Origin of the sequence: Mycobacterium marinum (assembly GCF_003391395.1) — a bacterium.
Classification (GTDB): Bacteria; Actinomycetota; Actinomycetes; order Mycobacteriales; family Mycobacteriaceae; genus Mycobacterium; species Mycobacterium marinum.
In genome coordinates, this window is sequence record NZ_CP024190.1 from 3,916,025 (window position 1) to 4,031,367 (window position 115,343).

General features: G+C 64.6%; 85 protein-coding genes and 9 pseudogenes (2 of these 94 running past the window's edge). 55 read left to right on the top strand and 39 right to left on the bottom strand.

All coding sequences use genetic code 11. The annotated features are described in order from the left end of the window. The 3 genes from CCUG20998_RS16170 to CCUG20998_RS16180 all read left to right on the top strand — a co-directional run. Window positions 1–749, top strand: the final stretch of a protein-coding gene (locus CCUG20998_RS16170) for an FAD-binding oxidoreductase (RefSeq protein WP_103654067.1). The gene continues 832 nt to the left of window position 1, outside the view; the window shows 749 of its 1,581 coding nt (coding positions 833–1,581); its start codon lies off the left edge, out of view; the stop codon is at window positions 747–749. 23 nt (window positions 750–772) lie between these two features. Beyond that, window positions 773–1,708 (top strand): diacylglycerol kinase, encoded by a 936-nt coding sequence (locus CCUG20998_RS16175; protein WP_172607289.1) that lies wholly within the window; start codon window positions 773–775, stop codon window positions 1,706–1,708. A gap of 122 nt (window positions 1,709–1,830) precedes the next feature. Next, the gene (locus CCUG20998_RS16180) at window positions 1,831–2,349 is read left to right on the top strand and encodes an Rv2253 family sensor-like surface protein (RefSeq protein WP_020730620.1); all 519 of its coding nucleotides are present in this window, start codon (window positions 1,831–1,833) and stop codon (window positions 2,347–2,349) included. 5 nt (window positions 2,350–2,354) lie between these two features. Here CCUG20998_RS16180 and CCUG20998_RS16185 read toward each other — a convergent pair whose 3' ends face one another. The 3 genes from CCUG20998_RS16185 to CCUG20998_RS16195 form a co-directional block, all read right to left on the bottom strand. Beyond that, window positions 2,355–2,867 (bottom strand): DUF3145 domain-containing protein, encoded by a 513-nt coding sequence (locus tag CCUG20998_RS16185; RefSeq protein WP_011739477.1) that lies wholly within the window; start codon window positions 2,865–2,867, stop codon window positions 2,355–2,357. Window positions 2,868–3,020: 153 nt separating this feature from the next. After that, window positions 3,021–3,839 carry a serine hydrolase domain-containing protein gene (locus CCUG20998_RS16190; protein WP_012394996.1) on the bottom strand — a complete coding sequence of 273 codons (819 nt, stop codon included), beginning with the start codon at window positions 3,837–3,839 and terminating at the stop codon, window positions 3,021–3,023. Between the two features lie 12 nt (window positions 3,840–3,851). After that, window positions 3,852–4,913: a class I SAM-dependent methyltransferase gene (locus CCUG20998_RS16195; RefSeq protein ID WP_099052719.1), complete on the bottom strand. Its 1,062-nt coding sequence runs from the start codon at window positions 4,911–4,913 to the stop codon at window positions 3,852–3,854. Window positions 4,914–5,052: 139 nt separating this feature from the next. On the opposite strand from CCUG20998_RS16195, the gene CCUG20998_RS16200 reads away from it, so the two are divergent. Next, on the top strand, window positions 5,053–6,138 hold the full coding sequence (locus tag CCUG20998_RS16200; RefSeq protein WP_036456390.1) for an S-(hydroxymethyl)mycothiol dehydrogenase: 1,086 nt from the start codon (window positions 5,053–5,055) through the stop codon (window positions 6,136–6,138). Then, window positions 6,138–6,761, top strand: coding sequence for an MBL fold metallo-hydrolase (locus CCUG20998_RS16205; RefSeq protein WP_020730617.1), 624 nt, complete (start codon window positions 6,138–6,140; stop codon window positions 6,759–6,761). Before CCUG20998_RS16200 ends, CCUG20998_RS16205 begins: the two co-directional genes overlap by 1 nt. Window positions 6,762–6,823: 62 nt before the next feature. On the opposite strand, the gene CCUG20998_RS16210 is transcribed toward CCUG20998_RS16205, so the two are convergent. Together CCUG20998_RS16210 and lnt are read right to left on the bottom strand one after the other, a co-directional pair. Further along, entirely contained in the window at window positions 6,824–7,573 is a 750-nt protein-coding gene (locus CCUG20998_RS16210; protein WP_020730616.1) for an SHOCT domain-containing protein, read from the bottom strand. Continuing rightward, a complete protein-coding gene (gene lnt / locus CCUG20998_RS16215) occupies window positions 7,570–9,072 on the bottom strand; it encodes an apolipoprotein N-acyltransferase (RefSeq protein ID WP_172607186.1) in 1,503 nt (500 codons plus the stop codon). The genes CCUG20998_RS16210 and lnt overlap by 4 nt, the downstream gene beginning before the upstream one ends. A gap of 82 nt (window positions 9,073–9,154) precedes the next feature. On the opposite strand from lnt, the gene CCUG20998_RS16220 reads away from it, so the two are divergent. The 3 genes from CCUG20998_RS16220 (at window position 9,155) to CCUG20998_RS16230 (ending at window position 11,663) form a co-directional block, all read left to right on the top strand. Next, entirely contained in the window at window positions 9,155–10,108 is a 954-nt protein-coding gene (locus tag CCUG20998_RS16220) for an SDR family oxidoreductase (protein WP_020730614.1), read from the top strand. Between the two features lies 1 nt (window position 10,109). Further along, window positions 10,110–11,216 carry a class I SAM-dependent methyltransferase gene (locus CCUG20998_RS16225; RefSeq protein ID WP_103654066.1) on the top strand — a complete coding sequence of 369 codons (1,107 nt, stop codon included), beginning with the start codon at window positions 10,110–10,112 and terminating at the stop codon, window positions 11,214–11,216. A gap of 90 nt (window positions 11,217–11,306) precedes the next feature. Beyond that, window positions 11,307–11,663, top strand: a complete 357-nt coding sequence (locus CCUG20998_RS16230; protein ID WP_020730612.1) for a hypothetical protein — start codon at window positions 11,307–11,309, stop codon at window positions 11,661–11,663. Window positions 11,664–11,686: 23 nt separating this feature from the next. On the opposite strand, the gene CCUG20998_RS16235 is transcribed toward CCUG20998_RS16230, so the two are convergent. Further along, window positions 11,687–13,621: an Hsp70 family protein gene (locus CCUG20998_RS16235; RefSeq protein ID WP_038579990.1), complete on the bottom strand. Its 1,935-nt coding sequence runs from the start codon at window positions 13,619–13,621 to the stop codon at window positions 11,687–11,689. A 131-nt stretch (window positions 13,622–13,752) separates the two neighbouring features. Then, window positions 13,753–14,838, bottom strand: coding sequence for an NAD(P)H-dependent amine dehydrogenase family protein (locus tag CCUG20998_RS16240; protein WP_020730608.1), 1,086 nt, complete (start codon window positions 14,836–14,838; stop codon window positions 13,753–13,755). Window positions 14,839–15,052: 214 nt separating this feature from the next. On the opposite strand from CCUG20998_RS16240, the gene CCUG20998_RS16245 reads away from it, so the two are divergent. The 3 genes from CCUG20998_RS16245 to CCUG20998_RS16255 all read left to right on the top strand — a co-directional run bounded on the left by CCUG20998_RS16245 (window position 15,053) and on the right by CCUG20998_RS16255 (window position 18,205). Then, window positions 15,053–15,391, top strand: a complete 339-nt coding sequence (locus CCUG20998_RS16245) for an MmpS family transport accessory protein (protein WP_020730607.1) — start codon at window positions 15,053–15,055, stop codon at window positions 15,389–15,391. Window positions 15,392–15,496: 105 nt separating this feature from the next. Continuing rightward, window positions 15,497–16,798 (top strand): cytochrome P450, encoded by a 1,302-nt coding sequence (locus tag CCUG20998_RS16250; protein ID WP_020730606.1) that lies wholly within the window; start codon window positions 15,497–15,499, stop codon window positions 16,796–16,798. Between the two features lie 33 nt (window positions 16,799–16,831). Beyond that, a complete protein-coding gene (locus tag CCUG20998_RS16255) occupies window positions 16,832–18,205 on the top strand; it encodes a flavin monoamine oxidase family protein (RefSeq protein ID WP_103654129.1) in 1,374 nt (457 codons plus the stop codon). An 8-nt stretch (window positions 18,206–18,213) separates the two neighbouring features. Here the strand turns inward: CCUG20998_RS16255 and CCUG20998_RS16260 are convergent, their stop codons facing one another. Beyond that, entirely contained in the window at window positions 18,214–18,840 is a 627-nt protein-coding gene (locus tag CCUG20998_RS16260; protein ID WP_036456386.1) for a class I SAM-dependent methyltransferase, read from the bottom strand. Window positions 18,841–18,933: 93 nt separating this feature from the next. Beyond that, the gene (locus CCUG20998_RS16265; protein WP_020730603.1) at window positions 18,934–20,049 is read right to left on the bottom strand and encodes a hypothetical protein; all 1,116 of its coding nucleotides are present in this window, start codon (window positions 20,047–20,049) and stop codon (window positions 18,934–18,936) included. A 260-nt stretch (window positions 20,050–20,309) separates the two neighbouring features. Between CCUG20998_RS16265 and CCUG20998_RS16270 the strand changes: the two genes are divergently transcribed. The 5 genes from CCUG20998_RS16270 (at window position 20,310) to CCUG20998_RS16290 (ending at window position 22,772) form a co-directional block, all read left to right on the top strand. Next, window positions 20,310–20,867, top strand: a complete 558-nt coding sequence (locus CCUG20998_RS16270) for an ester cyclase (protein ID WP_012395011.1) — start codon at window positions 20,310–20,312, stop codon at window positions 20,865–20,867. A 68-nt stretch (window positions 20,868–20,935) separates the two neighbouring features. Then, window positions 20,936–21,469 carry a hypothetical protein gene (locus tag CCUG20998_RS16275; RefSeq protein ID WP_012395012.1) on the top strand — a complete coding sequence of 178 codons (534 nt, stop codon included), beginning with the start codon at window positions 20,936–20,938 and terminating at the stop codon, window positions 21,467–21,469. Next, window positions 21,466–21,864, top strand: coding sequence for a cupin domain-containing protein (locus tag CCUG20998_RS16280; RefSeq protein ID WP_020730602.1), 399 nt, complete (start codon window positions 21,466–21,468; stop codon window positions 21,862–21,864). Before CCUG20998_RS16275 ends, CCUG20998_RS16280 begins: the two co-directional genes overlap by 4 nt. A gap of 198 nt (window positions 21,865–22,062) precedes the next feature. Further along, the gene (locus tag CCUG20998_RS16285) at window positions 22,063–22,440 is read left to right on the top strand and encodes a YidH family protein (protein ID WP_020730601.1); all 378 of its coding nucleotides are present in this window, start codon (window positions 22,063–22,065) and stop codon (window positions 22,438–22,440) included. Continuing rightward, window positions 22,437–22,772 (top strand): DUF202 domain-containing protein, encoded by a 336-nt coding sequence (locus tag CCUG20998_RS16290; RefSeq protein ID WP_036456381.1) that lies wholly within the window; start codon window positions 22,437–22,439, stop codon window positions 22,770–22,772. The genes CCUG20998_RS16285 and CCUG20998_RS16290 overlap by 4 nt, the downstream gene beginning before the upstream one ends. A gap of 23 nt (window positions 22,773–22,795) precedes the next feature. Here CCUG20998_RS16290 and CCUG20998_RS16295 read toward each other — a convergent pair whose 3' ends face one another. The 4 genes from CCUG20998_RS16295 to CCUG20998_RS16310 all read right to left on the bottom strand — a co-directional run bounded on the left by CCUG20998_RS16295 (window position 22,796) and on the right by CCUG20998_RS16310 (window position 26,013). Then, window positions 22,796–23,530 (bottom strand): potassium channel family protein, encoded by a 735-nt coding sequence (locus tag CCUG20998_RS16295; protein WP_020730599.1) that lies wholly within the window; start codon window positions 23,528–23,530, stop codon window positions 22,796–22,798. A gap of 151 nt (window positions 23,531–23,681) precedes the next feature. Next, on the bottom strand, window positions 23,682–24,395 hold the full coding sequence (locus CCUG20998_RS16300) for a haloacid dehalogenase type II (RefSeq protein ID WP_020730598.1): 714 nt from the start codon (window positions 24,393–24,395) through the stop codon (window positions 23,682–23,684). Window positions 24,396–24,511: 116 nt separating this feature from the next. Further along, on the bottom strand, window positions 24,512–24,982 hold the full coding sequence (locus tag CCUG20998_RS16305) for an HD domain-containing protein (protein WP_020730597.1): 471 nt from the start codon (window positions 24,980–24,982) through the stop codon (window positions 24,512–24,514). Window positions 24,983–25,005: 23 nt separating this feature from the next. Further along, on the bottom strand, window positions 25,006–26,013 hold the full coding sequence (locus tag CCUG20998_RS16310; RefSeq protein ID WP_012395018.1) for an LLM class flavin-dependent oxidoreductase: 1,008 nt from the start codon (window positions 26,011–26,013) through the stop codon (window positions 25,006–25,008). Window positions 26,014–26,505: 492 nt separating this feature from the next. On the opposite strand from CCUG20998_RS16310, the gene CCUG20998_RS29305 reads away from it, so the two are divergent. Continuing rightward, window positions 26,506–26,643 carry an excalibur calcium-binding domain-containing protein gene (locus CCUG20998_RS29305; protein ID WP_231389784.1) on the top strand — a complete coding sequence of 46 codons (138 nt, stop codon included), beginning with the start codon at window positions 26,506–26,508 and terminating at the stop codon, window positions 26,641–26,643. Window positions 26,644–26,709: 66 nt separating this feature from the next. Here CCUG20998_RS29305 and queD read toward each other — a convergent pair whose 3' ends face one another. The 5 genes and pseudogenes from queD to CCUG20998_RS16340 all read right to left on the bottom strand — a co-directional run. Then, window positions 26,710–27,189 (bottom strand): 6-carboxytetrahydropterin synthase QueD, encoded by a 480-nt coding sequence (gene queD / locus CCUG20998_RS16320; protein ID WP_020730594.1) that lies wholly within the window; start codon window positions 27,187–27,189, stop codon window positions 26,710–26,712. A gap of 415 nt (window positions 27,190–27,604) precedes the next feature. Continuing rightward, window positions 27,605–28,141 (bottom strand): annotated as a pseudogene (locus CCUG20998_RS28150) (integrase core domain-containing protein). Window positions 28,142–28,401: 260 nt separating this feature from the next. After that, entirely contained in the window at window positions 28,402–29,574 is a 1,173-nt protein-coding gene (locus tag CCUG20998_RS29080) for a PPE family protein (protein WP_036456377.1), read from the bottom strand. Between the two features lie 46 nt (window positions 29,575–29,620). Beyond that, the gene (locus CCUG20998_RS16335) at window positions 29,621–30,814 is read right to left on the bottom strand and encodes a PPE domain-containing protein (protein ID WP_020730590.1); all 1,194 of its coding nucleotides are present in this window, start codon (window positions 30,812–30,814) and stop codon (window positions 29,621–29,623) included. A 569-nt stretch (window positions 30,815–31,383) separates the two neighbouring features. Further along, window positions 31,384–31,620 (bottom strand): annotated as a pseudogene (locus tag CCUG20998_RS16340) (IS3 family transposase); the annotation flags it as partial. 240 nt (window positions 31,621–31,860) lie between these two features. Between CCUG20998_RS16340 and CCUG20998_RS16345 the strand changes: the two are divergent. After that, a complete protein-coding gene (locus CCUG20998_RS16345) occupies window positions 31,861–32,922 on the top strand; it encodes an IS110 family RNA-guided transposase (protein ID WP_020729068.1) in 1,062 nt (353 codons plus the stop codon). 16 nt (window positions 32,923–32,938) lie between these two features. Here the strand turns inward: CCUG20998_RS16345 and CCUG20998_RS16350 are convergent. From CCUG20998_RS16350 to CCUG20998_RS16360, 3 genes and pseudogenes are all read right to left on the bottom strand, one after another. Then, window positions 32,939–33,208 (bottom strand): annotated as a pseudogene (locus CCUG20998_RS16350) (transposase); the annotation flags it as partial. 175 nt (window positions 33,209–33,383) lie between these two features. After that, the gene (locus CCUG20998_RS16355; RefSeq protein WP_036456373.1) at window positions 33,384–34,985 is read right to left on the bottom strand and encodes an SIR2 family NAD-dependent protein deacylase; all 1,602 of its coding nucleotides are present in this window, start codon (window positions 34,983–34,985) and stop codon (window positions 33,384–33,386) included. A gap of 56 nt (window positions 34,986–35,041) precedes the next feature. Beyond that, window positions 35,042–35,815 carry a hypothetical protein gene (locus CCUG20998_RS16360; protein WP_020730587.1) on the bottom strand — a complete coding sequence of 258 codons (774 nt, stop codon included), beginning with the start codon at window positions 35,813–35,815 and terminating at the stop codon, window positions 35,042–35,044. A gap of 618 nt (window positions 35,816–36,433) precedes the next feature. Between CCUG20998_RS16360 and CCUG20998_RS16365 the strand changes: the two genes are divergently transcribed. The 4 genes and pseudogenes from CCUG20998_RS16365 to CCUG20998_RS28565 all read left to right on the top strand — a co-directional run. Next, complete coding sequence (locus CCUG20998_RS16365) at window positions 36,434–37,225, top strand: SDR family oxidoreductase (protein ID WP_020730586.1); 792 nt, start codon at window positions 36,434–36,436, stop codon at window positions 37,223–37,225. A 100-nt stretch (window positions 37,226–37,325) separates the two neighbouring features. Further along, on the top strand, window positions 37,326–38,981 hold the full coding sequence (locus CCUG20998_RS16370) for an FAD-dependent monooxygenase (RefSeq protein WP_020730585.1): 1,656 nt from the start codon (window positions 37,326–37,328) through the stop codon (window positions 38,979–38,981). Between the two features lie 95 nt (window positions 38,982–39,076). Next, window positions 39,077–40,246: a DUF3500 domain-containing protein gene (locus CCUG20998_RS16375; protein ID WP_240642857.1), complete on the top strand. Its 1,170-nt coding sequence runs from the start codon at window positions 39,077–39,079 to the stop codon at window positions 40,244–40,246. Window positions 40,247–40,523: 277 nt separating this feature from the next. Then, window positions 40,524–40,938 (top strand): annotated as a pseudogene (locus tag CCUG20998_RS28565) (hypothetical protein); the annotation flags it as partial. A gap of 1,110 nt (window positions 40,939–42,048) precedes the next feature. Here CCUG20998_RS28565 and CCUG20998_RS16390 read toward each other — a convergent pair. Together CCUG20998_RS16390 and CCUG20998_RS16395 are read right to left on the bottom strand one after the other, a co-directional pair. After that, a complete protein-coding gene (locus CCUG20998_RS16390) occupies window positions 42,049–43,245 on the bottom strand; it encodes a serine hydrolase domain-containing protein (RefSeq protein ID WP_020730582.1) in 1,197 nt (398 codons plus the stop codon). Then, window positions 43,242–44,720, bottom strand: coding sequence for a biotin carboxylase (locus CCUG20998_RS16395; protein WP_020725728.1), 1,479 nt, complete (start codon window positions 44,718–44,720; stop codon window positions 43,242–43,244). The genes CCUG20998_RS16390 and CCUG20998_RS16395 overlap by 4 nt, the downstream gene beginning before the upstream one ends. A 306-nt stretch (window positions 44,721–45,026) precedes the next feature. Here CCUG20998_RS16395 and CCUG20998_RS16400 point away from each other — a divergent pair, with 306 nt between their 5' ends. The 7 genes and pseudogenes from CCUG20998_RS16400 to CCUG20998_RS16435 all read left to right on the top strand — a co-directional run bounded on the left by CCUG20998_RS16400 (window position 45,027) and on the right by CCUG20998_RS16435 (window position 52,680). Then, window positions 45,027–46,874 (top strand): AMP-dependent synthetase/ligase, encoded by a 1,848-nt coding sequence (locus CCUG20998_RS16400; protein WP_020730580.1) that lies wholly within the window; start codon window positions 45,027–45,029, stop codon window positions 46,872–46,874. A gap of 42 nt (window positions 46,875–46,916) precedes the next feature. Next, a pseudogene (locus CCUG20998_RS16405) lies at window positions 46,917–47,435 on the top strand (alpha/beta fold hydrolase); the annotation flags it as partial. A 312-nt stretch (window positions 47,436–47,747) separates the two neighbouring features. After that, a complete protein-coding gene (locus tag CCUG20998_RS16410; RefSeq protein WP_036456638.1) occupies window positions 47,748–49,040 on the top strand; it encodes a hypothetical protein in 1,293 nt (430 codons plus the stop codon). A gap of 157 nt (window positions 49,041–49,197) precedes the next feature. Further along, window positions 49,198–49,710: a nitroreductase/quinone reductase family protein gene (locus CCUG20998_RS16415; RefSeq protein WP_020730577.1), complete on the top strand. Its 513-nt coding sequence runs from the start codon at window positions 49,198–49,200 to the stop codon at window positions 49,708–49,710. A 164-nt stretch (window positions 49,711–49,874) separates the two neighbouring features. Next, a complete protein-coding gene (locus CCUG20998_RS16420) occupies window positions 49,875–50,528 on the top strand; it encodes a class I SAM-dependent methyltransferase (RefSeq protein ID WP_020730576.1) in 654 nt (217 codons plus the stop codon). A gap of 229 nt (window positions 50,529–50,757) precedes the next feature. Continuing rightward, complete coding sequence (locus CCUG20998_RS16430) at window positions 50,758–51,993, top strand: FAD-dependent oxidoreductase (RefSeq protein WP_036456368.1); 1,236 nt, start codon at window positions 50,758–50,760, stop codon at window positions 51,991–51,993. A 27-nt stretch (window positions 51,994–52,020) separates the two neighbouring features. Further along, window positions 52,021–52,680: a class I SAM-dependent methyltransferase gene (locus CCUG20998_RS16435; protein WP_020730574.1), complete on the top strand. Its 660-nt coding sequence runs from the start codon at window positions 52,021–52,023 to the stop codon at window positions 52,678–52,680. 21 nt (window positions 52,681–52,701) lie between these two features. Here the strand turns inward: CCUG20998_RS16435 and CCUG20998_RS16440 are convergent, their stop codons facing one another. Beyond that, window positions 52,702–53,103 (bottom strand): nitroreductase family deazaflavin-dependent oxidoreductase, encoded by a 402-nt coding sequence (locus CCUG20998_RS16440; protein ID WP_012395039.1) that lies wholly within the window; start codon window positions 53,101–53,103, stop codon window positions 52,702–52,704. 95 nt (window positions 53,104–53,198) lie between these two features. On the opposite strand from CCUG20998_RS16440, the gene CCUG20998_RS16445 reads away from it, so the two are divergent. Then, a complete protein-coding gene (locus CCUG20998_RS16445; protein WP_020730573.1) occupies window positions 53,199–53,795 on the top strand; it encodes a TetR/AcrR family transcriptional regulator in 597 nt (198 codons plus the stop codon). A gap of 102 nt (window positions 53,796–53,897) precedes the next feature. After that, window positions 53,898–55,766, top strand: a complete 1,869-nt coding sequence (locus tag CCUG20998_RS16450; protein ID WP_020730572.1) for a serine/threonine-protein kinase PknD — start codon at window positions 53,898–53,900, stop codon at window positions 55,764–55,766. A gap of 33 nt (window positions 55,767–55,799) precedes the next feature. On the opposite strand, the gene CCUG20998_RS16455 is transcribed toward CCUG20998_RS16450, so the two are convergent. Then, window positions 55,800–57,176: a serine hydrolase domain-containing protein gene (locus tag CCUG20998_RS16455; RefSeq protein WP_036456365.1), complete on the bottom strand. Its 1,377-nt coding sequence runs from the start codon at window positions 57,174–57,176 to the stop codon at window positions 55,800–55,802. Window positions 57,177–57,840: 664 nt separating this feature from the next. Here CCUG20998_RS16455 and CCUG20998_RS16460 point away from each other — a divergent pair. The 3 genes from CCUG20998_RS16460 (at window position 57,841) to CCUG20998_RS16470 (ending at window position 61,733) form a co-directional block, all read left to right on the top strand. Further along, entirely contained in the window at window positions 57,841–58,257 is a 417-nt protein-coding gene (locus CCUG20998_RS16460; RefSeq protein WP_020730570.1) for a M15 family metallopeptidase, read from the top strand. Between the two features lie 92 nt (window positions 58,258–58,349). Next, on the top strand, window positions 58,350–60,839 hold the full coding sequence (locus tag CCUG20998_RS16465) for a PE family protein (protein ID WP_050674581.1): 2,490 nt from the start codon (window positions 58,350–58,352) through the stop codon (window positions 60,837–60,839). Window positions 60,840–60,956: 117 nt separating this feature from the next. Next, window positions 60,957–61,733, top strand: coding sequence for a maleate cis-trans isomerase family protein (locus CCUG20998_RS16470; protein ID WP_036456363.1), 777 nt, complete (start codon window positions 60,957–60,959; stop codon window positions 61,731–61,733). 64 nt (window positions 61,734–61,797) lie between these two features. Here CCUG20998_RS16470 and CCUG20998_RS16475 read toward each other — a convergent pair whose 3' ends face one another. Next, complete coding sequence (locus CCUG20998_RS16475) at window positions 61,798–63,246, bottom strand: PE domain-containing protein (protein ID WP_020730567.1); 1,449 nt, start codon at window positions 63,244–63,246, stop codon at window positions 61,798–61,800. Between the two features lie 371 nt (window positions 63,247–63,617). Here CCUG20998_RS16475 and CCUG20998_RS16480 point away from each other — a divergent pair, with 371 nt between their 5' ends. Then, window positions 63,618–65,018, top strand: coding sequence for a wax ester/triacylglycerol synthase family O-acyltransferase (locus CCUG20998_RS16480; protein ID WP_036456635.1), 1,401 nt, complete (start codon window positions 63,618–63,620; stop codon window positions 65,016–65,018). Between the two features lie 269 nt (window positions 65,019–65,287). Further along, complete coding sequence (locus CCUG20998_RS16485; protein ID WP_240642858.1) at window positions 65,288–70,060, top strand: WD40 repeat domain-containing serine/threonine protein kinase; 4,773 nt, start codon at window positions 65,288–65,290, stop codon at window positions 70,058–70,060. 97 nt (window positions 70,061–70,157) lie between these two features. Here the strand turns inward: CCUG20998_RS16485 and CCUG20998_RS28160 are convergent, their stop codons facing one another. The 3 genes from CCUG20998_RS28160 to CCUG20998_RS16500 all read right to left on the bottom strand — a co-directional run bounded on the left by CCUG20998_RS28160 (window position 70,158) and on the right by CCUG20998_RS16500 (window position 78,591). After that, window positions 70,158–70,346 carry a hypothetical protein gene (locus CCUG20998_RS28160; protein WP_036456360.1) on the bottom strand — a complete coding sequence of 63 codons (189 nt, stop codon included), beginning with the start codon at window positions 70,344–70,346 and terminating at the stop codon, window positions 70,158–70,160. Window positions 70,347–70,552: 206 nt separating this feature from the next. After that, entirely contained in the window at window positions 70,553–75,190 is a 4,638-nt protein-coding gene (locus CCUG20998_RS16495) for a DEAD/DEAH box helicase (protein WP_020730564.1), read from the bottom strand. Then, on the bottom strand, window positions 75,187–78,591 hold the full coding sequence (locus CCUG20998_RS16500) for a hypothetical protein (RefSeq protein ID WP_231389766.1): 3,405 nt from the start codon (window positions 78,589–78,591) through the stop codon (window positions 75,187–75,189). The genes CCUG20998_RS16495 and CCUG20998_RS16500 overlap by 4 nt, the downstream gene beginning before the upstream one ends. A 309-nt stretch (window positions 78,592–78,900) precedes the next feature. On the opposite strand from CCUG20998_RS16500, the gene CCUG20998_RS16505 reads away from it, so the two are divergent. The 3 genes from CCUG20998_RS16505 to CCUG20998_RS16520 all read left to right on the top strand — a co-directional run bounded on the left by CCUG20998_RS16505 (window position 78,901) and on the right by CCUG20998_RS16520 (window position 80,834). Beyond that, window positions 78,901–79,173 carry a hypothetical protein gene (locus CCUG20998_RS16505; RefSeq protein ID WP_020730562.1) on the top strand — a complete coding sequence of 91 codons (273 nt, stop codon included), beginning with the start codon at window positions 78,901–78,903 and terminating at the stop codon, window positions 79,171–79,173. Next, complete coding sequence (locus tag CCUG20998_RS28570; RefSeq protein WP_020730561.1) at window positions 79,174–80,346, top strand: hypothetical protein; 1,173 nt, start codon at window positions 79,174–79,176, stop codon at window positions 80,344–80,346. A gap of 119 nt (window positions 80,347–80,465) precedes the next feature. Continuing rightward, window positions 80,466–80,834 (top strand): hypothetical protein, encoded by a 369-nt coding sequence (locus tag CCUG20998_RS16520; protein WP_142399698.1) that lies wholly within the window; start codon window positions 80,466–80,468, stop codon window positions 80,832–80,834. A 238-nt stretch (window positions 80,835–81,072) separates the two neighbouring features. Here CCUG20998_RS16520 and CCUG20998_RS16525 read toward each other — a convergent pair. Next, a pseudogene (locus CCUG20998_RS16525) lies at window positions 81,073–81,317 on the bottom strand (cellulose binding domain-containing protein); the annotation flags it as partial. A 224-nt stretch (window positions 81,318–81,541) separates the two neighbouring features. Next, on the bottom strand, window positions 81,542–82,933 hold the full coding sequence (locus CCUG20998_RS16530) for a WS/DGAT/MGAT family O-acyltransferase (RefSeq protein ID WP_020730559.1): 1,392 nt from the start codon (window positions 82,931–82,933) through the stop codon (window positions 81,542–81,544). 109 nt (window positions 82,934–83,042) lie between these two features. On the opposite strand from CCUG20998_RS16530, the gene CCUG20998_RS16535 reads away from it, so the two are divergent. The 4 genes from CCUG20998_RS16535 to ppsA are packed head-to-tail and all read left to right on the top strand — an operon-like array spanning window position 83,043 to window position 91,749. Beyond that, window positions 83,043–84,728, top strand: a complete 1,686-nt coding sequence (locus tag CCUG20998_RS16535; protein ID WP_020730558.1) for an NAD(P)-binding protein — start codon at window positions 83,043–83,045, stop codon at window positions 84,726–84,728. Next, the gene (gene nifJ, locus CCUG20998_RS16540) at window positions 84,725–88,306 is read left to right on the top strand and encodes a pyruvate:ferredoxin (flavodoxin) oxidoreductase (protein ID WP_036456358.1); all 3,582 of its coding nucleotides are present in this window, start codon (window positions 84,725–84,727) and stop codon (window positions 88,304–88,306) included. Before CCUG20998_RS16535 ends, nifJ begins: the two co-directional genes overlap by 4 nt. Next, the gene (locus CCUG20998_RS16545; RefSeq protein WP_020730556.1) at window positions 88,306–89,316 is read left to right on the top strand and encodes a dihydroorotate dehydrogenase-like protein; all 1,011 of its coding nucleotides are present in this window, start codon (window positions 88,306–88,308) and stop codon (window positions 89,314–89,316) included. Before nifJ ends, CCUG20998_RS16545 begins: the two co-directional genes overlap by 1 nt. A 27-nt stretch (window positions 89,317–89,343) precedes the next feature. After that, window positions 89,344–91,749 (top strand): phosphoenolpyruvate synthase, encoded by a 2,406-nt coding sequence (gene ppsA / locus CCUG20998_RS16550; RefSeq protein ID WP_036456627.1) that lies wholly within the window; start codon window positions 89,344–89,346, stop codon window positions 91,747–91,749. 10 nt (window positions 91,750–91,759) lie between these two features. Here ppsA and CCUG20998_RS16555 read toward each other — a convergent pair whose 3' ends face one another. After that, on the bottom strand, window positions 91,760–92,893 hold the full coding sequence (locus tag CCUG20998_RS16555) for a 6-phosphofructokinase (RefSeq protein WP_012395053.1): 1,134 nt from the start codon (window positions 92,891–92,893) through the stop codon (window positions 91,760–91,762). 115 nt (window positions 92,894–93,008) lie between these two features. Beyond that, window positions 93,009–93,269: a hypothetical protein gene (locus CCUG20998_RS29310; RefSeq protein ID WP_020730554.1), complete on the bottom strand. Its 261-nt coding sequence runs from the start codon at window positions 93,267–93,269 to the stop codon at window positions 93,009–93,011. Between the two features lie 99 nt (window positions 93,270–93,368). Here CCUG20998_RS29310 and CCUG20998_RS16565 point away from each other — a divergent pair, with 99 nt between their 5' ends. Continuing rightward, window positions 93,369–94,754: an FAD-binding oxidoreductase gene (locus tag CCUG20998_RS16565; RefSeq protein ID WP_036456355.1), complete on the top strand. Its 1,386-nt coding sequence runs from the start codon at window positions 93,369–93,371 to the stop codon at window positions 94,752–94,754. A 62-nt stretch (window positions 94,755–94,816) separates the two neighbouring features. On the opposite strand, the gene CCUG20998_RS16570 is transcribed toward CCUG20998_RS16565, so the two are convergent. Then, window positions 94,817–95,326: a hypothetical protein gene (locus CCUG20998_RS16570; RefSeq protein WP_020730552.1), complete on the bottom strand. Its 510-nt coding sequence runs from the start codon at window positions 95,324–95,326 to the stop codon at window positions 94,817–94,819. A gap of 922 nt (window positions 95,327–96,248) precedes the next feature. Between CCUG20998_RS16570 and CCUG20998_RS16575 the strand changes: the two are divergent. The 4 genes and pseudogenes from CCUG20998_RS16575 to CCUG20998_RS16590 all read left to right on the top strand — a co-directional run bounded on the left by CCUG20998_RS16575 (window position 96,249) and on the right by CCUG20998_RS16590 (window position 101,458). Continuing rightward, a pseudogene (locus tag CCUG20998_RS16575) lies at window positions 96,249–97,891 on the top strand (inorganic phosphate transporter). 419 nt (window positions 97,892–98,310) lie between these two features. Further along, window positions 98,311–99,978, top strand: a complete 1,668-nt coding sequence (locus tag CCUG20998_RS16580) for a nitrite/sulfite reductase (protein ID WP_020730549.1) — start codon at window positions 98,311–98,313, stop codon at window positions 99,976–99,978. A 29-nt stretch (window positions 99,979–100,007) separates the two neighbouring features. After that, complete coding sequence (locus tag CCUG20998_RS16585) at window positions 100,008–100,742, top strand: phosphoadenylyl-sulfate reductase (RefSeq protein ID WP_011740627.1); 735 nt, start codon at window positions 100,008–100,010, stop codon at window positions 100,740–100,742. Then, complete coding sequence (locus tag CCUG20998_RS16590) at window positions 100,739–101,458, top strand: sirohydrochlorin chelatase (RefSeq protein WP_036456352.1); 720 nt, start codon at window positions 100,739–100,741, stop codon at window positions 101,456–101,458. Before CCUG20998_RS16585 ends, CCUG20998_RS16590 begins: the two co-directional genes overlap by 4 nt. A 20-nt stretch (window positions 101,459–101,478) precedes the next feature. Here the strand turns inward: CCUG20998_RS16590 and CCUG20998_RS16595 are convergent, their stop codons facing one another. After that, window positions 101,479–102,417, bottom strand: a complete 939-nt coding sequence (locus CCUG20998_RS16595) for a LysR family transcriptional regulator (protein WP_036456350.1) — start codon at window positions 102,415–102,417, stop codon at window positions 101,479–101,481. Window positions 102,418–102,494: 77 nt separating this feature from the next. Here CCUG20998_RS16595 and CCUG20998_RS16600 point away from each other — a divergent pair, with 77 nt between their 5' ends. From CCUG20998_RS16600 to CCUG20998_RS16620, 4 genes are all read left to right on the top strand, one after another. After that, window positions 102,495–103,868: an FAD-dependent oxidoreductase gene (locus CCUG20998_RS16600; protein ID WP_038580018.1), complete on the top strand. Its 1,374-nt coding sequence runs from the start codon at window positions 102,495–102,497 to the stop codon at window positions 103,866–103,868. A 22-nt stretch (window positions 103,869–103,890) separates the two neighbouring features. Next, window positions 103,891–104,217 carry a ferredoxin gene (gene fdxA, locus CCUG20998_RS16605; RefSeq protein ID WP_020730545.1) on the top strand — a complete coding sequence of 109 codons (327 nt, stop codon included), beginning with the start codon at window positions 103,891–103,893 and terminating at the stop codon, window positions 104,215–104,217. A 1,067-nt stretch (window positions 104,218–105,284) separates the two neighbouring features. Continuing rightward, window positions 105,285–106,460, top strand: coding sequence for a PPE family protein (locus CCUG20998_RS16615; protein WP_103654049.1), 1,176 nt, complete (start codon window positions 105,285–105,287; stop codon window positions 106,458–106,460). A gap of 305 nt (window positions 106,461–106,765) precedes the next feature. Beyond that, on the top strand, window positions 106,766–107,941 hold the full coding sequence (locus CCUG20998_RS16620; protein ID WP_103654048.1) for a PPE family protein: 1,176 nt from the start codon (window positions 106,766–106,768) through the stop codon (window positions 107,939–107,941). A gap of 75 nt (window positions 107,942–108,016) precedes the next feature. On the opposite strand, the gene CCUG20998_RS16625 is transcribed toward CCUG20998_RS16620, so the two are convergent. From CCUG20998_RS16625 to CCUG20998_RS16640, 4 genes and pseudogenes are all read right to left on the bottom strand, one after another. Continuing rightward, entirely contained in the window at window positions 108,017–108,907 is an 891-nt protein-coding gene (locus CCUG20998_RS16625; RefSeq protein ID WP_081651087.1) for a CDP-diacylglycerol diphosphatase, read from the bottom strand. A 112-nt stretch (window positions 108,908–109,019) separates the two neighbouring features. Further along, a complete protein-coding gene (locus tag CCUG20998_RS16630; RefSeq protein WP_020730523.1) occupies window positions 109,020–109,577 on the bottom strand; it encodes a hypothetical protein in 558 nt (185 codons plus the stop codon). 38 nt (window positions 109,578–109,615) lie between these two features. Next, window positions 109,616–110,128: a hypothetical protein gene (locus CCUG20998_RS16635; protein ID WP_231389763.1), complete on the bottom strand. Its 513-nt coding sequence runs from the start codon at window positions 110,126–110,128 to the stop codon at window positions 109,616–109,618. A 157-nt stretch (window positions 110,129–110,285) separates the two neighbouring features. Beyond that, window positions 110,286–110,911: pseudogene (locus CCUG20998_RS16640) on the bottom strand (transposase); the annotation flags it as partial. Window positions 110,912–111,678: 767 nt separating this feature from the next. Between CCUG20998_RS16640 and CCUG20998_RS16650 the strand changes: the two are divergent. From CCUG20998_RS16650 to CCUG20998_RS16660, 3 genes and pseudogenes are all read left to right on the top strand, one after another. Beyond that, on the top strand, window positions 111,679–114,387 hold the full coding sequence (locus CCUG20998_RS16650; RefSeq protein WP_038580024.1) for a PE family protein: 2,709 nt from the start codon (window positions 111,679–111,681) through the stop codon (window positions 114,385–114,387). 167 nt (window positions 114,388–114,554) lie between these two features. Then, window positions 114,555–115,110 (top strand): annotated as a pseudogene (locus CCUG20998_RS29410) (transposase); the annotation flags it as partial. A gap of 209 nt (window positions 115,111–115,319) precedes the next feature. Next, window positions 115,320–115,343, top strand: the start of a protein-coding gene (locus CCUG20998_RS16660; RefSeq protein WP_020730516.1) for a M23 family metallopeptidase. It continues 1,311 nt past the right edge of the window; the window shows 24 of its 1,335 coding nt (coding positions 1–24); it begins with the start codon at window positions 115,320–115,322; the stop codon falls past the right edge of the window.

A 115,343-nucleotide genomic window follows, 5' to 3' on the forward strand; every position in this document is an offset into this window, starting at 1 on the left:
CCCGATATGAGGCGTGGTCGTTTCCGGACTTCAGCACCGGGGTCGCGGCCCTGCGCGCGATCGCCCAGACCGGCACCGGCCCGACCGTGGTGCGACTATCCGATGAGGCCGAAACCGGGATCAACCTGGCCACCCACGAGTCGATCGGCGAAAACCAAGTAACCGGCGGATGTCTGGGACTGACCCTGTTCGAGGGCACCAAGGAACACACCGAGAGCAGGCACGCCGAGACCCGCGCGTTGCTGGAGGCCCACGGCGGCAAGTCACTGGGTGAAGGCCCGGCCCAGAGCTGGGAGCATGGCCGGTTCAGCGCTCCATACCTGCGCGATTCATTGCTGGCCGCCGGTGCGCTCTGCGAAACCCTCGAGACGGCCACCGACTGGTCCAACATTGCCGCGCTCAAAGCCGCGGTTACCGAGGCACTCACCACGTCGTTGGCGGAGTCGGGCACGCCGGCGCTGGTGATGTGCCACGTCTCGCACGTCTACCCCACCGGTGCATCGCTGTACTTCACCGTCGTCGCCGGGCAGCGGGGTAATCCGATCGAGCAATGGATGGCCGCCAAGAAGGCCGCATCGGATGCGATGATGGCCACCGGCGCAACCATCACGCACCACCACGCCGTCGGCGCCGACCACCGGCCCTGGATGCGCGACGAGGTGGGCGACCTGGGTGTGCAGCTGTTGCGCGCGGTCAAGGCCACCCTGGACCCGGCTGGGATCCTCAACCCCGGCAAGCTGATTCCGTGACCCCCGAGAACCCGATCAACCCGTTGGCAGGGCAACTACGTCAGCGCAGCATCAGCAAGGTGACCGCCCTGACCAATCCGCTGTCCGGACATGGTGCCGCGGTCCAGGCCGCCCAGCACGCGATCGCCCGGCTGCATCATCGTGGCGTCGAGGTCATCGAGATCGTTGGTGAAAACGCCGAGGATGCGCGCTACCTGCTGGCCGCGGCGGTCGAGAAGGGCACCGATGCGGTCGTCGTGACCGGCGGCGACGGCGTCATCTCCAACGCGTTGCAGGTGCTGGCCGAAACCGATGTCCCGCTGGGCATCATCCCGGCCGGCACCGGCAACGATCACGCGCGTGAATTCGGGATTCCCACAAAGGATGCCGAAGCCGCCGCGGACATCGTGGTGGACGGCTGGACCGAATCCATCGACCTGGGCCGGATTCAGGCCGGCAGCGGCAAAGACAAGTGCGACAAATGGTTTGGCACCCTGGCCGCAACCGGTTTCGATTCGCTGGTAACCGACCGGGCCAACCGGATGACCTGGCCGCACGGACGACTGCGGTACTACATCGCGATGCTGGTCGAACTGTCGCAGCTGCGGCCATTGCCATTCCGGCTGGTGCTCGACGGCACCGAGGAGATCGAAACCGACCTCACGCTGGCGACATTCGGCAACACCCGCAGCTACGGCGGCGGGATGCTGATGTGCCCCAACGCCGACCGTACCGACGGTCTGCTGGACATCACCATGGTGCGATCCGGCTCGCGCAGCAGATTCCTGCGGCTGTTCCCGACGGTGGTCAAGGGCACTCATGTGGAGCTCGACGAAGTGACCACCGCACGAGCCAAGTCCATCGACGTTGAATGCCCTGGCATCAACGTGTATGCCGACGGTGACTACGCGTGCCCATTGCCGGCCAATATCTCCGCGGTCGCGGGCGCACTGCAGATATTGCGGCCCAACGACCGATAATGTTTTGCAGCGCCGCCGGGTCGCCGATGCCAATTCTCGGGCGACCTGTCGACGCCCCTTCCTGTAACACCTAATGCACCGAATACGACATCTCTCTCAGAGCCGCTCAGCTGGGAGGGAAGATGTCGAGGCCTCACCAAACCGGACTTGGAGCCGCGGCAGCGGCTTGGTTTTGCGTCTCGTTGTGTTTCGCGCCGCCGGCTTACGCGGGTGAAGTTGCGGCATGGAATGGGGATTACATTCTGACGCTGGCCGCCAATGCGAAGACCGGCACCAGCATCGCGGCCAGCCAACCCGAGTTTGCCCACCGGATCAGCGTCTCCATTAGCTCCAGCTGCTCGGCGGGCGTCTGCACTGCGACGGTGAATAACCCTCCCCCGCCCAAAAATGAATCCATGCCGCAATCAATCGAATTCACCTGGAACGGGTCCCAATGGGTACGCGAGATGACCTGGAAATGGGATTGTCTACTGCCGGACGGCACCATTGAGTACAACCCGGCCAAATCCATCTCGGTGTACACGCCCGGCGACTACGGAATTCTCACCGGCGTCTTTCACACCAACATCTACAGCGGCGCGTGCAAAGGCAACGTCGATATGCCGTTGTCGGCCAAACCGGTCGCGGTGCCGGTCAGCTAGCCTGACTAGCCGACGCCGCGGCTGAGCCAGGTCACCTCACCGGTGTCGCCACCGTCGCGGTAGTCCTCCAGCGCCTCGTCCCACGCCGTTCCGAGTACCGAGTCCAATTCGGCAGCAAGGGTGTCCGCCCCCTGCGCCATCAGGGTCCGAAGCCGCATCTCGCCCACCATGGTGTCGCCGTTGGCGCTCATCGCCCCGCTCCACAAGCCGAGCTGCGGAGTGTGGCAGAACCGCTGCCCGTCCACGCCGGGGCTGGGATCCTCGGTGACCTCAAACCGCAGCACCGACCACGAGCGCAACGCGTTGGCCAGCCGGCCGCCGGTGCCCACCGGCCCGACCCAGTTGGTGACGGCACGCAACTGGCCAGGCATCGCCGGCTGCGGCGTCCAGACCAGGTTGGCCTTGGCATGCAGGGTCGACGACAGTGCCCACTCGACATGCGGGCACACCGCCGCTGGAGAGGCGTGGACGTACACCACGCCGCTCGTCACGTCGGCGAACTGATTCGATGCACGCATCTCTTACTCCTTCGGTTCCACGAGGGACGTCTTCCCCAACGACCTGGTGAACCCGATAGGCGGGATGCCTGCGACGAAACTTCTGCGATTTTTGATGTCTTGCGTGTCTATTGTGCCCTGTGAGACCCCTGTTGCGCTAGTGTGCAGTTCGCATTAGGCATATTCGGCTAGCACGGAGTCCGAAAGCGCTGGCCAGGGCTCTCGCGCCCAGTCCCCGAAATCACGGTCGGTAAGGACCACCAACGCCAGGTCGGCTTCGGGATCCACCCAGATGAAGCCACCCGCCTGCCCGAAATGGCCGTAGGTTCGCGGCGAGTTGCGGATACCGGTCCAGTGCGGCGACTTGGCGCTCTTGATCTCAAATCCCAGCCCCCAGTCGTTGGGGCGCTGCACACCAAATCCGGGCAACACACCGTCCAGACCGGGAAACTGCACGGCGATCGCCTCGGCGTGCATCGGCGGGGAGACCGTCGACGGACGCAACAGGTCGCCCGCGAACAGCGCCAGGTCGCCAACCGTCGAGGTGGCCCCGAACCCGGCCGCGGCCGCGCCGCCTTCCAGCTTGCTCGTCGACATGCCCAGCGGCTCGAACACCGCCTCGGCCAGATAGCTACTGAACTCGATTCCGGATTCCTGCGCCACGGCTTCGGCCAGCGCGGTGAAGCCGTAGTTGGAATACATGCGGCGGGTCCCGGGCCGGGCGAGCACCTGATTGGTGTGCATTGACAGTCCCGAGGTGTGCGCCAGGAGGTGGCGAATGGTGGAGTCGGGCGGGCCCGCCGGGGTGTCGAGGTCGACGACGCCTTCCTCGATCGCGATCTGCGCGGCGCGCGCCGCCATCGGTTTGGTCACCGAGGCCAACGCGAAGACCTTCTCGACATTGCCGTGCGTCGCCAATACACCGGTAGGGCCGATCACCGCTGCGGCGGCGGCCGGTACCGGCCAATCATCAAGAGCGTCCAGAGCGGCCATCGTGGCGGTTCGTCACTTCCTGGCGATGTAGTAGTTGTTCAGCGGGTCCGACTCGATCTCGGCCACCGTCACGTCCTCGAATCCGGCGTCGGCCAGCATCTTGGTGGCCAGCTGGCTGCCCCACACCGTCCCCAAGCCGACGCCGTCCAACGCCAGCGACACGGTCATGCAGTGCATCATCGAGATTGTGTACAGGTAGGTGCTCATCGGGTTGCCGACGTTGTCTTCGAGTCGGCTCGACGCCTTGACGTCGACCATCAGCAGCACGCCGCCGGGCCGCAGCGCGCGGTAGATGTTCTCCAGCACGCGCGCCGGCTGCGCCTGATCGTGAATGGTATCGAAGGCGGTGATGACGTCGTAGACCCCGACATCGTCCAGGGTGGTCAGATCCCGAGATTGAAAGGTTGCGTTGGACAGGCCGCGACGCTTCGCCTCCTGGGAGGCTGCCGCGATGGCTGGCTCGGAGAAGTCGATGCCGGTGAACCGGCTTTTCGGAAATGCCTGCGCCAACAGGTTGACCGCGTGACCGCTACCGCAACCGAAATCGGCCACCTCCGCGCCGGCCTGCAAGCGTTCGGGAAGGCCCTCGACCAGCGGCACAATCACGTCGACCAGCGCACTGTCGAATACCTCGCCGCTCATCTCGGCCATCAGCGTGTGAAAGCGCGGGTATTGGGTGTAGTGCACACCGCCCCCTTCCCGGAAGCAGGCGATCACCTTCTGTTCGACCTCTCCGAGCAGTGAGATGAATTGCGTCACGCGGGCCAGGTTGTTCGGGCCGGCGGCCCGCGTCAGCATGGCCGCGCGATGTTCGGGCAGCGAATATGTGGCCGTCTCGGCGTCGTACTCAATCACCTGCCCGGCCGTCATCCCGCCCAGCCATTCCCGCACATAACGCTCGTCGAGGCCCACCGCCTCGGCGATTTGGGTGCTAGTGGACGGCGGCAATTGAGAAATGACATCCAGCAGCCCGGTCTGATGTCCGACACTGAGCAAGATCGTCAAACCGGCGCTGTCGATGGCCGCGACAATTCTGCTGCCGAATTCCTCCGTGGTTTCGGTTCCGCCGTCGATTGCCGTCATGCTCAGCGACGCTACACCGGCATCGCCGCCCGTCGGGCCGGCTATCGGGACCAAAGCTCAACGCAATATGGGCGCCGCGAGCGCAGGCGCGGCGCAACCGCCGCGAATGCCGAACAGTAGGTTAGAGGCCATGAGTCAGACAGTGCGCGGCGTAATTTCCCGGAAAAAGGGCGAACCCGTTGAATTGGTGGACATCATCATCCCGGATCCCGGGCCCGGCGAAGCCGTCGTCGATATCAGCGCTTGCGGCGTTTGTCATACCGATCTGACCTACCGCGAGGGCGGCATCAACGACGAGTACCCGTTCCTGTTGGGCCACGAGGCCGCGGGCACGGTCGAAGCGGTTGGGCCCGGGGTAACCAACGTGGAGCCGGGCGATTTCGTGATCCTGAACTGGCGTGCGGTGTGCGGCCAGTGCCGGGCCTGCAAACGGGGCCGGCCGAGCTACTGTTTCGACACGTTCAACGCCGAGCAGAAGATGACACTGACCGACGGTACCGAACTCACCCCGGCACTGGGCATCGGGGCATTCGCCGACAAGACGCTGGTGCACTCCGGCCAATGCACCAAGGTTGATCCCGCGGCCGACCCCGCCGTGGCGGGCCTGTTGGGTTGCGGGGTGATGGCCGGACTGGGCGCCGCGGTCAACACCGGTGGCGTCACCCGCGATGACACCGTCGCGGTGATCGGTTGTGGCGGCGTGGGTGATGCCGCCATCGCCGGTGCGGCGCTGGTCGGAGCCAAGAAGATCATCGCCGTCGACACCGACAACACCAAACTGGAGTGGGCGCGCGCCTTCGGCGCCACCCACACCGTCAACGCCCGCGAACTCGACGTCGTCGAAACGATCCAGGACCTCACCGGCGGCTTTGGGGTCGACGTGGTGATCGACGCGGTCGGCCGGCCCGAAACCTGGAAGCAGGCGTTCTACGCTCGCGATCTGGCCGGAACCGTTGTCCTGGTAGGGGTTCCCACCCCCGACATGCGGCTGGACATGCCGCTGGTGGACTTCTTCTCCCGCGGTGGCGCGTTGAAGTCGTCCTGGTACGGCGATTGCCTACCCGAGCGCGACTTCCCCACCCTGATCGACCTCTACCTGCAGGGCCGGCTTCCGCTGGACAAGTTCGTTTCCGAGCAGATCGGTCTGGGCGGTATCGAGGAGGCATTCGAGAAGATGCACGCCGGCAAGGTGCTGCGCTCGGTGGTGGTGTTGTAGTGGTTCACATCGACCGGGTGGTGACCCACGGAACCTTCGAACTCGACGGCGGCAGTTGGGAAGTCGACAACAACATCTGGCTGGTCGGCGACGACTCCGATGTGGTGGTCTTCGACGCCGCCCATCAGGCGGCTCCGATCATCGAGGCGGTCGCCGGCCGCAATGTGGTTGCGGTGGTGTGCACCCACGGCCACAACGACCACGTGACGGTGGCTCCCGAACTCGGCGCGGCACTCGACGCTCCGGTGCTGCTCCACCCCGGCGATGAGATGCTGTGGCGGATGACCCATCCGGACAAGGACTTTCGCGCTGTCTCTGACGTTGAGACACTGCGGGTCGGCGGTACCGAGCTACGCGCAATGCACACTCCGGGCCACTCCCCGGGATCGGTGTGCTGGTACGCACCGGAGCTGGATGTGGTGTTCAGCGGGGACACGCTGTTTTGCGGCGGACCCGGCGCGACGGGACGCTCGTTTTCCGACTTCCCGACCATCCTGCAGTCGATATCCGAACGGCTGGGCAAGCTGCCCGGCGACACCGTCGTACATACCGGCCATGGCGACAACACCACCATCGGCGACGAAATCGTGCACTACGAAGAATGGGTGGCCCGCGGCCACTAGGGCGCAACAGGTCAAACGCTCACCGAGATCGGCGAGCAAGCCACGCGCCCGCGCGACGCCGGCTATCTGCCGTCGAGGATCCGGCGTTTCTCGCTCTGGAATTCCTCCTCGGTCAGCGCCCCCGAATCGCGCAACGCCGCCAGCGTCTTGAGCCGCTCCAGCCTGATCCCGTCGTCGCTGGGCTCGTAGGCCGTCCTGGGCGGATCGCTGGGGTGGGAAGCCAGGATGGGCGCTTCGGCAAAGTAGGGGCTGGCCGGCGGCGCCGATGCGGCCGGGCGGCTGTGGCTCAGCCACACCACCGAAAGCACCAAGTCGATCAGCCCGACGCCGAACATGGCGACGAAAACCCACACCAACCAGCCATACGAACTCTGGTGCCCGAACGCCAGCCGGGGGTTGATGTATCCGCCGACCTCGCCGTCGGTCGTGACGCGGTAGGTGGCCTCGACGGGAACGCGAACCATCCATACCCGTACGTGGGCGTCGTTGTTGACCGTCGTTGTGCTGCCGATACTTTCGGTTACCTCCGGTTGCGGGACACCGTCGGGCGGACTGATCGAGATCCCCAACGGCGGCACCGGCAGGCCAACGCCGTTGGTGCCGCCGATGACCAGCGTGTGCAGGCTGACGGTGACATCTCCGGCCGGCAAATGCACGCTGCCCGAACCGGGGATCGCCACCTCGCCGTACGCGTCGTACTTGTCCAGGAAGAACGCGTTGAGCACCAGGGTGACGATGAAGCCGGCCACCGACACCACCAACGTGAGGATGGCGACGGTCAGCGAAAACTTGGCGACCCGTCTGCTAGTCATGCACGCAGTGTGTCACGCATTCGATAACGGCGAAGCCCAGCTGAGCCGGCGTATCCCGCCAGCACCACCAGGGCCGTCACCGGCACCCAATCCCCCAGTCGTCGATACAGCGTGTCGCGCGAACCCAGCTCGATGCTGACCACCGTCACGCCCGCGAAGTCCGACGGGCACCACGCCAGCCGGCGTCCCCGGGCGTCGAAGGCCGAACTGTCACCGGACAACCCGGCGTGCACCGCGGGTCGCCCCACTTCGACGGCACGCACCGCGGGTTGGCTGGCCAACTGCGGCTGCGCCCAACTCCCTTGAAACGACGAGGTGGAACTCTGGAATGCCAACAACTCGGCGCCCAGCAGCGCTTCGCGTCGGGCCAGATCGGAAAACGTCGTCTCGTAGCTGATCAGCGGTCCGATGGCCAGCGGTCCGGCATGCAGCACCACCGGGCCGGTTCCCCGCCGCCGGTCCTCCGCGGCGGCCTTGGTGCCCTGGGTGATCCAGCCAACCAACCGCCGCAGCGGAACGTATTCACCAAACGGCACCAAGCGGGTCTTGCGGTAGCTGCCCGCCACGCCGTGCTCACCGAGCAGCACCGACGACTTGTAGATGCCCCCACCCGGTGCCCGCGCATCGACATTGACCAGCAGATCCGCGCCGACCCGCGCGGACAGGCCCGCCAGCCGGGCCAGGTCGCCGGGATGGTCGGCCAGGTCGTGGCCGACGCTGCTTTCCCCCCAGACCACCAGGTCCGGCCGTTGACCCACCAAGCCGGCGGTCAGTTCTTCACCGGCCGCCTGGCGGGCCGTCGAGTCGGCGATGGGGCCCGGCTGCACCAGCGCCACCCGAATCACCGGACCCGCAGCGGGAGCTGGGCCAACGAGGTACCACAGCGGTCCGAGGCCCACCCCCGCCACCGCGCAGCCCAGCAGCACCAGCCGGGGCAGCCCTTGGCCCACGATGCCGGCCACGATGGCGGTATTGACAGCCATCACCAGAAAGCTGGTCAGCCACACCCCGCCCACCGATGCCGACGCAAGCGTGTAGGGCTGGTTCCATTGCGACGCACCCAGCGGAGCCCACGGACCGCCCAATGGCGGCCAGGACCGCGCCGCTTCTGCCACCACCCAGGCGCTCGGTACGACGGCCAGTGCCCCAGCCGCGCGGGCGGCGGAAAGCGGTGCCGACAGCAGGCGGTGCGCAACCCAACCCCACGGCAACCACAACGCGCCCATTCCGAGAGCCAACAACGCCAGCGACGGGCCGATGCTGGCGGCCAACCAGTACTGGTTGGCAAGCACGAAACCGGCAACACCGCAACCGGCCCGCACCGCACCATCGCCGGACGTCGCCGCTGCCCGCACCAGCAGCAGCAGCGGCACCAGCGCGAACCAGGCCAACCACCACCACGATGGCGCCGGGAAAGCGAGCGCGGGTAGCGTGCCGAGGGCCAATGCTGCCGTCCACCCGAACGCACGCCGCCGGAGCGTTCTCGGGTGCGGGACCATGGGCTAAAGCATGCCGCTCCGACTCGCGGATAGCGGGGAAAAGCGCACACTGGACAGCAACACCGGAAAGGGAGTGATACGCATGGCCAGCGATCTCATCGCCACCGTGCCCGATCTGTCCGGAAAACTCGCGGTAGTCACCGGAGCCAATAGTGGGTTGGGTTTTGGGCTGGCCCGGCGGCTGTCGGCGGCGGGCGCCGATGTGGTGATGGCAATCCGCAACCGCGCCAAGGGCGAGGCGGCAATCGAGGAGATCCGCAGTGCCGTGCCCGACGCCAAGTTGAGTATCAAGGCGCTCGATCTGTCCTCGCTGGCGTCGGTGGCCGCATTGGGTGACCAGCTCAACTCCGAGGGCCGCCCGATCGACATCCTGATCAACAACGCCGGCGTCATGACTCCGCCCGAACGTGATACCACCGCCGACGGCTTCGAATTGCAGTTCGGCAGTAACCATCTCGGACACTTCGCGCTGACCGCGCACGTGCTGCCGCTGCTGCGCGCGGCGCAAGGCGCGCGGGTGGTATCGCTGAGCAGCCTGGCGGCCCGGCGTGGCCGTATCCACTTTGACGACCTGCAGTTCGAGAAGTCATACGCTGCGATGACGGCATACGGTCAATCCAAGCTGGCAGTGCTGATGTTCGCGCGCGAGCTGGACCGTCGCAGCCGGGCGGCGGGTTGGGGCGTGATGTCCAACGCGGCGCACCCGGGACTGACCAAGACCAACCTGCAGATCAGCGGGCCTTCGCATGGGCGGGAGAAGCCGGCACTGATGCAGCGGTTCTACACCACCTCATGGCGTTTCGCTCCGTTCCTTTGGCAAGAAATCGAAGACGGCATCCTGCCGGCGCTCTACGCCGCCGTTACACCGCAGGCCGAGGGCGGTGCTTTCTACGGCCCGCGGGGCTTTTATGAGGCGGCCGGTGGCGGTGTGAGGGCGGCCAAGGTGCCCGCTCGTGCTGGCAATGACGCTGACTGCCAACGCCTTTGGGAGGTTTCCGAACGTCTCACGGGTGTCGGTTACCCCACGTCGAGCTGACATGCCACGGGAGATCAGGCTGCCGGAGTCAAGTGTGGTGGTCCGGCCGGCGCCAATGGAAAGTGCGACCTACAGCCAGTCGTCGAGGCTACAGGCCGCGGGCTTGTCGCCGGCCATCACGCTGTTCGAAAAGGCCGCGCAAACCGTGCCGCTGCCCGATGCACCGCAACCGGTCGTCATCGCCGACTACGGGGTGGCCACCGGCCACAATTCACTCAAGCCCATGATGGCCGCGATCAACGCACTTCGCCGTCGCACCCGTGAAGATCGCGCAATCATGGTGGCGCACACCGATGTACCGGACAACGATTTCACTGCGTTGTTCCGCACGTTGGCCGATGACCCGGACAGCTACCTGCACCATGACTCGGCGAGCTTCGCATCGGCAGTCGGCAGGTCGTTTTATACCCAGATCCTGCCCAGCAATACGGTGAGCCTGGGCTGGAGTTCATGGGCGATCCAATGGCTTAGCCGTATCCCCGTGGGGGCGCCGGAACTCACCGATCACGTGCAAGTCGCCTACAGCAAAGACGAGCGAGCGCGCGCGGCATACGCGCACCAGGCCGCCACGGATTGGCAGGACTTTCTTGCCTTCCGGGGTCGGGAGCTGTGTCCGGGCGGGCGATTGGTGGTGCTGACAATGGCGCTCGACGAACACGGCCACTTCGGCTATCGACCGATGAACGACGCGCTTGTGGCGGCGCTCAACGATCAGGTGCGCGACGGGCTGCTGCGCCCAGAAGAGCTGCGACGCATGGCGATACCCGTGGTCGCCCGGGCCGAAAAGGACCTGCGCGCTCCGTTTGCGCCGCGCGGCTGGTTCGAGGGTCTGACCATCGAGCAGCTCGACGTGTTCAACGCCGAGGATCGGTTCTGGGCCGCCTTCCAATCAGACGGCGACGCAGAGGCTTTCGGAGCGCAGTGGGCCGGCTTCGCTCGGGCGGCGTTGTTCCCCACGCTCGCGGCGGCGTTGGACTGCGGGACCGGCGACCCTCGCGCAACCGCGTTCATCGAGCGGCTGGAGGCTTCCGTCGCCGACCGGCTGGCAAGCCAGCCCGAGCCGATGCGGATTCCGCTGGCATCGCTGGTGCTTGCCAAGCGCGCCTGACCGCGGTAGCGCGCGTTTCGACCCGGCATCGGGATGGGTAACCGGAGTTGAGGGTCGGTCACAACCGCAACTGCGCAGGGAGCAAGAGCCATGACTGCAGCCCAAGATCAGCCGGCCGACCAACATGAGGAGCCGGATCGTTCCGACAACATCGAGCCGGACCAAGGCGCCCAAGACAAGGCCGCCGAGATGATGACTGCCTATGAGGACCGGCCGACGCTGGTGTTACCCGGTTCCGGCAAGACCATCACCGGGACCGCGGTCAACGACTGGCTCGACGAAAACGGCGACCCCAAAGCCGCCGGTGACCGGGACGCCCCAGCGGCGAAGGCCAAAGACGTCGCCACAACAGGCAAGGCCGACGGGACCGGCGAGTGGAGCGCCGAAGAAAACTACGCCAAAGACAAGGCCTACAACGAGCGCGTCCTCAAGGATGCCGCCAGCTGAACGCCGCGGGGCGGTCGCTCACCTCATTGACCGTTTGCCGCCTGGGGCGCAATTACTTGCGGCGCAATGACCTGGGGCGCGATGACTTGGCCGAACCCGGGAACTCCCGGCACCTGAGGCACCTGAGGTATCTGCGGCACTTGCGGCACCTGCGGGAAACCGATTCCCGGGATCTGCGGGATGGGCGGAATCTGGGGAATGGGCGGGATCGGCGGCGTGGGCAGTTGCTGTGTCGCGGGCGCCTGCGTGGTGGGCGGCGCCTCGGTGGTGACCGGGGGCTGGGTGGTTGCCGGCGGCGCCTCGGTGGTGGCCGGAGGCTGGGTGGTGACCGGGGCTTGTGTGGTTGAGGGCGGCGGCGCCTCGGTCGACGGCGGCGGGGGCGCCTGCTGTGTCGGCGGCGGCGCCGGCTCTTGGGAGGCAGGTGGCTGGGTGGACGGCGCGGGCGCGGAAGTTCCGGCATCGGTCACCGGTGGCACGGCTGCGGGGGCCGAGGTGGGCGGGGACGTGGTCGCTTCGGGCGAGCGAGTCGCCGGCTGTTCTCCGGAGCTCAGCGCGATCGCGACCGCGGCGCCGACGAGCAGCACCGCAACCACCGTTGCGACGATGATTACTCCGGGCAGGCGGTACCACGGGATCACCACGGACTTGGGCGCCGGCTCCGCCCGGGCATTCTCTTCAAAGGTCAGCTGGGGCCGCGCGGAGGTGTAGCCGGACGCCCCCGAATAATCGTCGCCGACCACCGGCGTCGCCCGGGATTGGTCGTCGGCTTCCGACCATGCCAAAGCGGGCTGCAACGCCGACACCGGCGCGTCGGCCGCCGCGACCGCCCCGACGTCTGGGTCCAGCGGCGCCATCGCGGTCTGGGTCATCGGTGCCGCTGAGGTCAACACCGTCGCACTGGAATCACCCGGTCCCCGGGCAGCCCGCAGCGCCCCGCCGGTCGCGGCTGTCAGCTGCGGGCGGGGTGCGGTAATCACCGGTACGCCGAAGCGCCCCGACAGCGTTGTGGTGACCGACGGGATATTGGCGCCACCACCGACGGTAACGATGGCGACCAGGTCCGCGGCGGGGACGCCGGCGCGCTGCAGCGTGTGTTCGACAACGCGGGCAAATCCATCGAGCGAATCGCGGATCGTCTCGTCCAACTCGTTCCTGGTGAGCCGAACCTCTCCGCTTACCCCGGGCAGCGCGTCAGACAGCGTGGCCACCGTGCTGAGGGAGAGCTGCTCCTTGGCCTGGCGGCACTCGGCACGCAACCGGTTCAATAAGCCGATCGCCGAGGTCCCCGACGGATCGAAAGAACCCGTCGCCGGCATCTCGGACATGACGTAGGTCAACAGCGACTGATCGATCAGATCGCCGGAGAAATCCGGGTGCCGCACCGTTGCACCCAGGGGCTGATATTCGCCGGAGGCGTCGGCCAGCGTGATGCTGGTACCGCTGCCACCGAAATCGCAGACCGCGACGACGCCGCGGGCCGGGATGCCAGGGTTGGCACGCGCGGCGAACAACGCCGCCGCGGCGTCCGGGATCAGCAGCAGAGGCTGCCCCGCCGGCGACCATTCCGGAACCCGGCCCAATGCGGCGCCCAATGCGTCTACCGCGCTCGTGGTCCAGTGAGCGGGATAGGCGACTGCGGTACTGGCGGGCAGGGTGTGACCGCCGGTGGCCGTATAGGCCAACGCCCGCAACGCATCGGCCACCAATGCCTCGCTGCGATGCACCGACCCGTCGGCCGCGACGATGCCGATCTGGTCCCCGACGCGGTCCACGAAGTCGCTGATCACCAAACCGGACTGGTCCAGCCTCGGGTTCTCCGACGGCAGTCCGATCTCGGGTGGACGCTGTCGGTACAGCGTCAGTACGGGCTTTCGCAGGATGGCGCTATCGGCGGTTACCGCCGCCAGATTGGTGGCACCGATCGACAGACCCAGCGCGGGCCGTGCTCCCTCTGCCATCTAGTAAGTCCCCATGTCCGGCGGCACGCCACCCGCCCAACTCAAATTCTGTCGATAGAACCTATAGCCAATCTCTGCGCCAGCTATGCGCCAGCTGTATAAGAACTTCAACGCCAAGCAATCGACGCAGGTCAACGGATTGTGCCCGCGCCTGGAATCAGCGGCAGGTCGAGCGCGGTGACCCAGCCCGGCGGCAAGTCGTTGACGGCAGGCACCGCATTGAGCGCCCGCATGCCGGTCGCCAGACACCCGGCGGTGGCTGGATCTCGCCCGGAGCCGTCAGTGAACCGGAACGCGGTCTCCTGGAAGATGCTGGGAGTTCCTTCGATATCCACCCGATAGACGTCGTCGTCGTGGCCGGAGGGCCAGTCCGGCGCGGCATCGTGGCCGATGCGGTTGACGTGTTCCAGTTGGATGCGGGTTTCGCCCTGATAGACCCCATTGATGGTGAACCGCACCGCGGCCACGTGGCCCGCTTTGATGAGGCCCTTGGCCGACTTGCGCTCGGTGGGGGTCACCCACTTTTCCCAGGTGGTAGTGATCTCATCGAGCATGATCCCGGCGGCATGAGCGATCATCGGCACGGTGGCGCCCCACGCGAAGATCAGCACGTCGCGGTTTTCCAGCATCGGGCTGAATTCGGGCTCGCGGCCGATGCCCATCTCTTTTTCGTAATCGCCCTCGTAGTTCGTGTAGTCCAGCAGTTCGGAGGCGCGCACACGCCGGACCTCCGAACACAAACCCATCAGGGTCATGGGAAACAAGTCGTTGGCGAATCCCGGGTCGATGCCGGTGGTGAAGCACGACGACTCCCCCAACGTGCAAGCCTCGGTGATGGGCTGAATCCACTGCGGCGGGTTCAGGTGCATCGTCGGCCAGATCCACGGCGTCATTGCGGTCGAGCAGACGTCGATGCCGGCCCGCAGGAAGCGCGTGATGAGTGAGATGTTGTCCTGCGCGTGCATCGCCGTCGGGCCGTAATGCACCAGCGCGTCGGGCCGCAGCGCGATCAGCGCGTCGACATCGTCGGTGGCGCTGATTCCCTCCGGCTCGGAAAGTCCGCAGATTTCGCCGACGTCGCGCCCCACCTTGTCAGGATTGCTGACACCAACACCCACCAGCTCAAACAATGGATGCTTGACGATTTCGGGAATCACCATCCTGCCCACGAAGCCGGTGCCCCAGACGACCACTCGTTTCCCGCCACTTTGCGACATAAACGGCCACCTCCCTGACTACGTCACACTAAGCGCGATCGGGGGCGACATCTAGCATCAGGGCTCACATTTGGGTCTTCAACGAGTCCGCTCGCAGTTCTCGGGCACCAAACGCACTCGTGCCGGCGGGGCGGGAGCCCAACAAACCACTTACATGCCGTCCTACCTGATGACACTATGGAAAACCATGACCAGTCGATTGGCAGCCAGACCCATGCGCCGTCTCAGCGGACCGGCGATTCTGCTCGCTATCGGTGTCGGCGTCGCAGCCATCTGCGGCGTGGCGAACGCCGACCCGTTCCAGCAGGTCCGCTATGAAGTGAGCGGCCCGGGCGTCGCCGAGTTCGTCTCGTACCAAACCGCCAAGGGCCAGCAGCGAGCGACCAACATCAACCTGCCCTGGTCGTCGGAGTTCACCGCCTTCGGCGGGCAGGTTTTCGTGCTCAGCGCCCAAGGGCAGGGCAGCATTACCTGCAGGATTCTGGTTGACGGCAGCGTGGTGACCGAGCAGACCGGGACCGGAACGCCCGGACACACCGTGTGCACACACTGACCCACCGCATGCGGTGGCTCCGCACCGCCACGTTGTCGCCGCCAGCGGTTTAAGCTCGCCAGTGTCACCCCTTCAACGACGAAGCGGAGACGTAGGAGAAGCACGATGGACCTCAGCACGAACCTCAACACCGGCCTGCTGCCTCGGGTTAACGGGACACCGCCACCGGAAGTCCCACTGGCCGACATCGAACTTGGTTCGCTGGAGTTCTGGGGACGCGATGACGACTTCCGCGACGGCGCTTTCGCGACCTTGCGCCGCGAAGCCCCCATCTCCTTCTGGCCCCCGATCGAACTCGCCGGACTCACTGCGGGCAAGGGGCACTGGGCGCTGACCAAGCACGACGATATCCACTTCGCCAGTCGGCGTCCGGAAATCTTTCATTCCAGTCCCAACATCGTGATCCACGATCAGACACCGGAGCTGGCCGAATACTTCGGCTCGATGATCGTGCTCGACGATCCGCGCCACCAGCGCCTGCGCTCGATTGTCAGCAGGGCGTTCACCCCGAAGGTGGTCGCCCGCATCGAAGCCTCGGTGCGGGAGCGGGCCCACCGGTTGGTCGCAGCCATGATCACGAACCATCCCGACGGGCAAGCCGACCTGGTCAGCGAGCTCGCCGGCCCGCTGCCTTTGCAGATCATCTGCGACATGATGGGGATTCCCGAAGAAGACCACGAGCAGATTTTTCATTGGACGAACGTGATTCTCGGGTTCGGCGACCCCGACCTGACTACCGATTTCGATGAGTTCCTTCAAGTTTCGATGGCCATCGGCGGCTACGCCACCGCGCTTGCCGATGATCGTCGGGTCAACCACCACGGCGATCTGACGACCAGCCTGGTGGAAGCCGAGGTCGACGGCGAGCGGTTGTCCTCGTCGGAGATCGCGATGTTCTTCATCCTGCTGGTGGTCGCCGGCAACGAAACCACCCGCAATGCAATCAGCCACGGCATGCTGGCGCTGTCGCGCTACCCCGACGAGCGTGCCAAGTGGTGGTCGGACTTCGACGGTTTGGCCGCGACCGCGGTCGAGGAGATCGTGCGATGGGCTTCGCCGGTGGTCTATATGCGCCGGACGTTGAGCCAGGACGTCGACCTTCGGGGCACCAAGATGGCGGCTGGCGACAAGGTCACCCTGTGGTATTGCTCGGCGAATCGCGATGAGGAGAAGTTCGCCGATCCCTGGACGTTCGATGTGACCCGCAACCCCAATCCGCAGGTCGGCTTCGGTGGTGGAGGTGCCCATTTCTGCCTGGGCGCAAACCTGGCCCGCCGTGAAATCAGAGTTGTATTCGACGAATTGCGCCGGCAAATGCCTGACGTCGTTGCGACCGAGGAGCCGGCACGGTTGCTGTCACAGTTCATTCATGGCATCAAACGACTACCAGTCGCGTGGAGCCGTTGACTGCGAAGCCGTTTGCCGGTAGGCCTATTCAGCATGGCCGAGGTCGATGTATGCGTGGTGGGTGCGGGGTTCGCTGGCCTGACCGCCGCGCTTCGGCTGAAGCAGGCCGGTCACTCGGTGGCATTGCTGGAGGCTCGGGACCGGGTTGGCGGCCGAACCTTCACCGTGGTGCGTGAAGACGGGTCGTGGATCGACAAGGGCGGCGCGTGGATCGGCCCCACTCAGGACCGAATCTATGCGCTGATGAAGGAATTCGGAGTCGCGGCGTTCAAGCAGTACACCGACGGCGAAGCCATGATGGTTGTCGATGGCAAGCAGTACCGCTACCAGGGCACGATCCCGCGGACCCTGAGCCCGTTGGCCTCGATGAATCTGGGCACAGCCATGTTCGAAATCAGCCAGATGTGCAAGACGATTCCACTCGAGGCGCCCTGGGAAGCCAAGCGAGCCGCGAAATGGGACCGAATGACCTTGGCCCAGTGGCTGCGCAACAACGTCAAGTCCAAAGCAGCGCACGACCTCCTGGAAACGGCGATCGCCGGCTGCTACACCTCCGACGCCTCGGAGGTATCGATGCTGTTCGTGCTGTACCAGATGGCCTCGGGCGGTGGGCCCGGCTTCGTGCTGGGCAGCAAGGGCGCCGCACAAGACGCCCGGCCGATCGGTGGCATGGGCGCCGTTTATGGGCCGATGGCCGCCGAGCTGGGCGCGGCGATCCACCTTTCCCAACCGGTCCGATCGATCACCCAGGATTCCGGCGGCGTGACCGTGCAATCCGAGGGGCTAACCGTGCGGGCGAACCGAACGATCGTCGCGGTTCCGCTCGCGATCGCCAGCCAAATCGTTTATGAACCAATGCTTCCCACCGATCGGTCATTTCTGCACCAGCGGATGCCCAGCGGCGCGATTGTCAAGATCTCCGCCGTCTACGACGAGCCGTTCTGGCGCGCCGATGGATTGTGTGGCCAAAGCGCCGCGCCGACATCGCTGGCTACGCTGACCATCGATGCCAGCCCCAATAGTGGGACACCGGGGGTGCTGTGCGTGGTGATCGAGGGGCCGGTCGCCCGGCAATACGAGCGCCTCGACGACGACGGTCGACGTCAGGCGGTGCTCGCCGCCCTGGTGGAACGCTTCGGCGCCAAGGCCGCGAAGCCGATCGACTACTTCGAGCAGAACTGGAGCCGTGAGCGCTACTCCGGCGGTGGGATGCTCAGCCATACTCCCCCGGGCGTGCTCACCCAGTTCGGTCATGCGCTGCGCAGGCCGTGCGGCCGGATTCACTGGGCAGGCACCGAGACCTCGGCCAAGATGTGCGGCTGGATCGATGGCGCCATTCGCTCGGGCGAGCGCGCGGCCAGCGAAGTAATGGCGAACCAGACGATGACCATGGCCACCGACTCATGACCTGGCGATCACCGCTGAGCGGATTCGGCAAGCTCGTACACGAATAGCTCGCGCGGGTACGCGCTGAGCCATTCGGGTGGCTGCCGAGCCTGCAGAACGCAGGATGAATTGTCGCCCAACCAATTTAGTGCCGATCGGTAGGAGCCTATGGTTGCCGGGCGAAATGGGTAGCGGTAGTAGCGGGCGAACGCCTGGACATGGAGGAACAGAATGCCTTTGCCCAGCCGTCCGTCCGGCATGTCTTCGAACACGATGATGCTGCGGCGCGCAACTCGGTAACACTGTTTGATCAGCGCCACCGGGTCATGGCTGTGATGCAGCACTTCACTGAGAACAACATGGTCAAATGCTCTGTCCGGAAAAGGAATTGACGTGCCATTGAACTCGCGGAACGGAATCTCGGTACGACGAGCGTCCTTGACGTCTATGCCACTCGGGGATATCCCGTACATCTGCTGCAAGTACGCAGACAGATAACCCGTCCCGCACCCGACATCGAGAACGCTATCGCCCTTGCCGAGGTGGCCGCCAAGCGCGTGAGCCTGTTGACGAAGTCGCTCTGCCGGCCGCAGCACCTCGCGCATGTCGTTGAGCTTTGCGCTCAACTTCTCGGAAAATGGCTGCACGGCACTCATTTCGCCGTGACCATATCAGAGAATCGGCGTCTGGCGGCCGAACGGACACGACGTGCCCGATGACCACAGAACGCGAAGCCGCGATCTGGGTGGTCACGGCTGGCGCAGCTCTCGATGCAGGTTCCGGTAGATCGTCTGGGCCGCGCGCAACTGGGGGTGCAGCCAGGCCGGAAATCCTTCGATCGGCAGCGGCTGACGATTGCCTGGCGCGATGTATGACCTCGCCCTCGCCTCGCGGAACAACACGTCATGCAGTTGCGGACAGCGCGTGTCGTAGCCTGAGCGCGCGATCGGGGGCGAGGCGCTGGGATCGCGCGGGGACAACCCGAGGAACGCGGCGAGCGCGCCGAGCCGGGCAGGCGGATCGGCCTGCACCGCAGCGAAATCGACAAGCGCCATCGCTTCGTCGCCGGCCGGGGTGTTGCCGTACAGATCCCACAGCGCGGACCAGGCGAAGTGGCGATCGTTGAACGGGCGCACCAGCGGTTCAGGCAGTGTGCTCAGGGCGCAGGGCGGGGTGCCCAGGTATGACTCGAAGTCACCGACATCTCCCAGCCTGTGCTGTCGCGCCTCGTTGGCCCAGACTTCGCGTTGCAGGCTGGGCATGCCGAATAGGGCACTCTTGTGCCAGTGGGCACGCAAACGGCCTTCATCGAATCCGCTGAAGTCGCGTTCCTCGCGCAGCTGTGCCAGGAAGTCCGCCCAGCAGGTCAGTGTGGCGGGCGGGCAGGTCGCCTGCCCCGCTGGGCTGAGCCACAGCCGGGGCCTGGCCTCGGAACCTCCCGACAACAGGTCCGCCAGCCCGAGTGTCATCAGGATCAGCGACTCCAAGGCCAGCGCCGGCTGACGCACCAACACCAGAGTCTTGTCGATGATCGCGCGCCAAGCCCGCCACTCCCGATCGGGCCCGATATGTTGCGCGGTCTCCTTGATCAGCACGACAGCCGGCCGGGACGCCGGGCGCGGACCAACCGCAGCAACCGCATCGGCGATCAGCCCGAAAGTCTCGACGACCCGAGCATCGGCCCGCAGATGGTACTGGCCCGCCGGCTCGGTCACCACCGCATCAACCTGACCGTGTCGCGCCAGGGCATTGGCAAGCGCCGTCGAACCGGTCCGCGGCGGCGATAGCAGCAGCACCAGCCGCAGCCGGCCGGTCGCCACACGTTGGAGTAGGTAGTCGTAGCTGGGCAGTCCGGCGATATCCATCCTGACTACCGGGGGTGGTGTCGGCGAGTTGTGGGAAATCCCCGGCTGCAATCCATAGTCGATGGATACCATATAGGGGTATGCGGTACAAGCGCGGCAGGTCTGGACTCCGGAACTAGACGTCATCGGGCCGCCGATCAGTGACACGTCAACGGGCACAGGCGTTTCTGAGCTTGATGGCGCTAACGTGACCAGGTCCGCCTAGGGCTGGTCAACAGAAGTATCTGGCCGGTCGATGAGCTCGGAGCCTATCGTCAAGCATGCCCATTTCCGCGTTTCCCGCTCCCGAGGTGCTGGCGGCCCGCCAGAAGCTGGTGCTCGACCATTTCCACGATGAGGTCCGTCAGGACTGGGACGACGTGCTGTCCACCTTTCCGCACCCGCGCTACGAGCTGATCCCGCAGATGACCGTCCACGACGGAGACCAGGCGGTGCGCGGCTACTACCACTACACCCGAACGGCGTTCCCGGACCAGGACCACGAGATCATCGCCTTGCGACACAGTGCCGACGCGGTGATCGTCGAGTTCTGGCTGATGGGCACCCACCGCGGCTACCTCGGCAAGATTCCGCCCACCGGAAGCCGGTTCCGGGTCCGGATGACCGCCTATTTCGTTTTCGACGAGGCGGAAACCCTTGTCTGCGAACGCATCTATTTCGACACTCTGACCATGATCAAACAGTTGCTGGGCGGGCTGGCCATGCGGCGGCCGTCGAACTGGCTGCTGGCTGCGCGTTGTGTCCGGGGCCTGCTGTCCATGTCGTCGGGGGAACCGGACCGGGCGCTGACCAACACCACCGAGCCGACGTTTGCGTGACTACGCTTCCCCGTGGCAGTGCGAATGCCTAGACTCCCCCGCTAGCCGATGCTTTTCAGGAGGCTGCCATGCGAGTAGCAGACCGACATGTGTTGGGCGCCCTGGCCGCAATACCATTGCTGTCCGGCTGCGCCACCACCACTCATCAAGCGGGGCAGGAATCCACGATCGCGCCGCCCACCAAAGCCGCAACAGCGGTCACCGCTACCGTCCCGGCGCAGCCCGCCTCCCCCGGCTCGAGCACACAGAAATGGATTGACCTGCAGGTCGGGGATTGCGTCGCCGACCTTCCCCCGGCAGACCTGAGCCGCATCTACGTCACCGTGACCGATTGCGCGACAACGCATCTAGCCCAGGTGTACTTACGCGCTCCGGTGGCCGTCGACTCCGCCGTCGCCGACGTCGCCAATCGGGAATGCGCGGCGGGGTTTGCGCCCTACACCGGCAAGGCCGTCGACGACAGCCCCTACGCCGTGACCTGGCTGATCGACTCACGGCAGGACAGAACGGGCGCAGACCCCACCCCCAGCACCGTCATCTGTCTGCTGCAGGCCGCCGACGGTCAGCCGCTGACCGGCTCCGCCCAGCGCCCAGGCTCATGAACCACCAACATGTAGACGCGGAAACCAAGGCGATACAGCAACCCGACAGGACCGTGCGATTCCTCGACGGCAGCGTGCGTGTCGTGATGGAACTGTTGGGCACGGTCCTCATCGGCCATGGCGTCTACCAACCCGGCTGGAAGTGGTCGGTCCACGTCGGCCCGACAGCTGGCAGACCCTCGGCGCGGCACGTCGGGTACGTGCTGAGCGGGCACATGGCGGTGCGCAGCCACGATGGTCTGGAGATTCTGGTGGGGCCCAACCAGGCATTTGCCGCCGAGCCTGGCCACGACGCGTGGGTGGTCGGCGACGAACCCTGCGTCGCGCTGGACTGGTCACCGATCAACCCATCTGTCTTCAGCGTCGCGACGCCAGATGCCGAGCCGAATCGCTGACACCGACCCCGCCCACCCTGAGTCGGCCCGGTCACCCACTTTCAGCTGCACTTTGGGCATCGTCGCACCGCGCCGTTTGTCCTCAGCCCACACCGATCGCTGGCGTTTCGGCTGTGCGCGCCCGGACCGGGCACAACTCTGGCTAGACTCGGTCGACGTCGAAAACGCCTGTCCCCAATATGACTTGCGAGGTGCCTAGTGGCCGAAACCGCCACACCCGACAGCGAAGAAGGCGCCGAGACCGAACCCGACTACCGGTTCACTCTGGCCAACGAACGAACCTTCCTAGCCTGGCAGCGAACCGCGTTGGGGCTTCTTGCCGCGGCGGTCGCCCTGGTGCAACTCGTCCCCGAGCTGGCCGTCCACGGTGCGCGCCATGTGCTGGGCGTGGTGCTCGCGACACTGGCGATTCTGACTAGCGGGATGGGGCTGCTGCGCTGGCAGCAGGCCGATCGCGCCATGCGCCGCGGCGAACCACTGCCCCACCACCCGACGCCGGCATACCTGGCTGTGGGACTGGCGATCGTCGGCGTCGTCGCGCTCATCTTGGTGGTTGCCAAGGTGGTCACGGGTTGAGCCAGTCGTCGGAGACTGCCCAGGCGGCGGATCGCGGATTACAGGCCGAACGCACCACGCTGGCCTGGACCCGGACGTCGTTTGCGCTGCTGGTCAACGGCGTGTTGTTGACGACCAAGGACGTGCAGGCCCACGCCGGACTAGCGGGGCTGGTCCCGGCCGGCCTGGCCGCGCTGGCGGCGTCGTGCGGCTACATCATCGCCTACCAACGCCAGCGAACCCTGCGCCGGCGCCCACGACCGCAACGAATCACCGCTCGCCGTCAGGTCCACATCGTTGGGCTGGCGGTGCTGGTGCTGATGGTCGTGACCGCGTTCGCGCAGCTGCTGTAGGCCGCGCCAGGCCATCGCAGGGCTCAGGTGACGCGGTCGGAGTGCTGTTCGCGCAAGAGCGCCGCCAGTCGGCGGACTTCCGTCCGCAGCTCATCGATCTGCGCGGCGGTGGCGGCACGGTTTGCCGAATCAGTTTCAGCGACCCGCTGCACTATCCACGATGCAAGTGACGCGGTAACGACACCGATCAGGCTGATCCCACCGATCATCAGCAATACGGCAATTACTCGGCCGGTGACTGTGATCGGGTACAAATCTCCGTAGCCGACGGTAGTCACCGTAGTGATGGCCCACCACACGGCCTTTCCGAAAGACGTAATGGTGGCCCCCGGATGGCCGCGTTCCTGGTTGAGGATGGCCAGTGAAGTGACGTAGATCAGCAGGGATACACCCGAGATGGTGTAGAGCATGATGCGACCGCGAACGGCATTGCCCACCGCCTTCTGCAGCGCGCCGACCAGGACGAGCAGCCTCAGCAGACGCAGTGGCCGCATCATGGGAAGCGCGACGATAAGCAGGTCGATGATGTGCCGGATAAACCAACGCCCGCGGTGAGGCGCCAAACACAGGCGTGCGATGTAATCGAAGACGAATAGGCTCCAGGCGACCCAGGTTGCCACTCCCAAGAAGGTCGCCTCTAAACCCTGCGGCTGATACAGCACTTCGATCGAGTACATGACGAGGAATGCGATGGCGACCATGGCCAGTGGCCATTCGGTGCGCTGTTCCCATAGCTGGTCTTTAGTTTGCTCAGTCATAACGGCTGGGCCTCCGAGTCGATCATGGCGTTACGTATCCGTCTCAATTTCTGCCCGGCTTTAGGGTAGCGGGCTGGCCCTCCGTGCGGTAAAAGTGATAACGGGCTAGCCGAATTCGGTTCGCGTGAAACTTGTTTCGATTCCGCAGCGATCAGCAACCGAGTTGCCCGGCAAGATCGAGGAAGTCGGCGGCGTTGATGTCGAACTCATCGGCATAGGTTGCATCGGCCGCACCACCGATGCCGAATTCGAGCGGCCGCGCGACGAAGGCGGTGCGCAGACCCAGACGGGCCGCGGCGCGGAGGTCGTACTTGTGGCTGGCCACCATCATGACCTCGGCAGGTTCACACCCGAGGTAGCCGACGGCCATCCGATAGGCGGCCGGATCGGGCTTGAACACCCCGGCCATCTCGGCCGCAAAGATCGCATCCCAGGGCAGAGCGGCCCGCTTCGAGATGTTGACGACCGCGCTGACGTCCGCATTGGACAGGGTGGCCAGCGTGAACTTCGTCTTCAGCCGAGTCAGGCCGGCCACCACCTCCGGCCAGGGACGCAGCCGCTGCCAGGCAAGGGTGAGCTCGTCACGCTCGGCGGCCGAGAGTCCGGTGACACCGCAACCGTCCAGCACCGTGTCGAGGACTTGTCGGTACACCGAGTAGACCGAAACCCACCCGCGGTGTCCGGCCGAGGAAGCATCCAACGCGCTGAAGTAACCGGCCCGCCAGCGCCGGACCAACTCGGGCCAGTCCGCATCCGGGTGCCGTCCGGCGCTGATCCGCCGCGCCTCGTCACAGACGGTCGAATGAAAATCCGTCGCGGTCCCCTGCACGTCGAAGAGCAACGCCGTCACCATGAGGCTCATCATCCAACCTCGGCCACCCCAAGCTTGCCTGGGGTTTGCCTCTCGCCCGGTCTTGGCGAGCAGACACAGAATCGCACCGCGGGCTCCGCGCGGGTGCGATTCTGTGTCTGCTCGCGGTGCTAGCGGTTGGCGCGGGCTCTGCGCTCGGCACCATCGCCGAAGTCGGCACCGAGCGCCCGGTAAGCGTGCGCGTACTTGCTGGTCAATCTGGCGCGATCAGCGTCGCTGAGGATTGCCATGCGTTCCGGGTCGGTGTTGTCGGCCAGGTCGGCGAGTTTGACCTCGCGAGCGATCGGGTGTTCGCGGATGCGCCGGTAGTAGTCGTCGGGTGAGACATGATCGCGTCGGGTGAGCCGCTCGACGGCATCGATCGCGCTGGCGGGGATGCCTTGCTCAGCGAGTTGGGCGGCCGTAATACCCGAGTCCTCGATGACGTCGTGCAGCAAAGCCGCCACCGCGGCCTCGGCGTTGGCCGGATCGACATAGACCGCAACCCGGCGCACATGACCCAGGTAGGGCAGCCCGGCCTTGTCGAGCTGGCCGGCGTGAGCCGCGGTGGCGATCGAGTCGGCAATTGCGATGTGGTCCACGTCTCCGCCCTTACCAGCGCTACCTAGTCCAATGCCGCAATCGCGGCCTTCAGTTTGGGCATTGTCTGCTCGAGCAGTTTGAGGCTCTTCCAGCCTTCCTCGGGTGACAGACCGCCCAGCAGCGGTTGAAACGCAAATCCCGACCGGTCGACCATGTCAGGCACTCTGGCCAGCAGATCATCCGGTGTCCAAGCCGCGAACAGACCCGCCTGGCGCAGCACGGCGGGATCGGTCAGCGACTTGAACGGCGAATTGGACGCATCGCCTTCCTGCTCAGCCCATTTGGCGTACTCGGTGATGACATGGATGGCATGGCGTTCGATTGCGGCCCAGCCACGCTCGGGGTCTTCGCATAGATGGATGCTGATCGGGATGAGCATCGGCCGAAAGTAAAGCCCCGGCTCACGACCGTGTTTGCGGCATTCTTCGAGATAAACATCCACCAGGTCGGGAACCATTGGCAGGAATCCGAGACCGAAGCGCGCGGCGCGACGGGCCGAGGCTTTGACGCCGCCGCCGACCAAGATGATCTCCTCGGGCTTCTGTATCGGCAGCGGGCGCACACACACCGGGCGGCCGTCGGCTTCGAACGTCTCGCCACGCAGCGCCCGGATGATCGTCTCGATGCCCGAGTCCATGAGCTTGGCCCGATCGGCCAGCGACTTGCCGAACATCGCGAACTCCGATGCCACATAGCCAGCGCCGAAGGTCACGTTGATGCGCCCGCCCGACATCAGATCGGCGATGGCGATCTGTTCGGCGACCAGCACGGGATCGTGCAGCGGCAGCACCACCGCGCCGATAAGCAGGCGGGCATGCTTGGTCACCGCGGCCATCCCACCCGCCATGGTGAACGGCTGCGGCAGATAGCCGTCTTCGGAACCGTGATGTTCCATGACGCTGATGTTGTCGACGCCGATGCCGTCGGCGAAAGCGGCCATCTCGATTGCGGCGCGATAGAGCTCAGCGGTCGGAGCACCCCATTCGGGCGCGCGCATATCGAAGGAAACGGTGGTCTCGATGGTTCTCATGTTGGCCCTTCACCAGGGACGGTGTGGTTGGGAAATTGCGGTTGGCGCCCTCGAGCAGTGACCGTGCGCCGGCAAATCATCAGCCGGGCTCAACGCAGCCATTTGGCGATCGTATCCGGTCGCCCCGATATTGATCCGGAGAATATGGTGGGGCGCGTTGCCGGTAACCCAGGCCGGAACTAGTGGACGTGTCACCGGAGCCAGAAACCCGGCGCGATCTTCCATTGCGCCAGCGAAGCGCGGACGAGATGGCCCCAGCGGAATCAAAACCGCTGTTCAGATCCGGTTTGAATAGCCCTGATCCCCATTGTGCGAGTAACCGGGCGAGCGTACGCTCCGGGACACAGGATCAGGCATCCTCGTGAGGAGCGGATCAATATGATTCGTACACTGTTCGCCGCTGCAGCAATCGCGGCCGCCAGCTGGGGAATGGTCACTGGGACCACCGCGCCGATAGGTCGCGCTGAGCCTGCCGATGCGAATTGCACCGAGATGAGTTCAAACGGAATCTGCATCTACCGAAATTGCACCGACGCACATCGACACGGCAGGTACGACATTCCCCTGGGCGATCCGGAATACTGTCCCGCCCAAGATCGCGACAACGACGGCGTAGCTTGCGAGAGCTGAGCGAGTATCGGCTATAGCGCGCTCTCGCCGCGACGACCACGGCGGCGCGGCTGACCGGGGAAAATGTCAGCGCGAGGATATGGGCTGGTGCAAACCCGAGACGCCGACCTGCTCACCGGCGGCTTCTGGCCGTCGCCGCATGCTCGGGTATTCGACATCGCTTTCACTAGCGCTCACCCTGGGGCCTCGATACATGCACCCGGAGCTGCAAGTCTCCGACACACTCACCGCAGACATCATCGGAAGCAGCGTTGCCAGCTCGCGCCAGATCCACATGGAAAGGTGCTCGCTGGTCGGGTTCTCCAACCCGTCAATCTCATTGAGGTAGTAGTGGTCGAGCCGTGCGATTACCGGCTTGCAGGCATCCTTGATTTTGCCGAAGTCGACGATCCAGCCGGCCCGCGGATCGACCGGACCTTCGATGTAGATGCGCGCCCGATAAGAATGGCCGTGCAGGCGTCCGCACTTGTGCCCTGCCGGAACGTTGGGGAGCCGGTGGGCTGACTCAAACGTGAACTCGCAGTAAATTTCTGCCGTATCCGTCATGATATTCCTCGGTCCTTGCGAGTTTGGATATTCAACTGACGCCTAGGACGCTGAAGGCACCGGTAACCCCGGTGACGCCAATTGATGCACGAGCAAAATTCCGCGGCGATTCTGCGTGACCGATGGTTATCGCCCACCCGTACCCCGCCCGCGCTGCGTGCACTTTCGGAGTTTATAAGACATGGCCTCGGAAAATCTGGACTTTGGACGGCAAAGCCCGAACGGGTGCCACGCGTATCAGACTACCGACTCAACAAGGACTGCTGCCGCTATCGCGCGGATGCGGCGTGCCCGGGCTGGCCATGCTCTGCTACCCCGCTGACTCCGCCGGTGTCGCCACCACAGCATGGGTGGCCGGACATCGTGAACTGGTCCACGCGAACGAGAGTCGTTCATCGGTGGGTCAAGTGCCTGCCTAGCGGGCCGGAGGTTGGTAGCCCAGGGCCGAGTGGGGCGATAGTGATTGTAGTCGTGTTTCCAGTCGCTGATGATCACGCGGGCCTGGGCCAGAGACCATAAGCTGTTGATGTTGAGGCACCCGTCGCGGATGCGGGAGTTGAACGATTCGACGTACCCGTTTCGCCATGGCTCGCCGGCCGGAATGAAGTGCAGCCCGACCTAACTGTCGGCCCACTCAGCCATTGCCGTGCAGGCTAATTCGGGGCCGTTGTCACGACGCGGTACGTGTGGATAGGCGCTGCGCGTCCTTCTCCGACTCAGCATCAGCCAGCAACCGCTTTAACGTAGCGTTCTCGCGTTCGAGGTCCTCGAGCTTCTCGGCGTCCTCGGCCTTCAAACCGCCGAACTGGTTACGCCAGCGGTGATAGCTGGCCTCAGACACCCCGAGATCGCGGCACACCGCCGCGGTGTCCTCACCCTCGACCAGCAGCCGATCCGCGGCCATCAGCTTGCACGCAATCCGCTCCGGGCTGTGCCGCTTCCTCATCGCCATGATCTTGTCGAGCCTTCCTGCCCACAACATGGGCCGCAAGACCCCCATGAGCCATGCATCAACCGATCGGGGTCAGGCCAGCTCCGGTTACCCTTCACGAGCACTGAACCTGGTGTGTAACTCGCCCAAGCCTTTTGCAGCAAGCGTAATTTCAATCCACCTTCACCACTGGCATCGCCAGTCCTGCAGGGGATGTGAAAGACACCTTGTAAGAGGTTGCGGCGAAGCCTCGGCGCTTCAGCAACTTGTTCGTAAGGGCTTCAGCAACTTGTGCGTAAGGAAGGTAGCGCCGGAGCTGTTGTAGATGAATAACCGGGCGCGGTTGTCGTCAAGAGCTGCACCTGCGACACCATGCTTGGCCGCCCATTGTCCGTCGACTCCACCGGTGAGGCATCGTTTGGCATTCGCAGTTCACCGTTGTGTGCGGAAGCGAGTGTAGCGCTCGCAGCGCCCCCGTCAGCCCGCAGCATTCCCAGAGGTGCCGGCTGACCATATAAGCTAGGCAAGAATGAGAGGCTCTGCGCGATATCGATATTGAACGCGGCCGATAAGCCCCTCTCGACGCAAGACAGCACACATGCCCCCAAGGGCGCCGACACGATGCACAACTCCAGCCCCAGCAGTACATGCCACGCCCCTAGAGCCGCGAGACCGGCGACAACCAGGAAGAATGCAAATTCTTTTATAATTTCCACCAGAAGCAATACGAATATGGCCAGGGTCCAGATCAGCTGCAAAAATGCGATAAGGAATTGCCCCGCAACGATAAGAACCAAGAGCTGGACTATATTATCCAAAAGCAACAAAAACATTTCCCAAATCCCCATGACGGCAGACCCGACGGGGTCTGTGATGAATTTGGCTATTTCGATTTCGGGTTCGAGGATGAGCGGTTCAGCGTTGTGGATGAGCGGGGCTGGTGTGGTGTGTGGCATCGAAGCAAGTGCCGTGCCCGAGATCACTTGGTAGGCATCCATAGTGGTGGCGGCTTGGACCCACATCCGCGCGTAGTCAGCTTCGTTGACCGTGATGGGGACGGTGTTGAGCCCAAAGAAATTGGTCGCGACCAGCGCCGTGTGGGTGGTTCGGTTGGCGGCCAGCTCCGCCAGTGTCGGCATCGCTGTCAGCGCACCGACGTAGGCGTCAGCTGCCACCTCGTGCTCGATTGCAGTCGCCGCGTAGTCGGCACTGGTCGTGGCCAACCACGTCAGGTATGGCACATGCGCATCGACATAACTCTGCGCGCTCGGCCCCTCCCATGCCGCGGCGGCCCCGCCCACGATGGAGGTGAGTTCCTCTGCGGCCGAGGCGTGCTCGGCGGCAAGTACCGTCCATGCCGCCGCCGCCTCCCGCAACGGGCCTGGACCAGGGCCCGCGCTGAGCAACGCCGAATGCACCTCTGGTGGCAAAGCCATCCAGGCGGACCCCACCATCAAAACCCCTTCGAAATCAAAGTCGCCACCAACACATCCGGGTCTGCTACACCCAGGTAGCGGGCAGCATCGGCAGTTGCGGGCCCCCACCGAGATGGCCGGGTTCGAAATCCGCTACCCCGGCCGGGAATTGAAGAGACTCCGCATGGGCGGTTCCCGGGGAGCCCGGTATTCGAGCATGGTGTTCACCGACCATCGCCGTGGCTATCGGGCTTGGCGGCGCGGGGGCTGGCGTTGCTGTCGACAGTCCGGCGTCGGCGGGTGAGATTAGCAGCGTTGCTGGCTGGGTGTAGAAGCCCAGCAGCAGAGGGAGGTTTTGGGCGATATCAATATTGAACACAGCCGATAAGCCGCGCTCGGCGCCGGCCAACGCCACCGGTACCGCAATCGATGCCACCGGGCCAAGAACAGACGCCAAGGAGGCGAGCAGCGCGCCAAACGCCGCTGCCAGTGCCATCAATCCAATTAGTATCGGCATCAATATGGGAAAAGCCGCGAGAATATCAGTAACAAGAAATAGGGGGAGTAATGCAAATACCACTAACGCTATCAGCACAACTCCCGCCGCTAGCAAATACTGTCCTGTAACAATGGCTTCCAGAAACGCCCCAGGGGCCCACCAGAGTACCTCGAGGGCGATCAAGAAGCGCGAAAGTGGGCCCGGTCCAACAGGTTTCAGAGGAGTGGGGGTTGCGCCGATTTGGGTGTTGAGTATGGGCGGGACTGGTGTGGCGTGGGGCATCGAGGCCAGCGTCGCGCCCGAGACGACTTGATAGGCGCTCATGGTGGTGGCCGCTTGGACCCACATCCGCGCGTAGTCGGCTTCGTTGAGCGTGATGGGGATGGTGTTGAGCCCAAAGAAATTGGTCGCGACCAGCGCCGTGTGGGTGGTGTGGTTGACGGCCAGCTCCGCCAGTGTCGGCATCGCAGCCAGCGCACTGGTGTAGGCCCCGGCCGCCACCTCGTGCTCGGCCGCCGTCGCCGCGTAGTCGGCGCTGGTGGTGTTCAACCACGCCAAGTACGGCGCGTGCGCGTCGACATAGCTCTGCGCGCTCGGCCCCTCCCACGCCGCGGCCGCCCCGCCTAGGATAGTGCTGAGTTCCTCTGCTACCGAGGCGTGTTCGGCAGAAAGTGCCGTCCATGCCGTCGCGGCTTCATGCAGTGGGCCGGGGCCGGGGCCCGCGCTCAACAATGCCGAATGTACTTCCGGCGGCGAAGCCATCCAAACAGACGCGGTCATCAAGGCCTTTCCAGGAACTACTCGTCGTCGCATCTCTACGTCTAACGCAGGACCCGTGATTCGGTCCAGCAACGCCGGCGCGACCGCTTGCTCAAGCGATACGCGTCCGCGTCCGCCGCTACATCAGCTGGTGCTTGGCTGGCCGTCGCCCTCGACCCCTAACCGATCCGCTGGCGCGACGGGCGAGATCATTCTCATTGCGTCCAGCCTTCACCAGCTCCATTAATTCCTCTTTACCGCAATATTATTCACGTGAAATGCGACACCACGCCAGCACCATCGGCGACACCATTCACCCGTGAAGTACCTCTCGCGTCTGCACCGATCAGCGTTGACCCAAGGGCTTCCCGACACCGCCCGGGGTGGACGTTACCGAAGCCATCCGGAGCCGCCGCAAGCCTTCCTGGGCAAACGCCATTCACTCATAGATTCTTCATAACGCCTGTATCACCCGCGTTCGAGTGATCATGACCAAAAACGGGTCGGGCGAGTCCCTGTTACCGAGTCCAGCCCGTTCTCGATTCGGCCGGATGTCGACCATTCCGGTCTTATTTGCGCAGAAGCGCTGTCTCGGCGCGGACGTCATAGTAGGCAGGACGGAAACCACGACGGGGATGGTCCTTGGCGTACTGGCGCAGCCAGTCCCGCAGTGCGCCGTCTGGGCCCTCGGGCGGCGCTGCGCAGGATTCGTGACGTTGGGTAGCACGCTGTTGCCCGGTGACGCGGCAGGCGAACCGTTCGCTGACCGCCAGCACGCGCTGGAGATGACGAACAGCCGCCCGCCGGCGCTCCGGGCTTAGAAGTTTCCAGTGATGATGGTTTCTGGACGCTGGCTCCGAGGTTGTGACCCCGAAATTTCCTGGCTGATCGTGGTGCCTTTCTTTGGACCTGTCGAGCCTGCGGGGCCGGCGCCCGACCACACAGAGAACTCGGGCTTCGGCGCGAAGGGTGTGACCTGATAGGAGCGTGCTTCACCCGACGGCCCATCACTGGCCTGTCCACCCTCTGCGCACGGCGCCCGGCCAAGGAAAGGAACCGGGCCTGAGATGACGCGCAACAAACGATCCATCATCGGCGGCGTCGACACCCATACGGCAACCCATCACGCCGCGGTCATCGACGTCAACGGCCGGCTGATTGCCGATGCCGAATTCCCCACCACACCAGCCGGTTACGCCTCGATGCTGACATGGATGCGCAGCAAGGGAAAACTTGGCCTAGTCGGTGTCGGTGTCGAAGGAACCGGGGCCTACGGGGCGGGGCTGGCCCGCTACCTGCACGATCAAGGCATCGACGTGCTCGAAGTTCCGCGCCCTGACCGGCGTATCCGCCGCCAACGGGGCAAAAGCGATCCGATCGATGCCGAAGCCGCTGCACGAACGGTATTGGCAGGCAAAGCAAGCGGCGCCCCGAAACTGGCCGACGGCCCGATCGAAGCCATCCGAATGCTCCGCGTTACCCGCAACGGAGCGGTCCAGGCCCGCACCGCCACCCTCAACACCCTGCGCTCGCTCGTCATCACCGCTCCCGAGCCGCTACGCACCCAGCTGCGTTCCCTAACCTCCGCGCAGCTTGTTACCGCTTGCGCACACCTGCGTCCCGACCTGACCAAACTCGCCGACCCCGTCCAGGCAGCTAAACACGCCTTACGTTCGATGGCTCTGCGCGCTCAACACCTCAATACCGAAACACGGACTCTGCGAATGCAACTCAATGACCTGACCCAAGCTGCAGCACCCGCCACTAGTGCCGTATTCGGGCTCGGTCCAGACACCGTCTCCGCACTGCTGATCACCATTGGCGATAACCCAGACCGGCTACGCAGCGAAGCCGCCTTCGCCCACCTCTGCGGGGTCGCCCCCATCCCTGCATCCTCGGGCAAAACCCACCGACACCGACTGCACCGCGGCGGCGACCGGGCCGCCAACAGCGCCCTACACATCGCCACAGTCGTCCGGCTGCGCTACGACCCCCGCAGCCGCGCCTACGCCGACCGCCGCACCACCGAGGGCCTGTCCATGCCCGAAATCATTCGCTGCCAGAAGCGCTACCTGGCCCGCGAAATCTTCGACGCACTACGCGCCGACTACGCCCAACTCAGCACTTGACATCTATAGGAGCGTCCTTCGCGATCTCCCGCAGCGCGTCCTTCTCCGACTCAGCATCAGCCAGCAACCGCTTTAACGTAGCGTTCTCGCGTTCGAGGTCCTCGAGCTTCTCGGCGTCCTCGGCCTTCAAACCGCCGAACTGGTTACGCCAGCGGTGATAGCTGGCCTCAGACACCCCGAGATCGCGGCACACCGCCGCGGTGTCCTCACCCTCGACCAGCAGCCGATCCGCGGCCATCAGCTTGCACGCAATCCACTCCGGGCTGTGCCGCTTCCTCATCGCCATGATCTTGTCGAGCCTTCCTGCCCACAACATGGGCCGCAAGACCCCCTGAGCCATGCATCAACCGATCGGGGTCAGGCCATGGGCATCACCCGCGAGCGACTGTCCGACTCCGTTAATCACGTTGCGCGGGACTGGTGTTCAAGAATACTGCCTGCGCGGTTACGGGAGGATGCCGCTAATTTGGTACGTCTTTGACATCAGCGCCCAGCTCTTCACGCAGGAAGTGCCTGACCTTGTAGGCGACGGTGTCGTCTTCGCGGCTTTTCGGGTCGCCATCGAGGTGCTCCACAAGTTGGTTCAACGCGTCGCGAAGGATCGTTTCGTCCTTGGAGAGCTCATCATAGGTTTCGTCGAGGAAGAACGCCGCCGACGTGGCTGAAAGGTAGCCGACGAGATCGAGGAACATCTCGAGTTGACGACTCGCCACCTCCAGCGAGACTCGCGGCTTCGACATGGGAACGATCACCAGATCCTGCCGCCACAGGTCGCGATCCAGCTCGTCTTCCTGCAAGGTCAGCACGGTCCCTCGCAGCTTCAGGCCATCCTTGTAGCCCTGCGCGACGCGGACCTCGTGAATCAGTTCATGAAAGTCTTCATCCTGCAATGAATAACCGACGAACATCATGTGGCGCATCATCAGAAGTCCCTGGACCAGACCGATCAGCGCTCCGTACTGGCGCGGCATGTCCAGATAGTCGGACCGCGTCAAGATCATCTTGTGCGACTCGGTGACGGAGCCATGCAGCTTGAGCAGCCACCGACCGCCGGTGTCGACGGCGCTGTCGGGAAGGATGGCCAGTGAGCGATTGCCGGTCGTCCACGCGGTCTCGAACAGTTCGTCGAAGTTGGTCGTGACGGCTTCCTTGCTGGGCAGTGAGGCGAGCAAGCCGTGCGCCAGTGCGTAGCAGGGTTTTTCGAGGCGACGAGCGACCACGGTCTTCAGGGTGGTCGCCAACGATTCCAGGCGGCGTTCCAAGATGGTGGCCTGGTCGCGTGGATCTCTCTTGGCGAGCTGTTCCAGGGCGTGATCGGTAAACATCGCCTCGGTTGCCGCCACGTCGCGCAGCAGGTCCTTCCAGGGCTGCAGCCCAGCCCCCACACTGACTCCCGCGCCGACGAATAGCACCAGATGGCTGTTGATGGCCTGGTGGGCCAGCTCGCGAGCCGCTGCCAGCAGATCGACCGGAGCATCTTCGAAAGGCCACGCCAACCTGAGGTTTTCGTCGCTGACCCCGATCCGCTGGCGGCGTGCGCGTTGCGCGGCGGCATAGGACTTCGCGCCGAAGGCGACCAGGACGATGTCTACGCCGTGTTCGTTGGCGAGGTCGCTCAAGGTATGAACAAGCCCGCGGACCAAATGGCCTTTCTTCTGCGATCCGCCGCCATGATCGGATCCAACGATATTGACTGCGAGGCGGGGTAGCGGCCAATTGTAAATTGGATTGACATTGCGTGACTTTGCCTCTTCGGTGGCCATCTTGACGAACTCGGTCACCGAGGGATCTAACTTCGTGAAGTCCAATTGTCCGTCGGCTCGACCGATCTTGCCAAGCCACACCTGAGGCTTTTCCGCAACGCACTCAAGGGGTTTGACCGTGCTCGATCCCCAGCCCCGGGCCGGGTTTTGTCTGAGTTGCGCCAACTCGAGTTGGTGGTCATCGCCCAGAAATGTTGCCCAGTGATTGTTGATTCTGAAATCGTCATCAGTGGGGATGAGGATAGCGTCGCACGCAATCTTGGTGAGATCACCATCGACAATAAAAAGATGCCCGCCCATCGATTACCGATCCTGCCATAGCGCATCCGAAACCGGGACCGGCGGGTTCGCCGCCGTCAGCCTGTGGCGGAGGCGATCGGCGTGAATTGGCGTTTAAGCGTTTGGTAGCCCCAGGCAACCACCAGCCACGGTGCGATGAGCCAGGGTGCGTTGAGCAGGATGAACTTCACGCCGAGGTCCAGGAAGCTCGAAGTGTTCACTGCCGTTAGGCCACCGAGGATTTCGCTGCCGTAGTAGTACCAGGTCAATACCGTGTGAGTGACAGCTGTGGACATGACAAGCAAGGTGCCGCGGTAATCGGTGAACTGCGAGCGTTTCAGCAGGACCAGTCCCGTGACACCGACGCACGCGTTGATCACCGATAGCACCTCGATCATCAAGAAGTGCGGATCCGGGTTGAGGTAGCGCAGATCCCCGCCGTCGATGTAGGCCCACCACGGGTAGGCCCAGGCACTGCTGCGAGCCCCGGCGATCGGCTTGTGCAGGATCAGCCACCCCAGCTCCCACGTCAGGTGGGTGATGTAGGAGCAGATCACGAACGGCAGTACGACCGCCTGCAAACGTTCGAACCTGGTCCAGCACCGCAACGACGGGATCGGCAGGAACGCCGCAAAGATGCCCACGAAGTAGGCGAGGGTGGCTTGAACGGCCAGCAGGTCGGCCATCAGCCCGCGATCGCGATGGCCGTGGAACACCAGGTAGGTGTAGAGCGGAAAGCCCAGGACCAGCGAACCGAACGCGGCGATCCAAGTGACGCGCAAACCCCGCGACGGAGGCAGCGTGGCGATGACGGGCTTGGCACCGGCCAGCGGGACTGCGGTGGCCGCCATCGGTACTCCTCTAGGACGTCTCCGATCCGGGGATCGCGGCACGGCGGGGCACCGCGATCACAGTTCCACCAGCAGGATATCGCCATCGACGCTGCCGGCGAAGCCCGCGAATTTCAGTCCCTATTTGTCTCGGCGCAGTGGACACGACGCGCTGAGCACGCTCATCGCGATGACCAACGCCAACCGTCCAATCATTGGCAGGATGTTCGTCGTCTTCATCGACCTCCCTTTCCGAACCGGCCAAGGGTCCCCTTGGATCGAATTCGCGCCTTCGACTCAATTGAATACCGGAGTAAGGGAATTCGGGCCTCCGCGATAAGAACAGCTAGTCCTTGGACCCACTACCCGTCGCCGCAGGCAGGAGTTGGTTCGGGCGCCGTCGATGCGGTCGCCCCCGCGCGCATCCGGCCTCGAGGCGAATGGCGTCGGCCAAACCCGAACTATCCATTGATGGGGAACTCGGTGGCGATTCCCCCGCGGATGCCGGCGTCAAAAGAAAGTCACCGCCGAGGCTGCAAGCAGACGTAGGCTACGTCGAGATAGCAGGTTTCGTGCACGTTAACCGACTCCATAAATGATGGGCTCCAGATATTCGCGAGACGAAGAGGTGCGCCACGCATGGATCTGAGAATCGCCGGCCGCACCGCACTGGTTACGGCCTCCAGCCAAGGCCTGGGCCGCGCCTGTGCCAGCGCACTGATCGCCGAGGGCGTCAGCGTCGTTATCAATGGTCGTGAAACCGACAAGCTCGAGCGGGCCGCGACCGAGATTGGGGCCTTGGCAACGCACGGCGCCAGCTGCCGGTTTGTGACAGCCGACCTGACCACCGACACCGGGGTGCAAGCGATCTTCGACCAGGTCGATCAACTCGACATCTTGGTGACCAACAACCGCGGGCCCAGGCCTGCCGACATCATTGGCGTCACCGACGATGACCTGGCCGAGAGCCTGCGGCTGCACTACTACGTACCGATCCATCTCGTCCAGCGCTACCTGCCGGGCATGCGGGATCGGCGCTTCGGGCGAATCGTCAACATCACCTCCGAGATGGTCGAGTCACCCGTGGCGGGCATGATCGCCTCGGCCGGCGCACGCAGCGCACTGACCACGGCGATGAAGGGCGTTCAACACGACAGCGTCGCCGACAACGTGACAATCAATCAGCTGCTGCCGATGCTCATCGACAGCCCCCGACAGCTACAGATGGCGCAATTGCTCTCCGAGAGCAGCGGTGTCGCGTTCGAGGAAATTCGGCGGCGGCAGGCCAGCGTCACCTCGGCGAAGCGGCTCGGACGGCCCGAGGAAGTGGGCGCCGCATGCGCTTTTCTGTGCAGCGAACAAGCGGGGTACATCTCCGGCGTGAGTCTGCCCGTCAATGGCGGAGGACCGGTCATGGGCGGCGGCGCATGAATCGCCCGGTACCAGGGCGCCGGACGTTGTTGGGGGCCCGACGCCACCGCGCGAGCATCGGCGGCACAGTCCCGATCACCGACACAAGGAGGTTGCGCCAGTGAGCAATGCAACGTTGCCAGCAGAATCCGATGTTCTGGTTGTGGGCGCCGGACCGGCCGGCATGGTCACCGCCGCTCTGCTCGAACGGCTTGGGATGACAGTGCGGATCCTGGAGCGCTTCCCGTCCCGGCTTGCCCTGCCCAAGGCGCACGTCGTTGGCCCGGTCACCCTTGACATCTGTGTGCAAGCGGGGTTGGACGTGGACCGCATGAGCGCCGACGCGCACCCCCCGGAATGGGATCGATTCGTTCGATTCGCGACTCGGCTGTTCGGCGAACAGCTCGGCACCATCGCCTACGAGTACCAGTCCCCGGAATGGACCGCCCGGCCACGAATCAACCTCTCCCAACCGCGCTTCGAAGCGATCGTCGAAGACGATGTGCGTCAGCGCCCTGGCATCGAGTGGGTCTGCGGGCGTTGGACCGGCGCACAGGTCGACAAGGGCAAAGTGGTTTCCACCGCGACCGTCGATGACCGGCAAGTCAAGTTCAGCAGCAGGTACCTGATCGGCGCCGACGGCGCCAACAGCGCGGTCCGGGAAAGCCTCGGGATATCCATGCATACCTATGGCCAGCCCAGCCATCAGATCAACGCCCACGTGGTCGCCGATATGCGCGAGCAGCTGACCGATCATCCGGCGGTCTTGTATGCGCTGGTGGACCCGGAGGTGGCCGGCGTCGCGGTCATCCACGGCCTAGGCCAGCCCGGCCACGACAACACGATCGAGTGGATCTGCGGATCGCCTTACGACGGCGAGAACGTTCCCGAGATGGACACGATCATCGACCGGGTGCGCAAGGTTATCGGAAGTGACGATATCGGATTCGAGGTGCTCAAGCTCTCGCCCTGGGTCTTGACGGCGCGAGTGGCCGACCAATTCCAGGCCGGCCCGTGCTTCCTGATCGGCGACGCGGCACACCGGCTGCCGCCGACCGGCGGGCTGGGCATGAACACCGCCATCCAAGACGGCGCCAACCTGGCCTGGAAACTCGCCGCGGTGATCCACGGCTGGGCCGGTGAGGCCCTTTTGCAGAGCTATTCCACCGAACGCCGGCCGATAGCGATCGCGAACACGCTGCGCTCCTTGGAGAACTTCGAAATCCACATCCAGGCGTTAGCCGAGCTTGCGACGGCGGCCTTGGACGGAACCCTGCACACCATGGCTGCGGAGCGCCTCGACAACCTCGTCCAGCAGAACTCCATCGGCTTCAACAGCCCTGGGCTGCAACTGGGCTACGGCTACGGGCCCAACCAAGAGGTCGCCGATGCAACCTCATTCACCCCATCGGCCGCCGTGGGACGACGGTTGCCGCACGCTCAGGTCAAGACCGGTGCCGTGGATGTGGTGCCCATCATCGATTTGGTGGACCGAGCCGGCTTCACCGTCTTCATACAGGGCGCGGCCGACACCTGGCGAGAGGCATCCGGGGGCTCGGAGTTCCCGGTCACCATCGTGGATCTTGCGGGCGCGGTGGCCGACCAGGGGTGGCTGGAGCTGACCGGACTCGCGCACGAGGGAGCGGCGCTGGTGGTGCGCCCCGACGGACACATCGCCGCCAAAGCCGCCGGCCCGCAGTCATGGCCCGGCATCCACAGCTCATTGCGCAACCACTTGCAAACGGGTCAGCCGCTGGGAACAGAGGCGATCGCATGAGCGCGAAGTTCCGGGAGTTCGTCCCGCCCGACGACGCACCGCGCTACGCCGGTCTGGACGTGGACGCAGAAACCTACGCCGACCACGTGGGCGAGATGCTGCGTCTGGGTTTGGGGGACAACAATCCCTTCGATCTCATCGTGGAGAGGTCCAATGCACCGTTTCAGGGGGTGAGTGCCGACGGGACGATCGAGCCGGGCCTGTTCGACCTTGCTGCCGAGGGCGCACCCATCGCCGACATGGTCAAGGCGGCGAACCACTTGCTATCCACGGTGACCCCCGCCGAACGCGCCAAGCTCGTTCATCCGCTGACCTCGGTGCTGCGGCGGCGCTGGCTCAACCCGGAGTTCTACTTGTTCCGCCACGGCCTGCGCCTCGACGAGGTCACCGCCGAAACCCGAACCGCCATCTTCGATTTCCTCAAGACCACGCTGAGCGAAGCCGGCTACACCAAGGTGCGCAACTGCATGTACGTGAACGGGTTCCTCGGAACGATCATGGTGGCGCCGCTGATCATGAACGAATACAGCTACAACTTCACGCTGTTTGGCGAGCCGTCGTTGACCGAACCATGGGGCTGGCAGATGCACGGCCATCACTGCGTGCTGAACTGTCAGTTCGTCGGCGAGCAGATGGTCATGACGCCGTGTTTCTGGGGAGCCGAACCCAATGAGGTCGACCGAGGTCCGCGCCGGGGCCTGACCCTTTTCACCGACGAGGAAAACCTCGCGATGGCGCTGTTTGAGACGCTTCCCGCGCAGCTGCGTGAACGCGTCGTGCTCTATCCCAGCGCCTACGATCCCGCCGTGCCGCAAGGCAGGCTCAGTCCGTTCGACCATCTGCATCTGGGCGGGTTCAGCCAGGACAACAGGGTCATCCCCTATCAAGGAGCCCCGGCAGCGGACTTCGGCGCGGCCTCCCGCGACAAGCTCGTCGAGCTCATCGAGGTCTATCACCGACACCTGCCCGATGGTCCGAAGGCCGCACGGATGGCCGAGATCCAAAAGCAGCTCGACAGCACGCATTTCTGCTGGATCGGCGGTTCGGGCCCGGAAGATCCGTTCTACTACCGGATTCAAAACCCGGTAACCCTGATCGAGTTCGATCATCACGCCGGGGTCTTTCTCAACAACCCCACCGCCATGCGGTTCCACATCCACACGCTGGTGCGCACACCCAACGGCAACGATTACGGCATGGCTCTGGTGCGGCAATACTGCGAGGCGCACCAGCGCTCGATGGCCGGGCTGGAGCTCAATCAATAGGGCGGGCCGCAAGTCCCGTCGGAGCGACAACTTGCTTAGTGCTTCTTCAAGGTGCATACGGATTCGGGTCAAGTGCGGTCACCAACAAGAAGGGCGTTGGCCGCTCGCGTGCCTAGGCGTGATCCCATATGCGCATCAGCGGCTTGCCCGGCCGGCGGGTGCCAGGGCTTAGGGCCCCTCTCGAGCAAGCTTCTGCGGTCAGGTATGTCAGCAACGAAGAGACCGCGACGGCCCAGACGGTGACCCCAGGTACACAAGAGGTTTAGATGTTGCCACCCTGTCACAAATTCCACGCCTGGGACACGGAGCGCCTCATCGCGGCGGCCCGGTATTGGACCAACACCGCCGATCAGTAGGAAGACCTATTCCTGCAGATCCGCAACCAATCTCACAGCATCACCTGGGAAGATGCGGGCGGGGAGGCGCTATGCACCCGACCCAACGCGGACCTCGCGATCGTGAGCAGCAAAGCCGACCAACTTCGCCAAGCCAGCAAGATCGCTTGGGAAGGCGCCGGAACCATCGGTACCGCCCAACGCAGGATCATCTAGGCCGTCCAGGACGCTCGCAACGCCGGTTTCACTGCCGGAGAAGACCTCTCGGTCGCCGACACCCGAACCAGCCGCACCACCGCGGAACAGGTAGCTCGCCATGCCCAAGCCCAAGCGTTCGCGACCGACATCCGCCAACACACAACACACCGCCAACCTTCCCGGTCTTCCGCCGGGTCTTATTTCAAACACCCCAACGAAGTCGGGACAAGGATGGCTATATCCGATCACTCCAAATCAACGTGTCATATCAATCCGAGTCATGGAACCGAACGCGCAACACCCTAACGGATATTTAAACTATCTCAACAAAATGGGCCAAGAAGTTGATCCGTTCACCGGAAGGACCGTGTCAGCCACAAACCCATTTGCGCACATACCGTTGCCAAATTAATGATAGAATCTCACTACATGAGACCTGATTCAATCAGTGAACTCTATGAGCTCACCCCGGATGTCAGATTGCCGACATCCGGGCGGCCCAACCCATTAATTGATCGAGGCGCCCTCAACGAAGCCGAATTTATTGACATGCGACTTTCCCCGCAGCGCTCACGAGTCGGCGTCATCTTCGATATTCGGTGGTGCGATTCCACAAATTCGAACGCCGCCCTCCTCGTCTTGACGTGCGTCGGGAGGGTCGCTTGGTCAAACGACGCCAGTCGGCAGCATCCGTGGTACTCGACACGAGGCTATTGGATACCGGAAACCATCCCGGGGGCCGCGGCCCGCGGCGATGAGTTGTGGGCGAAAGACGCGAGTGGACCTGAAACCGCTGCTCGTATGACGGCGATGCCCCCAGTCGAAAACCAGACGGAGTACATTTTGAAATTAGACTGGCTGTCCATCCCCGGATTAACCGCTCGAATCTACATTGGACACATCGATGGGCTAGGTGATGCGCCACCGGACATGACGGACTCGTCTGACGCTGAAATAATCGCGGGATTTCCTCAATGGTCGTCGACGATGGAAGTCCATGAGTATTACACCTATACCCCCTAATAGGGCACCGCCGAGAGCGGCCAGCCCGGCCATGGCCTTCGAATCGAGCGCCCGGAACAATTAAATCATGTGAAGAAACAGGCGCCCGACGTAATTAATATTCCTGGATACGCGTTTGTGAACCGAAACTCGAATATCGTATATGCGGCGAACGATCCACCGCCGACCGATAGATGAAAAAGGATGCGTCAACCAGGTGAGGACGCTTCAGCACCCAGATGAGCGTTGGTCAGCGAAAACCACCGCCTAACTGGTGATTCCACCCAATTCCCGTGCCACCGCGTCGAATGCACGCAGCGTGTTCGCCTGTTGCTGCGGGTCGTCCTGAGAGGCCGGCCGGCTGGACAGCTTGGCGCCGACCACCTGCGCGGCGCGGTTGATGTAGATCAACTGGCCACACATGCCCACGCACAACGCGACGTTGCTGCCCGGGTAGGGAAACCACACTTGGTTGCGGTACATCCCGGCCGGCATTTTGGTGTCGTCGGGGCTGGCAGCAAATGCCTGACGCGAATCGGTACCGCCGTCGAGCGTGTCGGCGATCCACGCCGCCGGCACCACCTGCTGGCCGGTCAACGAGACACCGTCGCGCAAGAACAGCGACCCGAACCGGATCATGTCGGTAAGACAGGCGTTGATGCCGCCGTCGAATATCCCGGTGCCGGCCGGGCCGGCCGTGTCTAGCGCGATGCTGGCGTCGCATTGGGCGCCGATGCGACTCCACAGCAGATGCGACATCAGTTCGGGCATCGGCTGGCCGCCGGCGACCTCGCAGATCCAGCCGAGTACATCGGTCTCACACGAGCGATATTCGAAGGGGCCGCCGTGGGCCGACTTCTGCCGCAAGGTGAGCAGGTAGTCGCGCAATGTGGCGGGGACATCCGGATTGCGCTTGGGCGCCCACCCGATCACCTGCTCGCGCACGTGTATTTCGGCGGCCGGGTCGTCGTAGTTCTCCGAGAAGCCAACACCTGATCTCATGTCCAGCAGGTGGCGCACCGTCGCACCCGCATAGCCGCAGTTCGCCAAGGCGGGAACGTATGTCGTGACCGGCGCGTCAACGTCGATCGCACCGGCCCCAGACAGCGCGCCGACCACCGCCGCCACCAACGATTTGCTCACCGAGAACAGCAGGTGCCGCGTCTGGGGCCGCAATCCATCGAGGTACTCCTCGGCCACCAGCGCACCGCGGTGAGCCACCGCCCACCCGTCGGTGACGGTGCCGGCCATCACCGCACCAACGGTGGTCGGCGCCCCCTCGGTGTCGGTCAACTCGATGTCGGCGACCGGAGCACCGGCCGCGGGCAACGCCACGGCAGGGTTGGTCCCGCGCGAGATCAGCGCGGTCGGCATGAAGTCCTCGACATGCTGGAACGCCCAGTGCGAATACGGTGACGAGAGCCAATTGCCCAGCGAAAGACCGGCCGGGACGCCGCCGCTCACGCGCGTGCGACGAGCCGCGAGACGATCGGCGCGGCCGGCGTCAGGGGTGTCGAGGCAAAGTGCGCCTTGAGGCCCTTGACCCAGCGCTGGCAGCGCTCAGTGAGCTGGTAGTCGTCGGTCTGCAGATGCCCGCGGGTGACAAGCACACCGAGTTGGGCTCCCTCGCAACGTAAGTCGCCAGGTGCGGCGACCCGCATGTAGAACGCCTCGGACTCGTCGAGCAGCGTGGCCCAGTCGTTGCCCTGACGAGCGAAGGACACGCTGCCATCGTGGTGCAGGCGCCACACCCCGGTGCGTGGGGTTGAGGTGAACAGCTCGAGCTCCGGCGAGGTCTCCGACATGATGAGCTGACCCCAGACCTCGTCCTCGCCGTAGCCGCGTTCCCAGCGCGTGTTGATCTCCTCGATGTCGAGCTCGTATTCCACGTCCATGTATTCGAGCAGGTGGAACAGGAACAGCGGCATATCAGCGTAGGCCTCGGTGGTCAGGTTCGTCATCGGGCTGGCCCCGCTCAGGCGTGGGTTCACCTCGCCGAGGTAGAGCTCGTTTGCGTCCAGATCGTGCAACAGGTCAACCTCGAAGTAGCCGCGGTAGCCCTCGCGGCTCAGGACATCGCCCAGCTTTCGAACCATCTCGCGCGCGGCGCGCGTCTGGGCGGGCGGCAGCACCTCACGCCAGACGTCATTGCCGCACCAGGCCCCTTTGGACGGAGTCAGCTCCGGGTAACCGACCAGACTCGTCATCGCGGGGCCGATCACGGTGCCGTGGCGGGTCACGGTCCCCTCGATACACACCTCGACATTGCGGATGCGCTTCATGACCTTGATTTCCGGCTGCTCCACCAGGTCAGCGGCGCACTGGTCCCAGTCACGCTCACCGCGCACGAAGAACGTCGCACTGCCGGCGTTGCCATATGCGGCCTCGATGACCAGGTCATCTCCCAGCCCGGCGTCATGCGCCAGCGTCGATAACTCCTCGTAGGAGCCGGCCCGCCCGATCACGTGCGGCACGCTCGGCACGCCCGCCTCGTTGGCCAGGCGAGTCATGACGATCTTGGAGCCGAGCCGGTGGCGCAGCTCCGCCGGGGGATGAATGACCTCGAGCCCCGCCTGGCGCGCCAGGGCCTGGGTCTCTCCGTCCAGCATCACAAAGCAGGCCTTGCCGCCGGGCCCCCGGCGCGCGATGAACTCGAGCGTCTCGGGATCACGCAGCAGGTGGTTGCACACATCCCCCATGCCGTCGAAATCCCTGCGGTCACGCCGCCGCGGCACGAACACGCGCGAATGCGCGCCCTCGAAGGAGTCAAAGTAGGTGAGGTAGAAGAAATTTCGCACCCATCGGTCGATGCCTAGCAGGTTGAACGGCGTCGGCGAGATGAAGTAGAGCGGCAGCTTGTTGTTGTGGAAGAACGCGCGGACGTCCGAAAGACCGTTCAGCACACGGGGCGGCTTGGGCTCGGGATTACCTGCGGTCACGATCGCACCAGCCGCGGTGTCGTCGAGCCTTGAGCCCGGCGCGGGGGCGGCGGCGGTAGGGACGGTGCGGTCAGCGCGACGGCGGTGAATTCGCATACCTCCATTGGTCCAGTGTGGACCCGAAGGTGGTCGTATCGAAATGTGGGGTGCCTGAACGTCCGCCGAGCAACGGGTACATTCTCGTCTAACCAGTCCACCCGACATCACTGGCAAATTCAAGATCTGCGATGCGATGAGGCCGATCGACCCTATCCCGGGCGCAAGATCGAGCATGATCCTCAGAGAGATAGTCAAAGGAGCGGACCAATGAGCAAAGGCGATCTCGCGGTGATTCGCCACCCCAGCGGAGTATCGGTGTCCACCCTGCCCCAGGCTTTTCAGCAGACCGCGGCCGTAGCCCCGGACTCGGTGGCCATCCGCACGGTCGGAAACCAAGCCGTCCTCACCTGGCGCCAGTACGCCGATCGGGTGCGAAGGATCGCTGCCGGGTTGGCCGCTCTCGGGGTCGAACGCGGTCACACGGTGGGGATCATGCTGCGCAACCGTCCGGAGTTCCACTTGGTCGACACCGCGGTCCTGCATCTGGGCGCGATCCCGTTCTCGATCTACAACACTTCGGCTCCCGACCAGATCAAGTACCTGTTCAGCAACGCTGAGAACAAGGTCGTCTTCACCGAGAAGGACTTTCTGCCGGCCATCAATGCGGCCGTCGCCGACCTTGCTCACGTGATCGTGATCGACGCCGACGCCGACGCCGACGCCGGCATGAGCCTCGAACAGCTCGAATCCAGCGGGGCCAAAACCGATTTCAACTTCGATGCGACGTGGGAGTCCGTCCGGCCCGATGACATCGCCACCCTCATCTACACCTCGGGTACCACCGGCCCGCCCAAGGGCGTCGAGCTCACCCACGCCAATGTGATCGCCGAGTTCTCCGCGATCGTCGAGCTGCTTGGCATGCAGCCGACAGATCGGATCACCTCCTACCTGCCGCATGCACACGTCGCCGACCGCGTGACCGCGCACTACGCCAACATGGTCTTCGGAGTGCAGGTAACCGATGTCGCCGACGTCAAAGCGATCGCCGAGGCGTTACCGGACGCCCGCCCCACGTTATGGCTGGGGGTGCCCCGAGTCTGGCACAAGATCCAAGCTGGGATCGAAACCAAACTTGCCGAGGCCGGCGGAGCCAGGAAGCGGCTGGCCCTGTGGGCCATCGACACCGGCATCCGCGCTGCCCGTCAGACCTTGTCCGGCAAGTCCCTCTCCCCGGCACTGGCCATCAGCCACAAGATCGCCGACCGCCTCGTGTTGGCCAAGGTGCGTGAGGCGCTCGGCCTCGATCAACTGCGTTGGGGCGTCACCGGCGCCGCTGCCATGCCGGTCGAAACACTGGAATTCTTTTGGGGTCTAGGCATTCCCGTCTACGAAGTGTGGGGAGAATCGGAATGTGTGGGCGGCGCGACCTCCAATCGACGCGACGCCATCAAGCTCGGTTCGGTAGGTAAACCGCTGCGCGGCGTCGAGGTCAAGGTGGCCGGTGACGGCGAACTGCTGATCCGCGGACCGATCGTGATGCGCGGCTACCGGCACCAGCCAGAGAAGACCGCCGAGGCAGTCGACTCCGACGGCTGGTTGTACACCGGCGACATCGGCACCATCGATGCCCAAGGATTCGTCACCATCGTCGACCGCAAGAAGGAGTTGCTCGTCAACGAATCCGGAAAGAATCTCTCCCCCAGCAACATCGAGAGGGCGATCCAGGCCGATTGCCCCTTGATCGACCAGGTGGTCGCGTTCGGTGACGCACGTCCCTACGTGACCGCACTCGTTGTCCTCGATCGTGACACCGCCGCGGCGCAGGCCGCCGCCTTGGGCATGGCCGATCCGTCGGCGGCCGCGTTCGCCCAGAGCCGCCAGGCACGCGAAATGCTTACCGCCGCGGTCCGCGAGGGAAACTCCAAGCTCTCCCGGGTGGAACAGATCAAGCGGTTCATCATCATCGGCACCGCGTGGGATCCGGGCGGAGACGAACTCACCCCGACGATGAAACTCAAACGCAAACCCATCGCGCAGAAGTATTCGACCGAGATCGACAAGCTCTACGCCGCAACGCCCGGCCCGGAGATCGTCGACCTATCCAGGCCCGACTGACTCGCGCACTCACATGTCATCGCACTTGGTCGCAGCTTCTCGATGAAGCTGAGCAACCCACTGCGGCATCCCTTTTTCGTACCGCGCGTCGAAAAGCCCCGCGCGGAGGGCCGTTTCTACCTGCCCGATGGGCGCCGGCTTGGCTTCGCCGAGTTCGGTGACCCCGCGGGCGCGGTGGTGCTGTGGTTCCACGGCACGCCCGGCGCGCGACGCCAGTTCCCGCTGCTGTGCCGGCGTGCCGCCGAAGAATTTGGTTTGCGCGTAGTCGTCGTGGAGCGCCCCGGCTCGGGTCTCTCCGACGGTTACGCCTACACCGCGATGGACGATTGGGCCACCGACATGACTGCGGTGGCCAACGCGCTGGGCGCCGAGCGGCTTGCTGTCGTCGGCCTGTCTGGCGGCGGCCCCTATGCCCTGGCCAACGGCGCGGTAGCGCCCCTGGCGTCTCGCGTGGCCACCGTGGCGGTGTTGGGCGGAATAGTCCCGTCGGTCGGCCCCGACGCCACCGCCGACGCGGTCACCGATCTTGCCCGCCGCTTCACCCCCATCCTGGCGGCGCTGGCCGCCGCCGACGAGGTCCTCAAGTTTGTGCGCTCATCGCTTTGAGCTGCAACGACTTTGTCGACCCCTCCCGACGGCTGGGATCCAGCCCACGCGGCGCGAGCGAAATCGCCGCCCACCGTGGTATTCGCGTGTTCACGTGGGTTGGTGCCCCCGAAATTCACCCGTTGTTTCCATTCGGGCGCCATGCTCAGTCACTGAGATGGTCCCTTGCCGCGCCCGGTAGCGACAAATGCCTGCGAACTCTCACGCCGGCTGCTTACACTGCCGAGAGATTATTAGGGTCCCCTTAGCAGATGTGAGGTGTCCGGCGTGCCAACGAGGACAGATGACCCGCAGGTCGTGGTGTCGTTCCAGGACGACAGCCTGCTGATTGGCGGTGATCCTGCCGCTGTCGAGTCCTATCTGTCGCGGTTGCGCGCGATCGCCGGGCAGACCATGCGGGTCGCGGGAATCCACGGCGCCCCGCTGGCCCGCGCGGCGGGCAAGCTCACCGGGGTGACCGCGGTGCTCACCAACTGCGACAAATACGTTCAGTTGCATCCCGACAGCCTGAGCGCGTTGCGGATCGGCAACCTCGTTCCCAGCTCGGCGGGCTTCTATTGGATGACGGCACCGGCTGGGGCCGGCCAGTTTCTGGCGCAGTTGCAGTGGCGGCCGGCGGGGCTCGGCCCGGAAGCGATGGTTTCGGCGCAGATGATCGCGGTGCAGATGGCGTTGAAGTCCGCGATTGCTCAGGTCGAAGACGCGGTCCGTCGGGTAGAAGACAAGGTCGAAGCGGTGCTCGAAGTCGCCAGAGCACAACGTGCCGGCGACGTTCTGGGTAACAGCCTGAGCATTTCGCGGATGGTTGAGTCGCTGGAGAAGTACGGGTCGCTGCCCGATGCCTACTGGGATTCGGTGGCAGCTCTGGGCCCCGCGCTCAATGTCACAGCCGAACAACTGCGCAACCACGTCAGGCGCGCGCTGGCGTGTTTCGCTGACGACCTGCCCGTGCAGCAGCGTGCGGCAAAGCTGCGCAACGCCGTCGACGACAACCGGCTTGGTGATGCGTTGAGCCTGTTGGTGATCGCCGAGGAGTCGCTGCACAAGTGGCAGCGTCTGAGCCTGGCCCGAATCGAGTCGACGCAACCACAGCAGTTGCTACGAGCGATCGACGAAGCCCGCGAGCTCGTCGACCACCATCTGCGCGAAGATGTCCGCATCTATCAGGACGCCAAGGACATTATGGACCGGTTCGCGAAGCTAGAGGCGATCGACGGCTTCCGTTTCCTGGCGGTGCGCGAGCTGGCCAAACAGCGCCTAGCCCTGCGCGACGAGCTCGACAGTTTCGCGAGAGCCCGCCACCAACAGGCCGCGATGTGGGAGGACTTCCACGTTCCGAGTGTGCTCGATGCGGCATTTGCCACCATCGAAGTCGCGGCGGGCACCACCAACCGGGCCCTGGTGGCCGTCGGTCGGGGGCTCGTCGGCCTGGGTGCGCAGCTGACCGAGCCGCTACGGGGCAACAGACGCGGCGAGCAGGGACCAGTCATACAGCGCGACAAAGACGCTGAATCCGCGATAGACGGCGCCGGTCTGCAGGAATCCGATCCGGCCTGCTGAGCAGGCGGCGCCGGTAGCCGACACCACTTTCTGTGGGACGAATGGCTCCCCGGAAATGGGCCCAAAGACCCGTTCGGCCGGTTTCGCCACGCGATAGCGTGATCGGTTTACGGCCAACAGAATCCGGTTGCCGGTGCCGGCTGAGCGGGAGCGTGCGGTGAGGCAGGACACGACAAGCACATCGCCCGTTCGGCGGGCCGCGATCCAGGTGCTGGCCGGCGCGGGGCTGCTACTGGTTGTGCTCGAGGGGTTCTTGATCGTCTCCTTTCGGTTACGTCTGCGCCCAGCGATCAACGCAATCCGGCGCTTCAACAGGGCCGTGCTCAACCCGGCCATGTTGACGATGGCAGGGTCCGCACACTGGTATGCCTCGGTGATCCATCATCAGGGCCGCACAACGGGGCGGACCTACGCGACGCCCGTCGTCGCGGAGCGTGTTGGTGACCAGTTCTACATCCCGCTCCCCTACGGCCGGACGGACTGGTGCGCCAATGTCACGGCGGCCGGCGAGTGCACCGTCGAGCACAAGGGCCGGCGCTACCGCACCACAGCGCCGGCGGTCATCGGGTTCGCGGTCGCGGCCCCGTTCATCTCGGCGCGGTCACGCCGAACGTTCCGCCTCTACAAGGTGCGTTCCTTTCTTCGCCTCGACATCACCGACAAGGCGTGAGCCACCGGGAAAGTTTCTCCAGTGTGGTCAGCCTGATCGCAAGCCTGCGAACATCTCGTTGTGGGCCTGTGGTCGGATTAGTGTGGGGTGAGGCGCCCTCGCCGGTGCCGCCGCGGTGCCGCGAGGGCAATGCAGTAATGCTGCGCTGAGCACTGGGGAACGCGATGAACCAGCAGGATTCGCCGAGTACTTGCTACCGCACGGAGCCCGTTGACGCCCAGGCATTTACCGCGCACTTCGATCGCCTGTACACGCGACTGGCCCGCCCCTACGACCTCGCGGTCAAGCTGCTGCCCGTGTGGCGGCATTGGATCAGTGCAGCGCTCCCGCACATCCGCGGCCCGCGCGTCCTGGAGGTCTCTTTCGGCACTGGTTGGCTGCTCACCCGCTATGCGAACAACTTTGACACCTACGGGGTGGACCTCAATCGCCGCATGGTCGCAATCGCGCGGCGCAATCTGCGCCGCGCGGGTGTGAGCGCCGACTTGTCCCAGGCAAACGTCGAGGCACTGCCCTATCCGGACGGCCAGTTCGACACCGTCGTCAACACCATGTCCTTCAGTGGTTATCCCAACGGTGCACGGGCGATGACCCAACTGCATCGTGTGCTGCGCCGACAAGGCCGGCTGGTCTTGATCGACGTTGGCTATCCCCAAGACGGCAATCGCCTGGGCACTGCGCTGGCCGGTATGTGGCAACGGGCCGGTGACGTGATTCGTGACATGCCAACGCTGTTGGATGACCTCGGCTTCGAGGTCCAGCACGAGCAGATCGGCGGTTTCGGCAGCGTCCATCTCTACCTTGCGACAAAACTATGACGACGCCACCGCTCACGTCATCGCCGGTCCGGACCAGCCACGCCGGTAGAGTTCGGCAGGTGAACGCGCCGTCGGTGCTAGAGGCGACACTGCTGGCCGCTTGCGCGCAGCTCCGCGACGAGCCGTCGTCGACATCAACGGGAAAGAACCGGTCGGGTATGGCAGCCCCGGCATGCGGCATCGAATCGCACACCGGCCCCGATCGTCGGATCCAAGCGCAAGGCGGGATATGGAATCAGAGCTGAGAGCGCGCTGTTGTGTCGCCGGCGGCGGGCCGGCGGGCATGATGCTGGGCTACCTGCTGGCCCGGGCCGGGGTCGACGTCATCGTGCTGGAAAAGCATGCAGACTTTCTGCGGGATTTCCGCGGCGACACCATCCACCCGTCAACTCTCGAGGTCATGAACGAGCTTGGGCTCTATGACCAGCTGTTGCAGCGGCCGCATCAGCCGACACCGACGCTGAACGCTCAATTCGGCAGCTTCCGAGCACTGGTCGCCGATTTCCGCCACTTGCCGGTTCGCGGAAAGTTCGTCGCGATGATGCCGCAGTGGGACTTCCTGGATTTCATCGCGAAAGAGGCACAACGCTTTTCGTCTTTCCGGCTGCTGATGCGGGCCGAAGTCACGAAACTGATCGAGGAGCCCAACCGCGTCACCGGCGTAGTCGTGAATACCCCCGACGGTGAACAGAAGATCCACAGCGACCTCGTGATCGGCTGCGACGGACGGACCTCCACCGTGCGCGCCCAAGCGGGCTTGCAGGTGCTGAGCCTGGGTGCGCCGATGGATGTTCTGTGGTTCCGGATGTCGCGCCGGCCCGGCGACCCGGAGGAATCCATGGGGAATTTCGGTCGCGGCGCCATCCTGGTGTTGATCAACCGGGGCGACTACTGGCAATGCGGTTTCGTAATCGCCAAGGGGTCCATCGAACAAGCGCGTCGCCATGGGGTTGAGTTCTTTCGCGAAGAGATCGTGAAGATGGCGCCCTTCGTCAAGGACCGAGTCGCGGAAATCACCGACTTCGACGATCTGCGGCTGTTGACCGTCTCGGTCGACCGCCTCAAGCAATGGCATCGGCCGGGATTGCTCTGCATCGGCGACGCCGCCCACGCGATGTCACCGATCGGCGGAGTTGGGATCAACCTGGCCATCCAGGACGCGGTCGCGGCGGCCAATCTACTGATCTCGCCGTTACGTCGCGGCCAGGTGAGCGATGCCGATCTGCAGCGTGTGCAGGCACGGCGCGAGTTGCCGACCCGCGCTACCCAGGCGGTCCAGGTGTTTCTCCAAAAGAACGTTGTCACCGCAGTATTGGGTACTTCGCAACAGTTCAAGGCGCCGCTGCCAGTGCGACTGATCCGGCGGCTCCCGTTGCTCGCCCGCATTCCCGCCCGCCTGATCGGCATGGGAGTGCGCCCCGAGCATCCCGACCTGGCGGTGATTGACAAGCCAGGGCCGACATAGCGCATAGGGTGGGCAAGGAGGACAACCGTGGCGCTTTCCCTGAGCCAGGCCCGTTCGGTCTACGACAGGATCGGACGCATTCAGGACTGGCAGGCCTTCTATGAGGATGAGACGCTCGACCGGCTCGTGGCCAATGCGGCCCTGGCGCCCGGCCAGACGATCTTTGAATTCGGCTGCGGAACAGGAAAATTGGCTGCGAACCTGCTGGCTGAGCTGCCGGCCAGTGTCAACTATGTCGGCGTCGATATCAGCCCGGTGATGATCAATCTCGCCACCAGTCGGCTCGCCCCCTGGGCCGACCGGGCCAAGGTGACCCTTGTCGATGGCTCACTGCCACTGCCTGCCGGCGACGGGTCCGCGGACCGGGTGCTGTCCACATTTGTGTTCGACCTGCTCGATGAGGCGTATGCGCGGGCGGTGCTGGACGACTTGCGACGAATCCTGACTTCCGACGGCCTGTTGTGCGTGGCCAGTCTCTCCTACGGGGAGCGGCCGCTGGAACGGGTCGCCTGTCGCGCCTGGAACGGCCTGTGGCGCGTTGCGCCACAACTTGTCGGCGGATGCCGTCCGATCAGTGTGAGCGCGCTGCTAGACCCCGGATGGAAGCTGGCGCATCACTCGCACGTACACCGCTTCGGGCTCGTGATGGAGGTCGTGATCGCCAGCCCCGACACTTCCCAGCCATGACCGCGTGCTTGCCCCCTGCGGTCAGCCCGCCGGCGCCAGTTCGCGCACCACGTCGAGCTTGAGGAACTCCGGCGCCTTGAGCACCCGGCGAAGCATGAACCGGATGAACGCCGGCATATCGGTCGCGTCCTCGTCACGGAAGACCACGGGGTCGCCCAGCTGATAACGACGCCGCCTGGTCTCCAGTTCGCAGCCACCAGCGGCGAGGACATTCTTCACCCAGTCCGAGCTGGTGCCGTAGGTCAAAGCGATGACAAATCCGTTGCGCCGGTGAAAGGCCCACAGCGGGGTGCGGAACGTGCGGCCCGACTTGCGCCCGCGATGGACCACGACGGCCCACCCTGGGGCCCATGGGGCGACGTACTTGGTGAACCGATTGAGACTGATCTTGTTGGCCTTGGCGACCCAGCGTGGTGCCGGCATTTTGAAAAACTCCTCACTCGTGGAATTAATGCTATTACGCTAACGCTGGCGGCCCAAAAAGTCAACGACTGTAGAATTTCAGGACTATGCCCCCAATGGGACGACGTCGAGGTAACCCCGACACCCGCAACGCGATCGTCACGACCGCTCGGCGGCTGTTCGCCGAGTCGGGCTACGAACAGACCTCGGTCCGTGACATCGCCTCCGCGGCCGGGGTGGACCCGGCGCTGATCCGGCATTACTTCGGCAGCAAGGCGGAACTCTTCCGGTCCATCGTGGGATGGCCGTTCGAAGCGGATGCGATGAGTGCGCTCATTCTCAGCGGCGATCGTGACGAACTCGGGGCGCGGCTCACCCGGGTGTTCTTGGAGGCTTGGGAGCGGCCGGAATCACGCGCCCCGTTGCTGGCGATCCTGCGCGGTGCGGCCACCCATGAAGAGTCCACCACCCTGGTCCGGCAGTTCTTTCAGGACCAGATGTACCCGCAGTTGGCCCAACCGTTGCCAGGCCCCGATACCGAACTGCGGATCGACCTGGCCATGGCCCAGCTGCTCGGCATCGCCTACCTGCGCCACGTTCTTCGGCTGGAGCCTATTGCCTCCACGCCGCTGGAAGAGGTGGTTGCCCGGGTCACGCCCACCATCATCGCCCACCTCGAGCCATCGCAACTGGACAAAGCCGCGGACCGCTAGCTGCGAATGTGCGGCGGCGCGGCGCATCGAAATGCCTGCGACTGCGATTGCTGCCGCGTTATGGTCGGGCCAGTTGCTGGCCGCTTGCAGTGGGAGGCCTTGTTGGAGGGAACGTCGTTCGGGAAGTACCGGCTGCTCGAATTGCTGGGCCGCGGCGGTATGGGCGAGGTGTGGCGGGCCTATGACCCGGTCACCGACCGGGTTGTCGCAGTCAAGATCCTGCCTGCCGAGATCTCCGACGACGAGGTGTTTCAGCAGCGGTTCCGCCGCGAAGCACATGTGGCCGCGCGATTGAACAGCCCGCATCTGATCCCGATCCATACCTATGGGGAAATCGACGGACGGCTGTTCGTGGACATGCGGTTGATCGAGGGCCACGACCTGCAATCGGTGCTGAGCCGCGGACCGCTGCCCCCCGCCCGCGCCGTGCACATCATCGACCAGGTTGCTAAGGCACTAAACGCCGCCCACCGGGACGGGCTACTGCACCGGGACGTCAAGCCGTCCAACATTTTGCTCGATGACGACGACTTCGCCTATCTGATCGATTTTGGAATCGCACGTGCGCCAGGAGAACTGGGCTTGACCGCGGCCGGCGATGTGATCGGCACCTGCCACTACATAGCCCCGGAACGATTCAACCTGGCACAGATCGACGCCCGCGCCGACATCTACTCGCTAGCCTGCGTGCTCTACGAGTGTTTGACCGCGCAGCATCCGTTTCCCGGCAATACCGTCGACCAACAGATCAGCAGTCACCTCGAGGCCCCGCCGCCACGGCCGTCGCGCATCAAACCCGGGCTGCCCGCCGGCCTGGATACGGTCATCGCCAAGGGCATGGCCAAGAATCCCGCCGATCGCTACGAGACCGCGGTGGCGTTGGCGCGCGCCGCCCGCGAGGCGCTCACCGCGCCTCCATCGGGGCCGCCTATGCGCCCTCGGACACCGAACGCCAGCGTTGCCGACGGCCGCCCCGACGGTGTCGCCGGCCCGGGCCAACCGGATACCTCCACCGCAACAACCGTCCCGCGACGGCTGCGACATCCGTCGCCACCGCGCGAACCCACCGCCGGGCGGCCAGCCGAGCAGCCACGATCACCGTCACGGCCCTGGTGGCGCCGCAAGGCGGTCGCTATCTCGGCCGCTGCCCTGCTTGTCGTCGCGGCGACCGTTGCCGCCGTGATCACCGTGACCACGTTGCATTCGGGAGAGCAGCGATTCCACCAGGTGACGCTGCCGTTCACCGGATTGCGTGACCCGCAGGGTTTGTCGGTGGATTATGGCGGCACGGTCTACGTCGGTGACACTCTGCACAATCGGATACTGGCGTTGTCCGCCGGCTCAACCACCCCGGCCGTGCTGCCTTTCGAAGGCCTCAGCTATCCGACCGGGGTGACCGCAGACAACAGCGGCACCGTGTATGTAAACGACGCCGGCAATCGGCGGGTCCTGGTGCTTCGCGCCGGAACATCAACCCAAATCACGCTTCCCTTCACGGATCTGGGCAATCCGACGGGTCTTACGGTGGACAGCAGCCGCACCGTTTATGTCACCGACACGGCCAAGAACCGAGTGGTAGCGCTTCCGGCCGGCTCCAACATGCAAACCCAACTGCCCTTTACCGGTCTTAATAGTCCGACCGGCCTGGTGGTCAACGGCAGCGGCACCGTCTACGTGGCCGACGGCGGCAACAACCGAGTGCTGGCGCTGCCCGCAGGATCGAAAAGGCAAATAGCGCTGCCCTTTACCGGCCTCAACCAGCCCGGCGGCGTCACGCTCGACAACGAGGGCGCGGTGTATGTCACCGATAGCGGCAACAATCGGACGCTCAAACTGCCGGCGGGTTCCACGACGCAAATCGAGCTGCCCTTCACCGGACTCGATTTTCCGTGGGGTCTGGCTGTTGACAACATAGGCACCGTTTATGTCGGTAGCCGCAGCAGCCAGATAGTCGCGCTGCGCCAGAAGTAGCGGCCCGTTTCGCCGCGAGCAGACGGCCACCTGCTACAGGCCCAGCGCCAGGGCGGCCGCTGTGGCCACCTGTCCACGCAGGTCCGAAATCGGTGTGCTGCCCCGCAGATGAATTGCGTTCGAGAGCAGAACCACATAGCTGTCGGAACCCGGGTCTATCCACAGCGAGGTTCCGGTGAAACCGGTGCCACCGAAGCTGCCGATAGGAAAGACCACGCCCCGCGGCGCGGAATATGGCGTGTCGATATCCCAGCCGAACCCAAACAGGGTTTGCCCGCTGATCGCCGGATAGCGCGGAGCCAGCATCGGATCTGTTCGGTTCGGCCGGTGCGCAAGCGCTTCTCGCGCGGCGGCGTTCGCGGCGTCCAGTTGCGCCATGTCATGTCCGGGCTGCTGCGGGGTCGTCATCAACTCGCACGTCGCCCGTTTCAGTGGAAATGTGCTGGGGCGGCCCGCAAGACGATCGAGCAGGGCCTGCGCGAAGCTGCTGACATCGTGCGCCGTGGAGAACACCCCGGCGTGCCCGGCCACTCCCCCCATGCGGCGCGCTGTGGGGTCATGCACCGTGCCCCGAAGCAGCCGGTTGAAATTGGGGTTCTGGCTTGGATCGGCACCGCTCTCCTCATCGAGTGCGGTTGGCGCGATATGCGACAGCAGGGCGGTGTCCCAGGTACCCGCAGGGCAGGGCGCCCGCGGGCGCCCTGCCGGCGCGGGAGCCCACCCGATCGCGGCTCCTCTCACGCTATGTGGACCGCAGGCTTTGGCCGCAGGAAGAAAGTCGCTGTCTTGCATGCCGATTGGGGCGAATACGTGTTGCGCAACGTAGCCGTCTTCGGTCTCACCAGCGATTTTCTCGAGCAGCGCGCCCAACAAAATGTAGTTGATGTCGGAGTATCGGAACTCCCGCCCTGGCGGCGACTGCAGCGGCGTGCTCAGCGCACGGTGAATGCCTTCCGCTCGGTCTGCGGCGTCCAGTCCCCATGCATCTTGCAGGCCGACATCTACCGGTTCGCCGGAGGTCTGTGTCAGCAACATGCGGACCGTCACTTGGGCACGCTGTGGGTCGTTCGCGGGGTTGAAGCCGGGCAAATGGTTCTGCACCGGATCGTCGAACCCAACCTTGCCCTGTTCGTATAGCTGCATGATTGCCGTCGCCGTCGCGAGGCATTTTGTCAACGACGCGATGTCGAAGATCGTGTCTTCGGTCATCGGCTCCGCGGGTGCCGACACCCCATCGAGCCCCTGTTCACCTGCGAGTTTGCGGGAGCCATAGGCCTGGTGGAAGACAATCTTGCCGCCGTGGCCGACCACGACGACGGCTCCCGGTAGCCGCTCGGCCGCAATGGCGTCGTTGATCAGCCGAGAGACGGGCGCGAAGGCAGCCAGGCCAGCCGCATCCACGGCGGGCATGGTGGGCCTCGGGCTCTCCTGTACCGGTGCGGGTGCGGCCTGCGATGGCGCTGGGGGTGTCGGCTGGTGGGGTGCACATGCCGCAACGAGGGTGAGCAAACTAGTTCCAACGGCGATGGCCTTGCGCACTTTTCGCGCAGGCGGCAACCCGGCCGGACGTTCTGGCCGGGTCCGGCGAGAAGGCGAGCCGCTGTCGATGCTTACCTGCGTCAGCGTAGTGACTCCGAACCGATGATCGTGCGGCGCGCGATTGTTGCCCGCCGACCCCGGATATCGTCGGCTGTGTGTGATCATCGGGCGAGTGTGCAGGCAACGCTGATAGCTCATCACCGGCCGACGCTTTTCGGGCAGCCTGTTGCCTTACTCGTTGAAATGATCGCGGCTGCAGTCCTGCTCGGCAGTGCGCCGTGGCGCCCGCACCTTTCGGTGCGAGTGCTTACCCGGTGACTGCCGCCGACCTCGGCGCAACCTGGCACCCGGATTGGCCGATCGGACCGACGCGGTTACGCCGAATCGAGTTCAACCACATCGGTTTTGACGCCGCGTTCCATCGTCGCGAACTGATCGTGCACGAAGATCTGGCGGTGGAGGTCATCACGATCTTCAAGCGGCTCTACCGACTGCGCTTTCCCATCGAGAACATTCGCAGGGGCGACCACTATCAGTGGCCGCCGATGATCAGCTATCGACGCAGGACAATGCGTCAACCCTCAATTGCCGGGCCATCACGGGACCCGGCCAATCGTCTCCACACGCCTTCGGCAATCGAGCAAAGACCTACATCGACGCGGCGGGAGTATTCCAACCGAAGAACGAGCCGGCGTGTCCGGATCGCGGCCGCAGCGACGCCGGACTCCCACCCAAGGGCGATCCGGCTGTGCCTGCCTTCGCCGATCACGGCTGGCGGTGGGGTGGTGCCTGGACAACTCCTATCGGCTACCAACACTTCGAGCGGCGATTCCAGCGAGACATCGTTGTCGGCGCACGGCTTCGGTGGTCGGCCTCGCGGGCGGACTCGTGCGCCGGCGGTGGCCAGCCCTTGATGTGTCTCATCACCTTTGCCCAAATCAGGAAACGCTAGAACCCAGACCGCTAGCATCAGGGGTGTTGACGATCGCCCCGGCTAACGGCGGGCGGTGTGGTGTGGTTTCCGGCCGGATGGGGTGATCGACTATGTCATTTGTGGTGACGGCACCGCAGCTGTTGGAGGCTGCGGCCGCGCAGCTGGCCGGTATCGGTTCGAGTATCAGTACAGCCAGTGCTACCGCGGCGAGCCCGACCGCAATGCTGGTGGGCGCATTGGGCGCCGATGAGATCTCGGCGGCTGTGGCGGTGATGTTTGGTAACCACGCGCAGGCCTATCAGGCGGTCAGCGCGCAGGCAGCGGCGTTTCATGACCGGTTTGTCCAAGCGTTGACCGCGAGCGCGGAGTCATATGCCGGGGCTGAAGCCGCAAGCGCCGCGGTGTTGCAGACAGTGGGCCAGGACCTGGTCAACGTGGTCAATAGACCCACGCAGGCGTTATTGGGTCGCCCACTGATCGGCAACGGCTCCGATGCAGCCTCGGGCAGCGGGGCCAACGGCGGCGCGGGGGGCATCTTGTACGGCAACGGCGGCGCGGGCGGGTCCGGAGCACCCGGTCACGCCGGCGGCCGTGGCGGTAACGCCGGGCTGATCGGCACCGGCGGGGCCGGCGGGTCCGGCGGAAGCTCGACAAGCGGAGCTGGTGGGGCCGGCGGGGCCGGTGGCAGCGGCGGATGGCTGTGGGGCGCCGGCGGGACCGGCGGCGACGGTGGCGCAGGCTCGACCGTCGCAGGTGCCGGCGGACACGGAGGCACCGCCGGCTTGATCGGCACCGGCGGCGGCGGTGGCGCCGGCGCGGCTGGCGGCACCGGGGGGGCCGGCGGAGCGGGCGGGGCCGGCGGGTTGATGTGGGGCCACGGCGGGTCCGGCGGAGCGGGAGGCGATGGCGGGGCCGGCTCGGTCGGAGCGACCGGGGGTGCCGGCCAAGACGGCACCACCGGCGCGACGGGCGGCGCAGGTGGGACCGGCGGTGCGGGCGGCCGGGGTGGACTGGTGTACGGCGACGGCGGTCGCGGCGGCGATGGCGGCCTAGGCGGGACGGGCGGCACCGGCGGGGTCGGTGGTGATGGTGCGCTCGCCGACAGCGCCGGTGGTCGCGGCGGCGATGCCGGAAACGGTGGAGTCGGCGGGGTCGGCGGAGCCGGTGGTCGGGGCGGGTCCGGCGGCCACGGCGGAGTGTTCGGCGCCTCCGGTGACCAGGGGGCCGGCGGGGCCGGCGGCAACGGCGGTGACGGCGGTGTAGCGGGCACAGGTGGGGCCGGCGGCGCCGGCGATGCCAGCCACCCCGATGGCGGAGTGGGCGGCGATGGCGGTGACCCCGGCGCCGGCGGGGCCGGCGGTATCGGCGGCCGCGGCTCCAGCACCGGCGCCAACGGCAGTTTCGGGTCCACACCCACCACCACTGCCGGCAATGGCGGCAAAGGCGGCAACGGCTACACCCCCACCACACCCGGCGCTGACGGCGGCGCCGGCGGAACGGGTGGCAGCGGCGGCCTCTACGGCAACGGCGGTGATGGCGGGGCCGGCGGCAACGGGGCTACCGGCGCGCCCGGAGTCAACCCCACCCCCAACCCGGTGACCAGCCACGCCGATCCCGGTGCGGCCGGCACCACCGACAACGGCGGCGACGGCAACGGCGAAACCGGCAGCAACGGCACCACCGCCGGGGAGCAAGGAGGCACCGGCGGCGCCGGCTTCAACAGCGGGATCATCGACGACAATCCCTTCGGCGGCAATGGCGGCAACGGTGGGACCGGCGGGCCGGGCACCCTCGGCGGCGACGGCGGTAGAGGCGGATTTGGTCCGCTGGTCGGCGGCTGGGGCGGCAACGGTGGCGATGGCGGCGCCGACGGCGGGGCCGGCGGCAACGGAGGCAACGGCGGGCACTCGAGTGGCTCCGGCGGCATTTTCGGCACCGCCGGCAACGGCGGCAACGGCGGCAACGGAGGCAACGGCGGCGGGGCCGGTGGCAACGGCGGCAATGGCGGCTCGCTCACCACCAACGACAACGCCAACGCCGGCACTGGCGGCAACGGCGGCAACGGCGGCACCGGGGCCACCGGCAGCATCGGCGGCAACGGCGGCGCCGGCGGCGCTGGTGGGACCGGCGGTCTGTATGGCAACGGCGGCACCGGCGGCAGCGGCGGCAGCGGCGGCACTGGTGGCACCGGAGCCACCGGCGGCACCGGCGGCAACGGCGGCACCGGCGGCGACTCTTTCGACAATCCCAATGCGCCCGGCAATGGCGGCACCGGCGGCACCGGCGGCACCGGCGGCACCGGCGGCCCCGGCGGCAACGGCGGCAACGGCGGGGCCGCGGGCGCGGGCGGCACCTATGGCCAGTCGGGCATGGTCGGTGCAGGGGGTGACGCCGGCTCCGGTGGCGACGGCGGTGGCGGCGGCGCCGGTGGCGACGGCGGCGACGGTGGCACCTCCTTCGACATGGATGACAATCCCGTTCCGCCCTCCGGCACCGCCGGCCAACCCGGCGCCACGGGCGGTACCGGTGCCAACGGCCAGTCCGGCCAGGCCGGACTGAACGGTGGCAGCGCCGGCACGAGCGGGCCCGCTATCCCTTGAGAGGCACGACCGCGTCAGCGCGGCGAGCCGAGCTCCATGTAACTGGTTGACACGCCGGACATGTCGGGGCCAGGCTGAATGAGTCGAATCTGTATCCCCGTGTCAGAGGGCGGAAAGATGTCGAGCTACCGCGTCGGCTTACTCGTACCCAGCTCGAACACGACAATGGAAGCCGAGGTTCCTGAAGTGCTGCGCGCCAACGGCAGCACAACCGGTGATCGTTTTACCTTCCATGCCAGTCGCATGCGAATGAAAAAGGTTGATCCACAAGAGCTCATGGCGATGAACGCCAGCGCGGAACGCGCGACGACCGAGCTCGCCGACGCTGCCGTGGATGTGATGGCCTACGCCTGTCTGGTCGCCGTGATGGCCGCCGGACCCAACGCACACCGCACAATCGAAGAGCGCTTGACAAAGGTTGCCTCTCAATCCGGCGGGACCGTCGAGGTGATCTCCAGCGCCGGCGCTCTGGTCGAGGGCATCCGGGAACTGGGCGCCAAGAAGATCGCGATGGTTGCGCCCTACATGAAACCTCTTACGTCGCAGGTGGTCGACTACATCGAAGCCGAGGGCATCGAGGTAATGGATGTGATCAGCCTCGAGGTAGAGGACAACCGTGCGGTGGGACGCCTGGACCCGATGCGCCTGCCGCACATCGCCCATCGGCTCGACACCCACGACGCCGACGCCGTCGTGTTGTCGGCATGCGTCCAAATGCCCTCCCTGGCAGCGATTCCCGCCGCTGAGGCGATGCTGGGCTTGCCGGTGATCTCGGCGGCAACCGCGACGTCGTGGAAGATACTGCGGTCCTTGGGTGTTGCGCCAGTCGCCGCCGATGCGGGCGCCCTGTTCGACGGCGGCGCGAGGGGTGAACAACCTGCGCTCCGGGGCTGATCCCCGGGACCGCGGCGGCGGGTCGCCGCCGGAACCGGCGTCCCGTTCGTCTGCGCCGACTCGACTACGCCGGCAACACGATCCCGGCGGTCGGCCCGAGGAAGATCGCCTGGCCGCCGGGGGCGACGTAGCCACCGGTGGGTCCGTAGATGCCGTAGATCGGGTTTAGCGGGTCGGCACCGGCCCAGATGTCGTTGATCCACCCCGAGGACAACGTGTACACGGCCTGGGTGGCGCCGGGCGGGGAGAACCCGGTCAGCAGCTGGGCGGCGAAGTCGATGAGGGGATTTCCGCCCAGCATCGAGTCGACGTGTGAGCCGTTGACAATCTCGACCCCGGTGAACTGGCCTGGGTACAGACTGACCAGTTGATTCGTGGTGGCACCGAACGCATTCCACGGCTGCGGTGGTGCTGCCACCACATAGATGGGAACATTCGCCGCCTGCAGGTTGGCTACCGCAGCCCCGAAGGCCGAGGCATTCGACGCGACCCCGTCGAACATCACCACACCCTGTAGGTGGTTGGTGGCCGCCCCAAGGTTCGCCAGGTAGCTGCCTGCCGCGATCGAGGCCAGCCCACCGCCGGCGGAGTGCCCGGACAAGATGAAGTCCTGCGGCAACGTGCCCAGGTAGCCGGCCTGGTTCGCGCTGATGTTCAGCGCCGTCTGACTGCCCAGGAACAACGAGCCCACGCCCTGCTGCATCTGCGCACCGCCGATCCACATGCCGAACGGCAACGGAATCGAAGGCACGGTGGGAACCACCACGATGCTGTTGGTCTGCTGCGCCAGCTGCATGGCCAGCGGCTGGTAGAACCAGCCGATCGCCCCGAAGCCGTGCTGTAGGTAGATGACGCCGTTGGCGTTGACCGAACCGTCGGCCTGCGTCGGGAAGTACCAGTGTGCGGGGGCGGGGAAGTTGAATTGCGGAATCGTGATGCCCAGGAATTCCGACGGGCCGATCGGAATCTGCAGGAACGAGAACCCCGACTTGACCCCGGTCGCCCCGGTAGCCGGAGCGGCGAGCGCCTCGGCGGCGGCGTAGTTCACCGCCCCGCCCAGGCCTGCCTGGTTGGTGCCCGAGGTGAGCAGCGAGCTGGCCTCGGTGGCCCCGGTGCTCGCGGCCGCGACGGAACCGTTGCCGAACAGCGGACGCCCGATGAGCCGCTCAATGGGTGCGAAAACCCCGAGGCTCTCCGCCTCTTGCAGCAACGCCCGCAACGGCGACACGTTCGCGGCCTCGGCGGCCGCATAGGCGGCCCCGGCCTCGCTCAACGCGCGCTCAAACTGGGCCTGAAACCGCGTCGCTTGCGCACTCAGCGTCTGAAACTCGTCAGCGTAGCTGCCGAAAAGCCGCGCGATGGCCGTGGACACCTCGTCTGCCGCCGCGGAGATGATCCCCGTCGTCGAGGGTGCCGCCGCCGCGGCCGCCCCCTTGACCGCCGCCTCGATACCGGCCAGCTCCCCCGACGCTACGGAAAAAGCATCGGGCGCTGCGATCACGTATTTCGACATCGGCGGCTCCCATACCCGGTAGTCCAACAACCTCAGGACCGCTACAGAATGTTAGCCGGGTTGGCGGTCCGGGGTGGTCAGAACGATCGCAGACGCACGAACAGGCGTTCGGCGATTTCCCCGATCCTGTCCAGGGCGCGATTCGACGCTGCCACAGGTTCGAAACGACTATCCGAGCGGCCCCGGCGCCGGGACTGCCGAACCGGCCGGTCTCACACCTAGCCGCAGGGACTTACGGCTGGCACAGCAAGGGCCCTTAGGCCCTCGTCGACCGCGGTCGTCGCGAGGGAGCATCCGGGGTACGGACCCTTGAGCGCCCTGCCCCGATGGACGATCACACGGTGGCCCGGATCTCGGATGGGAGCTCGGCGATGACCAAACCGATTCCGCCACTGGATCTTTCCTGGCTGCTGCTCGAGTCGCCGGCCGGCACCACACACGTCGGCGCGATGTTGCTGTTCAAGAAGCCGTTCGGCCGAGATCCCGTGGACGAGATCGTGGCCGCCTACCGAGGGTGCTCACCCACGCCGCCGTTCAACTATGTCCCGGAACTGCTGGTCCGGGGCGCGCCCCATTTCCGGGAGGTGGCGAACTGGGACCCGCACTACCACGTTGGGCACCTGGCGTTGCCCGCCGGCGCCGGCTACGACGATCTGCTGCGCCTGGTTGCCGATCTACACGAACCACAACTCGACCGGCACCGGCCGCTGTTTCGGTGTTGGGTGATCGATGGTGTGCCGGACGACATGTTCGCGATCTACACGAAGACGCACCATTCGATCATCGATGGCGAATCCGGCCTCAAGCGGCTCTACGAGGGACTGAGCACCTCCGACCGCGACACCATCCCCAAGCCCGCATTCGCACTCGATGCGCCCGTCCCCGAACCGCACCCGCCCACGCCGCTGGCCGAGAAGGTCGCCCACTCGATCCGCGGGGCAGTCACCGAGTTCACGGCGCTGAACCAGGTCGCTGTCGGCGCGGCGCGCAAGGTGCTTTCCGGTCTGCTGGGATCCCACCTCGAGGGCAGTCTGCCGTTCGTCGCGCAGCACGCCCCCACCAACGCACCGCTGGAAATCGGTCGACGGTTCGCAACACTGTCGCTGCCGCTTGCCGAGATGCGCGAAATCGGCCATCACTTCGGGGCCACCCTCAACGACGTCGCCGCCAGCGTCATCGACGGCGGACTGCACGCATACCTGCGCGAGACCGAGCGCGAGTTCGCCCATCCTTTCATCGCGATGTGTCCGGTCTCGCTGCGCGCCGACGACGACACCACGATCGGAACACGGGTGTCGGCGATCTTCGTGCGGCTCGGCCAGCCGCGGGCGAGCATGCCAGAACGGATCGGGCAAGTAATGAACTCGGTGGCCACCGCCAAAAAAGAACTCGGCGCCATGTCGAAGGAAGCGGCCATGACCTACGCGGTCGGACTCGTCGCGCTCGCCGGCGTGGGCGCCTCCACCCATCTCGATCGCATCGCACACCCGGCGTGCAACCTGGTCATCTCCAACGTCGCAGGCGCCTCAGACATCCGATACCTCAACGGAGCCCGACTCCTCGGCATCTACCCGGTCTCCGCGCTCGCCGCCGCCATCGGGCTCAACGCCACGCTGGCCTCCTACCACGACAATATGGACTTCGGGTTCATCGCCAACGCCGCGGCCATCGAGGATCCGACACGACTGGCCGACCTGACGTTGCGAGCCTACGAGGAGTTGCGCGACGCGGCGGGGATAGCCGCGGGGAGGTCACAGCGCACTTCTCGGTGAGCGGGTGCTGTTGGCCACATCCGCACCGGGTCGACTTCGTGTTTCTCGGCGGCGCCTATACCGTGTTGCTCTACGATGCACGTCGCCCCACCTACGACATCGACATCACCCCGCTAATGCGATGGGGAATCTCCAAAAGAGTGTCGGAAGCATGCCTTATGGGCTACAAATTGGGCGGTACGCGGCACGTTAGAAGAGTCGGGTGATGTGCAGAACAGTTAGGTTGAGAGCGTAATCAATTGGACGCCAGGGAATTCGGTCGATATCGGTTGTTCGAGCTCATCGGACAGGGCGCTGCAGGCACGGTATATAAGGCGCACGACACCGTTATGGGACGCGATGTGGCGATCAAAATCTTGCCTGCCGATCGGGCCAACGAGCCGGGTTTTCGCGCGAGGTTCAGCCGGGAAGCTCTCATCGCGGCTCGGTTGACCGACCCGCACATCATCCCCGTCCACGACACCGGCGAAATTGACGGCCAGTTGTACCTGGTAATGCCGATCATCAACGGGGTTGACCTCGAGGTCGCGCTCCAGCGCGACGGTCCCATGACTCCGGCGCGAGCCGTTCGAATGGTCGAACAGATCGCAGCCGCTCTGGATGCGGCCCACACCCATGGGCTGGTGCACCGGGACGTCAAACCATCCAACGCCTTGATGACCGATCAAGGATTCGTCTACCTGATCGATTTCGGCCTGGCCCAGGACGGTACCGGCGCCAAATTGACCGCCGAGAGCCGCACCGCCGGAACGTGGGCATACATGGCCCCCGAACGAATGATGAGCGACGTCATCGATGCCCGCGCCGACGTCTATTCGTTGACATGTTTGCTCTATGAATGCCTTACCGGCGAAATGCCATTCCCTGGTGACCGGGTAGCACTGCAAATGACGGCGCATCTCGCCACGCCCCCGCCGAAGCCGAGTGAGCGCCGGTCCGCCGTGCCCGCGGGATTCGACGATGTCATTGCCCGTGGCATGGCGAAACAACCCGACGATCGCTACCCCAGCGCTGGTGAACTCGCGATGGCGGCAGCTGCCGCACTGGCGACGCCGCCGGGCGGGCAGACCACCACGGCCGGACACCGCATCCAGGTTGCTACGCAGACCCCCAAGCTCGTCGACTCGCCATCGCCTAGAGACACCGCGCCCCTTGGACTCGAGGACATCCCGCGCGCCGGCATGGGCGCCGCGTCGTTCCCCTGGCCACCGCCGTCGCAACCGGACCGACCGCCGTACCTCGGATGGGAACCCTTCCAGCCGGTCGACGCGGGCGTCTTTTTCGGTCGGGACGCCGAGGTGGCGCGGGCGATGGACGCCCTGCGCGGAATGCGTGCGAGCGACGAGACGCTGTTCGTGGTGCTGGGCGCGTCCGGAGCCGGCAAGTCGTGTTTTCTGCGTGCGGGAATCGTGCCCCGGCTGCAAAGACAGGCAAGCAAGTATCTCGTCCTCGACATTGTCCGCCCCGAGCTCAAGGCGCTCACCGGCGCCTGCGGGCTGGCACAGGCGATCTGCACCACGCGGCAACGCCTCGGCCTGGCACAGCCGCCGCTGGGCGACATCAAGGAAGCGTGCGCGAGCGGCGACGTGGCCCGGCTGCGGACGTGGCTGCTGGAGTGCCGTACGGCCGCCAACCGGCAACCGGCAACCGGGGCTGCCGATGACACCCCGGTGACCCTGGTGTTGCCGCTGGATCAGGCCGAAGAGCTGTTCACCAGCGACGCCGGCGTGGAGGCCGCCGGGTTGTTGGCGCTCATCCGGGATCTGGCTCTCGGCACGAACGGCCAGGACAGGCTGCCATTGATTGTGGCAGCGACGATCCGCACCGACCGCTACGAGCTGATGCAGACCGCTCCACAGCTTGCCGGGCTGCAGACCAAGCAGTTCGACCTTCGGCCGATGGACGCAACCCAGTTCAACAGGGTGATCACCGGACCTGCGCAGCGTTCGACGGACGGCGGACGCCCGCTGTACCTCGACGAGGAACTGGTGCGCCACCTGCTCGCCGACGCCACCGGCGGCGCAGACACGCTGCCGCTGCTGTCACTGACGCTGGCATGGCTGTACCGCGACTACGGGTCGACGGGCCGGCTCACTCTCGAGCCTTACGCCAAGCGGGGCGGAATCGATGGCGTCGTGCAAGCCGAGATCCACGAGATTCTGTCCTCGGATCCCGACGAGCGGGCCCAGCAACTCAAATTGCTGCGCGCGGCGTTCATCCCGTGGCTGGCCACCATCAATCCCGACAACGACCAGCCGATGCGCCGCTTGGCACGCTGGGCCGACCTGCCCGATGACAGCCGCCCGCTGCTAGAGCGGTTCCTGGCCCGCCGGTTGCTGATCAAAGACCTACGCGACGGAGAGGTCATCGTCGAGGTCGCCTTGGAGAGTCTGCTGCGCCAATGGGGCGATCTCTCGGGCTGGCTGGCGGACGAGGTCGAAGACCTCAAGGCGGCCGACGCGCTGGAACGCAGCGCCGCCGAGTGGGAGAAAAAGCGGCGCGACGAAGCCTGGCTGCTGCGCGGATCCCAGCTGGCCGCAGCCGAAAACCTAGCCGCCAAGACCGGATTCCGCGAGCGCCTCAACCAAACCCACGACTACCTGCTGGCCTCCCGGCACTGCGAAAACGAACGAGCCGAGCTCGAGAAGCAACGCCAGCGGGCCGAACTCGAGGCCGCCAAGAAACTCGCGGCCGCCGAAACCCAAGCGCGCGAGCAGGCTCAAGAGAGCGCCGCCGCCCTACGACAGCGGTCTCGCGTCCTGCGCGCGGTAATCGCCGCAACGTCCGTCATCGCCGTTATCGCCGTGGTAGGCGCCGCCACCGCGGTGATCATGTTCAACCGCGCCACCCGTCAAGCCCGCGACGCACTGGCCGCCCAACTCGATGCGCAGGCCTCGTTGGTGTTCTCCGGGACCATCGCGGAGAGCGATATTCGCGCGCTCGCCGCCACCCTGGCGGCACGACAGTTGCGTTCCAACCCAGCCGCCAGCCGCGGCGCGTTCTACACGGCCACCGCGGCGCTGAACACCACTCGCATCATCATCCCCACGCAAGCACCCGTTAACACCGTTGCGATAAGTCCCGACGGGCACACCCTGGCTTCCGGCGGCGAGAACGGCAACATCCAGCTGTGGAACCTCACCGACCCCGCACACCCAGGCCCCCTAGGCCCGCCCCTGCAGGGCCACAGCGCCGGTGTGGTCAGCATCGCGTTCAGCCCCGACGGACACACCCTGGCCTCCGGCAGCGACGACGGCACCATCCGACTGTGGAACCTCACCGACCCCGCACACCCAGGCCCCCTGGACCCACCCCTGGAAGACCACAGCGCCGGTGTCGCCGAGGTCGCATTCAGCCCCGACGGACACACCCTGGCCTCCGGCAGCCACGACGGCACCATCCGGCTGTGGAACCTCACCGACCCGGCACACCCGCGACGGCTCGGCCAACCCCTCCAAAGCCACACGGGCAGCGTCGCCAGCATCGCGTTCAACCCCGACGGACACACCCTGGCCTCCGGCAGCCACGACGGCACCATCCAGCTATGGAACCTCACCGACCCCGCACACCCAGGCCCCCTAGGCCCACCCCTGGAAGGCCATAGCGCCAGTGTCGCCGGCGTCGCGTTCAGCCCCGACGGACACACCCTGGCCTCCGGCAGCGACGACGGCACCATCCGGCTGTGGAACCTCACCGACCCCGCACACCCAGGCCCCCTGGGCCCACCCCTGCAGGGCCACAGCGCCGGTGTGGCCAGCGTGGCGTTCGGTCCCGACGGAAACACCCTGGCCTCCGGCAGCGTCGACGACACGGTGCGACTATGGGACGTCACAGATCCAGCGCAGCCCGGTCCGTTGGGTCAACCTCTTACCGGCCACCACGGAACCGTATGGAGCATCGCGTTCGGGCCCGACGGACACACCCTGACCACCGGAAGCCACGACGGCACCATCCGGTTGTGGAACCTCAATACTGTGCTGCCCGTTCGGGGACATACCGGCCCCGTGCGCAGTGCGGTGTTCAGCCCTGACGTGCAGACGCTGGCCTCCGGCAGCGACGACGCCACCATCGCGCTGTGGGATCTGACCAATCCAGGACACCCGCGACAACTCGGCCAACCCCTGCGCGGCCACACCGACACCGTGCAAAGCCTCGCCTTCAGCCCCGACGGACACACCCTGGCCTCCGGCAGCGACGACGCCACCATCGCGCTATGGGATCTGACCGACCCAGCCGACCCGCGACAACTCGGCCAACCCCTGCGCGGCCACACCGGCACCGTGCAAAGCCTCGCCTTCAGCCCCGACGGACACACCCTGGCCTCCGGCAGCGACGACACCACCATCGCGCTATGGGATCTGACCAATCCAGGACACCCGCGACAACTCGGCAAACCCCTGCGCGGCCACACTCGCACCGTGCAAAGCCTCGCCTTCAGCCCCGACGGACACACCCTGGCGTCCAGCAGCGACGACACCACCATCGCGCTGTGGGATCTGACCGACCCAGCCCACGCGCAACAGCTCGGCAAACCCTTGTATGGCTACAGCAGCGCCGTTCTCGGCGTGGCCTTCAGCCCTGACGGCCGCTTGCTCGCTTCCGGCAGCGGCGACGACACCGTCGTGCTGTGGAACCTCACCGACCCGACGCACCCGAGCCCGCTGGGGCACCCCCTGCACGGACATAGTGGATACGTGAATCGGGTGGCGTTCAGCCCCGACGGTCATACGCTAGCGTCGGGCAGTTCTGACCACACCGTGCAGCTCTGGGACCTCACCAATCTGACCCCTGCCGGGCTAGGCCAACCCCTGCGGGGCCACACCGACAGCGTCCTTGGTGTGGCGTTCAGCCCCGACGGGCACACCTTGGTGTCCAGCAGCGCCGACGCTACGGTGCGGGTCTGGCCCACGCCCCTGGATGCCACCGTCACGGTTCTGTGTTCGAAACTCACATCCAACATCAGCCGCCATGATTGGCGCGAATGGATATCGCCCGATGTCGACTACATTGCCCTCTGCCCCAACTTGCCCGTTCCACGGTAGAGCCCGCTCGGCGCGCCCCCACCAACGCAGCATTGGGAATCGGTCGGCGGTTCGCAACACTGGCGCTGCCGCTTGCCGAGATGCGCGAGATCGGCCGTCACTTCATCGCGATGTGTCCGGTCTCGCTGCGCGCCGACGACGACACCACGATCGGAACACGGGTGTCGGCGATCTTCGTGCGGCTCGGCCAGCCGCGGGCGAGCATGCCAGAACGGATCGGGCAAGTAATGAACTCGGTGGCCACCGCCAAAAAAGAACTCGGCGCCATGTCGAAGGAAGCGGCCATGACCTACGCGGTCGGACTCATCGCGCTCGCCGGCGTGGGCGCCTCCACCCGACAAGGGATTCCTCGGCGACCTCGCGAAGCTGGACAAGCCCGTCGTCAAGCGGGTCACCGAGGTCTTCGACGAGTTCGATGCCGCCACCCACAGCGGGCTACATCCGGAAAAGATCAACAACGCCCGCAACCTCCGGTTCGCAGCCAGACTCGACTCATCGCGCCATTCCTCCAAGCAGACTCAGCGCCGCCCGCCGCGAAAGGTCTTCGTGGAAGCGTCCATTGCGGTACGAACGAAGGCACCCATAACATGACGTCTCTTCACCGCAATCGCAGTCCGTCACCCGTTTGACCGCCGATTCGAGGACGACACCGATATTCTCGGCGATCTTCTTCGCGGCGCCGGCCCCGCCCGGGACCGTGTCAAACAGGACGATGCTGCGGCGGTGGTCTGCACTCCAAGACAGCGCTCCATCGATGTCGTCACGGCTGATCTCTAACGCGTAGGAGGCGCCCTCCAAGATTGCATACAGCGACGACAGCCAGTTCGCGTCCTGGTCACGGCGGTACGAAACGCCGTCAAAAGTGAATTCCGCAACGTCGGATTGGTATCGATGACCGAGCGAGATCCTTTCCAACGGCCCGTCACAGTCCCCGCCGTTGGCAGGTCGCTGGTGCTTCCGCCGGGGACTCCCCCGCTCGGCGGAGCGCGCCCAACCACACCAATCGCACATCTGGAATCCTTCACCTGTCCCGTCCGAAACGACGGCAAGCCAAGCGCGAACGCCAGCACGCGCGGTCACTTTCAATCCATTATGCCCAGACCAGTGATACACACCGACGTCATTGCCCGGAGTCTCGACATAGCTCCCACCGTGCCAACGGCGTTCCGGAGGCGCGCTACCGACGTCGCGCGTATCGCTGGCTGCGATGAAACCGAACTCGGGAATGATCAGGGTGCCGATTGCCCCGAATGGATCGCCACAGCTGGGGCATACATCTGCCGGATCGAGATCATCCCCGCGTTGGAATCGACCGCATGCTTGGCAGATTCGGTACTTGTGGCGTACCAGCTCTTTGCCAGGGCGCTTCTTCAGGCCCGCCGAAGTCCAGACTTTGCCTCCGGCAACGACTTCGTTTCCAGGCGCGTAGTCGTAGATCGCCAGGCTGAGATCTCTTGCAAGCTCCAGTTGGCGTCCGACTGGATCCGCCGCGTTGAGCGTACTGAGCTCGACGGTGTCGACCGGAAAACCGTACTTAGGCAGTATATTTCGATTGGCAAGATACCCCAGCAACTCACGACCTGTGATCGTTCGCAAGGTGTCCTGGAGTCGCTTGCTCAATCCGAATTTTCGTTCCTTGACGGATTCATCAATGCGCTCTTCGATGTCGGCAATATCCTTTGTGAGCTCCCCTTCCGTCGACTCCAGTAGCTCAATCAGGGGCCCAACCCAGCTGCCGTCAGAGACACCTATCGCCGCTTGAACACTCTGCGGAAGGGCGGTGCGTAGTGCCTCCTCCACCGTTGCGGGGACAGGTGTCAGGTAATCACGCACTCGACTGGCGGGCGATAGACTGCCACCTGGTGTTCCCGAGAAGAACTGGCCTGCCGTCTTCCATTTCTCGCTGCGCTGCTCGAAGCAATGCCTGAAATACGAAGCCAGTGCAATAGAGTGCGCATGACGACGAGCGATTCGCACATTGTCGATCGGCACCCAGGGAATACGCATACGGCCCGCAATCATTGCGTTCGGTTGCTGATACTGCGCCAAGTCATGTGCAGACCGGTTGGCGTAAGTTACAACCAATGCCGCAGAAGCTGCTCGGCGTCCGGCACGGCCGGCACGCTGGACATAGTTAGCAGTCTTCGGAGGCATGTTGCGCATGACCACCGACTGGAGCTCGCCGACGTCGACACCAAGTTCGAATGTCGTGGAGCACGACAGAACATTCACTTTCCCTGCGACGAAGTCGCGTTGGATAGCGGCTGCGGCCTTGGCATCCCATTGCGCGGTGTGCTCGCGGGCACTCAGCGGCGCGGTATTCATAGTTTGGTACAACACGCGGTAGTGATTAGTGTCGTCCTGGGGTGCCGGCAGTTCAAAGGGCTTGAGCCTGCCAATGCATCGGCTGTTAGCACAGATGCCGCGTACCGAGAACGCCGTGAGCAACCGGCAGGTATCGCATCGGAACCACTGACGATCCGCGCCGTTACCGACAGAAAACCTGCTGTGATCTAGCTGGTATACCTGCCCGTGCACCCGATCGGATTCGGCGACCAGAAACCCGCCAGACTCAAGTGCCTTCCAGCAGCCGTCCAAGATCCGGTCGGGGGGTGTGTCGTTTGACAGTTCCGCGAGTACTTTTCGGAGGAAGATCATCCGGCTATTGGTCGTTCCCGCACCGCTGGGCTTCCAGCTGATGATTTGTTTGGCCCGATCAGATCCAGTGGACCGCATCCGTACCCGGGTGTTGCGGGGCGCAAATCGCTCGTCCTTCACGTTGACGCGGTCGAGCACCGTGACAGCGCCCTGAAGCCGCACTGTCTTGACGAGTTCGTTCAGCAGCGCCCACCCTTCGTCTTCGGTCAATCCCAGTGACGTGAACCCGCGCATCGGTATGGCACTACCCTGACGCAGCGCCACCCTCATGAGGCCAAGACCTTCCAGTGACTGACGAGTCTCTAGCGTCATCAGCTCACCGGAAATCCACTGATTCACCGATTGGGTAATCTCGATGTTGCCCAAATTGTGCTCGAAATGTCCTGCTGTTTGCGCCTTCTCGCGGGTCAGTATTGCCAAGTCACGGACAGTGAGCTCGCCCCCCGCTGCCGCAGGGTCGCGAAGAGCCTGGGTGATGTAACGCCGTTCGAGCATGCGAGTGTACGTGCGGTCCAGGTACGGCGCCGCGAAGGCTGCCGCCTGACGCGAGTCAGAGAACATCAGCAACTTGCGTCCGGCGCCCACCTGTTCTCCGGCCTGGTCCTCAGCCTGGGGAAGCTGTTGATAAAGAGCCGTGGTGACAACCGCGGGCGCGGCATTCACATCCGTTCGGAGTCGTCGAATTCCTAGTCGTGACTGCGCCCCACACTCGGTACAACGAGTCATGATTCGAGTCGACCGGGGATGCTCGCGCACCATCAACAGCCGCCCGCCGAGACAGTTTGACGACGCACATGCCATAGCTGCAGCATCGGTGAGCAGGCCGCAGCCGGTACACAGGCGTCTAGTCGTGGGACCAGACTTCGACGATTTGGCGTCGTCTTCGGCGAGCGTGATCTCATCCTCGTCGACAAGCACATCGCCCTGCTCATCCGCGAGGACGAGCCAGTTCACCGATGCATCGGCTTTCTTAGCGGGGAAGAAGTACCTTTCGCTAGGGTCGAGCTCACCTGCTAAGTGGACTGCGCCGCAGCGAGTGCAGGTCCCGAACTCAAACACCGCGCGTCCGGTATCAGGGTCCACTTCGTGGCGGGACAGAAAGATGCGCGGTCCATCGTCACTGAAACTGACGAAGGCGCCTTCGGTCGCGCGTACAAAGAGGTGGTACCGAGCCGAAAGTACGGGGTGCCCGGCGTCGTCGTAGACACTGCTTCCGAGCTGGACGAGAGAATCAAGTTTCTCACCCGACTTCCCGTCGCCAGGCCAAAGTTGTTCCCGCAATACTCGGACATCAACAGGCTGCGCGCTGAGTGCATCTTTGAGCTCGATCATGGACTCTTCGTGGCTGAGCGCATCCACCAGACCTACACCAGGCGAGACCATCTCGGCAGGATCGATTTGACCGCTTCGCAGTGCCAGCAACTGCTCGCCCGTCAGGCGCCAGCTCGATTCCGGCAGATGCTTCTTTCGTACTGGCTCGACGAGATCCTGTTTCGTCAGGTCACCCTCGACGTACTCGAACGGAGCGTCGAAGAGATTAGCGGCGAACTCCATTGCTTCGCCACGGGGATCGTTGCGGACGGAACCGGTAAGGGATGCGGAGGTGGCAATACACTGGATGCTCGAATCGGGCGCAACCCGTTGTTGCAGCCGGCGCATCAGCAGCGCCACCTCAGAACCTTGTGCGCCGTCGTAGACGTGCGCTTCATCCATCACGATGAACCGCCATGTTCCTGCGAAGGGGCCGTCAAACAAATCAATGTCCGCCGGGCGCAAGAGCAGATACTCAAGCATCGCATAGTTCGTCAGCAAGAGGTGAGGCGGGCTGCTGCGCATTTCATCACGACTCAGCAGCTCGTTCGGTAAGCGTCTCGTACCCGGATTGCTCTGCAGGAAATCACTTTCCGCCGCACGCGAATCTTCGAGAGTCTCACCCGTATAGCGACCAAACGTGATTTCAGGAACTCCCGCAAGGACCGAACGCAGCCGCTTGAGCTGGTCGTTAGCCAAAGCGTTCATTGGATACAGCAGCAATGCCCTAACCCCGGGCCCCAAAGTTCCTCGCGCTGATTCCTCTAATAGCGAGTTAACGATCGGGACCAGAAAGCTCTCGGTCTTACCGGAGCCAGTTCCGGTGCTGACGACCAAGTTTCGGCCCGCAACGAACTTTCGGATTGCAGATTCCTGATGAACGTAAAGGGGTTGGTCGATTGAAAACGGTTGTCCGTCAACTCTAACGAAGTCTTGGTGGAGCACTTCCTGATCGATGAGTTGGCGGCACGTCGCGCCCGTCTCGTAGGGCGGCGTCATCTCAAGTATCGGCCCTTTCGTCAGCATTGTGGTGGCGTCGATTTCGGCGTCGAATGCCGCAGCGAGCTGTTCGTCGCGCGGGGCAAGAAGCGTCTTGAGATACCGCTTGTAACTACCCTCAATCTGCTTTGCGGTTTCGAGGGGCTCTAGCCGGTCGATCATCTTCCGCCTCCGATGAGATCACCATGACAGTCGTACAAGACCAGAGCTTCAGCGATCAACAAGTCGTTGGCCACCATGGTCGGGCAAAGCTGCGCCAAGCGTGCCCAGTCGGATAGCAGACCGGAGTTCAGGTATTGGCCGCCGATTCTTCGGTGTGCTTCAAGCCTGGCAAGAAACGCTAGCGTCAATGACTGGACCGACATCAGCATCCATGGGTGCTCAGAAGCGTCGATATCTTGCACACGATCGCTACGCATCAGGATGCTTCGGTGCGCCAGCTTGGACACGCGCTTGATGGGGCTGATGACCAAGGAGGTCTGTTGCGCGAAGTTTGGCGACCAGCCCGAGGTCAGCCAATCGGTTCGGCGACAGAACGCCTCATAGACGGCGGCCCGCAGGGTGTCTGGGTGCAGTTGAGCGCGCGGCACCAGTTGAATTTCCCGCAACTTCGCTTCGACTTGATTGCCAGGCACGAAACTCATCGCAAGGACATTCGCGTCGAAGCTAGCATCCTTGATGCAGGCAGTCTTGCCGGTCTTCAGCAACTCGATCAGTCGCTCTCCACCCCTATCTCGCATGTAAGCGAGCGTCTCGGCACGCTCTGCCCGCACCTCTTGGCGACGTTGGTAAAGCGAAGGGAGATCAGCAAGTTCGACCATGCAGCCGAACCAGGGGTGGAAGTGGAGTTTGTTTAATGTCTGTTCAGCCGTGTAGCTGTGGTTGACAAGCTCACTGCGCATCAACATCGCCATTTTCTCACCGGCGGGAATTGTGCTGTTCCCCAGGCACTCCAACGCCTTTCTGAAGTCGTCCGCTAACAGGGTGATTAGGCCAGCGAATCGTTCCGCTTTGCCGTCTGCGTGAAGCTTTGCCAATGCCGCCCAGACTTCCGGGATCGCGCCGACTTCGACGGGTGCGCTACGTCGGCCAACGAGGTACCGAGACAGCTTCACTTGCGCGCTGGTGCCATCCTCGCGCCACCCGAGTTGCTCGACCCGGAACGCAGCATCACCCGGCATCGGCGGTGGATCGATCGAAACCCATGGATCATCAATGAATAGCTGACAACGGAGTTCGCCGGCGTCCACCAGATGGTCAGGAAGAAGTGTCACACCGTCAACCACCGGCAACACTTCTGCCGACCGCCAGGGCGCAGTGGAACTCCAGACATACACAGCCAAATCCTCAAGGGCTGCGATACCGTTGAACACCAGCGTGCAGTCGCGCAAGTGCGCCTCGGAGGCGAGACGACGAGGCTGCGCCGAGAGCACCGTCACTTCGATGTGTCCGCTGTCGGTGCGCAAAGTCGCGACTATCCGTCCGGTGGGATGGTGACGAACGGTGTCAGCGAACTGCTGGATCCGCGACTCGAATACGTCTCCGATGCGTCTGCGTGGGCTGGGATCAACCTGTAGAAGGTCGTTCATGGCGGAGAAATAGCCAAACTCAACGGTCTCGACACCAGGCACGCGAACCGCGACAAACCGGTCCTGAGTGAAATCTTCGGGGTCACACACGTCGGCTGTCATTCGCCATGCTGCGGGAGTTCCGACTTCACCGGTTCGTATTTCGACGTGTGGAGGTTGGAGCACCAGCGCCGCAGAAGCATCCTGGGTCTGTACTTGGACCCTGACCTCAAGGTCGCGCGGGCCAAATTCAACCGGGCCGGCCGGCGATATCGAAACACCATCGGCCACTGTTTGGCCTACACATCGGGTGAGCCCCCCAGCTACCGGAACACGAATCAAGGTGTCGAACTTCGTCTCGATCCCCTCGGCGACAAACACTACGCATCGAGCATCGGCGCCCAAAGGGCCGGTCACCACGATCTCGAAAAGTCCTAGTTGAGGTCCCGCGGCATCATCGAACGGGTCGACGCAGGTTTGGACGTCTTCACCTACCCAGGATTCTTCAGCTATCCACTCGGTGTCACCGACCCGGCGAATGCGCACGATCCAATCTGGGCCGGGGTCCGCCAACGACGGCGGAAGAACGACCCATGGTCGCGCACTATGCACTGACCGTCCATCAGCGGTGAGCACGCCAGCCACGATCGACCCGAGTTCGAAGCTAGGTCTCGCATCCTTACGCACCAATCGCTTAGTGCCAACTGGTAGACCATCTCGACATAGCTGCAATGCGCTCACGTCATCAAGCTCGAGGAAGGCACTACGCCATCCGTGCCATCCGGCAGGGCACCCGACGTCTCGGCACTCAACTGGATTCTTCGTGCGGGCATCGACCAGCTGATAGTCACTCGGCAGGACCGCCCATACACAGTCCTTCAGGCCATCGCGTCTCGGAATCCACCGGCCATTCTTGTCTAAGGTGAGCAGCGGGTCGGACTTCAGAACCAGAGGTACCGCGGAACCCGCCGAGCCCCCGGCATGCGAAATCACAGCTTCGCGGACCGGTGCGGGAACCGCCACCCGGGCAGCCGCAGTCTGGGCATCGCCACCCCATTTGCGAGTATTGTGGACTTCACGGACCTCTCCGTCGAACGACACCCGCCAGGGCTTCTCAGAATCGACCGAGGGCGCGGGAAGCACCAGGACAATCTCATCGTCGTTAACGTCGTAGGCAATTGTGGGGTGTTGGGCGCCGCTGGAGGTCAGACGCTTTCGGTCGAAGTGAAGCGGCGTTTCGCGTAATCGGATTACTAACTCGTCGAGTAGCGCGCTGGGTAACCCAGTGGTCGCGGCGTTCAATTCTGCATTGAGCAGTGTCGGGTCAGCGGTCGTCGCCTCGACGAACTCAATGATCCGGTCGAGGATGTCTGCAGCAAACTCGGCCCCATTGACGAGGAAGTTGCGGACAGGCACATCTAAGGCAGCCGCTCGGTACTCCTTGCCGGGTTCTTCTAGCCACTCCATTACCGCGGCACCTGTTGCGGGGCGCCCTTGGGTGATGTGATCGCTTATTACGACGAGCAAGTCACCCAAGCAATGTACGGGGATGCCAGCATGCAGAGCGAGCGTCATTACGTACTTGCGTGCGCTCTCCTGCTCGATGTCGGGAAACCGTGCAAGCGAAAATTTGTCGAGTAGTTCGGCGACGCTTCGTCTAAGTTCGTTCTCGAAGTCGGCGTCGCGCGACATGCCCAGCTCATCCCAGAAGCTCTCCCAATAGGCGCCGTGGTCATAGGCAAGCGCCGCATGGCCGACGAGGATCATCAGCGTCAGGGCGGGGTATCGCTTGACAACTTTCTTGTGCGTCCACCCACGATCGAGTAACTGCCGTGCAAACAGGCCGTACTTGCTCTGAGCATCCCTGACCTCATCTGCGAAAAAATTGGTTTCGACGACGAGATTCGCTGGCTTCAGGCGTGTCTGCCATTCTAAATCTTTATCAGTCATCCAATCGGCCAGCGACATGACTACCATTCCCACCTCGAAATGCATCTGTTATGCCACTGTAGGATGGGCCACTGACGAAAAGTGTGAGATTGCTAGTCGATGTCTCGCTCGGCATCCGTACGTCGATAGGCACGGAGGTCGGGAGATCTAGCTACCCTTGCTCGCGCACCACACTTCGCAAACATGGCGAGCGCAAGGCCACCTTCGATGGATGCCCTCTACCGCTCAGAGGGCTACTGCGATGGAACAAGCAGGACCTGAGCCCGCGCCCCCGAATCATCGGTGCCGGCCAACTCATCCGCGACAAGCCGCCATGACTTGCCGCACGTAACCCCGCCATCTACCTTCCCGAGGGTGAAACCTGCCGAGCTGCGGCCCTATCTCCCCCTGATGGCAGTCGCTGCCAGCCAGGGGCATCAGCTTGGTGCCGAACTCAACCTCCTGGCGCCGTCCTCGCCAGGGCAGCCGTTTCAACCCACCGCGGCGGTTGACCTGAGCACAGCCGCCCTTTGCACCCGCACCCAAACGACGATCGGCAGGGTCGCGGCTCTGGCCGAGAGCTATCTCCTCAACGAGGCGAGGGCACGGGCGGAGATGGCAACCCTGCCGCAAACGAGGCTGGTGTAGATGTTGCCAACCCTGTCGCAAATCCACGACTGGGACACCGAACATCTCATAACGGCGGCCACCTATTGGAACAAGACCGCCGATCGTTGGGAGGATGTGTTCATACAGATGCGCAACCGGTCCCACACCATTTTGTGGGAGGGTGCCGGCGGCGAAGCACTGCGACAACGCACCGGCGCCGACCTCACAATCGTCAGCGCCAAGGCCGACCAATTGCGCCAAGCTGCCAGGATCGCCCGCGACGGCGCCGGAACCATCGGCACAGCGCAACGCCGAGTCATCTATGCCATCGCCGATGCACGCGATGCTGGCTTCAAAGTCGACGAAGACCTCTCGGTCACCGAACGCCGAACCAGCGGCACCGTCGCACAACATGCAGCTCGCCAAGCCCAAGCGAAAGCAATCGCCGCCGACATTCGGCGACGCGTTACACAACTAATCGAAATCGAACACGAGACAGCCGCCAGAATCATCAACGCAACAGCTGAGATTGCCGAATCCGCCTTCCCAGAACTGTTCCACAACCACGAACCTGGAATCCATGCCGTCGACGAGCACAACTTCAAACAAGACCCGGTACCGGCCCCCTCAACGGGACCGGAGCCCGCCAAAGGCCCAAGCGCCGACGACATCCGCAGAGTGCTCGACAAACTCCCCCAAGGAAACAAACCCGAGATTAGAGAAGTTCGTTCGCAGCAAGATCTTGAGAACCTTTGGAAGTGGGCACAGCAGAACGGAGAGGAAATCCCAAATGGGTACGGCGATCCCGGCAAGGGCATCCGGTACCGACTGCCTGATGGCACCATAGTCGGGCAACGCTGGTCCGCAGGGTCCACTAGCAAGCCCGTTCTCGATTTCGATATTCCGAGCAACGGAGGCTATACGAAGATCCACATCAACGCTCGTGGCGGAGTTCCCGAGATCCCAGCACCAGTCCGGGCCGCGCCAGTCGAGGCGCCACCGGTCCGGGTTCCAGCCGAACCTCCAAGCCTTACGCGCCCACCGACCGAGCCAATGCCCGGCCGCTTCGGGCCAGCTCCACCACTAGCCGGCGGTGGCCTGGTGCCGCCCGAATCCACACCACACCCCGTACACCCGCCGCACAGCCACCACGGCCCCCCAGTGATGGGCAAAGACGAACTAGCTGACCTAGATGAGTTCACCGGAGGATGACACCCGGAAGTACACATGCCACGCGTCGCTAGATAATCGACAGCCTCAAGACACCGCCGAACAATGGAGAAACGATGACTCAATCCGATGAGGCCCCCCGCGCCGGAAAGCCTCCCGACATGAACTCGGAGGAGCGGCTGCGTGCAGAGCTTCTGACGAGCGGCCTCGAGGATTGGGTTCCGCTTGCGGAAGTTGAAACCGTAATCAACCGCGCCAACCTGGCCGACTCCCTCACCGCCCTTCAGGACCTGGCACTGAGAACCATCCGGTCGTTGCTGGCAGACGGACTAATGCGCATTGGGGATCTCCCCCACCCAGGGGAGGATTTCGCAGGATGGGACGTCTCCATCGACGCGGCCATGCAGCGCGTTTACGATCTCTTCGTAGGCCATTACCACGAGCGCGCATTGTGGGACCTCACCATCTGGCTAGGACTCACTCCCGACGGTGAAAAGCTTGCCCGCACTCTCTATAGTCACCCAACCTGAACCGTCCAGCCGGCGGTGTTGACCATGGGATGAGCACTACAGCCCAGACAGTTTCAAGCTCGCCGTTGATCAACTCAACTCGCAAGATGGCGACGTAGTCACGATTCCTCCGACCGAATCGAGTCGTTGCGCCGAACAGCGAGGGATCGGGCAGACCCACGACGACGCAACGACAGGGAATGGTTCGGGTAGGACAACACCTATTCAAGGCTCAGGTGCAGGACTGTCCGTTGATCAGTCAGTTCGACGGCGGCGAATAGGCGCCGATCAACACGCCTCGGAATCCGAGGGTGGCTGAGCCGGCGGGCGTAATGGTGTGGTTCCGCTCGGCCGGGGGGGGATTACATAGTGCGTGCCGGACTGCGTCATGGTGCTGTTCCACGGGACCGAGATGAATTCTCCTACTGGGAAGTCGAATTCGAGTCGCCAGTCGTTTAGCTGCATCGAGCTCGAGTTGCTCATGGCGTAGTCGGCGATGAAGCCTTTTCAACTTCGATATCATCTGCAGCATTGCCGGCACCGAGGGCCGTGTGGCCACAAGACGCCGAAAGACCGAAAAGACCACGTAAGGCATTGGGCGCCTGAGCTTCTCGTAACGGACAGTGCGGCCATAGGAGTCAACACCATGGCCGAACAGGCCATGTCGGACCTCCGGGGCCGCGAAAGCTGCGCTACCTCCTTTTGCCGAGGCGGAGTTCAACCCCGTTTCAGCCCGCCGCGCTCCCCCGCTTGCCGCGGCTCTCCTTCACCAATCGCGCCACCCCGTCCTCGATCCCGGCGGCCAGCACCTCGATATCCGGTGCGGTGTCGTAGTCGGCGGTGATCCCGAAGACGAAGTTGTCGCCGTAGCTGACCATCGCGACCCCGGTACGCAGGTTCAGCGCGATCGGTGGAATCGGCAACATCTCCAGCACGCGCCGACCCATCAGTTTCTGCTCGGCCCGCGGCCCGGGCACATTGGTCGCCAACGCCACCACCGCGCGTTGCGGCAACCGGCTCAGCAACCGTACCGCCCACGCCGAGAACGCAAATGGCGCGCTTTTCGCCGCGGCAACCAACGCGGTGCCGCCTTCACGCTGGCCGCTGGCTTTGGCTTCGACCAACCGACGGTGTACCAGCTCGAGCTGTTTGACCGGGTCTTCCTCATCGACGGGCAACAAGGGCAGCATCGCCGAGACCTGATTGTCAGTCATGTTGAAGTGGCTCATCCCGCGCACCGACACCGGTACCAGTGTGCGAAGCGAGGTGTGGCCGGGCTTTTCCCCCCGCTCCAGCAGAATCGACCGGTAGCTGCTGGTGATCGCCGCCAACGCCACGTCATTGAGCGTCACCTCGAATGCTCGCGCAACCGTGTGCAGATCGGACAAGCGCACCCGCGCCACGCTGAAGCGCCGCAGCGTGGTGACGGGCCCGCTCAGTGACGTTTCCGGCGCGGGGCTGAGCAGACTGCCGGTCAGTTCGGCGGCCCCCAACGCGACATGCTCGACAACGGAGACCGCACCCAGAGCGCCCCGCACAATCCCGGTCACCCAGTTCAGCGGGTTCAGGCTGACCTTCACCGGAAGCCCCGGCCCGTGCGGAGCCGGCTCTTTGGCCGCACGAATCTCGGTGGCAAAGGACCCGCCACCGCCGCTTTCGTCACCGAACTTGGCCAACATCTGCGTTGTCGCGATGCCATCGGCGATGCAGTGATGCAGTTTGGTCAGCACCGCCCACCGGTCATCGCTGAGCCCCTCGATGAGATAGCACTCCCAGAGCGGACGGTCGCGATCGAGCCGTCGCTCCATCACCGTCGCGATCATCTCGAAAAGTTCGGCGTCGCCGCCCGGTTGCGGCAGCGCAAGGTGGTGCACATGTCGGGAAACGTCGAAGTGCGGGTCCGCGACCCATTCGGGTGAACCGAGATCGAGCGGATGGGTCCGCAGGATCTGTTTGAAGCGCGGAATCGCCGACGCCCGCTCCGCGAAGGAGTCGACGAACTCCCCGAAAGCCGGAGCCGGCCCTTCCACAATCGACACACCGCCGATCGCCAGGCTCACATGCGGATCGCTGTCCTCAACCTCCAGGAAAGTCGCATCGAGGGGGGTTAGATGCTCCATCCCTCTACCATTCACCCACACCTCAGTCCACGATCAGGGTCAGAAGTCCCTACCTTGAAGGCCAAACGAAAGCTGCACACCACCATGCCCGGGTCATATCGTTGCCACCATGGTGCCCGAGCAGTCCCCCGGTGACGTGCCCGAGGTAGCGGCGCCAGCACCCGAACCAGCAGCCGAAGATGTCACGCCCCTGCCCGACCTGCTACACGGACGGCACCGCGCGGGGCCGGACCGCGAACGTCGCCCGGTGTACGTCGACCTGTTGCCGCCCTGCAACGCCGGTTGCCCGGCCGGCGAAAACATCCAGGCCTGGCTCGCCCACGCCCGCGTCGGCGAGCACGAGCGGGCCTGGCGTCAGCTGACCGCTGACAATCCGTTCGCCGCCATCCACGGCCGGGTGTGCTATCACCCGTGCGAATCCGTCTGCAACAGGGCACATCTCGATGCATCGGTGTCCATCCACGCGGTCGAGCGCTTTCTCGGCGACACCGCACGCGAGAAACAGTGGCGCTTCCAGCCCGCACCGCAGCCCACCGGCAAACGAGTGCTCGTTGTCGGCGCCGGCCCCAGTGGACTCTCGGCGGCCTATCACCTGGCCCGGCTTGGGCATCACGTCGAGGTTCGCGACGCCGGCGCCGGGCCGGGCGGAATGATGCGCTACGGCATCCCGAGCTACCGGCTCCCCCGCGATGTGCTGGACGCCGAAATCGAACGCATCGCCGCCCTGGGCGTGCAGCTCACAACCGGACACCGCGTCGAAGACCTCGCCGAAGAACGCGAGACCGGAAACTTCGACGCGGTGTTCGTCGCCGTCGGTGCCCACCTGGCCAAGCGGGTCAACATCCCCTCTCGTGACGCAAGATCGCTGATCGACGCCGTGTCATTCCTGCATCAGGTGGCTGCGGGCGAAAAGCCCGAACTCGGAAGCCACGTCGCGGTCTACGGCGGCGGCAACACCGCCATGGACGCCGCCCGCGTCGCGCGCCGGCTCGGCGCGCAGGACACCGTGATCATCTACCGGCGCACCGAAGCTCAGATGCCCGCGCACGAAGAGGAGCGCCAAGACGCGCAGCGCGAGGGGGTGCAGATCAACTGGCTGCGCACCATCACCGCGTTCGACGATCACGAAATCCGGGTCGAGCAAATGGAACTCGACGACACCGGGCGCCCCCGGCCGACCGGGCGGTTTGAGACGCTGGCCGCCGACACGGTCATCATGGCACTGGGACAGGAAACCGAATCGGCGTTCATGCGCACGCTGCCCGGGGTGGAATTCGACCGTGACGGCAGCGTGCGGGTCTCCCCGACGCTGATGACCGGCTGCCCCGGGGTGTTCGCCGGCGGCGACATGGTGCCCTGCGAACGCACCGTCACCGTCGGGGTCGGGCACGGCAAGAAAGCCGCCCACTACATCGACGCGTGGCTACGGGGAGACCCCACCCAACGCCCGCCCAAGCATCCGGTCGCCGATTTCGACCGGCTGCACCTGTGGTATTTCGGCGACGCCCGCCGGCGCCAGCAACCCGAACTCTCCCCCGAGGACCGGATCAGCGGATTCGAGGAAGTGATGGGCGGCCTGTCCGCGGAGGCCGCGACGTTCGAGGCCGGGCGCTGCCTGTCGTGCGGCAACTGCTTCGAGTGCGACGGTTGCTTGGGCGCCTGCCCGGAGGATGCGGTGATCAAGCTCGGGCGCGGCCACCGTTACCGCTTCGACTACGACCGCTGCACGGGTTGTGCGACCTGTTATGACCAATGCCCGGTGCACGCCATCGAGATGATTGCGGAGCCACGATGACGCGCACCACGGTGGATGGCAACGAAGCGACGGCATCGGTGGCCTACCGGCTCAACGAAGTCTGCTGTATCTATCCGATCACTCCCTCCTCCCCGATGGCCGAGCTCGCCGACGCCTGGTCAAACCAGCACCGGCCCAACATCTACGGCACGGTGCCGACGGTGGTGGAGATGCAAAGCGAAGGCGGGGCGGCCGGAGCGCTGCACGGCTCCCTGCAAGGCGGGGCGTTGACGACGACGTTCACCGCCTCCCAAGGCCTGCTGCTGATGATCCCCAACATGTACAAGATCGCCGGCGAACTGACCTCGGCGGTGATACATGTCGCTGCTCGATCGATTGCGGCACAGGCACTTTCGATATTCGGCGATCATCAGGATGTCATGGCGGTGCGCCAGACCGGATTTGCGCTGCTGGCATCGGCCTCGGTGCAGGAGGCCCACGACCTGGCCCTGATCGCCCAGGCCGCCACCCTGCGCACCCGAGTTCCGTTCGTGCATTTCTTCGACGGTTTCCGCACCTCCCATGAGCTCAACACCATCGAGGTGCTCACCGACGACGACTTGCGCGCGCTGGTCCCCCAGGAGTTGGTCCTGGCCCACCGCGACCGGGCGCTGTCGCCGGATCGGCCGTCCATCCGCGGCACCGCCCAGAATCCCGACACATATTTCCAGGCCCGCGAAACGGTGAACCCGTTCTATGCCCGGGTGCCCGAGGTGGTCGAGGGGCTGCTGCGCGAGCTCGGCGAGCGCACCGGGCGCCCAATGCACATCGTGGACTACACCGGTCACCCCGAGGCCGAGCGGGTGATGGTGCTGATGGGATCCGGCGGTCAGACCGCGGCCGAAACCGTGACCTCCCTCACCGAGCGCGGCGAGCGCGTCGGGGTGGCCCAAATCCGCCTCTACCGTCCATTTCCGGCCGAGGCCCTGCTGGCGGCCCTGCCCCCGACGATCCGCGCGATCGCGGTCCTGGACCGCACCAAGGAGCCCGGATCCCAAGGCGAGCCACTGTATTTGGATGTCACCGCCGCCCTGGCCGAGGCCTATAGCAGCGGGCAGAGATCATCGCTGCCGGTGGTCTGCGGGGGACGCTACGGCCTGTCGTCCAAGGAATTCACCCCCGGAATGGTCGCCGGTGTCTTCGCCGAGTTGGCCGGCCAGCGTCCGCGCACTCGCTTCACCGTGGGCATCGACGACGACGTCAGCGGCACCAGCATCAGCTACGATCCGGACTTCGACATCGAGACGCCCGCGACCACCAAAGCCGTGTTTTTCGGCATGGGTTCCGACGGCACGGTGGGCGCCAACAAGAACACCATCAAAATTCTCGGTGGCGAGGAAAATATCTATGCCCAAGGGTATTTCGTCTACGACTCCAAGAAATCCGGCTCACAAACCGTCTCGCATCTGCGGTTTGGCCCGCAACCGATTCGGGCGCCGTACCTGGTGCAACAGGCGAGCTTCGTCGGCTGCCACCACCAGCGGTTCCTGAACAAGGTTGACGTGCTGGGCCGGGCCGCCCATGGTGCCGCACTGTTGCTCAACAGCGCGCGCCCACCCGAGCGGGTGTGGGACAGCCTGCCCGCCCCGGTGCAGCAACAGATCATCGACAAGCGCATCCGGCTCTACGTGGTCGACGCGGGCAAGATCGCGCGCGAGGTCGGCCTGGCCGGCCGGATCAACATCGTCTTGCAGACCTGTTTTTTCGCGATCGCCGGTGTGCTGCCGGTGGATCAGGCGATCGCCAAGATCAAGGCCAGCGTTGCCAAGACCTATGCCGCCCACGGCGCCGACGTGGTGGCCCGTGAAGTCAACGCCGTCGATCACGCGCTGGCCGGCCTGCACCCGGTCCAAGTGCCCGACACCGTCAGCTCCACCAGGCAGTTGGAACCGCCGGTTCCCCAACACGCCCCGGAGTTCGTGCGCACGGTTACCGCGGAGATGATCGCCGGGCGCGGAGATGGGCTGCCGGTCAGCGCACTACCGGCCGACGGCAGCTACCCCAGCGGCACCGCCGCCTATGAAAAGCGCAATATCTCGGATCTGGTTGCGGTGTGGGACCCCGACACCTGCATCCAGTGCGGCAACTGCTCGTTTGTCTGCCCGCACAGTGTCATTCGCACCACGCTCTACCCGCGCGACCGGCTCGACGCCGCACCGGCCACCTTCGCCTCGGCACCGCTGGACGCGGTCGGTCTCCCCGACACCCGCTACACCCTGCAGGTCTATGCCGAAGATTGCACCGGCTGCAATCTGTGCGTGGAAGCCTGCCCCGCTGTCGTTCCCGGCAACCCGGTGACCAAGGCGATCAATCTTGCCCCGCGCGAACCACTCGTCGCCGCCGCCCGCGAGAACATCGCGTTCTTCGAAACCCTGCCGGTGGCCAACCGATCCAGGGTGGACTTCGGGACGGTGCGCGGCACCCAGTTCCTGCAGCCGCTGTTCGAGTTTTCCGGCGCGTGTGCCGGCTGTGGGGAGACCCCCTACCTCAAACTGCTTTCGCAGTTGTTCGGCGACCGGTTGATGGTCGCCAATGCCACCGGCTGCTCGTCGATCTATGGCGGCAACCTACCCACCACACCGTGGGCGACCAACGCCGAGGGACGCGGCCCAGCGTGGTCGAACTCGCTGTTCGAAGACAACGCGGAGTTCGGCCTGGGTATGCGGCTGGCCGCCGACACCCACGTGCGCCAGGCCCGGCACCGGCTTACCGAACTGCGCGACGTGCTGGGCGCGGATCTGGTCGATGCCATCCTGGCCGCCCCGCAAGAGCGTGAATCGGAGTTGCGCGCCCAGCGCGAAAGGGTCGCCGAATTGCGCGCCCGCCTCGATGAGCTGGACGGTCTGGCGCCGGCGCAAGCCGACGAGCTGCGCAGCGTCATCGATCACTTGATCCGCCGCAGCGTCTGGATCGTTGGCGGCGACGGGTGGGCCTACGACATCGGCGCCGGCGGGCTGGACCACGTGCTGGCCAGCGGCCACAACGTCAACGTGCTGGTGCTCGACACCGAGGTGTATTCCAACACCGGCGGGCAGATGTCGAAGAGCACACCGCTGGGCGCGGTGGCCAAGTTCGCCGCCGGGGGCAAGACGGTTCCGCGTAAAGACCTAGCGCTGCAGGCTATTTCGTATGGCAACGTCTACGTGGCGCGGGTCGCCATGGGCGCCGATCCACAGCAGACCTTGCTGGCCTTCCGGGAGGCCGAGGCCTACGACGGCCCTTCGCTGGTGATCGCCTACAGCCACTGCATCGCGCACGGCTTCGAGCTGCGCTACGGCCTGGACCAGCAGTACCGCGCGGTCGCCAGCGGGCACTGGCCACTGATTCGCTACAACCCAGTGCTGCGCTCCACCGGCCGCCCGCCATTCCTGCTGGATTCCCACCGTCCCCGGCTGGCGCTTGCTGACTATCGCGACCGCGAGCTACGCTTCCGCAGCCTGGCCAACTCTGACCCCGACGAGGCTGACCGCCTGCTCGCGCTGGCCGAAGAGTCAATCGACCAGCGCTGGGAAGTCTACGAAGACATGGCTTCTCGCGCGCCACAAGAGTTTCCGTCCGATTCCCGGAGGGAGAGCTGATGGACCTGTCGACTACCTACCTCGGACTTAACCTGCGCAGTCCGCTGCTGGCCTCGGCATCGCCGCTGAGCCAGACGTTGCACGGCGTCCGTGCGCTCGCCGACGCCGGCGTCGGCGCGGTGGTCCTGTATTCGCTGTTCGAGGAACAACTGCGTCGCGAAGCCGAGCAGAACGAACTGATGGCCGCCCAGGGCAGCGAAAGCTCGCCCGAGTCGCTGAGCTACTTTCCTCCTGCCGTCGACGTAGCCAGCCGGGCCCAGCGATACCTGCGCCTGATCGAACGCGCGTCCGCATCGGTGGACATCCCGATCATCGGCAGCCTCAACGCGTCCACACCCGGCAACTGGGCGCGCTACGCCCATTCCATGCAAGAGGCCGGCGCGGCCGCGATTGAGCTCAACATCTACTACCTTCCCGGTGATACCGGCCTCAACGCCCATGCCGTCGAGCAGCGCCACCTGGAGGTGCTCGATGAGGTCAAGACCGCGACAACGGTTCCCGTCGCGGTCAAACTCAGCCCATACTTCAGCGCCACCGCCGACATGGCACATCGGCTCGATGCTGCCGGCGCTGACGGACTGGTGCTGTTCAACCGGTTTCTGCAGCCTGACATCGACCCCGAGACCCTCAGCCTGGTTCGCGGTATCACGCTGTCCACCCCGGGAGACACGCGCCTGGGGCTGACCTGGATCTCGTTGCTGCACGGCCGGACGCGAGCCTCGCTGGCCGCGACCACTGGAGTAGAGCACGCCAGCGATGTCGCCAAGTATCTGCTGGCCGGGGCGGACGTCGTGCAGACCGCGTCAGCCCTGCTGCGCCACGGCCCCGAGTATGCGGCCGTGTTGCTCCGGGAGTTGCAGGACTGGATGAGCCGCAAAGGATTTCAGGATCTCAACCAGGTGCGCGGGCTGCTGTCGGCTCCGGACACCAAAGGGTCAGAGGCGCACGAGCGTGCGGACTACGTTTGGGCGCTGCGCAAGGCTAACAGCGGCTTCTACGACGCGTATTGACGCAGTAACTATATGGAGGATTGGGTCATGAGCAGCTTTTCCTACGTTCGCTTCTTCGAAGAGTTCGGCATCGAGGACGTGCCGCTGGTGGGCGGCAAGAACGCTTCGCTGGGCGAGATGTTCCAGAAGCTGTCGCAGCAGGGTGTGCGCGTACCGCACGGATTTGCCACCACCGCCGATGCCTACAAGCACATGCTGGACCGGGCCGGCGCGTGGGACGCGCTGCACGCCGAGCTGGACGATCTAGACGCCGACGATGTCACCGCGCTGGCCCGCAAAGGCAAACGCGCCCGTGAAATCGTCTATGGCGCAGGGCTGCCCGAGGACCTGGCCAGCGAGATCGTGGCCGCCTACCGGATAATGCAGGAAGAGTACGGCGAGGACGTCAGCCTGGCGGTGCGCAGCTCGGCCACCGCCGAGGACCTGCCGACCGCCAGCTTCGCCGGCCAGCAGGAAACGTTTCTCAACATCAAGGGTGAGGAAAGCCTGCTCGATGCGTGCCGCCGCTGTTTCGCCAGCCTGTTCACCGACCGGGCCATCCACTATCGCGTCGATCAGGGCTTCGACCATTTCAAGGTGGCGCTGTCGATCGGCATCATGAAGATGGTCCGTTCCGACCTCGCCTCCTCAGGCGTGATGTTCACCCTCGACACCGAGTCCGGCTTCAATGACGTCGTGTTCGTGACGGGCGCCTACGGCCTGGGCGAGAACGTGGTACAGGGCGCGGTCGACCCCGACGAGTTCTACGTCCACAAGCCGACCTACCAGGCCGGTCACCGCGCCGTGCTGCGCCGGCTGATCGGCGACAAGGCGGTGAAGATGGTCTTTGTCGAGGGCGGGACCAAGCAGACGACCCGCAACATTCCGACGCCGAAGGCCGACCGTGCTCATTTCTGCATCACCGACGAGGACGTGCTCGAATTGGCCGGCTATGCGCTGGCAATCGAGCAGCACTACGGGCGGCCGATGGATATCGAGTGGGCCAAGGACGGTTTGGACGGCAAGCTCTACATCGTCCAGGCCCGCCCGGAGACGGCCGCCTCGCAGCGCAGCATGACCACGGTGGAAACCTATGTGCTGGAAGGCTCCGGCGAGCAGCGCGAGATACTGACCGAGGGCCGCTCGGTCGGCGAAAAGGTCGCCTCGGGGGTGGTCAAACGCATCGATGACCTCGAGCGGCTATCGGACTTCAAGCCCGGCCAGGTGCTGGTCGCCGACACCACAACGCCGGACTGGGAGCCGGTCATGAAGATCGCCGCCGCGATCGTCACCAACCGCGGTGGCCGCACCTGCCACGCCGCGATCATTGCGCGCGAACTCGGCATCCCTGCGGTGGTCGGCGCCGGGGATGCCACCACCAATGTGCCGGACGGCCAACTTGTCACGGTGTCGTGTGTGGAGGGTGACACCGGGCGGGTGTACCGCGGGGAGGTGGGCTTCCACGTGGATCGCACCGAGGTGGCCGACCTGGCGAGGCCGCGCACCGAGGTCATGGTCAACCTCGGCAACCCCGACCTCGCGTTCAAGACCTCGTTCCTGCCCAACGATGGGGTGGGACTGGCCCGGATGGAATTTATTGTCGGCGAATACATCAAGGTCCACCCGATGGCCCTGCTGCACCCCGACAAGGTGGACGACCCCGAGGCACGCCGCACCATCGAGCGGCTCACCCGCGGCTATTCCGATGGTGCCGAGTTCTTTGTGCAGCGACTCTCCGAAGGCATCGGCACCATCGCGGCGGCGTTCTGGCCCAAACCCGTGGTAGTGCGGATGTCGGACTTCAAGAGCAACGAGTACGCCAGCCTGATCGGCGGCAGCGGCTTCGAGCCGACCGAGAGCAACCCGATGATCGGCTTTCGCGGCGCCTCGCGCTACGCCCATCCCGCCTACGCCGAGGGCTTCGCGCTGGAATGCCGTGCGATGCAGCGGGTCCGCGATCAGATGGGGCTCACCAACGTGGTCATCATGCTGCCATTCGTGCGCCGGGTTGCCGAAGCGGACCTGGTGCTCGAGACGATGGCCGAACACGGCCTCCGGCGGGGCGAGAACCGACTCAAGGTGTATGCGATGTGCGAGATCCCCAACAACGTCATCCTCATCGACCAGTTCGCCAAGCGCTTCGACGGCTTCTCGATCGGCTCCAATGACCTGACTCAGCTGACCCTGGGAGTCGACCGCGACAGCGAAATCGTGGCCTTCGACTACGACGAACGCGACGACGGCGTCAAGGAGATGATTCGCCTGGCGGTGGAGGGCTGCCGCCGCAACGGCATTCACTCCGGGTTGTGCGGCCAGGCGCCGTCGGACTATCCGGACATGGCCGAGTTCCTGGTCCGCGCCGGCATCGACTCGGTCAGCCTCAACCCCGACGTGGTGGTCAAGACCACCCGGCAGATCCTCGACCTCGAGCAGCAGGTGGTGCCACTGCAGTAGGCGCGAGCGCCTAATCGATGGTGCTGTGGGTGGGCATCTCGTCGCCGAAGTTGATCCCCATGTCGCGCGCGGTCAGGATCGAGTCACAATCGAGCGGAACGACCTTCTGCCGATGAGTGGCGTCGGCAAGCGGTACGTAGTCCACCGTCGGCGGGTTCAACGCCACCATGACGCCGTAGTGCCCCTCATCGAGAGCCCGCACGGCGGCGGCGCCGAAGCGCAGTCCCAGTAGCCGGTCGAACGAGGTGGGCGAGCCGCCGCGCAGCAGGTGACCCAATACCACCGTTCGTGCTTCGCGGCCGGTCATGCGTTCCAGCTCGGCGGCCACCTTGGCGCCGATGCCACCGAGGCGTTCGGCCTGCCCCACCGACTTGCCCAGGATAGTGACCTCGCCGCCGATCGGCTTGGCGCCCTCGGCGACGCAGACGATCGAGAATTTCGCGCCGCGCTGTTCGCGATCGGTGATCACAGCTGCCACCGGCTCCAGACTGAACGGGATCTCGGGGATGAGGATCGCGTGCACCCCCGAGGCCATGCCGGCGTTCAGGGCGATCCATCCCGCGTACCGGCCCATCACCTCCACCACGATGATCCGGCCATGGGAGGTCGCGGTGGTGAAGAGCCGGTCGATGCACTCGGAGGCGAAGTCGACCGCACTGTCGAAGCCGAATGTGGACGTCGTCTTGTCCAGGTCATTGTCGATGGTCTTGGGTACGCCGACCAGCGGTAACCCCGACTGGTGCAGATGCTGGCCGATCGACATCGACCCGTCGCCGCCCACCAGGATCAGCGCATCGATCTGGTGCTGCGCGAATCGGCCCAGGAGTTCTTCGGTGCGGTCCACTTCGGCCCAGCTACCGTCGCTCTGCCGCACCGGGTAGGCGGTCGGGTTGCCCCGATTGGTCGTGCCGATGATTGTGCCGCCCTGGTGGATGATCCCGCGAACCCGGTCGCGGGTGAGCTCGATCAGTCCGCCCTCGGGATAGTCCTCGGGCAGCAACAACCCATTGAGGCCGTCTCGGATCCCGACCACGTCCCAGCCGCGGTTTCGCGCGGCAAGAGTGGCCGCGTGGATCACCGCGTTGAGTCCCGGCGCGTCCCCGCCACCGGTGCTGATCGCGACTCGCTTTATCGGGGAATTCACGACTCGCAAGTCTAGTGTGTGCCTCGAGCGCAGCCGTTCGCGCCGGTGAAGCGTGTTATGTGCCTATCCAATTCGCATGACAAGTCGGCGCTTCAGGGACATGGCGGTGCCGCCGTCAGCGCTCCGTCTGCAGCAGTTCGAGCAGCTGCCCATCGGGATCGCCGATCATCGCCGAACGCCTCGACACCGTGCGCTCGACCACCGATCCGCCGAGAGCCTCCGCATTGCCCAGCACGCGCCGAGACCGCCCCCGGTCAGTGGCGCACAGTCCAATGTGATTGAAAACCGTTCCGCTACTGCACATCACAAAACCTTCGCGCTCGCCGGCCACCAGCACTGGCCGCTTCTCGACGAACAGTACCGCCGAAACCGGCACCAATACCGTTTCAGCTTGGCGCGGTGGCTATGTCAATTCGACCGACACTGCCGATAAAGTGAGTCGCTGTCCCACACGGCAGAAACGTGAGGCCCTTCGATGATCGACATAACAGCGCGGTTAGTGGAAATCGTCGGCAACAACTATGTGCTCACCGGCGACGCGATTCCCGAAGACTATTCCCACGACGAAGAGCTGACTCAGGTGCCCCAGCAGCCGGCGTACGTCGTCAAGCCGGCCACCGCCGAAGAGGTTTCCCGACTGCTGTTGGCGGCCTCCGAATATCGCGTACCGGTAACAGCGCGCGGTTCGGGGTGTGGCCTGTCGGGGGCCGCGCGCCCCCGCGAGGGCGGACTGCTGATCTCCTTCGAACGAATGAATCAAGTCCTGGAGGTCGACACCGACAACCAGGTCGCCGTGGTCCAGCCCGGCGTCACATTGACCCAGCTGGACGCGGCGACTCACGATCGCGGACTGGGCTACATGGTGCACCCCGGAGAGCTGTCCTCCAGCGTCGGTGGGAACGTCGGAACAAACGCCGGCGGGATGAGAGCCGTCAAATACGGGATAGCGCGCAATAACGTCCTCGGGCTGCAGGCGGTGCTGCCCACCGGCGAGATCATCCGCACCGGCGGCAAGATCGCCAAGGTCTCCACAGGCTACGACCTCACCCAACTCATCGTCGGATCCGAAGGCACCCTGGCCCTGGCCACCGAGGTGATCGTCAAACTGCACCCGCAGCTGACTCATAACGCCAGCGTGCTGGCCCCCTTCGCCGACTTCGATCAAATCATGGCGGCGGTGCCCAAGATCCTGGCGACCGGACTGGCGCCCTACATCGTGGAATACATCGACAACATGACCATGGCCGCGCTGGTCTACACCCAGAACCTGGAGCTGGGCATCCCAGATCGGGTTCGTGACCACTGCCAAGCGTATCTGCTTGTGGCGCTGGAAGACCGAGCCGCCGATCGCCTGCTCGAGGATGTCGAGGCCACTGGTGAGCTGCTGGCCGAGCTGGGCGCGATGGATGCCTACGTGCTCGAAGGCGCCTCGGCGCGCAAGCTGATCGAGGCGCGGGAGAAGGCGTTTTGGGCGGCCAAGGCCGCCGGCGCCGACGACCTCATCGATACCGTTGTCCCGCGCGCGTCCATGCCGAAGTTCCTTAGCACCGCCAGAGGGCTGGCGGCCTCCGCCGGCGGTGCCGCAATCGGTTGTGGGCATGCTGGAGACGGCAACGTGCACCTGGCCATCATTTGCAAAGACCCGGTCAAGAAGAAGCAACTGATGACCGACATCTTTGCGTTGGCAATGGAACTAGGTGGTGCCATCTCCGGCGAACACGGCGTTGGCCGCGCGAAAACCCCATACTTTCTCGAGCTCGAAGACCCGGCCAAGATCGCCTTGATGTCGCGGATCAAACAGAGCTTCGATCCGGCGGGGATCCTCAACCCCGACGTGTTGTTCACAACCATCCAGTCTTGAGCCGGATGCAACAGGGCACACACCTTGGGCACATCAGCGACGCACCATCGGAGGCCCGACGACTACACCGGCGCAGCCGCCAATACTCCCGCGGCTGAGGCATTAATTCGCGCCGCGAGCGATTCAACCATCTGCAGGTGGATGGCGTGTCGCTGGACAACTATTGCTTGGATGGCCGCTTCGTTTTCCGGCCCCGCGGCCTCCAAGGCATGGATCTGAGCCTCGGCAGAAGCGACGCTGGCAGCAATCAGCAGCTGCATTGTCCTAACATCGGCAGCCACGGTTAGAAACCATCTCTGGATCGACTGTAGGAACGCAACCAGCGTCTCGCAGTGCGCAATGATCTCGGCGAGCCTGGCGGTGGCGGCGCTGGCCGCGGGGCCGGCCCAGGTCTCGAAAAGGTCTTGGCTCAGACCGTGCACCCCGGCCAACGTGCCGCGGACCCCCAAAATGCGAAAGCCGGTCTCGGCCGAATATCCGCGAAGTTCCGTGGGTGCGAATCCAGGCCACCCACCGGGGTCGAGCATCAGTTCAGCGTATTCCCCGACCGGTCTGCCGATCGTCCTGACCATGGTTTAATCACCTCCGACGTTGGATTTACAGAAGCCGATTATTTACAGAAACGATTACTGGCGTCAATATCCGAATCTCTCGCGCCAACAAGCGTAAATCGTCCGTTTAATTCATCGCAATTCACCACGAGACAGATATTCTCCAAACGGTGAATTATTTCCACAACTTCAACGAGTTCCACCGTTGACAGATACCGTATCGGTTGCTAACACTATCGATGCACCCAGTCAAATTGATCGTGAATACCACTGTAAAAGCACGTGTCGTAAGGAGCAACAATTCATGCATCCGATTAATCCGATTAACTCAGCGATGAGCGTTGCCCCTAGCGTCCTGATCACAGTTGCACCTGAGTTTGTCGAACGGGCAGGACACCTCGATCAAGAAGTGCTTCCGTGGGTGCCAACAAACGTGTGCAGAGATGCGGCATCAGCGTCATTTTTTCGGCAGTCCGCTGCCATGACAGAGGCGCTGGCCGCATTGGGACATGCTTGTTCCGCACAGCTCCGGGCGTATGCGGAATTGCTGCGCGTGGCGGCCAACAGCTACGCCACCACTGACCGCCGCGGGGCGAGTTCCCAGTCGCGCTAGCGCCTCGTGTCTGACGTCATTTGATGGTCCGCCGCCTCGAGGATCCGCCCCCGCCTGGCCGATCTCGGTCGAGCCGTCATGCTCGGGCCGGGGGCTCGTCGACGAACCGTTGGGCAAACGGCCGCAACCACTCTGATGCCCACCGCACGACGAACCAGCAGTCACTCGCGGCGCCTCCATCGCCCACCATCGGGAGTTCGATCAATCTGGCCGCGGGGTGCGCCCCGACCGTATGGCCTTTGTTCACTCGACGTTTACCGGGCGCTCGCTGCCGTGTCGTAACCTGCTGACGCTCGATCACCAGGTACGAGCCGGCGTGAGCCGCGACAGATAGCACACAGGGACGGGCACTGGTGGCAAGCGGACTACAGGATCCCATAACGCCGACGCCGCAGTACGGGGGCTTGTTCGGCCAAGATCGCGCGTGGCACCTCTCGTTCGGCCTGCTGCTGGCCGGATCGTTCGTGCTGTTCTCGTTCTGGGCGTTCGACTACGCCGGCCCAAGCGCCAACAAGCTCATCTTGGTCCTGGCCACCGTTGTCGGCATGTTCATGGCCTTCAACGTCGGCGGCAATGACGTCGCCAACTCCTTTGGCACCAGCGTCGGTGCGGGCACGCTGAGCATGAAACAGGCGCTTCTGGTGGCAGCCATTTTTGAGGTCAGCGGCGCGGTGATTGCCGGGGGCGATGTCACCGAGACAATTCGCAGCGGAATCGTCGACCTCTCCGGAGTGTCGGTCGCTCCCAACGACTTCATGAATATCATGCTGGCCGCGTTGCTGGCGGCAGCGCTGTGGCTGCTGTTTGCCAACCGGATGGGATACCCGGTGTCGACCACACACTCGATCGTGGGCGGCATCGTCGGCGCCGCGGTCACGCTGGGCATCGTTGACGGAAAGGGCCTCTCCGCTCTCCAGATGGTCCAGTGGGACGAGATCGGCCAAATCGCAATCTCATGGGTACTTTCACCGCTGCTGGGCGGACTGGTGTCCTACGTGCTCTACGGCGCGATCAAACGCCACATCCTGTTGTACAACGAGGAAGCCGAACGAAAGCTCCTGGAAATCAAGAAGGAACGCATCGCGCACCGCGAGCGCCACAAGGCGGCATTCGAGCGTCTCAGCGAAATCCAGCAGATCGCCTACACCGGTGCGATCGCACGCGACGCCGTCGCAGCCAACCGCAGGGATTTCGATCCCGACGAGCTGGAGTCCGACTACTACCGCGAACTCCACGAGATCGATACCAAGAGATCGTCGGTCGACGCATTCCGGGCGCTGCAGAACTGGGTTCCGCTGGTCGCCGCGGCCGGATCGATGATCATTTCCGCCATGCTGTTGTTCAAGGGCTTCAAGCACATGCACTTGGGCCTGACCACCATGAACAATTTCTTCATCATGGGGATGGTGGGCGCGGCGGTGTGGATGGCCACCTTCATTCTGGCTAAAACGCTTCGGGGCGAATCACTTTCGCGCTCTACCTATCTGATGTTCAGCTGGATGCAGGTATTCACCGCCTCCGGTTTCGCATTCAGCCACGGCAGCAATGACATCGCAAACGCCATCGGCCCATTCGCCGCAGTGCTGGATGTACTGCGCTCGGGTTCGATTGAAGGCAAGGCGGCGGTGCCCGCCGCCGCCATGATCACGTTTGGGGTCGCGTTGTGCGCCGGGCTGTGGTTCATCGGACGGCGGGTGATAGCAACCGTGGGACACAATCTGACCACGATGCATCCGGCCTCGGGCTTTGCTGCCGAACTATCGGCGGCGGGAGTGGTCATGGGCGCAACCGTGCTGGGTCTTCCGGTCTCCAGCACCCACATCTTGATCGGCGCCGTCCTCGGCGTCGGCATCGTCAACCGGGCCACCAACTGGGGACTGATGAAGCCAATCGCGTTGGCGTGGGTCATCACGCTGCCCGCGGCGGCCATCCTGAGCGCGGTCGGTCTGGTCACGCTGCGCGCGATTTTCTGACCGAGGTTTCCCGAGCACGTGACATCTCGAGTCCGCGCATGGACTCCGCCCCGGAATCCGACCTCGACTGTCTGAGATTGCCAAATCAGTTATCCCGCTTGCTATCTTCGGGCGGACACGGCGACCACGGGTGCCGGCCACGAGCACGACCCGTCAAACGTAATCACAACCAGTAGTTGTGATCTCACAACGTGTTGGCCTCTACCGGCGCCTACCGGGGCGGCGAAACATCGGGGTCATGACCCGCGGGGTCCGATGAAGCGCCTTTCGGGTATCTCCCGCTGACCAACATCACCGTCGATGTCGCAGGCCAGCCTCATGTCCGCACACGAGGGGTCCGCCGGTTGGCCATCAACCGGCGGAGCGTGCGGTCCAGGCAGCCAATCCCGGTCAGCATTGTCGACAGAGGAGTAGGCCGCATGACGACAGTCCGTCCCGCCAAGACTCGCAACGAAGGCCAATGGGCATTGGGACAGCTTGATCCGCTCAATGACACCGAGCAGATCAAGCACGATGACGGCCCGCTGAACGTGCGCGACCGGATCCTCAACAAGTACGCCAAAGAAGGCTTCGACAGCATCGAGAAGACCGATCTGCGGCTGCGCTTCAAATGGATGGGTCTGTACACCCAGCGCGAGCAGGGTTACGACGGCAGCTGGACCGGCGACGAGAACATCGACAAGCTCGAAGCCAAGTACTTCATGATGCGGGTGCGCTCCGACGGTAAGCCGATGTCGGCGCAGACATTGCGCGTGCTGGGCCAGATTTCCAGCGAGTTCGGCCGTGACACCGCCGACATCGGCGACCGGGAGAACGTGCAGTTCCACTGGCTGCGGATCGAGGACGTTCCCGAGATCTGGCGCCGGCTCGAATCCGTCGGCCTGTCCAGCATTGAGGCCTGCGGTGACTGCCCACGCGGCATTCACGGTTCACCACTGGCCGGCGACTCGCTCGATGAGGTGCTCGACCCCTCGCCGGCGATCGACGAGATCATCCGGCGCTTCCTGGGCAACCCCGACTACGCGAACCTGCCCCGCAAGTACAAGAGCGCGATCTCGGGCCTGCAGGACGTCTCCCACGAGACCCACGACGTCGCGTTCGTCGGAGTCAATCACCCCGAGCACGGTCCCGGGATGGACTTGTGGGTCGGTGGCGGCCTTTCGACCAACCCGATGATGGCGCAACGCGTCGGCGTCTGGGTCCCGCTGGACGAGGTGCCCGACGTTTGGGAGGCGGTCACCCAGGTGTTCCGCGACTACGGCTACCGACGGCTGCGTGCCAAGGCCCGGATCAAGTTCTTGGTCAAGGACTGGGGCGTAGAAAAATTCCGTGAGGTCATGGAAGCCGAGTACCTCAAGCGCAAGCTGATCGACGGCCCGGCTCCCGAACCGATCAAGCACCCGATCGACCACGTCGGAGTGCAGAAGATCAAGAACGGGCTCAACGCCGTCGGTGTCGCCGCCATCGCGGGACGCGTCACTGGCACCACCCTGCAGGCGGTGGCCGACCTGATGGAGAAGGTCGGCTCCGACCGGGCCCGGTTCAGCCCCTTCCAGAAGCTGATCATCCTCGATGTGCCCGACGACAAGGTGGACGAACTGGTCACCGGGCTGGACAAGCTGGGCCTGCCGTCCAAGCCGTCCGGGTGGCGCAAGAACACAATGGCCTGCACCGGCATCGAGTTCTGCAAGCTGTCGTTCGCCGAAACCCGGGTCCGTGCCCAGTCTTTGGTGCCCGAGTTGGAAGAGCGCATGGCCGACGTCGAATCCAAGATCGACGTGCCGATCACCCTGCACATCAACGGCTGCCCCAACTCGTGCGCCCGTATCCAGGTCGCCGACATCGGGTTCAAGGGTCAGTGGATCGATGACGGTGAGGGCAACTCGGTCGAAGGATTCCAGGTCCACCTCGGTGGCGGCCTGGGCGAACAAAGCGGGTTCGGCCGCAAGCTGCGCCAGCACAAGGTGACCAGTGACGAGCTCGGCGACTACATCGACCGGGTGACCCGAAAGTTCCTGGATCAACGCGAGGAAGGCGAACGCTTTGCGAATTGGGCGCTGCGCGCCGACGAAGCCGACTTGCGCTGAGCGCTTCCCGACGAGCTGAGGACAACACGATGAGCGATCAGCCCAACGAGACGCAGCTGCGTGAGCTGGCCGCACGCGGTGCCGCGGAGATGGAGGGTGCCAGCGCGACCGATCTGCTGCGCTGGGCCGACGAACACTTTGGCGGGATCAACGGACCCCGCGGCTGGGCGACGTGCAATTACGTGGTTGCCTCCAACATGCAAGACGCCGTGTTGATCGACCTGGCGTCGAAGGTGCGCCCGGGGGTGCCGGTGATCTTCCTCGACACCGGCTATCACTTCGCCGAAACCATCGGTACCCGCGACGCAATCGAGGCTGTCTACGACATCAGAGTGCTCAACATCAGCCCCGAGCACACCGTGGCCGAACAGGACAAGCTGCTGGGCAAGGACCTCTTCGCGCGCGACCCCAACGAGTGTTGCCGACTGCGCAAGGTCGTCCCGCTGACCAATGCGCTGCGTGGGTATGCGGCGTGGATCACCGGCCTGCGCCGGGTGGAGTCCCCCACTCGCGCCAACGCCCCGGTGATCAGCTTTGATGAGGCCTTCAAGCTGGTCAAGATCAACCCATTGGTGGCGTGGACCGACCAGGATGTGCAGGACTACATCCAGAGCAACAACGTGCTGGTCAACCCGCTGGTCGACGAGGGCTACCCGTCGATCGGTTGTGCACCGTGCACCGCCAAACCGGCAGTCGGTGAGGACCCGCGCAGCGGGCGTTGGCGGGGCCGGACCAAGACCGAATGCGGGCTGCACGCCTCATGAGCACGCTCGTGCTCACCGCGCACGGCAGTAGAGACCCCCGGTCGGCGGACAACGCCCGGGCCGTCGCCGCTGTGCTACGCCGCATGCGGCCGAATCTCGATGTGCGGCTGGCCTTCCTGGAACTCTGCGCACCAAACTTCGTCGAGGTACTCGCCGAACTGCCCGACAGCCAGCGGGCCGTGGTCACTCCTCTGCTACTGGCGAGCGCCTACCACGCCCGCACCGACATCCCGGAACAGATTGCGCGCTCCGGCGCGCTCGGTGTCCGCGAGGCCGCCGTGCTCGGCGAGGACGATCGGCTGGTGTCGGTGTTACGTGACCGCCTTGCCGAGCGCGGGGTTTCCCCGCGTGATCGCAACATCGGCGTGCTGGTGGTCGCGGTCGGTTCATCGCATGCCCCGGTCAACGCGCGCACGGCACGGGTGGCGGCCAAGCTCGGTGCGGGCACCCGTTGGGCCGGCACCACAATGGCGTTCGCCACCGGCCCCAAGCCGTCGGTGGCCGACGCCGCCGCACAGTTGCGCGCCAGCGGCGCCCGCCGTCTCGTCATCGCCCCATGGTTTCTGGCGCCGGGGCTCATCACCGACCGGGTGTGGAAGTACGCATGCGACAACGACATTGCGATGGCACGTCCGATGGGCGCCCACCCGCTGGTAGCGCAAACCGTGCTCGACCGTTACGACCAGGCGCTGGCCGCCGGTGACGCCGCGGCCTGAACCTGTTCGCCGGGCGCGGCCTACTCACCGCCGGACGTGATGTGGCTCAGCAATTCTCGTATTGCCCCGGCGGGCGGAACACGCCCACCGACCCAGATGGCTCGAAGCTGGCGGCGCAGGTCCAGGCCAGCGATGCTGATGGCCCGTAACCGGCCGACCGCCAGGTCATCGGCGATGGCCAGCCGGCTCATCGCCGCGGGCCCCGCACCGGCCAAGACCGCGGCGCGCATCGCCGCCGCCGACGAGAGTTCAAGAACCGGCGGTGCTTGAACCATGTCCTCACCCAGCACCTGACGCAGCGCCACGGTCAGCGAATCGCGGATGCCAGAGCGGGGTTCGCGGGTAACCAGTGGCGTCTCGGCCAGCTCGCGGGCGGTCACCGGGCTGGGCCGCCGAGTCCACTTGTGCCCGGGCGGGACGACCACCACCAAGTCGTCGTGGCCCACCACACGACTGCCCAGTCCGGTGGGCGGACCGGGATTCTCGACGAATCCGAGATCGGCGGTGCCGTCACGAACCGCGGCGATCGCGTGGTCACTGTTGGTGGCGGTCAAGATCACTTGCGGGGCGGTGGTGCCGCGCCGCTTGGCCGCGTCCTGCAATGCCAGCAGCCAATGCGGCATCAGCTGTTCGGCAATCGTCTGGCTGGCCGCCACCCGGATCCGTTCGCGTCCCTCCTTACGCAGCGATCCAAGGCCCGCATCGATCTCCTGTGCCACTTCAAGCAGGCGGGCTGCCCATTCGGATACGATCAGGCCGGCTGGGGTAAGTTGTGAGCCGCGCGTCGTGCGGACGGCCAACGTCACGCCGGTGTGGGCTTCCATGGCCGCGAGCCGCTTGGACACCGCTTGTTGGGTCAGCCCAAGCTCGCGGGCGGCTGCCCCCAGGCTTCCGGTCTGGGCGATTGCCAGAAAGATTTCAAAAGAGGCAAGTTCGGGCATGCGGGGGCTGAGCGGCATGCTTGATCAAATCACAACCAATGCTTGTGACTCCACAACATCGACACCTCTACCCGGTCGCGTTGGGGATGACGAGCATGAGAGACATGACCCGTCTCTACCACGTAGCGATTGTGGGTTCCGGCCCGTCCGGGTTTTTTGCGGCGGCGGCCCTGCTCAAAGCCGCCAATGCGTCGGATCAGATCGATGTCGCGGTCGACATGCTCGAGATGTTGCCGACGCCCTGGGGCCTGGTCCGTTCCGGTGTCGCGCCCGATCACCCCAAGATCAAATCGGTAAGCCAGCAGTTCGAGAAGACCGCGCAGGACCCCCGTTTTCGCTTTTTCGGCAACATCAAGGTGGGCGAGCATGTCGAAGCGGCCGACCTGGCCCTGCGCTACGACGCGGTGATCTACGCCGTCGGTGCGCAGTCTGACCGTGCACTCGACATTGCCGGCGAGCAGCTGCCGGGCAGTGTTGCCGCGGTTGATTTCGTCGGCTGGTACAACGCGCACCCGCACTTTGAGCAGATGGCACCGGATCTGTCCGGCGCCCGCGCCGTCGTCATAGGCAACGGCAACGTTGCCGTCGACGTCGCGCGCATCCTGGTGACCGATCCAGATGTACTGGCCGCCACCGACATCGCCGATCACGCGCTGGAATCGTTGCGCGCCCGCACGGTTGAGGAAGTGGTGATCATCGGTCGGCGCGGCCCCTTGCAGAGCGCGTTTACCACACTGGAGTTGCGTGAACTCGGCGAGCTCGACGGCGTCGACGTCGTAGTCGACCCAGCCCAGCTTGACGGCATCAGCGATGACGATGCGGCCGCGATAGGCAAAGTCGCCAAACAAAACCTCAAGGTACTGCGCGATTACGCCAGTCGCCCGGCCAGACCGGGGCACCGTCGGATCGTGCTGCGTTTCTTGACGTCTCCCATCGAGATCAAGGGAGACGGCAAGGTGGAAAGCATCGTGGTCGGCAGAAATGACTTGGTGAGCGACGCCAGCGGACGAATGATGGCCAAGGACACCGGCGCACGTGAGGAACTGCCCGCCCAACTGGTGGTGCGTGCCGTCGGCTATCGCGGTCTCCCCACCCCTGGCTTGCCGTTTGACACCAATAGCGCCACCATCCCCCACAGTGGCGGTCGAGTCGCGGGCAGCAGCAACGAATACGTCGTTGGCTGGATCAAGCGTGGACCGACCGGCGTAATCGGAACGAACAAGAAAGACTCCCTGGACACCGTCGACACCCTGCTCGAGGACCTGGCGCACCAGCCCGCCAACCCGGCCGCCGACCAGAACCGCGGCGACGCGCTCGCCGAATGGTTGAACTCCTGCCAGCCGCAACTGATTGCCGCTGCACACTGGGAGGCTATCGACAACTTTGAGCGCGAAGCCGGCCAGTCCCAGCAGCGTCCCCGCGTCAAGGTCGCGAGTCTGCCCGAACTGCTTCGCATTGGCCACGGCTGACATCTCCTGGAAGGAAACCGCTATGACATATGTTATTGCCGAACCCTGCGTCGACATCAAAGACAAGGCGTGCATCGAGGAATGCCCCGTCGACTGCATTTACGAAGGCGCCCGGATGCTCTACATCCACCCCGATGAGTGCGTCGACTGTGGTGCCTGCGAACCGGTGTGCCCGGTTGAGTCGATCTACTACGAAGATGATCTGCCCGCCGAATACAGCGGCTACACACAAATCAACGTCGACTTCTTCAGCGAGCTCGGCTCGCCCGGCGGCGCCGCGAAAGTCGGTCTCACCGAGAACGATCCGGACGCCGTCAAGAACCTGGAAATCCGGGCGGAGGCCCAGTAGCACCAACCCGGATCAAACCCACCAGACCCTGCCCGGGCGGCGCGTATGACCCGCCCGGGCAGTTATCTGTTGCCCTCGCCGGAATTCCGGTGGACCGCCCCAGCCACGGTGCAGTATCCGACACGATGGCATCCTTTCGGTCGCAGACGGTAGCGCGACATTGATCAGGTGGCACCGAAACCCCACACAGCGCTGCCATATCCGAGTTTCTCCCCATCGCGGACACAGTGGCCCGCGCGATGCGGCACCTGGGCAACTCAGCAACTCCTCCGCTTGCCTCAGCGCATACCATTTTGTATGGTACGTTACTGCAGGTCATAGCCGGCCGACGCAACGAATCGGTCGACGGACCGCGGTGAAAATCAAGAACCGCTGAGCCGAGGTGTTTTACACATGGACATTGACAAACGCAGATCCGCAGCGATCCCGAGCAGCTGGAGCTGGCCAACGCCAGGAAGCGCCGCCATGCCGCTAGCCGATTACTCAATCGGCTCGGCATCCCCCTGGGCGGCATCGGCGCGCCACGTTCAGCCCCGAGAAGTCGCCCGCAGCGAGCACCTTCGTTCGGCATCAGCCCGTGCGCAGAGACTCAGCTGAGCAGAGTAGGACACCATCCCCCGTTTTACCCCGCCCCGTTTTCCAGCTGATCCGTTGACGATAGCGACGTCAACGGCAAGCTCCGACCCCCCTCCACAGTTGACAATGACAAGTTGACAATGGCAACATACTGTTAGACGACCGCGCACACGATATTCCGTGAGCTGGTGCGCCGCCGACGGCGTTCCCACCAGCGCGACCGCCGATTCATCGGTCTCATTCATTTCACCTTCGGGGAAAATGCGATGAACGGGATGCCTGCGCGGTCAATACCCCCGACGCTTCACACAACGCCATACCCGCCAAGCACGAGCCAGTAGACCCATCGGTCACCTGAATCGAAGTCGAACACCCCGCAAACCCGGCGCCGGTCACTGTACCCGGACTGATCACGTCCGGCGCCGACTCATCTGCAACCACCGGTGCCACAGCCGTCACCAGGTCCATTCACGAGGCATGGAGCATTGTTCATGAGCTTTATGATGTTGCCGCCAGAGATCAACTCGACCCGGATGTACTCGGGTCCGGGCTCGGCCTCGCTAAGGGCCGCGTCAGCAAGCTGGAACAGCGTGTCAGTCGGATTGCATTCCGCCGCCGAGTCTTACCGGGCCATGGTCGCAGACCTGACCAGCTTCCAATGGCTGGGTCCATCTTCGGCCGCAATGATCGCCTCGGTGCTGCCCTATGTGGGTTGGCTAGAGGCCACTGCCGTCCAGGCGGGACACTCGGCCATGCAGGCCTCGGCCGCGGCCGCGGCCTACGAGCAGGCGTTCGCGATGACGGTGCCGCCGCCGGCCATCGCCGTCAACCGCGCCGAACTCGCCGCACTGATCGCCACGAACTTCTTCGGCCAAAACACCGCGGCAATCGCGGCCAACGAAGCCGAATACGCCGAGATGTGGGCCACCGACGCCACCGCGATGACCAGCTACTCCACCACCTCGGCCGCCGCAAGAGCGTTGACCCCCTTCACTTCCCCGCACCAGAGCACCAACCCCGCCGGCCTGGGCGCGCAAAGCGCCGCAGTGGCCAACTCCACCGCAAACGTGGCCGCTGACAGCGGCAACTGGCTAGGAAATCTGATCGACGCCATAGGTGTCGCGCTCCTGCCGATCGCACCCGAACTCTCAGCAATCCTGATACCGCTGGGAGAGCTGATCAACATGATCCCCTTCCCACCCTTCCTTGCCGACGACTTCACCATCCTCGACGGCCTGCTGGCGTTCTACGCGACGATCGGTTCGATAAAGAACATCCAATCGATGGCGAGCGGAATCATCGGCACCGACGACACGCTGGGCCTCATCCCCCACGCCGCCGCGGCCGCCGCCGACGCCCCCAACGCACTCGCCGCACTCGGTGGTGAGCCCGCGCTGGGCGCCGAACTGGGCCCGATCGCAGCAGAGCTGACCAGTGGCAACAGAATTGGCCAAATGTCGGTCCCGCCCAGCTGGACCGAGCCGAAGGTCACCACCATCAAAGCGCTGCAGGCCACCCCACTGACCACCCTGCCCACCGACGAGGTTCCCGCATCCGGCATCCCCGGAATGCCCGGAATGGCAATGACCGGAACAGGCCGCGGCGGCGTCGCACCCCGATACGGAGTGCGACTGACCGTGATGACTCGCCCATTCTCCGGCGGATAACCAAACTGCAATGGCGACAACGTTTTCGAGGTTTCCGAGCAATCTCCTGCATCGGTTCATCGTGGGTCAACACGACAAATGAGAAGCCACGCGTCTGATGTGCCGCGACGCTGCACGCAACTTTCAGGCACTACCCGCCCACCACATGTCCCACGCCCCATCGGTCGGCCGAACACGAAGTCGGACAACCGCAAACCGGCGCCGGGCACTGCACCTCGGACTACTGCGGTCCGGCGCCGACTCATCTGCAACCACCGGTGCCACAGCCGTCACCAGGTCCATTCACGAGGCATGGAGCATTGTTCATGAGCTTTATGATGTTGCCGCCAGAGATCAACTCGACCCGGATGTACTCGGGTCCGGGCTCGGCCTCGCTAAGGGCCGCCTCGGCAAGCTGGAACAGCGTCTCGGTCGGATTGCATTCCGCCGCCGAGTCTTACCGGGCCATGGTCGCAGACCTGACCAGCTTCCAATGGCTGGGTCCGTCTTCGGCCGCAATGATCGCCTCGGTGCTGCCCTATGTGGGTTGGCTAGAGGCCACTGCCGTCCAGGCGGGACACTCGGCCATGCAGGCCTCGGCCGCGGCCGCGGCCTACGAGCAGGCGTTCGCGATGACGGTGCCGCCGCCGGCCATCGCCGTCAACCGCGCCGAACTCGCCGCACTGATCGCCACGAACTTCTTCGGCCAAAACACCGCGGCAATCGCGGCCAACGAAGCCGAATACGCCGAGATGTGGGCCACCGACGCCACCGCGATGACCAGCTACTCCACCACCTCGGCCGCCGCAAGAGCGTTGACCCCCTTCACTTCCCCGCACCAGAGCACCAACCCCGCCGGCCTGGGCGCGCAAAGCGCCGCAGTGGCCAACTCCACCGCAAACGTGGCCGCTGACAGCGGCAACTGGCTAGGAAATCTGATCGACGCCATAGGTGTCGCGCTCCTGCCGATCGCACCCGAACTCTCAGCAATCCTGATACCGCTGGGAGAGCTGATCAACATGATCCCCTTCCCATCCTTCTTCGCCGACGACTTCACCATCCTCGACGGCCTGCTGGCGTTCTACGCGACGATCGGTTCGATAAAGAACATCCAATCGATGGGCAGTGGAATCATCGGCTCCGAAAACACGCTGGGCCTCATCCCCCACGCCGCCGCGGCCGCCGCCGACGCCCCCAACGCACTCGCCGCACTCGGTGGTGAGCCCGCGCTGGGCGCCGAACTGGGCCCGATCGCAGCAGAGCTGACCAGTGGCAACAGAATTGGCCAAATGTCGGTCCCGCCCAGCTGGACCGAGCCGAAGGTCACCACCATCAAAGCGCTGCAGGCCACCCCACTGACCACCCTGCCCACCGACGAGGTTCCCGCATCCGGCATCCCCGGAATGCCCGGAATGGCAATGACCGGAACAGGCCGCGGCGGCGTCGCACCCCGATACGGAGTGCGACTGACCGTGATGCCCCGCCCATTCTCCGGCGGATAACCAGGCCGGAACCGGGCCCGTCCGGCAGTTCACCGCGCCCAGGGCCGCGTCCGAAACGCCAACTGCGCCCTTGCGCTAGCGCAAGGGTTTGGCGACCGAGCAGTCGTGGTCCTGCAGGGCCTCTGCGGCAACCGGATCTTCGTCAGTTCCCTCAACTACCAGCAGTAGGAACCGATCCGGCGCCACGTTGGCGAGCGCGACCGAGGCGTTTTCCATCTTCTTGCCATCGGCGGCCACCTTATCGTGAATGTCGCGGAATAGGTTCTTGGACTTGAGGGTGTCCGTGTTCACCGCCAAGACGTGATAACTATGGCCACCCAAATCGACCGGGAGCTGCTTCCAGTGAACGTAGTCAGCTGCGTTGACCTCCTTCAACGTGGCCAATGTCGCTGGTGACGAACACGATATGTGAATGTGCAGCTGATCTTGGCTGCGTGCATTCTTTGCATTGATCGTGAGCACCAGATGGGACTCCGGAAGCGCGTTGTACAGCCGAGCAGTCACCGCGAATCGATCGGCCCAGGCCTCATAAAGGTACTTGCCAGTCGACGGCTCCTGCAGGGCCCGATCCTCGATTCCACTGACCCGGGCCAGTGGTAGCAACAGGAACTGATATGGGTCACCGTCGGCCTTGTACAAGGCGATGCCAGAGCTTTCGTCCACCAGCGTGCAGGGGGCGTAAGCACCCGTACGGTGATAGTCACGCTCGCACCGGTCGTGCACAATCTTCCAAAGTTGATCCCGGTCGGCCGGTGGCCGGGTAGCCGGTGTTACCGCTCCTCGCGCACCAGCCAGGGTCCCCACCACGGCCGCCACCAGAGCCACCACCAACACACCACGATGCGCGAGCCCGGCAACCGCTTTGGACAACTTCAGCCTGCAGACTCCAACGGTTAGCCGAAGGGCATCCAGCCGCGTTCGTGCTGCGCTCTGCACAAAATCCGCCTCATTGTCCGCGCGATTCACTGTCCCTGAACGTTTTTCGCCCATCCCGACCATCTATAGCACGAGATCGTGTGGCCGAAGAGAGACGGGTTCGCCGTGATTCGATCTGGTCACCGCCGCTCCTGCGGGGTTGCTAAAACCGTTCGACAACCAGTTGCGCGAACGCGTGATCGGTCGAACTCTGGCCGTCCGGGGTCTTGATGTCGGGGTCGTAGATCTCCAGCTTGATCCCATCGAGCTTGATGCCATTTTGATGGCCGAAGTAGTAGTTCGTCGTCTTGCGGACCGTGAGGATCCCGTTGATGATGCTCTTTTGGGCATACAGGGGGTCTTGCAGGGACCCGAGAATCTCGGCCTTCTTCTCGTCGGCATTCCAGAAGAACGCGTATCCGGGCGCTGAGTAGGTGGCAGCCTGCTGCTGTGGTGTCAGTTGAAACCCGAACAGGGTCAGCGACCAACCATCAATGCGGTAGGTACCCGGCTGTAACGTCAGCCGGCCATTCGACTTGTCATACTTGATGTAACCGTGCGCGTCCATGTTCACGTCATTGAATACGCGGACATTCATACCCGGTTTCATCGGCATGTTGCTCAGGCCTCGTTCGGTGAATGCACCCCAAAGGCGTGGCTCCGGCGGCGCACCCACACAGCCCGTGAGGGCCAGCGCCAGCACACCAACCAGTAGCGACAACCGGTACCCTATCTTGGGTTTCTGCTGGTACCCGCGCTTCACAGCAACGGCCGACGTTCGATCGCGGCTGACACCTGCTCGGTCATCCAATAGCTAACCGCCATCGACCGGTCCCCACTCGGAAAGCCGATGCCTTCAAAAATGACTTCGCCAACCGCCGCCGGCAGGCTGACATTTTGCCGCCGGTGCCGCCAGGTCAACCGGTAGGTGGCTCCACTCCGTTGTATTCGCAGATCGAGATCACCGGTTAAATCACCGGCGGCATCGAAATATTGGGCCCGGTAATCGCCGGGAAAACCATTGGAAGTGTCGCCTCGCGCGCGGCCGACACCGATCGCACCGCCGGACTTCATCGCCGCCGTCGAGAGATACCGTGCATTGATCACGCCGTCTTGCTCATTGCTAATGTGATATTCGCCAACGCCGATTACCCGGGTACTGATCATGTGCAGCATGGTAAGCCGGTGGCGGATGGCTTCGCCTAAGCGTCGGTCCACCGAGCTTATGTCGGCCTGAGGTTGGATTCGGTTGTGTACCTTGAAACCGGGCATGTGCCTTGGTGTGGGCGTGAGCGGTCGCCCTACCTCGGTATCGGGTTGTTCCTGTTGGTCTTTCGTGTCGAGGGGCGGCTGGGGGCGAGGTGTGAGCCGATGAGTGGTTGATGTCGCCGGCACAGGCTGTTCCAGTCTGTGCCCAGGGTCAGTCCCATGGTAGGTGCAACCCTAGCCGTCGGGCCGACGACGCGATGCGTGCCGGCACGGGTGATGAGCGTGCGGCGGATGGTCGCGGTGCGCGACTTGGCCAGCACTGGCCCGGTGAGGGCGGCCGCGGCCCGGGCGGGGTTGAACGCGATGACGGCCAGCACCAGTCAGGCGGCGTTGGCGTTGAAGCGTCCCGAAAGCAGATGAGCCAGGGTGCAGTCTTTGACGTCGCCATAGACCTGCTCGATGATGGCGCGCCCAGTGGATCTTGTCGGCGGTCACGGCATCGGCATCGGTGGTGGTGGTGGTGGTGGTGGTGAAAAGCGCGTAGAAGCGCCACACGTCGAACAGAGTCGCCTGCCGGTGGCCCTGAGTGGTGTTGAGATCGGGCATGCGGCGCACCACCAGTCGACCTGCGATCTGCTCGGCGGCTTTGCGGGAACTGAAGGCGCTGAATCCTATCTCGGCGACCTCGGCCCGCGACATCCGCTGACCGGTGGTTTCGTCGTAGATGGCGTCGGTGTATTCGATCGCGGTCCAGCCATCGTCGCAGATGTCGGCGATTGCGACCTTGACCTTCGGGTTCAGCCGCACGGTGACCGCCACATCGGCGCCGCAACGGATGGCTGCCGCGCTCCAACAACATATTTCGCGGGTTGCCAGTCCGGGGAGGGTCGCACCAGTTCCCACCGTCACTATCCGAGCGTTCCGAGCCCCATACGCCGGGAGTCGCTCAGCGCCTGAACATTCAGATCTTCAGCGCCTTCCAAAGCCTTCGACCTGATTTCGGGGCTCGGCACTCCCTGCGCCGTCCCAGGCGGACGGACCTCTAAAGACGCCGCAGGCTTCGTGTCATGGTGCGGATCGCTAAGTCGCTCCCCCTTCAAGAGCTTTCGACACCGGGCTTCGGGCCGATCCGTTTCCAGACCGAGCCGCCAGTCTGCTGCCGGGCCTCCTGACAGCTACCTGAACGGGACTCCCGCCGGCAAGCGACGATCAGCTTACGACAACAGACGACTTACATAGTCACCTCCGGCCTGCTGGTCGCGCAAAAACTCGAGGCTAATGCCGGATCGCTTCGCCGTGCCCGGTCATCTTCGATTCACATACCAGCCAGTGGTTGCGCGCCAGCCAATAGTTGCGCGCGCAGATCATCGAGCTGGGCTGTGGTGTTGAATGCGATGCTGGTTGCTTCGTGGGTTGGTTGGTATGTATCGGACCCGCTGGCAAGGGGCGTTTGGTGTTTGCGTGCTGATTGGGGCCCGCCGGTTTCGGGTTGCTCGGGTTTGAATTGAAATGTCACTAAATCCGGTGATGGGTTGACCTCTTCGTTGATAGTCTCCGATTACTCCTGTTGCCGAAGCCTTTGCTGGCCGGGTCCAGCCTGGTGAAAGGGTGTGATGGCGGTGTTGGTGGCGCCGGAGTTCGTGGTAGCGGCCGCGGGTGAGGTGGCAGCGTTGGGTGCGACGCTGGATGAGGCCAATGCTGCGGTTGCGGCGCAGACGACGGAGATTGCGGCTGCCGCTGGTGATGAGGTGTCGGTAGGGATTGCGGCGTTGTTTTCGGCGCATGCACAGGCATATCAGAACCTGAGTGTGCAGGTTGGAGCGTTTCATCGGAAGTTTACGCAGGCGCTGGAGGGGGCCGGGGGTGCGTATGCGGCCGCGGAAGCCGCCAATGCGGGGCCGCTGCAGCAGCTATTGGCGGTGATCAATGCCCAAAGTGTGGCGTTGACGGAGCGACCGTTGATCGGTAACGGGGCTAGCGGGGCACCGGGTAGCGGGGCTGATGGTGGTGCTGGGGGCTGGTTGCTCGGTAACGGTGGGGCCGGCGGGTCGGGCGCGCCGGGGCAGCGCGGGGGTAATGGTGGGGCGGCAGGGTTGTTGGGTGTCGGTGGCGCCGGTGGGGCTGGGGGCGGGTCGACATCGGGTAATGGTGGGGCTGGCGGTGTCGGGGGCGCTGGAGGTTGGTTGTGGGGTAATGGTGGGGTCGGTGGCGCCGGCGGGGCGACTACCCAAGACGCTGCTTCGGGTGGGGCTGGTGGCGTGGGTGGCGCTGGCGGGTTGTTCGGTGCGGGCGGGCACGGCGGGGTCGGCGGGAGCAACTCTATCTTTGCCACTGGTGGCATTGGTGGCGCTGGTGGTGCTGGAGGGTCCGGGGGGCCGCTGGCCGGGTTTTTCGGCGCCGGTGGCGGCGACGGCGGCACCGGAGGGTTGGGAAGCGCAGCAGGGGGTGCTGGTGGGGCCGGCGGCAATGCCGGGTTGCTCGGTGGGCCGGGCGGGTCCGGCGGTGCCGGTGGCTATAGCGGTCTTGCAGGGGGGGCCGGTGGGGCCGGCGGTCATGCCGGCGGGCTGCTCGGCGTTCCCGGATTGTTCGGCTCCGGTGGGGCGGGCGGGGCCGGCGGCCAAAGCGACTTCACCTTTGGTGGGGTCGGTGGGGCCGGTGGGGTCGGAGGTGACGGTGGGTTGCTGTTTTCCACCGGCGGCGCCGGCGGGCAAGGCGGCTTCGGCCTCTCGAGCGGTGGGCCAGGTGGGGCTGGCGGGAATGGTGGGCTGTTGTTCTCCGATGGCGGTGTCGGAGGGGCCGGTGGCGAAAGCTGGTTTGACACCTTCGGCGGTGTGTTCCCCGCGGCCGGAGGAGATGGGGGGGCGGGGGGCAGCGCCGGCCTGTTGATCGGCAACGGGGGTGCCGGCGGGGCCGGCGGGGCCGGCTTCATCGGTGGTGATGGCGGGAACGGCGGTAACGGGGTCTGGATCGGCAACGGCGGCAACGCCGGAGTGGGCGGAGGCGCTGTCATCGGCACGCCCGGTGGCATCGGCGCCGGAGGGGGCAGTGGGCTGTTGCTAGGGCTGGATGGTTTTAACGCTCCGCCTGGGACCTCACCGCTGCACATCCTGCGACAAGATGCGCTCAACGCGATCAATGCGCCGGTTCAGGCCGCCACTGAGCGCCCGCTGATTGGCAACGGCACCCCCGGCGCCGCCTTCAGCGGTGCAGATGGCACCCCGGGTGGGTGGCTGCTCGGTGACGGGGGGGCCGGTGGCTCTGGCGCTTACAACGGCATGGCCGGCGGCGACGGCGGGGCCGCTGGGCTCGTTGGTGCCGGAGGCACCGGTGGGGCCGGCGGCGGCTACATCGTTCTTAGCCCAGAATTGGGGGCCGGCGGCACCGGTGGGGCCGGCGGGGCCGGCGGGTGGTTGTCCGGCGCCGGTGGGAACGGCGGCTCCGGTGGTTACTACAGTCCGTTTTCATTCAACACCGGTGCGGGCGGCGGGGCCGGCGGCGCCGGCGGCCCCGGCGGGCTGCTTGGTGCAGGCGGGAACGGCGGAATTGGCGGGTTCGGCGGCGTCACCGGTCCTGGTGGCGGGCCCGCTTCGACGGGTGGGTCTGGTGGGGCTGGTGGGGCCGGCGGGCTGCTGGGCGGGCTGGTCGGTGCCGGGGGCGGGGACGGCGGTGGCGGTGGGTTTGGATTCCGCTGGGACGGTGTTGGTGGATCCGGCGGTAATGGTGGGGCCGGCGGCAACGCTGGAATGTTCGGCGGTCCGGGCGGGGCCGGCGGCACCGGTGGATACGGAGGGACAGGGGGTCTCGGCGGGATCGGGGGTAATGGCGGGCTGTGTTACGGCGCCGGCGGGGTTGGTGGCACCGGCGGATTCGGCCAAGTGGACAACGGCGGTGCCGGCGGTGCCGGCGGTGCGGCCGGATTGTTGTTCTCCAGCGCCGGTGCCGGCGGGTTCGGCGGCACCGGCCGGGTTGACGGTGGGGCCGGTGGGGCGGGCGGTGCGGCCGGTGGGCTCGGCTTCGGCGGGCCCGGCGGGGCCGGCGGTGCCGGCGGCCTCTTCAGTCCGGGCGCCGGAGACGCGGGAGACGGCGGTGCCGGCGGCACCGGCGGGCAACTGTTGGGTACCGGCGGATCCGGTGGATCCGGTGGAGAGTCGTTGGCCAGCTCCGGTAGAGGTGGTGCCGGCGGCGTTGGTGGCAATGCGGTGCTGATCGGTGTCGGCGGTAATGGCGCCAACGGCGGAATCGGCGACCCCAACGGCGATGGCGGCACCGGCGGGACCGGCGGAAGCCTTTTGGGCCAAAACGGGCTCAACGGGTTGCCCTAGCGGCACAACACTATTGGCGCGGTCGGCAGCCTTGCGGGTTCTCGGCACGGATGGTTGCCGTTGTGTTCCGCGGTGTGTTTAGCGCGATGCCGGATGCTTCGTGGTCGGTCAAGTTATTCGGGCATTATCGCTACCGACCAGCTGCCGAGAAGTCGGCCGCGCGCCGGTTGACCGAGACGTTTTTGGCGGAGACAGTGAATTCGTTGATCAAGGGCGGTCAAAGACGGGACCCCGATCGACGGGCCGATGGTTTGTTCAATGAGCTGGCCAAGGGTGTGTTGGAGCGGGCGCTGAATTCGGAGCTGACCCATCACCTGGGCTATCAGGCAGGTGATCCCGCCGGGCGTGTCACGAGCAATTCCCGTAATGGCACCACGCCCAAGACGGTGAGCACGATCAACGATCCTGTGCGCATCGATGCACCCCGTGACCGCAACAGCTCGTTCGAGCCGGCGACCGTACCGAAGAAGACCAACTGGCTCAAAAACATCAATTCCGTTGTGTTGTAACTCTATTCGCGCGGCATGACGACCCACGACATCGAGGCTCATCCAGCGGAGGTGTACGGGGCGTCGGCGTTTCGGGAGTTGATCTCCAACATCACCTAGGTCGTCGCAGAGGAGATCAAGGCCGGCAATCCTGCCGCTGAACGAAGTGTCTCCGATCCTCTATATCGACGGTCTGCGGCTGCGGATCAAGAAAAGCGGCGTCACAGCTACTAAGCCTCGATCCACCGACTGAATACCTGGGGTTCGCGTTTTGATATAAAACGAGATGCCCTTCGTGCTGACCCCAATGTGATCTTGAAAAGATCCTATTCTCCCACCAATACAAGTCATTTCGCGTACCGAACCCACCCCCAGAACACACGGCGAATCGATGGATCGGGGCTAGAATCACGGAGTCCGGCGTCAACCAAGGAGGCATATCTGATGGCATACGAGCAACCACGACGC

Coding starts and splice junctions, on each gene's coding strand:
- CCUG20998_RS16180 (WP_020730620.1), top strand. CDS start 1,831: ATGTCGAGGCCTCACCAAACCGGACTTGGAGCCGCGGCAGCGGCTTGG.
- CCUG20998_RS16185 (WP_011739477.1), bottom strand. CDS start 2,867: ATGCGTGCATCGAATCAGTTCGCCGACGTGACGAGCGGCGTGGTGTAC.
- CCUG20998_RS16190 (WP_012394996.1), bottom strand. CDS start 3,839: ATGGCCGCTCTGGACGCTCTTGATGATTGGCCGGTACCGGCCGCCGCC.
- CCUG20998_RS16200 (WP_036456390.1), top strand. CDS start 5,053: ATGAGTCAGACAGTGCGCGGCGTAATTTCCCGGAAAAAGGGCGAACCC.
- CCUG20998_RS16210 (WP_020730616.1), bottom strand. CDS start 7,573: ATGACTAGCAGACGGGTCGCCAAGTTTTCGCTGACCGTCGCCATCCTC.
- lnt (WP_172607186.1), bottom strand. CDS start 9,072: ATGGTCCCGCACCCGAGAACGCTCCGGCGGCGTGCGTTCGGGTGGACG.
- CCUG20998_RS16220 (WP_020730614.1), top strand. CDS start 9,155: ATGGCCAGCGATCTCATCGCCACCGTGCCCGATCTGTCCGGAAAACTC.
- CCUG20998_RS16225 (WP_103654066.1), top strand. CDS start 10,110: ATGCCACGGGAGATCAGGCTGCCGGAGTCAAGTGTGGTGGTCCGGCCG.
- CCUG20998_RS16230 (WP_020730612.1), top strand. CDS start 11,307: ATGACTGCAGCCCAAGATCAGCCGGCCGACCAACATGAGGAGCCGGAT.
- CCUG20998_RS16235 (WP_038579990.1), bottom strand. CDS start 13,621: ATGGCAGAGGGAGCACGGCCCGCGCTGGGTCTGTCGATCGGTGCCACC.
- CCUG20998_RS16240 (WP_020730608.1), bottom strand. CDS start 14,838: ATGTCGCAAAGTGGCGGGAAACGAGTGGTCGTCTGGGGCACCGGCTTC.
- CCUG20998_RS16245 (WP_020730607.1), top strand. CDS start 15,053: ATGCGCCGTCTCAGCGGACCGGCGATTCTGCTCGCTATCGGTGTCGGC.
- CCUG20998_RS16250 (WP_020730606.1), top strand. CDS start 15,497: ATGGACCTCAGCACGAACCTCAACACCGGCCTGCTGCCTCGGGTTAAC.
- CCUG20998_RS16255 (WP_103654129.1), top strand. CDS start 16,832: ATGGCCGAGGTCGATGTATGCGTGGTGGGTGCGGGGTTCGCTGGCCTG.
- CCUG20998_RS16260 (WP_036456386.1), bottom strand. CDS start 18,840: ATGAGTGCCGTGCAGCCATTTTCCGAGAAGTTGAGCGCAAAGCTCAAC.
- CCUG20998_RS16265 (WP_020730603.1), bottom strand. CDS start 20,049: ATGGATATCGCCGGACTGCCCAGCTACGACTACCTACTCCAACGTGTG.
- CCUG20998_RS16270 (WP_012395011.1), top strand. CDS start 20,310: ATGCCCATTTCCGCGTTTCCCGCTCCCGAGGTGCTGGCGGCCCGCCAG.
- CCUG20998_RS16275 (WP_012395012.1), top strand. CDS start 20,936: ATGCGAGTAGCAGACCGACATGTGTTGGGCGCCCTGGCCGCAATACCA.
- CCUG20998_RS16280 (WP_020730602.1), top strand. CDS start 21,466: ATGAACCACCAACATGTAGACGCGGAAACCAAGGCGATACAGCAACCC.
- CCUG20998_RS16295 (WP_020730599.1), bottom strand. CDS start 23,530: ATGACTGAGCAAACTAAAGACCAGCTATGGGAACAGCGCACCGAATGG.
- CCUG20998_RS16300 (WP_020730598.1), bottom strand. CDS start 24,395: ATGATGAGCCTCATGGTGACGGCGTTGCTCTTCGACGTGCAGGGGACC.
- CCUG20998_RS16310 (WP_012395018.1), bottom strand. CDS start 26,013: ATGAGAACCATCGAGACCACCGTTTCCTTCGATATGCGCGCGCCCGAA.
- CCUG20998_RS29305 (WP_231389784.1), top strand. CDS start 26,506: ATGAGTTCAAACGGAATCTGCATCTACCGAAATTGCACCGACGCACAT.
- queD (WP_020730594.1), bottom strand. CDS start 27,189: ATGACGGATACGGCAGAAATTTACTGCGAGTTCACGTTTGAGTCAGCC.
- CCUG20998_RS29080 (WP_036456377.1), bottom strand. CDS start 29,574: ATGGTGGGGTCCGCCTGGATGGCTTTGCCACCAGAGGTGCATTCGGCG.
- CCUG20998_RS16335 (WP_020730590.1), bottom strand. CDS start 30,814: ATGACCGCGTCTGTTTGGATGGCTTCGCCGCCGGAAGTACATTCGGCA.
- CCUG20998_RS16345 (WP_020729068.1), top strand. CDS start 31,861: ATGACGCGCAACAAACGATCCATCATCGGCGGCGTCGACACCCATACG.
- CCUG20998_RS16355 (WP_036456373.1), bottom strand. CDS start 34,985: ATGGGCGGGCATCTTTTTATTGTCGATGGTGATCTCACCAAGATTGCG.
- CCUG20998_RS16360 (WP_020730587.1), bottom strand. CDS start 35,815: ATGGCGGCCACCGCAGTCCCGCTGGCCGGTGCCAAGCCCGTCATCGCC.
- CCUG20998_RS16365 (WP_020730586.1), top strand. CDS start 36,434: ATGGATCTGAGAATCGCCGGCCGCACCGCACTGGTTACGGCCTCCAGC.
- CCUG20998_RS16375 (WP_240642857.1), top strand. CDS start 39,077: ATGCTGCGTCTGGGTTTGGGGGACAACAATCCCTTCGATCTCATCGTG.
- CCUG20998_RS16400 (WP_020730580.1), top strand. CDS start 45,027: ATGAGCAAAGGCGATCTCGCGGTGATTCGCCACCCCAGCGGAGTATCG.
- CCUG20998_RS16420 (WP_020730576.1), top strand. CDS start 49,875: ATGAACCAGCAGGATTCGCCGAGTACTTGCTACCGCACGGAGCCCGTT.
- CCUG20998_RS16430 (WP_036456368.1), top strand. CDS start 50,758: ATGGAATCAGAGCTGAGAGCGCGCTGTTGTGTCGCCGGCGGCGGGCCG.
- CCUG20998_RS16440 (WP_012395039.1), bottom strand. CDS start 53,103: ATGCCGGCACCACGCTGGGTCGCCAAGGCCAACAAGATCAGTCTCAAT.
- CCUG20998_RS16445 (WP_020730573.1), top strand. CDS start 53,199: ATGGGACGACGTCGAGGTAACCCCGACACCCGCAACGCGATCGTCACG.
- CCUG20998_RS16455 (WP_036456365.1), bottom strand. CDS start 57,176: ATGCCCGCCGTGGATGCGGCTGGCCTGGCTGCCTTCGCGCCCGTCTCT.
- CCUG20998_RS16465 (WP_050674581.1), top strand. CDS start 58,350: ATGTCATTTGTGGTGACGGCACCGCAGCTGTTGGAGGCTGCGGCCGCG.
- CCUG20998_RS16470 (WP_036456363.1), top strand. CDS start 60,957: ATGTCGAGCTACCGCGTCGGCTTACTCGTACCCAGCTCGAACACGACA.
- CCUG20998_RS16475 (WP_020730567.1), bottom strand. CDS start 63,246: ATGTCGAAATACGTGATCGCAGCGCCCGATGCTTTTTCCGTAGCGTCG.
- CCUG20998_RS16480 (WP_036456635.1), top strand. CDS start 63,618: ATGACCAAACCGATTCCGCCACTGGATCTTTCCTGGCTGCTGCTCGAG.
- CCUG20998_RS28160 (WP_036456360.1), bottom strand. CDS start 70,346: ATGGCCGCTTCCTTCGACATGGCGCCGAGTTCTTTTTTGGCGGTGGCC.
- CCUG20998_RS16495 (WP_020730564.1), bottom strand. CDS start 75,190: ATGATCGACCGGCTAGAGCCCCTCGAAACCGCAAAGCAGATTGAGGGT.
- CCUG20998_RS16500 (WP_231389766.1), bottom strand. CDS start 78,591: ATGCATTTCGAGGTGGGAATGGTAGTCATGTCGCTGGCCGATTGGATG.
- CCUG20998_RS28570 (WP_020730561.1), top strand. CDS start 79,174: ATGTTGCCAACCCTGTCGCAAATCCACGACTGGGACACCGAACATCTC.
- CCUG20998_RS16520 (WP_142399698.1), top strand. CDS start 80,466: ATGAACTCGGAGGAGCGGCTGCGTGCAGAGCTTCTGACGAGCGGCCTC.
- CCUG20998_RS16530 (WP_020730559.1), bottom strand. CDS start 82,933: ATGGAGCATCTAACCCCCCTCGATGCGACTTTCCTGGAGGTTGAGGAC.
- CCUG20998_RS16535 (WP_020730558.1), top strand. CDS start 83,043: ATGGTGCCCGAGCAGTCCCCCGGTGACGTGCCCGAGGTAGCGGCGCCA.
- nifJ (WP_036456358.1), top strand. CDS start 84,725: ATGACGCGCACCACGGTGGATGGCAACGAAGCGACGGCATCGGTGGCC.
- CCUG20998_RS16545 (WP_020730556.1), top strand. CDS start 88,306: ATGGACCTGTCGACTACCTACCTCGGACTTAACCTGCGCAGTCCGCTG.
- ppsA (WP_036456627.1), top strand. CDS start 89,344: ATGAGCAGCTTTTCCTACGTTCGCTTCTTCGAAGAGTTCGGCATCGAG.
- CCUG20998_RS16565 (WP_036456355.1), top strand. CDS start 93,369: ATGATCGACATAACAGCGCGGTTAGTGGAAATCGTCGGCAACAACTAT.
- CCUG20998_RS16570 (WP_020730552.1), bottom strand. CDS start 95,326: ATGGTCAGGACGATCGGCAGACCGGTCGGGGAATACGCTGAACTGATG.
- CCUG20998_RS16580 (WP_020730549.1), top strand. CDS start 98,311: ATGACGACAGTCCGTCCCGCCAAGACTCGCAACGAAGGCCAATGGGCA.
- CCUG20998_RS16585 (WP_011740627.1), top strand. CDS start 100,008: ATGAGCGATCAGCCCAACGAGACGCAGCTGCGTGAGCTGGCCGCACGC.
- CCUG20998_RS16590 (WP_036456352.1), top strand. CDS start 100,739: ATGAGCACGCTCGTGCTCACCGCGCACGGCAGTAGAGACCCCCGGTCG.
- CCUG20998_RS16595 (WP_036456350.1), bottom strand. CDS start 102,417: ATGCCGCTCAGCCCCCGCATGCCCGAACTTGCCTCTTTTGAAATCTTT.
- CCUG20998_RS16600 (WP_038580018.1), top strand. CDS start 102,495: ATGAGAGACATGACCCGTCTCTACCACGTAGCGATTGTGGGTTCCGGC.
- fdxA (WP_020730545.1), top strand. CDS start 103,891: ATGACATATGTTATTGCCGAACCCTGCGTCGACATCAAAGACAAGGCG.
- CCUG20998_RS16615 (WP_103654049.1), top strand. CDS start 105,285: ATGAGCTTTATGATGTTGCCGCCAGAGATCAACTCGACCCGGATGTAC.
- CCUG20998_RS16620 (WP_103654048.1), top strand. CDS start 106,766: ATGAGCTTTATGATGTTGCCGCCAGAGATCAACTCGACCCGGATGTAC.
- CCUG20998_RS16635 (WP_231389763.1), bottom strand. CDS start 110,128: ATGCCCGGTTTCAAGGTACACAACCGAATCCAACCTCAGGCCGACATA.
- CCUG20998_RS16650 (WP_038580024.1), top strand. CDS start 111,679: ATGGCGGTGTTGGTGGCGCCGGAGTTCGTGGTAGCGGCCGCGGGTGAG.